This is a genomic window from Pseudomonas sp. GW821-FHT09H03, assembly GCF_059415945.1.
Genome location: NZ_JBWKOF010000002.1, coordinates 251849 through 367191 on the forward strand (window position 1 = coordinate 251849; position 115343 = coordinate 367191).

A 115343-nucleotide genomic window follows, 5' to 3' on the forward strand; every position below is an offset into this window, starting at 1 on the left:
AGTGGATTGATCTGCGCTTCACAGACACCAAAGGCACTCAGCACCACGTGACCATGCCGGCTCGCGATGCGCTGGAAGACGACTTCTTCGAAGTCGGCAAAATGTTCGACGGTTCCTCCATCGCTGGCTGGAAAGGTATCGAAGCTTCCGACATGATCCTGCTGCCGGACGACTCCACCGCTGTGCTGGATCCGTTCACTGAAGAGCCGACCCTGATCCTGGTCTGCGACATCATCGAACCTTCGAGCATGCAAGGCTACGATCGCGACCCACGTGCGATCGCCAAGCGTGCCGAAGAGCACCTGAAATCCACCGGTATCGGTGACACCGTATTCGCCGGCCCAGAGCCAGAGTTCTTCATCTTCGACCAGGTGAAGTTCAAGTCCGACATTTCCGGTTCCATGTTCAAGATCTACTCCGAACAAGGTTCCTGGATGTCCGACCAGGACATCGAAGGCGGCAACAAGGGCCACCGCCCAGGCGTCAAAGGCGGCTACTTCCCGGTTCCACCGTTCGACCACGACCACGAAATCCGTACCTCCATGTGCAACGCACTGGAAGAAATGGGCCTGACCGTCGAAGTTCACCACCACGAAGTGGCAACTGCCGGCCAGAACGAAATCGGCGTCAAGTTCAACACCCTGGTGAAGAAAGCCGACGAAACCCAAACCCTGAAGTACGTTGTACACAACGTTGCTGACGCTTACGGCCGCACCGCGACCTTCATGCCTAAGCCTCTGTACGGTGACAACGGTTCGGGCATGCACGTACACATGTCGATCTGGAAAGACGGCAAGAACACCTTCGCAGGCGAAGGCTATGCCGGCCTGTCCGATACCGCCCTGTACTTCATCGGCGGCATCATCAAGCACGGTAAGGCCCTGAACGGCTTCACCAACCCGGCGACCAACTCCTACAAGCGTCTGGTTCCAGGCTTCGAAGCACCGGTAATGCTGGCCTACTCGGCTCGCAACCGTTCCGCTTCGATCCGTATTCCTTACGTGTCGAGCCCGAAAGCCCGCCGTATCGAAGCACGCTTCCCGGATCCGGCTGCCAACCCGTACCTGTGCTTCGCCGCACTGTTGATGGCTGGCCTGGACGGCATCCAGAACAAGATCCACCCTGGCGATGCAGCTGACAAAAACCTGTACGACCTGCCGCCTGAAGAGGCCAAAGAGATCCCACAAGTTTGCGGCAGCCTGAAAGAAGCCCTGGAAGAGCTGGACAAAGGTCGTGCGTTCCTGACCAAAGGCGGCGTTTTCAGCGACGACTTCATCGACGCTTACATCGCTCTGAAAAGCGAAGAAGAAATCAAGGTACGTACCTTCGTACACCCACTGGAATACGAGCTGTACTACAGCTGCTGATCCGGTAGCGCCGCGACACGCGGCGTGACAAAAAGAGGCCTCCTTCGGGAGGCCTTTTTATTGCCCGCAATTTCGATAGTCGCCCGATTTCCCCGTGGTGAGGGGGCTCGCCCCCGTTGGACTACGCAGTAGTTCCAGAAATTCTTGGGGCCGGTGCGCAACCCAGCGGGGCGATGCGGCGTTCCGACAAGCCCCCTTGCCACAGGACTTTCGTGAAACATGCCCAAAATGTTTTGCGACTGGAGGCAACCGCCGCACCTGACCTATGCTGCAACCAACGCTTTCGTTTCCGGTCGAGCTCATGGCCCGTGTTTTTCCATTCATCCTGCTGCTGATATCCCTGCCCGCCACCGCGCAGATCTATAAGTACACGGACGCCAATGGCACCACCACCTACAGCAATCAACCGCCCACAGGCGCAAACGCCCGGGCTGTCGAGTTACAGCCTCTCAACAGCATCGAAAGCCAGCCACCTGGCAAACCCGCTCCACCCATCGCCCCTTCCAGCGAACAGCCCCGCAGCACCCTCTACGAGGTACTGGAACTCACAGGCCTGCCCACTGGCGAAGCACTGCGCGCCAACAACGGCAACGTCACTGTCGAAGTCCTGATCAAGCCGCGCTTGCAGGATCATCATCTAGTGCGTCTCTTGCTGGATGATCAGCCTTACGGTCAACCGAGCAACGTCCCGACCCTGCAATTGCTCAACGTCGCTCGTGGTGAGCACCGCCTCGCGGTACAGGTGATTGAAGGCCAAAGCATCGTGCAGCAAAGCCATACGTTGACCTTCACCGTGCAGCGGGCAAGCAAACCGTAAACCCGCAACGAAAATACCTTTGTGCGACTCTTCTTACTTCATTCAGCTTTGCGCACTATATTGGTGCGATATCTTGCGGCGCACGCACGTTCCAACCCATTTTGGTTCGAAAATACCCGTAACGGCGAACCGAGCGCTATGCAATCGAGCGCTAAACGCCCGTTTTAGCGCTAAAGCGCTTCTTTTCGGAGCCTTGGTTTGGTTTTTGCATTTTGCGCTTACCAACGCTTGATTCTTGCGCCCGCTCCGCTCCAAAAGAGGTCCTGATGACCATAAGCGACGCACTACACCGTTTGCTACTCGACAACCTCACCACCGCCACCATCCTGCTCGATGCCGAATTGCGCCTCGAGTACATGAACCCGGCGGCGGAGATGCTGCTGGCCATCAGTGGTCAGCGCAGCCATGGGCAATTCATCAGCGAGTTATTCACCGAGTCCCCCGAAGCGCTGAATTCTTTGCGCCAGGCGGTAGAACACGCGCATCCATTCACCAAACGTGAAGCCATGCTCACCGCCCTCACCGGCCAGACCCTGACCGTCGATTACGCTGTAACGCCCATCCTCAACAATGGCGAAACCCTGCTGCTGCTCGAAGTGCATCCTCGCGACCGCTTGTTGCGAATCACCAAGGAGGAGGCGCAACTGTCGAAGCAGGAAACCAGCAAAATGCTGGTGCGCGGCCTTGCCCATGAAATCAAGAACCCATTGGGCGGTATTCGCGGCGCGGCGCAGTTGCTGGCCCGCGAGCTGCCGGAAGAAAGCCTGCGCGACTACACCAACGTCATTATTGAAGAAGCCGATCGCCTGCGTAATCTGGTCGATCGCATGCTCGGCTCGAACAAGCTGCCTTCGCTGGCAATGTGCAACATCCACGAAGTGCTGGAGCGTGTCTGCCAGTTGGTGGAGGCCGAAAGCCAGGGTTGCATCACCTTGGTGCGCGACTATGACCCAAGCATCCCTGACGTATTGATCGACCGCGAACAGATGATTCAAGCGGTACTGAACATCGTGCGCAACGCGATGCAAGCCATCAGCAGCCAGAACGAGCTGCGCCTGGGTCGCATCAGCCTGCGCTCGCGCACCATGCGCCAGTTCACCATCGGCCACGTGCGCCATCGCCTGGTGACCAAGATCGAAATCATCGACAACGGTCCGGGCATTCCTGCCGAGCTTCAGGAAACCATTTTCTTCCCAATGGTCAGCGGCCGTCCGGATGGTACCGGTCTGGGCCTGGCCATTACCCAGAACATCATCAGCCAGCACCAGGGCCTGATCGAATGTGACAGCCACCCCGGCCACACCACCTTCTCGATCTTTCTGCCACTGGAACAAGGAGCCACATCGACATGAGCCGTAGTGAAACCGTGTGGATCGTCGATGACGACCGTTCTATCCGTTGGGTCCTGGAAAAAGCCTTGCAGCAGGAAGGCATGACTACGCAAAGCTTCGACAGCGCCGATGGCGTGATGAGCCGCCTGGCGCGCCAGCAGCCGGACGTGATCATTTCCGACATCCGCATGCCCGGTGCCAGCGGCTTGGACCTGCTGGCGCGGATTCGCGAACAACACCCACGGTTACCGGTCATCATCATGACCGCTCACTCCGATCTGGACAGCGCTGTCGCGTCCTATCAGGGCGGCGCATTCGAGTACCTGCCCAAGCCATTCGATGTCGACGAAGCCGTATCCCTGGTCAAGCGCGCCAACCAGCACGCCCAGGAACAGCAAGGCCTGGAAGTCGTTCCGACGCTGACTCGCACCCCGGAAATCATCGGCGAAGCGCCGGCGATGCAGGAAGTGTTTCGCGCCATCGGGCGTTTGAGCCATTCCAATATCACCGTGCTGATCAATGGTGAATCGGGTACCGGTAAAGAACTGGTGGCCCACGCCCTGCACCGCCACAGCCCCCGTGCGGCTTCGCCGTTCATTGCGCTGAACATGGCGGCAATCCCCAAGGACCTGATGGAGTCGGAGCTGTTCGGCCACGAGAAAGGCGCCTTCACCGGCGCAGCCAACCTGCGTCGCGGACGTTTCGAACAGGCAGATGGCGGCACCTTGTTCCTCGACGAAATCGGCGACATGCCGGCCGATACCCAGACCCGCCTGCTGCGTGTCCTGGCAGACGGCGAGTTCTACCGCGTGGGCGGTCATGTGCCGGTGAAGGTCGACGTGCGAATCATTGCCGCGACGCACCAGAACCTGGAAACCCTGGTGCACGCCGGGAAATTCCGTGAGGATTTGTTCCATCGACTGAACGTGATTCGAATCCACATTCCTCGCCTGTCGGACCGTCGCGAAGACATCCCGACCCTGGCCAAGCACTTCCTCAGTCGTGCCGCCCAGGAACTGGCCGTCGAGCCGAAGCTGCTCAAGAGCGAAACCGAGGAATACCTGAAAAACCTGCCGTGGCCGGGTAACGTGCGTCAGCTGGAGAACACCTGCCGCTGGATAACGGTGATGGCTTCGGGTCGCGAAGTGCACATCGGCGACTTGCCGCCGGAGCTGCTGAGCCTGCCTCAGGATTCGGCGCCAGTGACCAACTGGGAACAGGCCCTGCGCCAGTGGGCCGACCAGGCGCTGGCTCGCGGTCAGTCGAGCCTGCTAGACAGCGCTGTGCCAGCCTTCGAGCGGATCATGATCGAGACCGCCCTCAAACACACCGCCGGTCGCCGCCGCGATGCCGCTGTCTTGCTGGGCTGGGGCCGCAATACCCTGACTCGCAAGATCAAGGAATTGGGGATGAAGGTAGATGGCGGGGATGATGATGAGGGGGATGAGGGCTAAATTGGGCTAGCCCTGCAACATCGCTGGCAGCGAACCTCTTTTTAGTTCACACCGAACAATGTGGGAGCGGGCTTGCTCGCGAAAGCGGGGCGTCATTCAACATCGATGTTGAATGTGATGGCCTCTTCGCGAGCAAGCCCGCTCCCACATTTAGAACTGCGTGCACCGACTCAAAGCACCGTGAACCGCAATCGCGCACAAAAACAACTTCAACGCTCCCCCTGCGTTCGCTATCGAAGCCCTACCGAAAAAACACGAAAGCCCCGTAATACGGGGCTTTCGGCATTTCAGCACAACTTTGCGTTTCAACTTGTTAAAAACTGGCACGCCCCCTGCAATATCCCTTTCAAGTGATTCAGTTCACCTACCCGGTTTCGGGGACCTTGGTACAGGCAGGCCGGGGATTCCCCTCTTTACACCAGGCTCACACCGCAACCGCGACGAGCCAACCGTTTTGGGGCCCTTGATACAGGCAGGTCAGGGGTTCCTTCTTTACACCGGGGTTGGTGCCATGCGCCAACCCGCCCGTTTCGGGAACCTTGGTACAGGCAGGCCGGGGATTCCCTCTTTTATTGCTCCCGGAGATGGATCTGCAGCCGCCAGCGGTCATCGACCTCGCTACCGGCCCATTCGCCCTGCAGAGGCCGAGCCGCCACCAGCGTCAACAACAACCCGCCATCACTCAACCGCACCCGCCAGTTCACGTCCTTGTCGCCAAGCCTGAGCTGGCCGCTCTTGGCCAGGCCCTTGGCATCGAACAGCAGAGCAACGCTGCCGTCGACAATCTCGCCGTGAGTCTTGGGCTGTTGGTTGAACCACACCACCAATCCATCGTTCGTGACTTCAATCTGCTGCAGTTCGCTGGGATCGGGGGTGGTCAGGCGCCCGATCATCATTCCCACCATTACGCCAACAATTGCCAGCGACGCCATCACCCGCAGGAATAGTTTCGAACGCAAGCCGGCTTGCGGCGTAGAATGCCGCTCATCTTTACCTTCGGAGCCGTGCATGTTTCACGTCATCCTTTTCCAACCAGAAATTCCGCCGAATACCGGCAACGTTATCAGGCTGTGCGCCAACAGTGGCTGCCACCTGCATTTGATCGAACCGCTGGGCTTCGAGATGGACGACAAGCGCCTGCGCCGTGCCGGCCTCGACTATCACGAATACGCCACCTTGCAACGCCATGCTGACCTCGCCAGCTGCCTGGAAAACCTCGGTCATCCACGGTTGTTCGCCTTCACCACCAAGGGCTCGCGAGCGTTTCACGATGCCAGTTTCGTGCCCGGCGACGCGTTCCTGTTCGGCCCGGAAAGCCGCGGCCTTCCCGCTGAGGTGCTCGATGCCCTGCCCGCCGACCAACGCCTGCGCCTGCCGATGCGCGAAGGCTGCCGCAGCCTGAATCTATCGAACACCGTGGCGGTCGCCGTTTACGAAGCCTGGCGCCAGAACGGCTTCAAATAGCACCGCATAGCAAATGTGGGAGCGGGCTTGCTCGCGAAGGGGTCATCAGATTCAACATGAATGTTGACTGATACACCGCTTTCGCGAGCAAGCCCGCTCCCACATTGGACTTGCTTCGACGATCAGGACAGCTTACTGGACGGTCGGCGTCTCGCCCGCAGCCTGCATGCGTTGCAGTTCTTGCGCGTACAGCGCGTCGAAGTTCACCGGCGCCAGCATCAGAGCCGGGAACGAACCACGGGTCACCAGGCTGTCCAGGGTTTCGCGAGCGTACGGGAACAGGATGTTCGGGCAGAACGCACCCAGGGTGTGGCTCATCGAAGCGTCGTCCAGGTTCTTGATCAGGAAGATCCCGGCCTGTTGCACTTCAGCGATGAACGCCACTTCATCACCGTTCTTCACGGTCACCGACAGGGTCAGCACGACTTCGTGGAAATCGGATTCCAGGGCCTTTTGACGGGTGTTCAGGTCCAGAGCGACGCTCGGCTCCCATTGCTGACGGAAAATCGCCGGGCTTTTCGGAGCTTCGAAGGACAGGTCACGCACATAAATGCGCTGCAAGGAGAATTGCGGTGCAGTTTCTTCTTCGGTCGCAGCAGTGTTCTGTTGGTCAGTCATCGCAGATCCTTCTTGATCCAGGGTTCTTATAGGTTTGCTTGTTTTGGGTAATGCAGTCAGGCCCTGAGCAACGCATCGAGCTTGCCGGCGCGCTCCAGGGCAAACAAATCATCACAACCGCCGACGTGTGTGCTGCCGATCCAGATTTGCGGCACGGACGTACGCCCGGCCTTCTGGGCCATTGCAGCGCGCACCTGCGGCTTGCCATCGACCTTGATCTCTTCGAAGGCTACGCCTTTGTTCTCGAGCAGGTATTTGGCTCGCGAGCAGTAGGGGCAGTAATCGCTGGAATAGACGACGACGTTGCTCATATCACTTCACCAACGGCAGGTTATCGCCTTTCCAGCTGGAAATACCGCCGGACAGCTTGGCGGCGGTGAAGCCGGATTTCATCAGTTCGCGGGCATGGGTGCCGGCGGTCTGGCCCATGGCATCGACCAGAATGATGGTCTTGGCCTTGTGTTTTTCCAGTTCGCCGACGCGAGCAGCCAGTTTGTCGTGGGGAATGTTCAGCGCACCGACGATGTGACCGGCGGCGAAATCCTTGACCGGACGGATGTCGATCACCACGCCTGCGTCCTTGTTGACCAGCCCGGTCAGTTCACCGGTGCTCAGGCTACGGCCGCCGCCCTGCATTTGATAGGCAATCAGCAACGCCAGCAGTACGACGAAGATACCGACGAGAATGTAGTGGTTAGTGGCAAATTCAATCAGGTGAGCAACCATCGAAGGAGGTTCCAGGGCGTTAAAATGTCGGCCAGTATACACAGCCACTATGGTGGGCCAAACCCCGTCCGGCGGTGACGTGGCCGGAACTTCGCTTTAAACTGCCACTCCCTTTTCCATTGCTCCTTTTTATCTCAGCCACGAGTGGATTCCATGACTACCACGCCTAAACCTTTGGTCCTGATGATTCTCGACGGCTTCGGTCACAGTGACAGCCCTGAATCCAATGCCATCTTCGCCGCGAAGAAGCCCGTACTGGACCGCCTGTGGGCCACCGTGCCTAACGGCTTGATCTCGGGCAGCGGCATGGATGTCGGCTTGCCGGATGGCCAGATGGGCAACTCTGAAGTCGGCCACATGAATCTCGGCGCCGGCCGCGTGGTGTACCAGGACTTCACTCGTGTGACCAAATCGATCCGCGACGGCGAGTTCTTCGAGAACCCGACCATCTGCGCCGCTGTGGACAAAGCCGTCGCCGCCGGCAAAGCCGTGCATTTCATGGGCCTGCTGTCCGATGGCGGCGTGCACAGCCACCAGGACCACCTGATCGCCATGGCCGAACTGGCCTTCAAGCGCGGCGCCGAAAAGATTTACCTGCACGCGTTCCTCGACGGCCGTGATACCCCGCCGAAAAGCGCGCAATCATCGATCGAACTGCTCGACGCAACTTTCCAGGCCCTGGGCAAAGGCCGGATCGCCAGCATCATCGGCCGCTACTTCGCCATGGACCGCGACAACCGCTGGGACCGCGTATCCCAAGCCTACAACCTGATTGTCGATGGCCACGGCGAGTTCAACGCTGCCACCGCACAGGAAGGTCTGGAAGCGGCCTACGCGCGCGGCGAAAGCGATGAATTCGTCAAAGCCACCTCCATCGGTGAGCCGGTAAAAGTGGAGGACGGCGACGCCGTGGTCTTCATGAACTTCCGTGCCGACCGCGCTCGCGAGCTGACCCGCGTGTTCGTCGAAGACGACTTCAAGGACTTCGAGCGTGCCCGCCAGCCAAAACTGGCCGGCTACGTCATGCTGACCCAGTACGCCGCAAGCATTCCTGCGCCATCGGCCTTTGCTGCCGGCAGCCTGGAAAACGTGCTGGGTGATTACCTGGCGAAAAACGGCAAGACCCAACTGCGCATCGCCGAAACCGAAAAATACGCCCACGTGACCTTCTTCTTCTCCGGCGGTCGCGAAGAACCGTTCCCGGGCGAAGAACGCATCCTGATTCCGTCACCGAAAGTCGCTACCTACGACTTGCAGCCGGAAATGAGCGCGCCGGAAGTCACCGACCGCATCGTCGACGCCATTGAAAACCAGCGTTACGACGTGATCGTGGTCAACTACGCCAACGGCGACATGGTCGGCCACAGTGGCGTGTTCGAAGCAGCGGTTAAAGCCGTCGAATGCCTGGACCAGTGTGTCGGCCGCATCGTCGAGGCCCTGGAGAAAGTCGGCGGTGAAGCGCTGATTACCGCCGACCACGGCAACGTCGAGCAAATGTCCGATGCCTCCACCGGCCAGGCGCATACCGCGCACACCACCGAACCGGTTCCGTTCATCTATGTCGGCAAGCGTGACCTGAAGGTTCGCGAAGGCGGCGTGCTGGCGGACGTGGCGCCGACCATGTTGAAACTGCTGGGCCTGGATCAGCCTGCGGAAATGACCGGGACTTCGATCCTGGTGTAAACCCCGCAATACCCAGTGGGAGCGAGACTATGTGGCGAGGGGGCTTGCCCCCGTTGGACTACGCAGTAGTCCCAAAACACTGTTTTGGGGCCGCTTCGCTGCCCAACGGGGGCAAGCCCCCTCGCCACAGGCTCCCACATTGGTTTGTGGTGTTTTTTTGTCCAGTTATCACACAGTCGGAAATGGGCATTTTTTTTGCTGCCCATGGCGGGCATACTAGGCTGTCCCTTTCCTTGGTGCCGCCCGCCTCTATGCTTCGTGTCCTGATAGCCCTTGCTCTGACATGCCTGCTCCAACCGGCCTTTGCTGACGAGCGCGCGCAAACCCAACAACAGTTGGACGCTACGCGTCAGGATATTGCCGAGCTGAAAAAAATGCTGGGCAAACTGCAGGAAGAAAAATCCGGTGTGCAAAAAGAGCTCAAGGGCACCGAGACCGAAATGGGCAAGCTCGAGAAGCAGGTCGAAGCCCTGCAAAAAGAGCTGAAGAAAAGCGAAGACGAGTTGCAGCGACTCGATGCCGAGAAAAAAAAACTCCAGAGCGCGCGCACTGAACAGCAACGACTGATCGCCATTCAGGCCCGTGCGGCCTACCAGAACGGGCGCCAGGAATATCTCAAGCTGCTGCTCAACCAACAGAATCCGGAAAAATTCGCCCGTACCCTTACCTATTACGACTACCTGAGTCAGGCCCGCCTGGAGCAGTTGAAGAACTTCAATGAAACCCTGCGCCAACTGAGCAATGTCGAAAAAGACATCGCCATGCAGCAGGCACAACTGCTGGTACAGCAAAGCAGCCTCGACACCCAGCGCGGTGAACTGGACAAAGTTCGCCAGGAACGCCAGAAAGTCCTGGCCAGACTCAATGACGACGTAAAGGCTCGTGACCAGAAGCTGGCGGCCCGCGAGCAGGATCAGGCTGACCTGTCTAAAGTCCTTAAAACCATTGAAGAAACCCTGGCGCGCCAGGCACGTGAGGCAGAAGAAGCGCGGCAAAAAGCGCTGATCGCCCAGCAGGAAGCCGAAAAAAAGCGTTTACGTGAGGCCCAGGCGCAGGCAGATGCCGGCGATGACGCCCCACGCAAACCGGTCAGATCAACACCAGGCGCGCTGGTATCCAGCTCGGGCGAGACCTTCGGCGGCGCCTTTTCGTCAACTCGCGGCAAACTTCCATGGCCTGTCGACGGTCGACTGTTGGCACGCTTCGGTGAAAGCCGGGGCGATGATGCCCGGACCAAATGGGACGGGGTGATGATCAGCGCTTCAGCTGGCAGTGCAGTACATGCCGTGCATGGCGGTCGCGTGGTGTTCGCCGACTGGCTGCGGGGCGCCGGCTTGCTGGTGATTCTCGACCACGGCAATGGCTTCCTGAGTCTATACGGCCACAACCAGACACTGCTCAAGTCTGCGGGTGACGTGGTAAAAGCCGGTGAGTCCATCTCCACTGTCGGTAACAGTGGCGGGCAGGACACACCAGCGCTGTATTTTGCAATTCGTCAGCAGGGTCACCCGAGTGATCCGGCGCAATGGTGCCGCACGCAAGGATAGGCGTTGAGTCACCTACATTAGGAGTTCGTTCGACATGCTGCATTTGTCCCGCCTTACCTCGCTGGCCCTGACGATCGCCCTGGTGATCGGCGCGCCTCTGGCGTTCGCCGCTCAACCGGCCGTTGCGCCTGCGGGCACTGCTGCGACCACCAAGGCGCCTTTGCCGCTGGATGAATTGCGCACCTTTGCCGAGGTAATGGACCGGATCAAAGCCGCCTATGTCGAACCGGTGGATGACAAGACCCTGCTGGAAAATGCCATCAAGGGCATGCTCAGCAACCTCGACCCGCACTCGGCCTACCTCGGCCCTGAAGACTTCGCCGAGCTGCAGGAAAGCACCAGCGGGGAGTTCGGCGGCCTGGGCATCGAAGTCGGCGCTGAAGACGGCTTCATCAAGGTGGTTTCGCCGATCGATGACACCCCGGCTTCGAAAGCAGGCATCCAGGCCGGCGACTTCATCGTCAAGATCAATGGCCAGCCAACCCGCGGCCAGAGCATGACCGAAGCCGTGGACAAGATGCGCGGCAAGATCGGTGAAAAAATCACCCTGACCCTGGTCCGCGACGGCGGCCCGCCGTTCGACGTCACCCTGGCCCGCGCCGTCATTCAAGTGAAGAGTGTGAAGAGCCAGCTGCTGGAGTCCGGCTACGGCTACATTCGCATCACCCAATTCCAGGTCAAGACCGGCGAAGAGGTCTCCAAGGCCCTGGCCAAGCTGCGCAAGGACAACGGCAAGAAGCTCAAGGGCATCGTCCTCGACCTGCGCAACAACCCCGGCGGAGTGCTGCAGTCTGCGGTGGAAGTGGTCGACCACTTCATCACCAAGGGCCTGATCGTTTACACCAAGGGCCGCATTGCCAACTCCGAGCTGCGCTTCAACGCCACTGGCAAGGACGAAAGCGAAGCCGTACCAATGGTCGTGCTGATCAACGGCGGCAGCGCCTCGGCATCGGAAATTGTTGCCGGTGCCTTGCAGGATCAGAAGCGCGCCGTGGTCATGGGCACCACCAGCTTCGGCAAGGGTTCGGTGCAAACCGTGCTGCCGCTGAACAACGATCGTGCGCTGAAGATCACCACGGCCTTGTACTTCACACCGAACGGCCGCTCGATTCAGGCTCAGGGCATCGTTCCGGACATCGAAGTGCGCAAGGCCAAGATCACCGACGAGCAGGACGGCGATTACTTCAAGGAAGCCGACTTGCAGGGCCACTTGGGCAATGGCAACGGCGGCGCCGACAAGCCGACCGGCTCCGGCGGCAAAGCCAAACCGATGCCTCAGGACGACGACTATCAATTGGCCCAGGCCCTGAGCCTGCTCAAAGGGCTGAGCATCACCTCCGGCCGCTGAGATGCGCCTGCGGTTATTGATCGGCCTGCTGTGCTGCCTCGCAGGTGCTGCGGCACCTGCCCAGGCAGCGTCCCCACCGCACAAGGCCTACCTGAGCCTGATCATCGACGACCTGGGACAGAACCTGCCCAGGGATCGCCGCGTGCTGGCCTTGCCTGGCCCGGTGACCGCGGCGATCATGCCAGATACCCCCCACGCCAGCGAATTTGCCCGCGAAGCCCATCGCGCCGGCAAGATCGTCATCCTGCATATGCCCATGGACCCGGCCACCGGACCTTTTGCCTGGCACCCCGACCTGCCCGTCGAAGAGCTTGAGAAACGCCTGAACGCCGCGTTCAAGGTTGTGCCCTACACCGCTGGCATCAACAACCACATGGGCAGCCGCATGACTGCGCAACCAGCCGCCATGGCCTGGTTGATGGCGGACTTGCAGCGTCGGCACAAATTCTTCGTCGACAGTCGCACCAGCGCGCAAACCGTGGCAGCCGCCGAGGCGCAGAAAGTCAGCCTGGCGAGCGTTTCGCGGGATGTGTTTCTGGATGACGAGCGCACAGAAGAAGCGATATTCAAGCAACTGCAAACCGCGATCAGCCTGGCGCAAAAGCAGGGGTCGGTGGTGATGATCGGACATCCGTATCCGCAGACCCTGGCAGTGCTTGAACGGGAGTTACCCAAGCTCAAGGCTCAGGGAATTGACTGGATCGACATCAAAATGATGATCAGCGTGCGCGGCAACCGTGCAACAGCGGCCCACGGCATCAACGGCACTTATCACACTCCGTGATTCGACCCGCCACCAATAACTATATATATCTCCAAGTGCTCGGGCACATGCCAGGATAGGACTCGCTCTGCATTTCATAATCATGGAATGAACATGAAATGCATTGATTCGCTCGCGCCACGCCAATAAAGACCAAGGATCGGCCATGACTTACAAAATGGAAGCACTAGGCATATGTGTTTTTTTCGCGCTAACAACTTCCGCAATCACTTATGCGAATGATGCTTTTTCAACACCAAGTAGCATCCTATTAAAAAATTCCGACAACCATTACTCCCGCCTCAATGGAGTTGGCGTGCTTCATTACAGCGACTCCCCCTATTGTACGGCCAGCCTGCTCGACACTCGCGATAAAAGCGGCAACGCCGCTGGTCCTGCTTACTTATTGACCGCCGAACACTGCTCCAACCCATGGGATGACCTTTCCCAACTCAGCGTGAAATTCAACTACTTCAGCGACACTTACAAAAACCAGAAAAACTACAAAATAAACAAAGTCACCTGGTCCCGACACTCCATCAGGGACCTCGCTATCCTGGAACTCGCCGTACCACTGGATTCATTGCTGAAAGAGGGAATAACCCCCCTGAAAATTTCCGATGATGCCTCATCCTTAGCAGGCAACATCCTTATCGTCGGTGCGCCATCTGGCCTCGATGGAGTCGGCCTCAGACTTGCGCGCTGCACCCAGCAGACGACAGATGCCACCTTGGTGGAAGCCGATGAAGTGTATCCAGAAACCCGAAAAAATAATTGCATAGACATTCGGGGCGGTTCTTCCGGCAGCCCTGTAATTGATCCTGAAACCGGGGAGATAGCAGGTGTGCTGTTTACATCCACTCACGGCGCCACGCTGGAAAAAATGTGCTCACGCAATAACCCCTGCGAAGTACGAGACGCAAAACCAATCCTCGCTGAAGAAACCCAGTACAGTGTTCCCGTTGGCTCTCTGTCAGCCTGCTTCGTCGATGGACGTTTCGATCTGAAATCAAGTGACTGCCAATTATCTTCCACAACCGACTTCAGAATAAAAAACGCCTATCTTCCCGAAAAATTCAGAACCCCCAGCCATCCGGACAATCTGGTACCCAAGTGGAATATCAGGTTCTCGATGGATGCTCCTTTCTATCGAGTTAAAACAGTACAGGATGCGAAATCCTGCTACTCGCCTCACTATTACAGCGGCACCATAAGCACTGTCGACGCCGTCATCGACACATCGATAGGCAGCGAAAGCGGCATGTATTTCCTGTGCCTGCTGGGCGTTCAATCAGCAGGGCACAGGCCCGATGCCCGCCTGTTCAACAGTATTCAAATAATCCCCGCACGCCTCGTAGAAACGAATTTCAAGCCATTGCCGCAGCCCGTACTGACACTAACCCCCTCTCCTGATTTCCCCGAACTTTATGTCGATTGGCATGAAAAAAGTCCTTATCCATTTTGGGTTCACTACTTTGATGACGACATTGGCGAACGCAAGTGTGCGGATCTGAACCCCGGGGAATTTACACGACAGCAAATTGGACTTGTTGTGCCAATGGACGCACTTCCAATTACGCTTTGCAGCTATATCCAGGATGAGGATCTGAATACCTCCGAGGTGCGCACAGACGTGATACGGGCGCCTGAAATTATCACTGTCGATAAATAATTACCGCACAAGGCCTCGCCACACTCCGCAGAGTAAGACCTGCAACAGGTTGCAGCCATTTTGACTGCTTTTAACAATCAAGGATTTGATTATGCCCACCGATAACACGGCGATCCCGGTCGCAAAACCCATGGAGTCGATAAAATTCGACAACCTGCTGATCAACTTCACGACGGAATTTCAACGGGTCTGGAGCACCAAGGGCTCAGGTGCGGAACTGGCAAGCTTTTGGCGGCCGAGCCCGGCACCTGATTTGTTGCCAGGGTACTTCCCGCTGGGCGACCTCGCGGCGTCCGCAGACAGCAACATCAGCGGACAACGAGTGATGGCGGTGGTCTGCGAGGGCGATCCGCAGAGCAACGAGCCACATCAACAGAAAGCGCTCAGCCGACCTGACGACTACGAGCAAATCTGGAAAAGCTCTGACTCCGGATCAAGCGGAGCGATATGGCGCCCGATCCCGCCTGATGGGTATGTGGCACTGGGACTGGTTTGCTCCAATGGTCACGATAAACCTTCGCTGAACGCCGTACGTTGCGTGCGGACGGATCTGGTGATCGCTTCGAACGTCGGCGACCTGATCTGGAACGACAAGGGCAGCGGTGCAAAAGTGGACTTCAGCGCTTGGAGTATCACCCCACCGAACGCGGAAGAAGGCGAGATCTATTTCGCACCAGGCACCTTTATCGGCGCCAACAGCTATGACAAGCCGTTCACTCATACAGCGGCATACTCATTGCGAATGCAGATCCCCCTGCAGATCAATCCCGCGCCGCAGCTTCCGGTACTCACCGGATTCAGCGCACCTCAACCTCTCGAAACACCGGCGGCCACTCAAACGGCCAGACTTCCCTGGTTCGCAGTCGAAGACAACTTCATGCTACCGATCGAAAGGTTCAGTAAATCACCGTACTACCACCTGGCCAGAACAGACCAGTACGTGCTCATCGGTGAAGGCCATAACACCGACGAAAAGAGCAAACTATTGCGATGGTCAGCGCCTCGAACCTTGATCGACAAGTTGTTGCAGGTCTTCACCCGAATAACTTCAATCGAGGTGAAATCTGCATGGCCGACCCGGGTCTCGGAGGCTGGTCATCCAGTAACGTACTCGGCCAGATTGACCAAAAGCTTCACTCACACCGAAAAATCCTTCAGCGGCTGGGTAAAATCGCAAGCCATAGATATCGCCGCCATCATTCCGAAAAATAGAATGCTGGCGGTTTATCAACTACACAGTCGTTACGACCTCTTGCGTGAAGATGGCACACAAGCGGCGGTAAGCTTCACCTACGCGGATAGCGACGGCCTGGACTTTGCCGAATATCCGCGTGAAGACAATGAAGTGTGCGCTCCTGCACCTGTGACAGGATTGCCAACTGCTACAGATAACGCGCCATGATCTCGTCCACGCGGCCTTCCTTGCGCAGTTGATCCAGCGCCGCCTGGAGCTTGGCCACGGTTTCGTCTGGCACGTCCTTGTTCAGCGCCAGGTACAACTCGGCGCTGTTGAAGCGCAGAACGGTTTTGAGCCCGCTCACTCCTTCCTGGCGAGCGAGGTAGCGCCCGGCCGGATCACCGGTGGCCCACAGGTCGATCTGGCCGTTGACGAGCTTTTTGGCGTTGTCCTGATCGCGCAGCACGACGATCGGATTGAGACCCTGTTTGGCCAGGGTCTCGGCAATCACGTCGCCCTTGTAGGCGCCGATCTTGTATTGGCGTGCTTGCTCCAGCGAATCCAGAGTGATCTTGCTGTCGGCCTTGGCCAGCATGATCCAGTCGTCCGGACCGATAGGGCCAACCCACTTGAAGAGTTGTTCGCGGTCCGGCACCCGCGCCATGACGAACACGCCATAACCGGGTTTTTCCAGGGTAAGTTTGTAGATTCGCTCCCAAGGGAAGCGCAGCGTGAGGCTGTAGGTGATGTTGGCGCGCTTGAACATCTCGCGGACGATATCCACGGCGATGCCATTGATATTCTCATCCTGGGCGAAATTCTTGCCGTTCTTCGCCATGTTGTATGGAGGGAAGTTTTCCGTCAGCAATACCAGGTCGGTATCGGGACTGTCTTTGGCTTGTACCCCGTTGATCAACAACAGGGAGGCGCTGGCAAGGACGAGAAGAAAGCGTTTAAGCATGTCTGGCTACCTGAATCCATGGCGTACCCAAGAGTGCCTTGAGCCTGCAATGATGTCCACTGGCCTGCATTGGTTTGTTCAAGCATTGTACGAAAACTCGCCAGGCGACGATCAGGCATGATCGTCGCACAGGCAGTTTTGATACGAACCTAGCGCATCACAATTCCACGATGGGCCATGTAGGCCTTGGCTTCCTGCACGGTGTATTCGCCAAAGTGGAAAATACTCGCCGCCAGTACAGCGCTGGCGTGACCTTCAAGAATGCCGTCGGCCAGGTGTTGCAAGTTGCCGACACCACCGGAGGCAATCACCGGAATGCCCAGCGCATCGCTGATGGCGCGGGTAACGCCCAGGTCAAAACCGTTTTTCATGCCGTCCTGGTCCATGCTGGTCAGCAGGATTTCGCCGGCACCCAGGCCTTCCATCTTCTTCGCCCACTCGACAGCATCCAGGCCGGTCGGCTTGCGCCCGCCGTGGGTGAAGATTTCCCAGCGTGGCGTTTCACCAGGCCCCGAGACCTTTTTCGCATCGATAGCAACCACGATGCATTGCGAACCGAAATGCTGCGCCGCTTCACCGACGAATTCCGGGTTGAACACCGCCGCGGTGTTGATCGAGACCTTGTCTGCGCCCGCGTTGAGCAGGTTGCGAATGTCCTGCACCGTGCGCACGCCACCGCCTACGGTCAGCGGGATGAACACCTGGCTGGCCATGCGCTCGACGGTGTGCAACGTGGTATCACGGCCGTCGACACTGGCAGTGATGTCGAGAAAGGTGATCTCGTCGGCACCCTGCTCGTCGTAACGACGAGCGATTTCCACCGGGTCACCGGCGTCGCGGATGTTCTCGAACTTCACACCCTTGACGACCCGGCCGTTGTCCACGTCCAGGCAAGGGATGATGCGTTTGGCCAGCGCCATGGTCAGTCCTCAGCCTTTGTACGAATCGCAGAAAGCTTGCGCTTCGGCGACGTCGAGGGTGCCTTCGTAGATCGCGCGGCCAGTAATGGCGCCGATGATGCCCGGTGCCTTGGCGTCGAGCAGCGTCTTGATGTCACCCAGGTTATGGATGCCGCCGGAGGCGATTACCGGAATCTTGGTGGCTGCGGCCAGCGCAGCGGTGAACGGCACGTTGCAGCCTTGCATCATGCCGTCTTTGGCGATGTCGGTATAAACGATCGACGACACGCCATCGGCTTCAAACTGCCTGGCCAGGTCGATCACCTGGATGGTGCTGATTTCAGCCCAGCCGTCAGTGGCGACAAAACCGTCTTTGGCATCCAGACCCACGATGATTTTGCCCGGGAAAGCGCGGCAGGCTTGAGCAACGAAGGCCGGGTCTTTCACGGCCTTGGTGCCGATGATCACGTAGCTCACACCCGCTTTCACGTAGTGCTCGATGGTTTCCAGGGAGCGGATACCGCCACCGATCTGGATCGGCAGGTTTGGGTAGCGCTTGGCGATGGCAGTGACCACTTCGCCGTTGACCGGCTGGCCTTCGAAGGCACCGTTCAGATCGACCAGATGCAGACGGCGGCAACCGCCCTCCACCCACTTGGCAGCCATGCTCACCGGGTCATCGGAGAACACTGTGGAATCTTCCATGCGGCCCTGGCGCAGACGAACACAGGCACCGTCTTTGAGATCGATAGCGGGAATAATCAGCATCTGGCAAACCTTCAAAATTGAATGTTCAGCTTGGCTCGGAAATCAGTTTTTCTCGAGCGCCCACAGGTCGCTTTCGATGCTTTCGAACCTCTCTTTGAGGTGCGTCTGCACATCGAAAATCGCCCTGTTGTAATAGTGCGGGGCAATTTCGCGGGTAAACAGCTCAAGGATTTCGGCCGCTTCGAACGAACCCAGGTCCAGTTCGAAGCGATCCTCCATGAAGCGTTTGATCTTGTGATTGGCCTCGTTCTCCTGTTCGGGAGTGAGGGTCAGGATCGGCGGCTTCGTTTTCTTGACTGCCATTTACCAACGACCGTCCCACGCAGCGAAGTTCTGCAGTAATTGCAGGCCATGGGTATGGCTCTTCTCCGGGTGGAACTGCACAGCAAAACGCGAGCCTTCGGCCAGCGCGGCGGCGAAATCGACACCGTAGTGACCGCCACCCACCACCTGACGCGCGTTGGCGGCAGCGATGTAGTAGCTGTGCACGAAGTAGAAACGCGCCAGGTCAGGAATGTCATGCCACAGCGGGTGACTGACCTTCTGCTTCACCTGGTTCCAGCCCATGTGCGGGACTTTCAGATGCTCACCGTCTTCGTGCAGATCCTTGCCGAAGAACTTCACCTGACCCGGAAACAGGCCGATGCAGTCGACGCCGTCGTTTTCTTCGCTGTGATCAAGCAGGGCCTGCATGCCGACGCAAATGCCGAGGAACGGACGATCCTGGCTGACTTCGCGCACCAGCGAATCAAAGCCCAGGCGTCGGATCTCCGCCATGCAGTCACGAATCGCACCGACGCCGGGGAAAACCACCCGGTCAGCTTCGCGAATCACGTTGGCATCGCTGGTGATCAGGACCTTGCCGGCACCGACGTGCTCGAGGGCCTTGGCCACCGAGTGCAGGTTGCCCATGCCGTAATCGATAACCGCGACCGTCTGCATTACAGAACGCCCTTGGTCGAAGGCATTTGCCCGGCCATGCGGTCATCCAGCTCGACGGCCATGCGCAGGGCGCGGCCGAAAGCCTTGAACACGGTTTCGATCTGGTGGTGGGTGTTGTGCCCACGCAGGTTGTCGATGTGCAGGGTGACGTTGGCGTGGTTGACGAAGCCCTGGAAGAACTCCTGGAACAGGTCAACGTCGAAGCCGCCGACGGTGGCGCGGGTGTACGGAACATGCATCTGCAGGCCAGGACGGCCGGAGAAGTCGATCACCACGCGCGACAGCGCTTCATCGAGCGGCACGTAGGCGTGGCCGTAGCGACGGATGCCTTTCTTGTCGCCGATGGCTTTGGTGAACGCCTGACCCAGGGTAATACCGACGTCTTCCACGGTGTGGTGGTCGTCGATATGCAGGTCGCCTTTACTGACGATATCCAGGTCGATCAGCCCGTGACGGGCGATCTGGTCAAGCATGTGCTCAAGAAAAGGAACACCGATATCAAACCGGGCCTTTCCGGTGCCATCCAGGTTGATCGAGGCTTTGATCTGGGTTTCCAGAGTGTCGCGCTCGACTGACGCCTTACGTTCGGCCATCACCAGCTCCGCAAAATCATTGGGCGAAAAAGGTAGCCATTATAGGCGTGCGGGCGCCAAACAGAAACACGATACGTGATATCCCTGACGGGCTGAATCCAGCACCGCAGGCGATAGACATGTCCATACAAGCCATTTGGGCAGTACACAAAAACAATGTGGGAGCGGGCTTGCTCGCGAAAGCGGCGTTTAAGTCGACATTATCGGCGACTGACACACCGCTTTCGCGAGCAAGCCCGCTCCCACACGGGTGTATACGGGACTGGCCCGAGCCTCTCCAGATTCGGGCCAAGCACCTTTAGTGAAACAGCACTGCCGTCTTTTGCAGGGTCACCCAGACACCCCACGCCAACGGAAGACCCACCACCAGCCAGGCAGCCACCGCCAGCGGCTTGGTGCCCGCCGCCGCTTTCCATTCCAGCGACGTGCTGCTGTCAGCCCCTTTATCGTGACCCAGCGCCTGCTCGGCAGCCAGCTCGGCCTCGGTCATGAAGTACTTGTCGGCCACCGGACGTATCAGCAGGTTGCACAGGAAACCCAGCACCAGCAGGCCGGCCAGGATGTACAAGGTGATGTCGTACGCCGCCGCACGCTCAACGCCGATGCTCAGCTGATATTCACGCAGATAGTTCACCAACACCGGGCCCAATACGCCCGCTGCTGCCCACGCCGTCAGCAGGCGACCGTGGATAGCGCCGACCATTTGTGTACCGAACAGATCCGCGAGATACGCAGGAACGGTCGCAAAACCACCGCCATACATCGACAGGATGATGCAGAACGCCGCCACGAACAGCGCAATGTTGCCCAGGTGGCCGAGGTTCGGGATCAACGCGTACAGGGCAAAGCCCAAGGCGAAGAACACGAAGTAGGTGTTTTTGCGGCCCAGGTAATCCGAGAACGATGCCCAGAAGAAACGCCCGCCGATGTTGAACAGGCTCAGCAAGCCGGTGAATCCGGCGGCGATTGCAGCAATCGAGGACAATTGCGCAGCATCCAACTGGCCGAAGGCCAGATCATTGCCCAGCAACTTGCCGGCGAACACTTCCTGCAACAGGGGCGAAGCCATGCCGAGAATGCCAATGCCGGCGGATACGTTCAGGCACAAGACCAGCCACACCAGACGAAACTGTGGCGTTTTCCACGCCACGTTCACGTGAACGTGGCGGTGGGTGATCATCGCGTTCGAGGCTTTTTTCGCCGGCGCGGTCCAACCCTCAGGCTTCCAGCCGGTTGGCGGGACGCGGTAGGACAATGCGCCACCGATCATGAACACGAAGTAGATCGCGGCCATCACCAGGAAGCTCTGCCACACGCCAACGCTGGTTGGCGAAGCGAAATGCCCCATCAGCGCTGCGGCCAGCGGAGCGCCGACCATCGCACCACCACCGAAACCCATGATCGCCATGCCGGTGGCCATGCCGCGCTTGTCCGGGAACCATTTGATCAGGGTCGACACCGGCGAGATGTAACCCAGGCCCAGGCCGATACCGCCAATGACCCCGGAGCCGATCCACATGAGCCAGATCTGGTGCGTGTATACCCCCAGAGCGGAAATCAGCAGGCCACCACACCAGCACAGCGCCGACACGACACCAGCCTTGCGCGGCCCGGCATGTTCCAGCCAGCCGCCCCAGATTGCCGCCGAGCAACCGAGGAAGATGAAGAACAGGGTATAGATCCAGCCCAGCATCGAAATCGGCCAGTCACACTGGGACGAAAAGACTTGAGCGATGAAGCTCATGTCCGGCGCGCAAGCCACCGCTGCGGAGACACCCAAGGCCTTGGACAGTGGCAGCCAGAACACCGAGAAGCCGTAGGCCATGCCGATGCACAGGTGGATGGCCAGCGCGGCAGGTGGCACCAGCCAGCGGTTGAAACCGGGCTTGGCGATAATCCGCTCCTTGGACAGGAACGCAGGCTGATCGGCGCCGAGGCCGTCCGCCGTAATGCTCGTGGTCATTGTGAATCCCCCAATTATTAGTATGGTTCGCCCTGCCACCCGCCCCCCGGCCTTAATGCGCACGCATGACCGCTTATTGGAGTGCTGAGTATGGTTATGCGACATCAAGTCGCAGAAGGACGGACGAACGGGCAAAGGTTACCATCAGCAGACGATGGAAAAACCAAACTGACATCACCTTTTGTACGTTATCTGATCTCCCTCCCGCATAGAGAACGCGTACAACTTCACAGGAAACCATATGCCGATCATTGTTGAGCCGCTGCGCGAACCCTCTGACCAGGACCAACAAGACCTGCAGAAAATTTACCGCGACGCGCCAGACTGGTTGTTTGCACCGTTTGCCACGGATGCACAGCTGATCGAAGACTGCCTGCGAGACGGCTCGCTGATCGCCGGGCGCTTCAATGATCGACTGCTCGGTGCAGCTCGCTTGCAGCGGCACCAAGAGGTCTGGCACTTGTCCCATATTTGCGTACGAAAAATTACCCGTCGCCGCGGCGTCGCCGAGCGACTGGTGGCCGAAGCGCAAAAAATGGCTGCGCAAACCGGCGCAACCTTGCGCCTGCTGGCGCCTGCCGGGCACCTGGAAGCTCAGGCACTGGCAGCCAAGCTGAAACTGCCGCTTGATGTTCTTGCGCAGTGATCGCCGACCGGCCGTCTGGTCTGGAGCGCTATACTCCTCGGCTAAATTTTGAATTTGACTAATTACAAGGACTCGCCCATGAAAGCGTTCGGCAAAATCCTGGGTCTGGTACTTCTCGGGCTGTTGCTGATCATTGTGGCGCTGGGCTTTGCCCTGACCCACCTCTTCGATCCCAACGACTACAAAGACGAGATCCGCCAGATAGCCCGCGACAAGGCCCACATCGAGCTGACGCTCAATGGCGATATCGGCTGGAGCCTGTTCCCGTGGCTGGGGCTGGAGCTGCACGATGCCAGTGTGGCGACCCTGGTCAAACCGACCGAACCGTTCGCCGACTTGCAGATGCTCGGCCTGTCGGTGCGCGTGCTGCCGCTGCTGCGCCGTGAGGTGCAGATGAGCGACGTGCGCGTCGAAGGCTTGAACCTGCGACTGGTCCGCGACAAGGACGGCCACGGCAATTGGGAAGACGTCGGCAAGGCACCGGCTCCGACCGACTCCGCCACCTCGACCACACCTGCCGTCACCGGCGAGCCTGTACCGCAAACCACTGCACAAGCGGAAAAACCGGCTCTGCCAATGCGCCTGGACATCGACAGCCTGACCGTCAATAACGCCAGGGTCGAGTACAACGACGAGAAAACCGGCAGGCAGTTCAGCGCCGAAAGCATTCAACTGAGCACCGGCGCGGTGCATGACTCCACCAACATCCCGGTCAAACTCACCGCATTCCTCGGCACCAACCAGCCAGTGCTGCGGGTCCGCACCGAGCTCAACGGCGAGTTGCGCTTCGAGCGCGCCTTGCAGCGCTACAAATTCGAAGACCTGAAACTGTCCGGTGAAGTCGCTGGCGATCCATTGCAAGGCAAGACCGTGACTTTCGCAGCCCAGGGCCAGTTGCTGCTGGACAAGGCCGCCAATGTCGCCGAGTGGACCGGCATCAAGATCTCCGCCAACCAGCTGCGGGCATTGGGCGAACTGAAGGTCAATGACCTCGACAAGACCCCGCAGGTCAGTGGCGGCATTTCGATTGCACAGTTCGACCTGGCACAATTCGTCGACAGCATCGGCCAACAACTACCGGCCATGGCTGAAGGCAGCCTGCGCAAAGTCGAACTGGTCAGCCGCTTGGCAGCCACGCCGACCAGCGTGGCGTTCGACAACATCAACCTGAAAGTCGACGACAGCTCCTTCAGCGGCCGCATTGCCGTCGAAGATTTCGCCAAACAATCGTTGCGCGCGGTACTCAAGGCCGACACTTTCAACGTCGACCGTTACCTGCGCCCAAAATCAGCCGAAGCCAACAGCGCGACACAAGTGCGCCAGGCTGAAGTTGCCAGTACCGAAGCCGATGCCCTGGCTGGCGCCGGCAGCACCCCATTGCCCCAGGCACCCACCAAGGAGGCGTGGAGCAACGAGCGCCTGCTGCCGGTGGAGCGCCTGAGCAAGCTCGATGTGGACGCCGACCTGACCTTCGGCCAACTGACCCTGGAAAAACTGCCGATCCAGAACGCGGCCCTGAAGGCGGCGGGCCAGGGCGGCCTGTTGACCCTGCAGAACCTTCGCGGTGATCTGTATGGCGGCACCTTTGAAGCCACGGGCACCCTCGACGTGCGCCAACCGGTGCCAGTGCTGAACATGCAGACGAAGATCAGCCGGGTCCCGGTCGAAAAAATCCTCGAAAGCCAGGGCAAGAATCCGCCCGTCAAAGGCCTGGTCACGCTCAACAGCGCCCTGACCGGCAGCGGCAACAGCCAGAAAGCGCTGATCGAAACACTCAATGGCAACGCCAGTTTCGTCATCAACAATGGCGTGCTGCTCAATGCCAACCTTGAACAGCAGCTGTGCAAGGGCATCGCCACCCTCAACCGCAAAACCCTCAGCGGCGAACCTCGTGGCAAGGACACACCGTTCCAGGAGCTCAAGGGCAACCTGACCTTGCGCAATGGCGTGGCCAGCAACCCGGACCTGAAAGTGCGCATTCCGGGCATGACCGTCAACGGTGACGGCGACATCGACCTGCGCGTGCTGGGCATGGATTATCGCGTCGGCATCATCGTCGAAGGCGACAAGAGCGACATGCCCGACCCGGCTTGCCAGGTCGGCGAGAAATTCGTCGGTATCGAGTGGCCATTGCGCTGCCGTGGACCGCTGGAACTGGGCGCCAAGGCTTGCCGCGTGGATAACGAACGCATGGGTCAGGTGGCAAGCAAGCTGGCCGGCGAGCGAATCAGCGAAAAAATCGACGAGAAGCTCGGTGACAAGGTCAGCCCGCAACTCAAAGACGCGCTCAAGGGGCTGTTCAAGCGATGAGAGCCGAGCAGTTTTCATCGGCGGTACTGGACTGGTTCGACCGCCATGGCCGTCACGATTTGCCCTGGCAGCAGGACATCAACCCCTATCGGGTGTGGGTCTCGGAAATCATGCTGCAGCAAACCCAGGTCAGCACCGTACTGAATTACTTCGACCGCTTCATGGCCTCGCTGCCAACGGTCCAAGCCCTGGCCGCCGCACCGGAAGACGAAGTGCTGCACCTGTGGACAGGCCTGGGTTACTACACCCGCGCGCGCAATCTGCAGAAGACCGCGAAAATCGTCGTCGAGCAGTACGGTGGCGAGTTTCCCCGTGACGTGGAAAAACTCACCGACCTGCCGGGCATCGGCCTGTCCACTGCCGGTGCAATCGCCAGCATCAGCATGGGCCTGCGCGCGCCGATCCTCGACGGCAACGTCAAACGCGTGCTGGCGCGCTTTACCGCACAAGAGGGCTACCCCGGCGAGCCCAAGGTCGCCAAACAGCTCTGGGCCAACGCTGAGCGCTTTACACCGCATGATCGGGTCAATGCCTACACCCAGGCGATGATGGATCTCGGCGCCACGCTCTGCACCCGCAGCAAGCCGAGCTGCCTGCTCTGCCCGCTGGCAAAGGGCTGCGAAGCGCACATGCTCGGCCTTGAAACCCGCTACCCGATCCCCAAGCCGCGCAAAGCCGTGCCACAGAAGCGCACGCTGATGCCGCTGCTCAGCAACGGCGAAGGCGCGATCCTGCTTTACCGTCGCCCGTCCACGGGCCTCTGGGGCGGCCTCTGGAGCCTGCCGGAACTCGACGACCTCGACGACCTGCAACATCTGGCTGCACAACACTCGCTGGAACTCGGAGCGCAACAGGCCTTGCCAAGCCTGGTGCACACCTTCAGTCATTTCCAGTTATCCATCGAACCCTGGCTGGTCCAGGTCCAGGAGAGCGGCCATCACGTGGCCGAGGCCGACTGGCTCTGGTATAACCTCGCCACCCCGCCGCGCCTGGGCCTTGCCGCCCCGGTCAAAACCTTGCTCGAACGCGCGGCCGCCGTATTGAACGCAGGAGAGTCGTCATGACCCGCACCATCATGTGCCGCAAGTACAAAGAAGAATTGCCCGCCCTGGAGCGCGCTCCATTCCCGGGCGCCAAAGGCCAGGACATTTTTGACCACGTCTCGGCCAAGGCCTGGGCCGACTGGCAAAAGCACCAGACCCTGCTGATCAACGAAAAACGCCTGAACATGATGAACGCCGAAGATCGCAAATATCTTCAGGGCGAGATGGACAAGTACTTCTCCGGCGAGGATTACGCCAAGGCCGAAGGCTACGTGCCGCCGTCGGAATAACCCCGATTTATCGGGGGTCGGAACGTAAGCGACGGTAATAATTAAATTTTTTTTGAAAACTTGCTTGACGACCCCCTGAAAAACCAGTTTAATGCGCCCCGTTGCCCAGATAGCTCAGTCGGTAGAGCAGGGGATTGAAAATCCCCGTGTCGGCGGTTCGATTCCGTCTCTGGGCACCACTAATTAATTTCAGGTGGTGCCAAAACCACCCGAAAGCCCACAAGAAGCCCGCCTAGTGCGGGCTTTTTGTTGTCTATGGTTGCCGAAACCGACCTAGGCAGCCCAAAGTTTTGGGGGCAGAGTTGGGGGCATGACCGGTTCGGTCATCTCGCATGCCCCCAAAATGGTGCTTCATGGCCCTGAAAGTCACGCCCCTGAGCGATTCCGCTCTCAAAGCAGCCAAGCCCAAGGAGAAGCCATACAAGCTTGCCGACGGCGAAGGCTTGTATCTCGAAGTCATGCCCACCGGCTCAAAGCTCTGGCGTCTCAAATATCGTCACCTCGGCAAAGAAAATCGATTGGCATTTGGCTCATACCCGGAAGTGACGTTGGTGCAAGCTCGCAAAAAGCGATCTGAGGCACGACAACTGATTTCTGAGGGCAAGGACCCTTCGCAAGAACGAAAATCCACCAGACGAGCGCAGAAGGTGGAGGGACTGACATTTGAGACGCTTGCACGGGAGTGGTTTGCCTATAACGCACCCCGCTGGGCAGAAAGCACCACCTACAAGGCCAAGCTGTACCTAGAGAATGATTTGATCCCCGGAATTGGTTCCCGCACGCTGAAAAGCATTACTCGACCCGATCTGGTGGAACTGGTTCGCAAAGTCGAGGCCAGGGGGACGCTGAACGCTGCCGGGAAAATTCGCCAGTGGCTGCACCAGATATTCCGTTATGGATTGGCCAAGGGCGTCGTAGAGTCGAACCCCGCCACCGATCTGGACGTGGTAGCCGCTCCCACGAAAGCGCCCCGCCATCATCCTCACGTCGCCATGGACGAGCTGCCCGAACTGCTGACCAAGTGCGACAACGCCAATATCAACCTTCTGACCCGCTGCGCCATTCGCCTACTGGTGCTTACCGCTGTTCGTCCTGGTGAGCTGCGAGCCGCGCCTTGGGCAGAGTTCGACTTAGATGCTGCGACCTGGACAATCCCTAAGGAACGCATGAAGGCCCGCCGCCCGCACGCTGTACCCCTGCCGAAACAGGCTGTCGAGATCCTGCGCCAACTCCAACCGATTACGGGCAAATACCCGCTTGTATTCGCTGGCCAGCAAAACCCAGATCGCCCCATGAGCGAGAACACGATTAACAAAGCGCTGCGTGTGATGGGTTACGAGAATCGCCAAACCGGCCACGGCTTCAGACATCTGTTATCCACTGAGTTGAACGGACGCGGATACAACAAGGACTGGATCGAGCGCCAGTTGGCGCACGGTGACTCTGATGGCATTCGCGACACGTACAACCATGCCAACTACTTGGAGCAACGCCGGGGAATGATGCAGAGCTGGGCTGATTCGATTGATGCGCTACTCATCGGCGTCGACGTGGTGAGCATTAAGCGAGCTTGATACATTGTGATTCATATAATCATTCCCAATGAGTTCTCAGGGTTCCTTTTTCAAGTGCAAGGCAGTTAACATATCGCTACCGCTGGATATTCATACAGCTAATAAATTAATGAGCTAGTCAAATGGTGAGATCTGGTACGGACGAACAGTTAGGTCCTTTCGGGCGTATAAAGCTCGACGGGATCTATGCCGATTGGGCGTCGAACCATCATTTGAACCCTCGCTTACTCGCTTCTGAACTCGCAGCAACTCTCGCAACCTTTGCTCCACTAGAACAACCAATCCAGACCTTTCATGCATGCGTCTTTTCAGAAGGTCGTTCAGATAGGAGCATCCAAATTACCCACGGGGCGCTCGTTGATTACTTTGAAGCCGCTAGTACTGGCCGACAAGCCGCAACAATCGGAACCAGCTTCGGACCGATACCGGCAGCGAACATTCTGATATGGCGAAAATGGATCGAGCGTCTCGTAGATGAAGCTACCGCCCGAACTGAGCTTGCAACCGGCCTCGCTCAACCTGCAAATGACAGTTGGACGCTCTCCCAGACCGTGCATGGGGCCGCCACAACGAACTGTGCACCATCTTCCTACCTCCCAAGCAGCTCCCCAGTCATTCTAAAAACGCAACAAGCGCAGTTGCGTCGTGATGGTGAAAAAAGCGCTAGCGAACAGCTTGACGAACAACAAATCGCGCGCCAAAAAGCAGAGCAAAAGATTGTTGAGCTTTCAACAAAACTTGAAATTCAAGAGACTCAAAATCGACTGCTTCAGGAAGAACTCGAACTTCAACGCCGCGAGCTTAACGAAGTGCGTAGGGCTAAGCGTGAAGCGGAAGACGAAGGCATCCGCATGGAAGAACAGTTGGAACAAGTCATGGGGCTTGCCGAATTTATGAATCAGGGTAATCAGCTTTCGCCACCTGATGGGCGTTTGATTGTTCAATGCTGGTGTGAAGTTACGCAGAACGGAACCATGGTTCCGGCCACTGGTTGGAGCTCGATTATCATCAAATGGTTTAAGGCCCGAGGGACAGTTCTCCCCGCAGTAAAAGTAAGGTTGTTCGTCACTGCTTTGACGGGATCTGATCGAAAAAAAGGCGGGGCCATAGCAAGAGCGAATAATAAGGGGTGACAGGTTACAGCCCTTGCCCAGCCTAGCCTGCAGAAAACCCCTCCGCAGAAAACCTAACCACCTGTGACACGTTAACTCCCACCTGTTACCTATTCCACATCAGCTTCAACCGCCAACATTTCCATCGTCACTACCCAAACCGCCTTAGGAGGCGCAGACGATGGCAAACGCTACCAACACCCCTACTCCCGCTCGGCGGTTTATCAAGCGCCAGGAAGTGGAATCGATCACTGGCCTGTCGTGCACGGAAATATATCGCCGCATCGCTGCCGATATCTTCCCAAAGCAAGTCAGCCTCGGCCCCAAGTGTGTCGTCTGGATCGAGGCCGAGGTTCTGGCCTGGTGTGATGAGCGCATCGCCGAAAGTCGTGGGGAGGCCGCCTAAATGTCCGACGCCGGAAAGGACAACCAGAACAAGCTGCACCTCCGTGAAAACAGCCTTTCGGCACAGCGCCGCTGCCTGCTCGACTGGATGCGTAACAGTGGTCCAATCGACACCCTGACTGCCCGCCGCGACCTTAATATTCTGATGCCTGCCTCGCGCATCAAGGAGCTGAAACACCAGGGTTACACATTCCACACCCGGCGCATCACGATCACTGACGAGCATGGCCGCTCCCACAGCAATATCGCGCTGTACGCCCTGATCGGTGAACCAGCACAGAAGGTGGCAGCATGAGCGCAATTACCCTGACCCAATCCCAAGGCGAGCCCCGTGTGGATAGTCGCGTGCTGGCCGAGCAGTTGGGTACGCAGCACAAAAGCAGCATTGAGCTGATCGACAAATACGCCGACAAGATCCGTCGTTTTGGCCATCTTCCGTTTCAAACCGAAGTTGGTAAACGCGCGCAAGGTGGCGGCAAAGCCGAACGCTTCGCCCTGCTGAACGAAGATCAAGCGTTCCTCCTGCTGGCGCTGTCTCGCAACACTGATCGCGTTGTAGAGCTGAAGTCGAGTCTGGTCATGGCGTTTCGCGAAGCACGTTATGGCATGGCCTGCCAAACGCTGCAGGCTCGCATACGGGAAGCAAGCCAGAGCGGTCGCCGGCTGGCTCACTGGCGCTATGAAAAGCCGGGGGCCTATCAGTATGTCGCGCACTTGCGGGAACAACTGCAGCTCACCCTCGGCCTGGAGGATGTGCGCCCTTGAACACCGCGCAGCCATCCCTTTCCCTTGCCATGCATCCCCGTAAGCGTTATGGTTTGCCCGTCGCTGCAAAATCAACGACCGACCTTGGCGGGTCGAACAGTAAACGGCGCAACAGCGCCCCCATTACGATTGCAGGCGCTTTTTTTGTGCCCGCATTCTCGTGTTATGGCGGGTTGCGCAGGAGCACCTTCGGGTGCGCCGGGTTCCGTTTACCCCGGTCCGCCAATCCTGTGCAACTCGCCACCCATCTCTGCTTGGCGGCAGACTGGAGTGGCTCCGATGAAGTAAACGGAGCTCCACCCATGAAACACGCCCTCAATCCGTCCAGCAACAGCCTGGCAATCGCCATCATCGGCGCCGAACTGATCGCCTATCGTGTCAACCGCTTGCCCGAGCAACGTGCCCACCTTCTTGGCTTGGTGCAGATGGCCGATACCCTCGGCGTACTGAGCAGCACCGACCGCGTCACACTCGCCACCTCCCTGTCAGTTGAGGAGGTGTAATGAACAACCTCCGCCAAATCACCGACGAAGCGCTCGACCTGATTGATGCCACCACCGATCACATCGGCTGGCTGACTGCCTTGATGACGGCCATTCGTGCCGACGCGAAACACAACAGGGGCCGCGACCTCGAAAAGCTGACCAGCTTGGGCCAGTACCTGAGCAGCGATTGGGATCACTATCTGGACGGGCAATCCAAGCGCCTGCGCGGTCAGCTTGATGTGATGGAGGCGTCCCTATGAACACCTTCAACTGCCTGCCTGACACACCGATTGTCGATCTGAACACTGAGCAACGCCGCACGCTGATTGACCTCATTACAGTCGAGCGCAGTCACGCCTCCCACTGGTGGTCGATGCTTAACGAAATGCGCTGCCGTGGGGAGTTGCCGCATTGGGTGAAAGAGCAAGAAGTCGGGTCTTCTCCGGATCATGACCGTTGGTTGACTGATTGCTACTCCACCAACAAAGCGTTGTTCGGGCGTGCCTCTGTGCGTGGTGAAGCCAGCCAGCAGATGTTTCGCTGCCAGCCTGATCTGAGGGGCTAAATGATGACGAACTTTCAACACTGCCAATCGGCGGTGACGCCCTCGGCTTGCCTGAAGAAAGTCACCAAGCCATCTAGCGTCACCCATCACGACGCCATACCGGTCTATTTTCGTGATGCGCTCCAGTCCGTCTATGGCCCACTCGATTGGCTGCCGGAGCCAGACGGTTTGATTCATCGCTTCCACGTTTCCGGCGACAGACAGGGCAGCGAAAACGGCTGGTATGTTTTGTACCTGGACGGCATCGCCTCGGGTGCCTTTGGCAGTTGGAAGGATGGTGGGACGCGCACCTGGTGCTCGCGTGAGCCGATCAATCCTCGCGAAGCGCTGGAGGTTCGCCAGCGCATCGAGCAGGCCAAGCGCCTACGCGAAGCCGAGCAGCAACAGCGCCAGCTCAAGGCCGCGATCCGAGCTCAGCGTTGGTGGCGTGATGCGCGGCGCGCTGATCCTGCCCACCCGTATCTGATCGCCAAGGGCGTCCGTCCGCATGGCCTGCGCCAGAGTGGTGACGCCTTGCTGGTGCCGCTGTATGTGGCGGGTGAGTTGGTCAACCTGCAGCGCATTGCCCGCGACGGTAGCAAACGCTTTCTGGCGGGGGGCCGGATCAAGGGCAGCTATTCGCCGCTGGGCGTCATCCTCCCGGGCCAGCCCTTGTGCATCTGCGAAGGCTGGGCCACGGGCGCCACGTTGCATCAGCACGGTTACGCCGTGGCTTGCGCCATGAACAGCGGCAACCTCAAGCCCGTAGCGCTCGCCCTGCGCGCCCGCTACCTAGAACAGCCAATCCTAATCGCCGGTGACGACGACCGGCTCACCGATGGCAATCCGGGGCGCACCGCCGCCAATGCCGCCGCCGCGCTCGTAGGCGGCCAAGTGGCGTTCCCAGAGTGGCCAGACGACGCCCCCGCCGACCTCACCGACTTCAACGACCTCGCCAATTGGAAGCGCGCCCATGTCCCTGCCTGATAGCAACGTCTTCAGCCTTCGGCCCGATGCGCCGACCGTTACGCCTGAGCGTCCATGCTGGGCCGTGTACGAACAATGGGTGACCAATGAGAAGGGCCGCAAGCTGCGCCCGGGTGTGTACCGCCACGGGTTCAAACGTGCCGCAGGTCAAGATGAGGACGATGCCGACAACGCCGCCGACGACCGCCCGATCATTGATGAATGGATCGCCAGCCCGGTGACCGTGACAGCGCGGACGACCAATAGCGATGACGGCAGCGAGGGACGTTTGCTGCGCCTGTTTACCGACAGCGGCATCAAGGAATGGATTATTCCCATGGAGGTGTTCGGCGGCAGCGGCGAAGATGCTCGCCGCCAGTTGTTCGGCATGGGCGTCATCATTGCGTTAAAGAAGCGCGCCGCCTTTATGGAGTACCTGCTGGAGCAACGCCCGGAAGAAGTGTTCGCCACCACGGGCCGTCCGGGCTGGCATGAGTCGGGGGCCTTTGTCTTGCCGGGGCGCACCCTCGGCAGTGACAAGGTGCGTTATCAGGCCAGCGGCAAAGGCCAGAACCTGTTCAGCGTGCGCGGTGAGCTGGGGCTCTGGCAAAGCGAAGTCGCCGCCAAGTGCGCGGGCAATCCGGTGCTGACGCTGGCGATTGGCTGTGCACTGGCCGGGCCACTGCTGAGTCTGGTTGGCGTACTCGGTGGCGGTGTGCACCTGGTGGGCGACAGTTCCAGCGGCAAGTCGTTGGCGCAGTTGATTGGCTCATCGGTATGGGGTGACCCCGGCGTGTTCGCCGCCAGTTGGGACATGACCAAGGGTGGCTTGGAAATCGAAGCCGCCGGGCGCAATGACACCTTGTTGCCACTGGACGAAATCAAACGCGCCGATCCCAAGCGCGTGCAGGAAATGGCGTACTCGCTGGCCAACGGCCAAGGCAAGGGCACCATGACCCGCGAGCGGGAGGGGCGGGCCAAACTGAGCTGGCGCCTGCTCACCCTGTCCAGTGGTGAACGCTCCCTCTCCGAGCACGCCGCCATTTCCGGCAACGCCGCCCACGCCGGTGCCGAACTGCGCATGGTCGACGTGAATGCAGGCACTCGCGCTCACCGCGCCTTCGATGAGTTGCACGGTCTGGAAGGGGCCGACTTTCACCGGCTGCTTACTGTGGCCGTAGGTGCCCACCATGGTCATTTGGGTTCAGCGTTCGTCGAGCAGTTGCTCGCCAGCGATGACCGCCCCGGCCTGCTGGAACACTTCGCCAACGTGCGCGCCAAGTTCGTCGAGGACAACGCTCAAGCCGGTCGTGTCGCCGACCGCTTCGCTGTGATTGCCCTGGCCGGGGAAATGGCCATCGCCTATGGCCTGTTGCCTTGGGCACCGGGCAGTGCCCTGACCGACTGCCAGTTGCTGTATGGCGAGTGGCTGGCGCGGGTCGGTAGCGGCAATGCCGAAGACCGGCAGATCCTCGCTGGCATCCTCGACTTTATCGACAAACACGGCAGCAGCCGCTTCTCCGATGTGGACGACCACACACCCGACTCCAAGGTGTTCAACCGGGCCGGGTACTGGGAGGTATCCCTGGGTAAACGTCTGTACCTGTTCAACAAGTCAGCGCTGGTTGAGGCAGCCAACGGTTATGGCCTCAGCCGTGTGGTCAAGGCGCTGGATGGCGTGGGTGCTTTCGCCAAGCGCGACACCGACCGAGACAGTCGCAAGACCAAAAAATATCGCCTGCCCGGTGGCGGATCAGCGCGCCTGTATGTCGTCGACGCCGAAGCCATGGACCTGGAGGCCGCCCATGTATGACCACTCAACCTCAATGGCCGACTTCACAGGAACCTAGTTTTGTGGGGAACGCGGGGAACAGTGGGAACAGCCAATGTTTCCGGGGCCTTGGGGCGTTCCCCCTTATAGAGATGTTGGGGAACAGGGGGAACACACACCTGTTTTTCTATAAACGACCGTGCTTCTACCCAGCGATCTGGCGGGAGGTGCTCGGCACATAAGGCATGGCCAGCCGCCGATTTACCTCACCTTATTATTTTTTGGAGAACCACCCATGACGAACAACACTCAAGCAATGAAACCCAACAACGCCAAATTGCTGAAGGAGCTGGAGAGCAAGAAAGCCGAGTGGAAGCGAGAAATTAAAGTGCTCGAGGAGCAAAGCGAGCCGTTGCGGGAGGCGCTTGATGGCCTGCCGTTACGCATTGAAGACTGCACTCAAGAGCAGTGGCAGCAACGAAGCCATTTACAGAATGAGGTGTCCAAACTGGAGCGCCCCGCTTCAAGTCTGAAGACGCAACTGGTGTACCTGGACAAGGACATCGAGCGCGTGTCCACGCTGCTCGATGCTGACAAGCAGATTGTGGCCAACAACAAACGCGACCAGGAGCTCACGTCAGAAGTTGGTCGCCTGCGGGACGGTGTCGAGCGTGTACAGAGCGCCATGCAGGATATTGAAACTAGGCACGAAGAGGCTGGGAAGAACGCTGAGATGGCGTTACAGCTCGCGGTGCAAGCGCGTGCTCGAGCTACGGCGACGGGTGACTTTCTCGCCAGCACCGCCGCAGAGAAGGCAACGCAGAAAGCGACGACAGAACACCAGCAGGCCCATCAAGCTAAGGAGCGTGACGAGCCTCTGCTGATCGCCTTGCGGGCCGAAGCTGAAGCGATTGAGGCGAAGATTGCGAGTGCGCTGAAGGAACAGGACATTGCCCGGGAGAAGGTCCGGACGTCGCAGATCGCCAAGCTGGAGGACGACTGGGATCAACAGGTGCAGGCACTGGTGAACATTGGCAGCCACCTGGTGAACCTCGGCAGCAATGAAGCCTTTCGCTCTATGAAGATTCCGCACATGGCGGACCGTAGCCGCTCAATTATTTACCGCGACCTGCTCGATGACTCGCGGGTACTACACGGGTGAAGCCGGCCGTAGAGAAAGTAAGTCTGTACCGCACGTGGGTCGCCAGCGCCGTCGAACGACCGGTGTGCCGCGGCTTTGAAACCGTAGGCAAGAAGGTCGTGTTCTGGTCGGTGGTCTGCTGGGAGGCGGTCAAGTCAGGAGGCGAACGGAGCATTGTTCGTCCGCTCGCCACCGAGCAAAAGGCGCAGTGGGCGACTCAGGTGCTGACTGCGCATTACCCGGGGCGGGTGTATGCCTCGCTACGCGAGATCAGCGAGAAGGAAGTCGAGGCTGCTCAGATGGAGGTTTTCGAGCGTTCGGTGATGGATGACGTGGTGGCCTTGGAACTGGCCGACAAGTACGCGATAGCGCCGGATTAACCGCTTGGCTTTGAGGTGACCGTAGGCCGCTGGGTTCACACCCTGGCGGCCTTTTTCATTCGTACGCCACACACCGTTGCATCAAGCAACCCCGCCAGCAGTCATTCAACGAGGTGCCCAGGCTGCGCGTTTTTTCAATGATGGTGTTAGACAGGGGTTCAGTTCAGTCACGGCGCAGGTAGACAGGCGTTAGATTTAAAGATTCACAAACCAGCCCGCATGCCACGAACGGCGGGGGCTGCAAGACGACACCACAATTTGTTAAAGCCGAGGTTTGAAAACTCCAAAAGCTCATTGCAGAGCAAGACAGGAGCAAGATGCCCGACGACACCGGAACCGCTGAAGGCAGCGTCGTGTAAGGCCTGGAGCTGAAAGCAGAAATTAATCTTATAAGAGGATTCAAAACGGCAAAGCGCGTTAATGGCGTGTCCGCTCCCCTTCTACAGGGTGCAAGTCCTGCACCCCGTGATGCGCTCAGTTTTGAGCGTATCTTCTGCCAAAATCCACAGTGTCAGCTAACGAAAAAGTAACGCTCCGAGCGTTAGCATGCCGTTACACAACCACTCGACGACCAGCCAATGACTGTGCGACACCTAGGTGCTCGCTTCCGTGTGTAGTTTCCAGCACACCACAGAGTGGCGACTTCACCACACTGTGTTGATTTCAACACAGTGGAAAGCTTCCTTCACTGATTGCTGCCCTCTTTACCTGAATCGTGGATTTCCCTGAATTTCACGGGTCCTCCCGAGGGGGTGGGCCTAGGGGGTAATTCGGGCCCCGCTGCTTCGCTATATATGACCTTTTTCCGGTGTTTGGTTGTTGTTTTGTCGATCACCGAAAACCCCGCACCCTGCGGGCTTTGCGGCTCAGATTACCGCAACGACTCGGGCGAATCATATCGATGGGGGAATGGCCCAGGTTGACGTATTGCCGATGAGCAGGCCTCGATGGCGAAACAGCCATTAGCAGCATGGCCTGACCGATCGATTACCGTTTAGGTCGTTAGATACGGGGTGAAATTGGTGACGGCTCGTGTAGACGGGTGTTAGATCCGGAGATTCTGGTAATCCTCTGGAGCCCTTGAAAAACAAGGGCTACAAGGACTTTCAGAAAACAACCATAGGTGAGGATTTAAGAGCGCCTGTAGCTTAAGGTGTAGGCCCCTATGCAGCTATCTGACGGAATGACTGAAGCAATCCCTCTTGCCGCGTGGGGGGAAGCTTTCACATGATGGCGTTTTGGCGCAGCATCGATAACAATGGCGATAGTAGCTAATGTTTTTTGGAGATGTGAGACCGTATATTCGTCAGCATGACTCCTAAGCAAAGATAGATCGAAAATATCTGTCACTTATTTAACAATAATATTTTAGGTATGAAAATTGATCGCTGATAGTGCTGGCAGTATAAACCTAGGAAGTCCGCTAGTTAACTTGGCCCTTTTGGAAACATTGAAGTCTGATAAAATCCAAGATGAAATAGATCTTTTTCTTCCGTTTGTCGCTGTAACGATATGTGAAATTGGCAAACCAATCATTGAGATTTTCGACGTTCAAACGAAGCTAGCAGAGCTTTTTGGATTTCGCCCGCCACTTTCAGCTATTAAAGTCTTAATGAGTAGGGCCAAACGGCGAGGCCTACTTGTCAAAGAAAACTCCGCCTTCATTCCGATACACGAAAAGATAAAGGAATGGTCCAACGGATACGAAGGAAAAAAAGAAGACATCAACATCTCTCTCGACAGCTTGAAGGAAGAACTAATTCAATTCACGCTAGATCGATTCAATAAAGAGCTGCATCTCGCTGAAGCAGAGCAGTTGATATTTAGATTTATCGAGGAAAACGTTTCAGCTGTCCTCAGTCAACGCGCATATAACAAAGCCGAAATGAATCAAAGCATAAAAAACACAGGGCATATAATTGCATCTTTCATTAGTCATATCCACAGAAAAGAACCGTTGCTTTTAGAGCATTTTGGCAGATGCGTAAAGGGCATGCTATTAGCCAACTATTTATTTTTCGCCGACAAAATAAACAGCAAGAAAACTTTTGAAAAAATGACTGTTTACTTAGACTCCCCTCTGGTCATTGGCCTGCTAGGTTTCAACGGAGCTCAAAATAAACAAGCAAATCAAGAGTTTATTGATTTGTTGATGGCGCTTAAAATTCAAGTATACATTTTTGATAGAACACTGGACGAAATAGAGAGATTGCTCTCCGCCTGGAAAGCGGATATCTCCAAAAAATCCTATAACAGATTTAATACTAAAACTTTGGAGCTATTACGGTCTCAGGGCTATGATGAAGCACGTCTAGATACTGAGATTAAAACATTATCGCGATCCATCGAAAGTTTCGGTATCGTAATTAAATATGGATTTTCGGCAAAAGAACGGTATCAATGTGATGAAAAAGAGCTAGAAGCCGCGATTGCGAAAAACTTCAAAAAGAATAAAAATCTCGAGCACGACACGATTTGCATCTCGCGAGTTCATAACTTGCGAGAAGGGCGATTTATCAAAGAGTTAAGCGAGCAGTACTCAGTATTTGTTACTGGAAACAGTGGCTTGGCAAAATTTGCTAATGGTTACTTCACCAAGACCAACTATCGATCGTCTATACCTGTTGTAGTTTCCGAGCAGTGGATGACAGTTATGTTCTGGCTTAAAAACCCAGATATTTCAGGTAAGCTTCCTACAGATAAGATAGTAGCAACAGCCTACAGCTTACTATATACGGATGACAAGTTCTGGGATTCGTTCCTGACCCGCATGGAATCAATTCAGAAGAGAGGATTGCTCTCCGAGGAAGATTTTGTAGTCGTTCGCTGGGACTCGGACTTGCTGAAGCTTGTACACGATGTATCTGTCGACGTTGGAGAGGACTTTTCTGAGGATGATGTATTTGAAATAGTCGGGGCGATAAAAGCTAAAAGCGAAGAAGCATCTAGGAAACTCATTTCTGATATACACATGGCCGCCGAACTTGAGCTTCAAACCCAGAAAGATCAGTCGCGTGACGAAATAGAGGCTGTGCTTTCAACTAATCAGAAACTAACTGAACGGTATACCGCACTTGAGAGAAACATTTCAAAGTTCGCCGGCTATGTTTCTGGTACTATCTCGCTTCTCTTCTGTTTATTTGTTGTGTTCTGCTTCAGCATTGCAACCCTACAGGCGTTACCTTCAACAATAATTCCGGATGAATTTAAGCCTAAATTTCTGTTTGATGCGTTTCCTGCTGTAGTGCTGATCGTGACGGCAATCTGGGGACTCGTCAGCTGGATGTTTGGTCTTGATGTACTAAAGATGCACAAAAAACTCAAAGCTTGGGTAACAGAGAAAGTACTAAGCTTCTTTACAACTTGAGTTTCGTAAAATTGATCTGCTGCACGCAGTACAAAAGAAGGCTCCGCCTCAGCGGCAGAGCCTTTAATCCATAGATTAACGAGATTTTGAGTACCAGTAGCTACTGTCAGGCCTAATCTCACCTGGTCGATACCCATACCGTTCTCTCAATGTCGGCATAAGATCGGAATAACTGTCTCCGAGGGTATCTTGTATCATCGCTACGTAGGTATCAAAGGTAGGGTGCTTGCGCCAATAGTTGCCGTAGATGGCATCGAAAAGGGAGCGATCAAACCACCCACGCAGCAGCAGAAGTAAACCGTCTATTTTGTCCTCAGTGCTCTGCCCGTTAGTAGCGCGCTCTCGCCCATCGCTCTTCATACGCTCGCGGTGAACAAAGTTACCAGGAAGGTAGTCCAGGGACACGCATGCTTCATGGAACTGATCGTGATGCTTACGGTGCAATTGACGATCGTCTTTTAGATCTGAGGCAAAGCTAAAGTCGCAGTACGAGCATTTGCTCACGCCATCTGCGTGGTCGGAGAGGTGCACGTGAAGTATCAGCCACTTGTCATACAGCCGAATGGCCTCATGATAATCCCGCACACCCAGAAGTTTGGCAGCAGCCTTATCCAGCCGTTGGCCAAATTTAAGAGGGGGGTTAGTGCTTTCAAGCTGCTTAGCCAAGTATTTGACTTGCTTGATGTCGCAAGAGGTAATCTGCATTTCCAGCTCCGGAGAGGCTGCGCCTGGCGTCCACTGCAAGGTCACCTGAATGATCAGGTTAGGTATTTCGACAATCACGATAATGCTGACGCTTCGCCTTTGTGGACGGCCGGCACCTACCGGGCACCTTGAAGCGGAGGCTAGCATTGCCATGCTTCGCATGGCAATCGACACAGCACAACTACCTCCTCACCTCTAGCTTCGATCAGGACGTAGCCCGCGGTCGGCGATAACGCATTTGAAGGGTCAAGTGCAATTCAATTACGCAGCCACATCAAACAACAGTCGGTCCTTTCCAGAAACACGCGGGGACCCTGGCGATTTCGGGAGAATACGGGTGCGAAGACTCGCGTGATCGCGTTAGCGGCAGGGTCTGAAAGTTAGTTGACAGGTTGACAAGAAAATCCTGAATTTTGAGCTGTCGGTGACGTGCAACTCATAGCCGATTTTCTGTACAGCCCCCGCAAACGCTAAGCGCGGTGTGCGTAGAGGCTTCGTCAGTTGCCCCCCGAACAGAGGCTCGAAATCCTTGTCAACCTTGTCAAGTAAGTTGACAAGGTTGACAGCTGCCGGGGGCAAAACCGCAGGACTGCTAGTTACCAGTGGGGAAACTGAATAAGCAGTCTGGCAGGCACTCGGAGTGAGTGCAGTTATTGATGAGGGCGATGCCGGCGGAGGGGAGCTAGGTTGACGTATCTGATGTACCGGTGAGCTATTCCCGAACTTGACGATTTTCTAGGAAATTTAGCCGATTCAGAGGGTCAGTACGGAAGCAGGTATTTACCCTGTGAGATCGACTGAAGGTGATTCATGTAGCTGTTGAGCCCTTCGACGACCTCTTCGACCTTGTTTGGACTGGCTCTACCAAAAACTATGCTAAGGGCGACATTTACGTCGGGCCTCGCTCGAACCTTTTGCGAAACCAGGTCGAAACCCGAACGCTTCATAATCAAATAAATGGCTTCCTCAAGGGTAATAATTTTTTCCCAGAGACTATCTACGATAGGTTCTGCTGATATCTCAGAGAGGGCGATCAATGCTCTTTTATCGCCAGTGATGAGGGAGTCGTCTTCGTCCTGACTTACGGCCGCAAACAAAATCGCTTCTCCGCTGTCGATATCCGGACGATTTAGTTTGAGGATCGTATTGGCTGAGTCAGTATTTACTTGGACCTCTGCCGCAGCCTCTACAAGTCGCTTAGCCGTCTCAACCGCGTCTGGTGACCCCAGTTTCTTTAGGGCAGCATCGGGTTTGTTAAGCTTAAGCTGAAAACGGAGCTGAGGAAGCACCGCAAAATCACTGAGCGAGCACCCAAGCCCAAGTGCAAGCTCGTCTAGAAGCAAGTATTGGCACAGGGACTTAGCAGCGTCGCTATCAAGTAGGTACACGTGTGATTGACCCGAAGCCTTGGATCGCAAGCACGTGCTCCCTATTTTCGTCACTTAGAGCCCCGAGATCTACGTTTTGTATGAACCACTGATGAAGCAGCTCAATCGCCCCCTGAGATTCTGCGATATAACCCAAGGCTTGATTTGCTCGAGCCCAATCGTCGTTTTCTCTAGCGTAAGAAAGAATTAGGTGGCCAGGATCGACTCCAAGCTGCTCTCCAGCCAAGACGGCATTCGAGGCTAGCACTGCTGCTGAGTCCGTTCTCCCGACAGCTTTAAGCACATTTGCATGCCCATTCCTCAACAGTGTGAGAGCGAAAGAGTCAGCCTCTTTCTCCTCCGCATCCTTCCTAGTAGCGTCACTCCCAGCCAAAGCATCGGTAACCTCTGCAATATCCTCATCGATGATGACACCATTTTCACCAACGTGGCCGCACACGATATGAGCGAGTTCATGCGCAAGGACGAATAGCTGCCGAGCATGCTGGGGACTGTTAAAACCCAAAACGATTGCGGGCCGACCTTGAACCGATACGGCCATACCGGTCATCCGCTTCGAGGTTTTTGGCAGGTCCTTGAGAAATAAAACCGGAATACCCCTGGACCAGCAAAGAGCCAGAAGCCCCTCAAAACCTACGCTATTTCTACCTGAGAGCTTGCGAACCAGACTCCCGATAAAATTCGGGTCAGAAGGAAGTGGATCGTATGGCGCTCTGGTGCTGAAAACTGAAAGTCGAGCCAAAGCCATGCCTAGACTGGCTGCTATGTTCAGCTCCCCTTCTTCTGTATCTCTTCTTCGCTTGAATCGAGCATTGGGCGTAGCAGCGTCGATTGAGAGGCTGCCATCTTGAGCAAAATTCACAATCAAGCCCAAGCGCTGCTTGAGCAACAGTGCGAACTGGAAGGCCCCGGCGCTAGTCTTGAAGAGGCTGTGATCCCACCAGTCGGGCAATAGTCGCTCAACGTAAGGGCGCGGATACCCAGCAGCCTTAAGACTTTCAAACGCGGACTTTACTGTTATTGGAGTCGTTGCCTCATGCATAGCACCCTCCCATAACATAAGATTCTACGACCATTTTCACACGCAAGCCCTTCGATGGGCAAAGCGCAGTTCAGTAAGGCGACGAGCGTGCTCCTCACTGCCATACCAGACAGCATAAAAGCATGAGCCTGGGGTGTCACTAATGAGCCAAGCTACCGATCGCTGTATGCGTTAAACTGACTAGCTGTCCGGCAGGGCACTGGTAGCCACCGAGATTTGGATAATGCGCGAAGCCGCGATCAAACGAGCACTTACCCACTACCTCGATACCTCGTTGGGTATCCACCCTGGCTTGTTCCTAGAGGAGCTACAGCTTAGTGGTGGGGAGGCTCGCGCGGACCTTGTCCATATCTACGACATGCATTGCTACGAGATCAAGAGCGAGGCCGATTCTCTGAAGCGCCTTATCGGTCAAGGATCCCGTTACGCTCGCATTTTCGATCACATCACGTTAGTGACTGCGGAATGCCATCTCAAGAATGCGCTTCCTTTGCTGCCACCTTGGTGGGGGATAATCCTCGTTCCTGAGGTACCTGAGGCCGGGTTTAAGCATATCCGGGCTGCAAGACCTAATAAACGCCAGGAGCCCGAGGTTCTTGCCTCTTTACTCAAGAGAGAAGAAGCTCTTCACCTGTTGACCGAGATGGGTAAGGTCCGAGGTTGGAAGAGTAAGAGCCTTTACCTCATCCAGGCTTACATTGCAGAACTACTCACGCTTCCCGAACTTAAGACTAATGTTCGGGATTACCTCCTCAAGCGAGTCGAGGAGGCTACACCTCAATATTCTGCCTGCACGTCTTAATACTGCTCCTTAATCACTGTAGCAAGGTGATGACACCAACCCTCAGTGAAGTGGAAGAGACCAGCGTTCTTCTTCTTGATCGCCGGGTTCGCTCGATCTGCAATTAGTTCGTCCCCATAGGAGTAATCTCGGCCTTTGAAGGAGGCTGCATGCACGGTCACCATCAAACTTGAGATAGCAACTGAATGCTCTGACTTACTTCCGTCAGCGCGCAATACCAACCAATCAAGGCTCCTTGCATAGCGAATGGCAACACGGCCCCCGCGGCGAGTTAGTGTCTCTTCAGTCCAGCGCGGAGATATCGTTCCATAGTCTGAATATCCTAGACACAATGCCGGAGCATGGGCATTCAACGCTGCCCATAGAGACCAATCTCGACGCGGCAGGATAGCTACTGCTTTTACGGCTGCAAGGCTCTCAGGGAACGCACCTGACGCCACATGAATTTGGGAAAACCCTGCATTCTTTAGCGTCGCCACCATGCCTGCAAAAACGGTGAGTTCAGCGGGTTCCCAAGCGGGAGTAACACCGAAATCGATCATAAGATGAATGCGATTGCCAGGCGTTGATAGTGCCTGTGCCGCCATCATCGTCTGAGTGTAGTGCTCATGGTTGATCGCCATTCCATTGATGCGTAAGCGTAGGTAAATCTCAGGGAAAGATTGCACTAGACCTAGTAATGCCGGGCGTAACAGAGGTACATCGAGCGGATTGATAACCGGAATAATTGGGAAACGGTTAGCTTTTGCGACCTGAAGGAACGCTTCGAGCTCTAAGAGACGGACGCCAACGAGCCGTCCTGCAGGATTTGCATAGTCTACTAATGCAGGAGCTCCCCAAACCGTTTGGAAATTCCCGATCAGACCGTTGTGCTGATCCGAGTGACGGACCTCGATACATGGGCAAACATAGGGCTTAACGTCTCCCCGAGTTTGAAACAAAGCCCGCTGCTCCCATGCCTGCCACTTGATGATCGGAATGTAGTACGGGTGGCCGGGAAATCTAAGTGCCATTTATCGTCCTTGGGATCGCGTAGGGCTTCAATCGGTTCTACCACAAAGAATGGCACTTTGAAATTGCTGCAGGCAAAGCATCGATTTTGATCGGCTGCGTATCGGATTTCTATCCAACCTAGAGAGCACAAAATCGGTGACTACCCCTCCCCAAAAACTCGCCGGGGACCCTGGAGATTTCCAAAGAATACGGGTGCGAAGACTCGCGCAAATTCGTTAGCGCCACCCCGTCAAAGTTAGTTAACTGGTTAACTCGACTGGCTAACTAAGATGAAAGCCATACGGGCCGTGGCTTGTAGCCCGGTTAACTAATCATTTGAGCTGGTTAACTCGGCTATCCTTCAATTCAGCTGAGAGCCAATCGGGCCGTGGCTTTCAGGGCGGTTCACTCGGTTAATTAACTCAAGTGACGCCTTCGTAGATCGGGAAGTCTTTGTTCCCCCAAAAAAACACTGGGGTACAGGTTCCCCCGCCAAAGGCCCCGGAAACATTGGTTGTTCCCACTGTTCCCCCGTTCCCCCGTTTTTTGAAATCAGTCACACATTGGATGTGTGGACAATTGCGATAGGTAGGGTGGTTGATCCTCCCGCTCACGCTCGGGTTAAGCTGCCACTCCACTCTTACGGCGGGAATCTCCATGTTCTTATCTACAAAAAATTATCTGACTCAGTTTCATCGCCTGATCGAGGGCGGTACGCGCGTCTCTCTCGCGGTCGCTTTCTGGGGGCGCGGAGCTGACAAAGTGATTGAAACCGCTTGGACCGGCGAGTCCTTGAGGATTTTGTTCAATCTTGGCAACGGTGGAACCAATCCTGCCGTCATTCGTAGGCTCGTAGATATCTCCACCCGGCTGCCAGGGCTTGAGCTACGGATAGCTGATGAGCTACATGCCAAGGTGGCAGTCAGCGAGACCGCCGCCATAGTAGGGTCAGCAAACTGCTCTGTTAACGGGCTCGGTCTAGAGGGGGCGGAATGCGCAGGCTGGCAAGAAGCTGGCGTACTGATTGAAGACCATGCGCAAATTACCCATGCCCAGGAATGGTTTGACGGCCTGTGGGCTCGTGGTAACGCGATTACAGAGCAGCGCTTGGCAGCTGCGGAAATCCAATGGGCTCGAAATCGCTCCAGCCGTCCCAAGCTAGCGAAGAGCTTTTCAGAGGCGCTTGATGCAGGAGAGCTTAGAAACCGTGACATTCATGTTGAAATCCACCAGTTAACGGCCAGTGACGAAGCCGAAGAAGCGGCGGCCGAGGCAATCAAGCAGGCGCGGCGAGACGGCGTACCAGAGGTGCGCAACAGCAAAGTGGACTTCTACGAGGACTGGCCGGACGATGCCGAGGAGCCACTGCCAATTGGTAAGCCAATTATCTCGGTGTATTACGGCCCCACCAAGCGTGTCACCATCACAGGTGCCTGCGTACGCATACCGCAGCTCGATAGGCCTTTTAAAAGCGCATCTGGTGAGATCTCCTCAGTTGTCATGGTAGGCAAACTTGAGGAAGTATCCGGCTTTACCTTTACCAAGATCGATACCACGCTATTGGCGAAGCGAATCAAGCCATGGGTGAAAGATCTGTTTACGGAGGAAGATCCAAGTACAGCACGATGCGTTCTACTGGACGATTTTCTGGATTGGGAAGAGATGCAGCAAGCCAGTTTGTAGAAAGGTGTGCTACAGCTCTCGCTGACTAGGAAGCGAGGTCGAGCAGCTAATCAAATCAACCTATTCGCGCGACAAGCCGGCTCCGTCCGAATCGATGAACTCTCCGTTTCCGACTCCATATGATTGTCCGCTTTTTGGCCGATTGCTGCCCCTGAAGAGAGGCAGCAAGTACCCATTGGGAGGCTTCGCAGTGTCTAAAAATTATGGGCGATCCAGATATTTTGAGTTTTTATAAATGTTAGGACGCACGAAAGGCTGTTGTGCACTCTGATTGTGAATTGTAAGGATGCTAAAAATGAGTCAAGCCGAAATGTTCGAAAAGCTTGGTGCTCCACTTAACAACGTGCGCTGGTCGTGGGGAAGTGTCAGAGCGTTAGACGGAACTGTTTTTATGCGTGTCTGGCAGGATGGTACTCAGAAAATTGACGAGAAACGATTCATCTGGATTTCTGATGAAAACCCGCCAGCTCATGACCTCGGTGCTGATGAACGCTTGCGTCATGTGAAGTTGGTTCAAGCGGGCGCCGCTTGTTATCTGATCATGTGCCAGGCGGTGGACACCGGTGCGATACCACGCTCCGTTCAAACTTTTAATAGAAATGAAGTCTTCAAGGGTGGAGATATCGTACTGGTCAAGGGGGCGTATTGGCTTGAGCTAAAGGGAAGAGTTCCTTTGCGCGAAATCTGCGTCTGATCCTTCACTGAGACTTCTTGACGCCGTATTCATTGGGTGAGTCTTACAGATTTGCTTTTGGCCGGTGGCTGCCTTCCACTTCGTCGGTGCGCATTGGTTAATACAGATGCAAATGATCGCTCAGAACCAACGTATGTGAGCGCTTACTTTTACAGGGTGTCGTTTTAAGAAACGACACCCCCGACGTGCCGTCTATCTACGTCAAGCGGTGGCATAATTCATTTTGGGGGCAGATTAGGGGGCAAGCAAATCGCCCAAACCACAAGAGCCCTTTATTCACACGGCCTACAGGCAGCGGTTCTATTCCGTCTCTGGCACCAAAATACCGAGAAACCCCAAGGAACAATGTGTCCTTGGGGTTTTTTATTGCCTGCGATTTAATGGTCGCCAGACTACTCCCGCACTACCCCTCCCCCAAGAGCCTTCAACGCTCGCTTCTGAAACATTGCCCACTCTCCGGCACACATCCCACACGAAACGACGACCGGGCAAGCGCAGTGGCAAAGGGCTACCTACAATAAGTGCCACTATCTGTGCGGCCGGGCAGTTGAAGGTCGCAGGGGGAGAGTTGTATGGCAATACCGATGCGGACAGCGCCGCCGAGTTCGCCATCCAGATCGTCGGCACCAATAATCTGTCGACTGCGGACTTCATGCTGTAAAGGTGGCTTCACGAGCCTCACCCCGAAAAACAGCCTGAAGCAACTGCTCTGATCGCCCGACTGATGGCAGTTTGACGCCATCGTTTAGCGCTGTAGACTGCCAAGCACTTCCGTCTTCTCTTTGCGCAAAAGGAATTTGCAATGCCAACGCTCGGCCAAATCCGCGTCAACCTTACGACTGGCTATCATTCCGAACCCTCCCTCACGGCACTGACAGATGGTGGGTATATCGTGGCGTGGGCCGATCAGGGAACAAACACCACCGATTACATCTACACCCAGCGCTATAACGCCAGCGGCGTAAAGGTAGGCGGGCCAGCCCTCGTCAACCGTGTTACCAATAGCGCACAGGAAGATCCCACCATTACCGCATTGGCCAATGGCGGCTACGTGGTCGCATGGCAATCGGATAACTTCGACGATATGTCGGACATCGCCGTCCAGATCTACAACGCCAATGGCGTCAAGGTTGGCAGCGAGTCAATCGTCAACACAACCCGAAACGGCATCCAGGACAGCGCGCAGATCACCGCACTCAAGGACGGCGGCTTTGTGGTGTCCTGGGCTTCGTTCGGCCAGGACGGCAGCGGTTGGGGCGGTTACCTGCAGCGCTATAACGCCAGCGGGACAAAGGTTGGGGTGGAGACTCGTGTCTCTACCACCACCCAGTCCGACCAGGATGGCGCTACCGTCACCGGCCTTGCCGATGGCGGCTTTATGGTGGTTTGGGAAGGTAACGGAAGAGACGATACCTACGGCATCTTCGGGCAGCGGTTCAAGGCTGACGGCAGCAAGTCGGGCGGCGAAGTCCGCATAAACACCAGGGTTGCCGACGAACAGTCAGACCCCATTATCAAGGTTCTGAGTAACGGTAACTACGTCGTTACCTGGCAATCGGCTCCCGACGATGGCGATGGAAATGACGAAACCGATGCCCCTGGCGACGTCTACGCACAGCTTTTCAATGCCGCAGGCGTAAAAGTGGGTGCCGAAACCCGAGTGAACACCACCACCGCAGGCTATCAGGAAGAGCCTAACGTCACCGCCATGACAGATGGCGGTTATCTGGTGACCTGGGCAGGCCAAGGCACCGGTGATGTAAATGGCATATTCGCCCAGCGCTTCAATGCCAGCGGCGTCAAGGTGGGTACCGAAACCGGCATCAACACCATCACTGCCGGCAAACAAATCTTTTCCCAGGTCACTGCATTGGCCGACGGCGGCTATGTGATTGCCTGGGAGTCCTATGGGGTGCCCGGGCAAGTTGATATTTATACCCAGCGCTTTGACGCGAACGGTAACAAGGTTTCAACCCTGACGGGCGATGCATTGGCCAACACCCTGACCTGGACCAGCGCCGGCAGCGTGATCATCGACGGCGGAGCGGGCAATGACACGCTGACAGGCGGCCGCGCCAATGATCATTTGAACGGCGGTCTCGGCAACGACTCGCTCAATGGTGCCGCCGGTGCCGACCGCCTGATCGGCGGCGATGGCTCCGACCGCTACTACGTCGACAATGCCGGCGATGTCGTCAGCGAGACCAATGCTGTCACCAGCACCGGCGGCGTCGATACCGTCTATAGCTCCCTCGGCGCCTACACCCTTGGCAGCAACGTAGAAAACCTGCGCCTGCTGTCGACCGGCGTTGCCAACGGCACCGGTAACAGCCTCAACAACGTCATCGATGCCGGGGCCGGCAACAACATCCTCAACGGCGGCGCCGGCATTGATACTTTGTCCTATGCCTATGCCACGGCGGCAGTGACGGCCAACCTGGCCCTGACCACAGCACAAGCTACCGGCGGTTCCGGTTCTGACACCTTGCTGAACTTCGAAAACCTCACGGGCAGCAGCTATCACGACAAGCTCACCGGCAATGCGCTTGCCAACACCCTCACCGGGGGGGCCGGCAACGACATCCTCACCGGCGGTGCCGGCAACGACCTGCTGATTGGCGGCACGGGGCTGGACAAACTTTATGGTGGCGCCGGGGCCGACAAATTCGACTTCAACGTCTTGAACGAAATGGGCCTTGGCGCGCTGCGCGATGTCATTGGCGACTTCAAGACCATCGAAGGCGACAAGATCGACCTGTCGACCCTGGATGCCAACCTGGCGACGGCAGCCAACGATGCCTTCAGTTTCATCGGCTCCAGCGCGTTCAGCAGCAATGCCACAGGGCAGCTGCGATTTGCAGGGGGCATTCTCTACGGCAGCACCGACGCCGACACCGCCGCCGAGTTCGAAATTCAGGTGCTGGGAGTGAGCACACTGAAAGTCACCGACCTGATTGCCTGATCGGCCAGAGATACTCATGTTTCACGGTTGTCCCGAAAACAAACTGACTAAAAAGCAATAAATAAACGACAGGGGTGTAGATATGGCTAGCTTGATAAACGGTCTAGGTGGTGCAGCCGGGTTCGGAGAGAACCAGCTGACTCGAAACGATGACAGCTACACTTCCGGCATTGATATCACGTCTGTATTCGGGGCTGCCGGAGTCAATTTCTTCGGCACCAACTACACCAACATTTCCGTCAATAACAACGGAAACATTACCTTTGGCGGCGGTCTTTCCACCTATACCCCCTACGGCATGCAAGATTCCAGCATTGCAATGATTGCGCCCTTTTTTGCCGACGTCGACACCCGTGGTGGAGCAGTCGGCGCTACGCCTGGCGGCACATCGTCGGGCAGCAATCTGGTCTATTACGATTTCAACACCACAGGCAACGGCACGCTGACCGTTACTTGGGATGACGTGGGTTACTACAGCAGCAAGATCGATAAACTCAATGCCTTTCAACTCCAGCTGGTGGGGAAAGGCAACGGCAACTTCGATGTCATCTTCCGATATGAAACCATCAACTGGACGACCGGTAGCGCCAGTGGTGGCACCGCAGGCCTGGGGGGAACCGTTGCCCGCGCCGGTTACTCGACTGGCGACGGCTCCTCCTGGTATGAGCTGCCGCAATCGGGCAATCAGTCCTCCATTCTTGACCTGGAAACCACTCCTGGTAATACGGGCGTGGCGGGTTACTACAAGTTCAGCATCGTCAGCGGCACGTCCGGCAATGACAACATGCAAGGCACTGCCGGGAATGACTCGCTCTATGGTTCATCGGGCAATGACGTCATCAATGGCCTTGCAGGAAATGACGTACTCTACGGCGCAGCGGGCACTGACAGGCTCGTGGGCGGCTTGGGAGATGACACCTATATCGTCGATGCGCTGGATACACTTGTTGAGCTTGCCAACCAGGGCACCGACGTCGTTCAGTCAAATATCAGCTATACACTCGGTGCCAACCTCGAGAACCTGGTTCTGATCGGCAACAGCAGTATCAACGGCACAGGTAACGCTCTGGACAACACCTTTGTCGGCAACTCTTCAAGCAATACATTCAATGGCGCGGCGGGCACCGATTTTGTTTCGTATGCCTATTCCAACTACGGTGTAACTGTCGATCTGTCCAACACCGGTTCGCAATATAATTCGAACCAAGGCTACGATACTTTCGTGTCTATCGAGGGCATCATCGGTACTGATGAGTCCGACACACTAACGGGTAATGCCCTGGCCAATATCCTTATCGGCGGCGCAGAAAACGACACCCTCAATGGCGGTGCCGGCAACGACACCCTCGAAGGCGGCAGTGGTGTCGATCAGATGACCGGTGGCGATGGCTCAGACATCTACTACGTCGACAATGTCGGCGACATCGTCAGCGAAACCAATGCTGTCGTCAGCACCGGTGGTACCGACAGCGTCTATACTTACCTCACTACTTACACCCTGGGCACCAATGTCGAGAACCTGCGCCTGCTTGCGGCCGGCGCTGCCAACGGCACCGGGAACAGCCTCAATAACGTCATCGATTCAGGGGCTGGTAACAATATTCTCAATGGTGGCGCCGGTACTGACACAGCGTCCTATGCCTATGCCACGGCGGCAGTGACGGCCAACCTGGGACTGACCACGGCGCAAGCCACCGGTGGTTCCGGTACCGACACCCTGTTGAACTTCGAAAACCTCACCGGCAGCAATTATAACGACAGACTGACTGGCAACGCGGCCGCCAACACCCTCAACGGCGGCCTGGGCAACGATCAGCTCAACGGGGCTGCCGGTGCCGACCGCATGAACGGCGGCGACGGTTACGACACCTATTATGTCGACAACGCAGGCGATGTCGTCAGTGAAACCAATGCTGTCGCCAGCACCGGCGGTACCGATACCGTCTATAGCTACCTCGGGGCTTACACCCTGGGCACCAATGTCGAGAACCTGCGATTGATGTCGGCCGGCGCTGCCAACGGCACAGGTAACAGCCTCAACAACGTCATCGAAGCCGGGGCCGGCAACAACGTCCTCAACGGTGCCACCGGTATCGATACAGCGTCCTACGCCTATGCTACTTCGGCAGTAACGGCCAGCCTGAGCCTGACCACCGCGCAAGCCACCGGTGGTTCTGGCTCAGACACCCTGCTGAACTTCGAAAACCTCAAGGGCAGCAACTACAACGACAAGCTGACCGGCAATGCCGGCGCCAACACCCTCACCGGTGGCCTGGGCAACGACCAGCTCAACGGCGCTGGCGGTGCCGACAGCCTGATCGGCGGCGATGGCTATGACCTCTACTACGTCGACAATGCCGGCGATGTCGTCAGCGAGACCAATGCTGTCACCAGCACCGGCGGCGTCGATACCGTCTATAGCTCCCTCGGCGCCTACACCCTTGGCAGCAACGTAGAAAACCTGCGCCTGCTGTCGACCGGCGTTGCCAACGGCACCGGTAACAGCCTCAACAACGTCATCGATGCCGGGGCCGGCAACAACATCCTCAACGGCGGCGCCGGTGTAGATACCTTGTCCTATGCCTATGCCACAGCGGCAGTGACGGCCAACCTGGCGCTGACCACCGCACAAGCCACCGGTGGTTCAGGCTCTGACACCTTGCTGAACTTCGAAAACATCACCGGCAGCAACTACCACGACAAGCTCACTGGCAATGCGCTTGCCAACACCCTCAACGGCGGTGCCGGCAACGACACGTTGACGGGTGGTGCTGGCAACGACCTGCTGATCGGAGGCGCGGGCCTGGACAAGCTTTATGGTGGTGCCGGAGCCGACAAGTTCGACTTCAATGCCTTGAGTGAAATGGGCCTTGGCGCTCTGCGCGATGTCATTGGCGACTTCAAGACCGTAGAAGGCGACAAGATCGACCTCTCGACCCTGGACGCCAACCTGGCAACAACGGCCAACGATGCCTTCAGTTTCATCGGTTCCAGCGCGTTCAGCAGCAATGCCACAGCGCAGCTGCGATTTGCCGGGGGCATTCTCTACGGCAGCACAGACGCCGACACCGCCGCCGAGTTCGAGATTCAATTGGTGGGGGTGAGCACCTTGCAAACTACCGACCTGATTGCCTGACTGAGAGTGGCGCAGGGACGACTCCGTCCCTGACACAAGATGCTGAAAACCCTGAATCGCAAGATTCAGGGTTTTTTATGCCCGGGATTTAGCAAAAAGCCTTCCCCGCCGAAAACTCCTACCTCTGTCAGCGCCTTTTCACTCAAGTTGTACCAACTGCTCATACACCGTTTTAGGATGACTCTCATAGAGCGCATAAGCCTATCCAGTTGAAACTAGCGCAGCAGCAAATCTGCCTGCATGTACTCAGTTTTCAACGTAAGGAAGCAGCTTTTTGAACACGCTTGTAAAGTTCCTCGCCCTATCGACAATCATTGCCACCGCCAGCGGTTGCGTCAGCTACAACAACAGCCAACCTTCTTCGCCGATCGACAGCACGGTCAAGGCAGACCTGAAAGCAGACATCGCCGTCGGTGATGCCATCTCCGGCCAGTCTTCGGTCAACGTGCTGTTCGGCTTCCTGAAGTTTGGTGGCGACTCCCAGTTTGCCGATGGCGTCAGCTACGGCGGTCAGAGCGGTGGATTAAGCGGCCTTGGCCTGGACCCGGTCAGCGCAGTTAAATCCGCTGCTGCCTACAAAGCTGTAAAATCTTCCGGGGCCGACCTGATCGTCGCACCTCGGTATGAAGTGAACGAAGAAAACTACTTCATCTTCAAGAAAGTATCCGTCACGGTAAAAGGCAATAAAGGCAACATCCGCAGCATCCGCTAACTCCCTTCCCCCAGGTGATTGTTCAGCAAAAACTCAATTGCGCTTTGGCAAACCGAAAATCCTAGCGCATTGCAATCCGCAAGCAGCCATTGAGAAATGGTTGCTTGTGGACTTGAGTGCTGATTGGGCTGCCCCTTCTACGCCTTGCCTTTCTCGCTAGCTATCACTATTCCAGTGGAACACCAGGTTACTCGCTGCACCACTGCCTACATCCACCGTTTCACGCCGCTCTTCACCATTGCGCGTCGCGACAACGGAGTACTTGCCGGCAGGTAATTGAACATAGACCAGCGGACCTGCGTCACTCAGCGTCAGCACGGTTTGTCCCTGGGCTTTTTGGATAACGATGTCCACATCGGGTATGTACTTGTTATCTGCCCCGACTGCGAACGTCATGTGCAGGTTATAGCCAGTGGCCTGCTGGATGGCCTTTGATTCGTCCTCTCCAACACCACCGGACAGATAAGCGATCCCGTTTTGCTCCTGCCGCTGAACCTGTACGCCCGAACTGTCGATTGCCGCGGGGGTGGCGGCAGGCGACATGGCTGGAAACATGAACAGGCCAACCGTGGCGATCGGCAATAGAAGTGAATGGATAATCTTCATGATGGCGACTCCCGGGCTCTGGGGAACCCACTCGTTACCCTGCTTTGATTTCCTCGCGAAGGTACGAGTTTTAGATTGATTCAGTCTTGGGCCGATTACGGAACGTACTACGCGAGCCACCCGCGGATCTCCCCTGCCATCGGCTCGTGATAGCCCCAATGGATTGTTCATCTGCACCGCGAAGACTATCGTTGTCACCTATCCGCAAAGGACAGGCACCGATGAGTTTGCAGGAAACACCACCACTGGCTCCTACTCAAATAGAGCTGCCGCTGACGACTGGCACCTGCGGCGAAGCCTTCACTGAGCGCGCCCCAGACGGCTTCATGCTCGGCGGTTTTTCCTGGCGGCACGCTAGCCAGGACACCGCTCGCGCGGTTGTCATCATCAACGCCGCCACCTCGGTCCGCTGCCGCCACTACTCGCGCTTCGCCGATTACCTGTTCGCCAACGGCTTCGATGTCATCACCTATGACTACCGTGGTATCGGCGAGTCGCGCCCGGCATCGCTCAAAGGGCTCCAAGCATCATGGAGTGATTGGGGAGCACTGGATTTCGAGGCAATGCTGCAACGCGCACAGCGCGAGTTTGCGGGTCAGCCAGTCGATGTCGTTGGCCACAGTTTTGGCGGCTGCGCAGCAGGGTTGGGTGCGTCCGGGCATTTGATCCGGCGTTTGTTGACCGTCGGTGCACAATTCGCTTACTGGCGCGACTACGCCCCGGCCCATCGCTGGCGGATGTTCGGCAAATGGCACGTGCTGATGCCACTGGTGACGTTGATCTACGGTTATTTCCCCGGCAAACGACTGGGCTGGCTGGAAGACACGCCTGCTGGCGTGGTCCGAGACTGGAGCACGCCGACTGCGAAGTACGAAAAACGCCCCAGCGGCCGAGTCATCCACGCAAGCAGTGGGCGCCTGCCCTTCGCCGCAGTCACCGCGAGGACCCTGGCAATCAGCCTCAGCGACGATCCCTACGGTACCATTGCGGCCATCGAACGCCTGCTCGGCTACTTCAGTAATGCGAGCACAACCCATCTTCGAATCGAACCGCCAGACATCGGCGAACAAGAAGTTGGGCATTTCGCCTTTTTTCGCAGCGCATACCAAGCCACACTATGGCCCATTGCATTGTCCTGGCTGCAAAACGGCGAACTGTCCCCCGATACACCCGGGCGGACAGTGCCGCGCAGCTGACAACCCTTTCAATGAATTACGGAACAACGCCCATGGCCTCCGCCAACAAGCAGCAAAAACGCGCCACCCGCGCCAAAGCCAAGGCCAAGCAGAACCGCACCCAACGGGCTGCCGCGCCGGTCGAGCTGGACCCGAACGACGATCGCATCGACTTCGAATCGGTGGACTTGACCGAATTGTTCAAAAAGATGATCGACGCCGAAAAGATCAGCCAGCAGGCCATGTGCACTGCCTTCCTCGAAGACCCACTGCTGGAGCTGGTGTACGAGCAGGAAGGCGAAGAAGGCGCGATGGACTTCATCCTGGCCGCCTTGATCGAATATCGCCAATGGTCGACCGAAACCGACGAGGCGGGCGCCCTGGCGTGGATTGAATCACCAGCCTTCCAGGCTGACTACGTGGCGGCCTCCGATGCCATCGCTGCGCAAACCCAACAGAAACCGAACTGAGTTCCCATGGCCTCCCTGAACAAGCAACAGAAACGCGCCAAGCGCGCAAAAGCCAAAGCCAGGCAAATCAACATCCACGGCAGAAAACCCGCCGTGCTGGATGATGACCTTGGCCACCTCGACGAGCCGATCCCGGAATACACCCTGGCAATGTTCAGCAAAATGCGCGACGCGGAAGCCGTCAGCCGTAGCGAAATGCTCTCGGTGCTGCTGACGAACCTCGCCTTTATCATCGTCGACCATCCAGAATTGCTGGACATGGAAAACGCCGACGACGAAGGCATGGCTGCTACCCACTTGGCCGCAGACATGCTGATCGACTACCGCATGTGGGCCGACGGCATGGACCGCGAGGCCGCCCAGGCCTGGCTGAGCGAGCCGCAGTTCATCAAGGACTTCGGTGATGCACTGGACGTGTACCGCGATTCGCTGGATGCGCCGGACGAAAAAGCCGAGTAAGGGTTACTGCTAAAAAAACGGCCGCTTGTCATCACTGACAGCGGCCGTTTTGCGTTACGCGATACGAATCAGCTCAGCACCACCGCGCCACGCTTTTGCAGCTTGCGACGACGCGATATCAGCAGACCGGCGGCAACCACCAGAATACTCAGCAGGCCGGTCGCGAGGATTTCCACGCGGTGGGCGTCCTGGAACAGCATGATGGTCAGGGCCGCGACGATGAACACGATCACCGCGTAGGTCAGGGTCGGGAACAGCCACATGCTGAAGACGATTTTCTCACCGCGAGCCATACGCTGTTTGCGCATGCGCAGTTGCGAGATCGCAATCACCAGATACACCAGCAGGGCAATGGCGCCGGAGCTGGCCAGCAGGAACTCGAACACTGCGGCCGGGGCCACGTAGTTGGCGAATGTGGCCAGGAACGCAGCACCAGTGGACAGCATCACCGCCCAGTAAGGCGTACCGCTCTTGTTGGTGCGCGTGGACATGGACGGCGCATCACCGCGTTTGCCCAGGGAGAACATCATGCGCGAAGACGTGTAGAGCGCCGAGTTCAGGCAGCTGGTCACGGCGACCAGTACCACGATGTCGACGATCATCTTGGCATTCGGGATGCCCATGCGCTCAAGCACAGTCTGGTAGGAACCGACGCTGGCCAGTACCGGATCGTTCCATGGCACCAGGGCCACGACGATGAAGATCGACACGAGGTAGAACAAGCCGATCCGCCAGATCACCGAATTGGTGGCCTTGGAGATTTGCTTGCCCGGATCCTTCGATTCCGCGGCCGCGATGGTCACGATCTCGGTACCCATGAACGAAAACATCGTGGTCAGGATCGCACCCAACACTGCGCCCATGCCGTTTGGCAGGAAGCCTTGGGTATCGAACAGGTGCGACACGCCGCTGACCTGACTGGTCGGCATGAAGCCGAAGATCGCCATGACACCCAGAGCAATGAAGCCAATGATCGCTACAACCTTGAGCAGAGCAAACCAGAACTCGAACTCGCCGTAGTTCTTCACGCTGAACAGGTTGGTGACGGTCAGCAGCATTGTGATGACCAGGGCGAACGCCCAGATATCCACGCCAGGGAACCAGGCATGCAGGATGGTGGCGGCGGCGTTGGCCTCCAGCGGAATAACCAGCACCCAGAACCACCAGTACAACCAGCCGATGGTGAAACCGGCCCAGTGACCGATCGCACGGTCGGCGTAGGTCGAGAAGGAGCCAGTGTCTGGCGATGCAACAGCCATTTCACCGAGCATGCGCATTACCAACACCACCAGCATGCCGGCCGCAGCGTAAGCCAACAGCACCGCCGGGCCTGCGGCTGCGATGGCGTGACCCGAGCCGACGAACAGGCCGGCACCGATAACCCCGGCAATCGACAGCATCGTCACATGACGCGGTTTGAGCCCCTGTTCGAGGCCGTTAGAGCTTTGGGTACTGCTCATTGAAACTACCTTTGTAAGGAAAAGCGAATGCTTGCAACCCATTTGCGTCCTTCTCGTAAAAAGAAGCCAACGGGGCGTTCTGGATTCTGCACGCAATAAATGCGCCAAAATGTTTCAACTCCCTCTAATCCGGCGATCTCGACCTGACCGGACAGTCGTCGCAAGTCATTGAAAATAATGGCACTTTGCCAAAGCGTTACCCTGCGACTCACTTCTGGTGACAAAAAAACGCACCGGAAACACATCCGGAAATGGGTCTGAGCACAATAAAAGTGCAGATCTGCAACGTTTGGCCGGATAGCGCTTCCAACACCCCGTCAAAGCTGGCAACATCGCGCCTTTTTTTGCGACAGCCGCCGCGCTTTTTATCAAGAGGCAAGGTTCAAACGGCTGTTCGGTTGTTGATGGGGCGACAGTCTGCTGTGCCGATGCGACAACCTGCCACATGCCACCCGCTTACCGCACTTAGCGCTGTTGGCTGCCATTGAAACGCTATGCTAGGTTGGCCGCCTCGCCAGGAAGGCCGCCAACAGCAGGAGCGCAACATATATGAGGAACGCACATGGCTGAGGCCACGCCCGCGCTTGAAATCCGCAACTTGCACAAACGCTACGGTTCGCTGGAGGTGCTCAAGGGCATCTCGCTGACCGCTCGCGACGGCGATGTGATCTCGATCCTGGGTTCCTCCGGCTCCGGCAAGTCCACGCTCCTGCGCTGCATCAACCTGCTGGAAAACCCTCATCAGGGCCAGATCCTGGTGGCCGGCGAAGAGCTCAAGCTCAAGGCCGCAAAAAACGGCGAGCTGGTCGCCGCCGACGGCAAGCAGATCAACCGCATGCGCAGCGAAATCGGTTTTGTGTTTCAAAACTTTAATCTGTGGCCGCACATGAGCGTGCTCGACAACATCATTGAGGCCCCGCGCCGCGTGCTCGGCCAGAGCAAGGCCGAAGCCATCGAAGTCGCCGAAGCCCTGCTGGCCAAGGTCGGCATTGCCGACAAGCGCCATGCCTATCCCGCGCAATTATCCGGCGGCCAGCAACAACGCGCGGCCATCGCCCGCACCCTGGCCATGCAGCCGAAAGTCATCCTGTTCGATGAGCCGACTTCCGCGCTTGACCCGGAAATGGTCCAGGAAGTACTTAATGTCATCCGCGCCCTGGCCGAAGAAGGTCGCACCATGCTGCTGGTCACCCATGAAATGGGCTTCGCCCGTCAGGTCTCCAGCGAAGTGGTGTTCCTCCACCAAGGCCTGGTAGAAGAGCAAGGATCGCCACAGCAGGTGTTTGAAAACCCGCTTTCGGCGCGCTGCAAACAATTCATGTCCAGCAACCGCTAACGGAGCTACCCGCATGCAGAACTACAAAAAGGTCTTCCTGGCAGCCGCCGTCACCCTGGCTTTCAGTGCCGGCGCCATGGCTGAAACCCTGAAGATGGGTATCGAAGCGGCTTACCCGCCGTTCAACAATAAAGATGCCAGCGGCAACGTTGTCGGCTTCGACAAGGAAATCGGCGACGCCCTGTGCGCCAAGATGAAAGTCGAGTGCACCGTGGTGACCTCCGACTGGGACGGCATCATCCCGGCCCTGAACGCCAAGAAGTTCGACTTCCTGATCTCTTCGATGTCGATCACCGACGAGCGCAAGCAAGCGGTGGACTTCACCGAACCGTACTACTCCAACAAGCTGCAGTTCATCGCACCGAAAAACGTCGACTTCAAAACCGACAAGGCTGCGCTCAAAGGCAAAGTGATCGGCGCCCAGCGCGCGACGCTGGCCGGCACCTTCCTGGAAGACACCTATGGTGACGACATCACCATCAAGCTGTACGACACCCAGGAAAACGCCTACCTCGACCTGACTTCCGGTCGTCTGGACGGCATCCTTGCCGACAAGTACGTCAACTACGAGTGGCTGAAAAGCGAAGCCGGCCGTTCCTACGAGTTCAAGGGCGACCCGGTGGAAGAGAGCGACAAGATCGGTATCGCTGTGCGTAAAGGCGACCCGATCCGCAACAAGCTCAACGATGCGCTGAAAGAAATCGTCGCTGACGGCACCTACAAGAAGATCAACGACAAGTACTTCCCGTTCAGCATCTATTGATTCTGACCTGCCTGACCGGCGCCGCTCCAATGCGTCGCCGGTTCTCGGCATTGCCTGCCGCGATTTGAAAAGAAATCCATGATTATCGACCTCTACGGATTCGGCCCGGCGCTCGCCGCTGGCGCGCTGATGACTGTGAAACTGGCACTCTCGGCCTTGTGCCTGGGGCTGGTGCTCGGTCTGCTCGGCGCCTTGGCCAAGACTTCACCGTACAAGCCGCTGCAATGGCTTGGCGGTACTTATTCGACCCTGGTTCGCGGTATCCCGGAATTGCTCTGGGTGCTGTTGATCTACTTCGGTACGGTCAACCTGATGCGGGCCCTGGGTGAGTTCTTCGGCAACCCCGACCTGGAACTCAACGCCTTCGCCGCCGGCGTGATTGCGCTGGGCCTGTGCTTCGGCGCCTACGCCACGGAAGTGTTCCGCGGCGCTATCCTCGCCATTCCCAAGGGCCATCGTGAGGCCGGCGTGGCCTTGGGCCTGTCGAAGTGGCGGATCTTCACCAAGCTGATCATGCCGCAAATGTGGCGCATCGCCCTGCCGGGCCTGGGCAACCTGTTCATGATCCTGATGAAAGACACCGCACTGGTGTCGGTGATCGGCCTGGAAGAAATCATGCGTCACGCACAAATCGGCGTGACCGTGTCCAAGCAGCCGTTCACCTTCTACATGGTGGCCGCCTTCATGTACCTGGGTCTGACGATCCTGGCCATGACCGGCATGCACTTCCTGGAAAAACGCGCCGCTCGCGGCTTCGCGAGGAGCACCCAATGAACTGGGAAGTCATCATCAAGTGGCTGCCGAAACTGGCCCAGGGCGCGACCCTGACCCTGGAACTGGTCGCCATCGCCGTGATCGCCGGTTTGCTGCTGGCGATTCCGCTGGGCATCGCCCGCTCGTCGCGCCTGTGGTGGGTGCGGGCATTTCCCTACGGCTATATCTTCTTTTTCCGTGGCACGCCGTTGCTGGTTCAACTGTTCCTGGTCTACTACGGCCTGGCGCAGTTCGACGCGGTCCGTAACAGTTCAATGTGGCCGTACCTGCGCGATCCGTTCTGGTGTGCCACGGCGACCATGACTCTGCACACCGCCGCCTACATCGCCGAAATCCTGCGTGGCGCCATTCAGGCGATTCCACCGGGCGAGATCGAAGCAGCACGGGCACTGGGCATGTCCAGAACCAAGGCGTTGATCTACATCATCCTGCCCCGCGCTGCGCGGATCGGCTTGCCCGCGTACAGCAACGAAGTGATCCTGATGCTCAAGGCCAGTGCCCTGGCCAGCACCGTGACCCTGCTGGAATTGACTGGCATGGCCCGCACCATCATTGCCCGGACCTACCTGCCGGTGGAGATCTTCTTCGCCGCGGGCATGTTCTACCTGGTGATGGCTTACGTGCTGGTTCGCGGCTTCAAGCTGCTGGAGCGCTGGTTGCGCGTCGATGCCTGCCAAGGACGTTGATTGCCGGGTGTTGACGGGCGAGGACTTGCTCGCCCGTTTCACCGCGCTGGATGCTTTTCTCACAGAGCATCAGGCGTTGTGGAAGCCGCGACCGTTCACCCACCTGCAGCTTCCCTGGGAAACCTCCTACCCCGAGCTATCCGTTTGGCTTCGCAAGCGGACGCTGGAAGACGCAGAGGCCAGTCATAACCAACCTTGTATGCTCCACGCGCCGGAGCCCTTTGCGACCCTGGCGGCGATGTCGCGGACGCTGAGTGCAGTAGATCAATTACCGCCACATGAGCTTCCAGCAGCGGGCCATCGGCTGAATGTCGATGTACCCGGGCGCAAGTGGCAACAGATCGAAGCCTTCGCCAGTCGGCTGGCATTCGATACTCCACCCGCGCATTGGCTGGACTGGTGCTCCGGCAAGGGTCACCTGGGTCGACGCCTGCTGCAACCAGGGCAACAACTGACCTGCCTGGAATACGACCCCGCCCTGGTGACCAGCGGTCAGGCGCTCAGCCAACGACATCAGCTTAGGGCGCTGCATATCGAACAGGATGTGCTCGCAGCAGATACAACGGCGTTATTGAGCGCGGCCTACACTCCCGTCGCCCTGCACGCCTGCGGCGACCTGCATGTGCGGCTGATCCAGCTGGCCAGCGCGGCAGGCTGCAAACAACTGGCCATTGCGCCTTGCTGCTATAACCGTATCAGCCAGCCCAAATATTCAGCGATCTCTTACACCGCCAAGGGTTCCGGCCTGCAATTGTCGCTCGATGACCTGGCGCTACCCATGAGCGAAACGGTCACCGCCGGCGCTCGGGTCCGACGCCAGCGCGATACCTCCATGGCCCGGCGTCTGGGTTTCGATTTGCTGCAACGCCAACTGCGCGGCGTGGATGAGTACCTGCAAACCCCCTCCCTGCCCAGTGCCTGGCTGGACAGGTCCTTCGCCGATTACTGCCATCATTTGGCCGCACTCAAAGACTTATCCACAACAGGTCCGCAGAACTGGGCTGAACTCGAGACCGCCGGTTGGCGGCGGCTGGCCGAAGTGCGCAATCTGGAACTGCTGCGCGGGCTTTTCCGACGCCCGCTGGAGCTTTGGCTGGTGCTCGATCGCGCATTGTTCCTTAGCGAGCAGGGCTTTACCGTTCGTCTGGGCACCTTCTGCGAAACCCCGCTTACACCGCGCAACTTCCTGCTCCTGGCTGAACGCCCTTAAAACGCGCCCAGCCTGTGGATAACTCTGTTGATTAAATAATCGCGGATCCAATAAATACGGCTGTTTGTTGGCGGATTCGTTACTGTTCATTTTTTGTTCACGCACCAAAAAAACCCAAAAAACAGGTATTTGCGAACAAACGAGAACGAATTCACAAAAATCGGAAATGAACGGGAGCGGCGTCAGGCCGGATGTGCATAAGCATTCTATGCAAAGGACATAAGCGCCGAATCCCGGACCCCAAGAAGGGGAAATTGCGCCACTTCGCGACTCTTGTTATACACACACCCAAGGACGCCGACAGTGCGGCCACGAACAAGAAAACCAATTCGACAGGACGCGACAGTGACGTTCATTTCTTACGCACAGAATTTCGAAGACATACGCCTGTGGCGCGCCCTCAAAAACGTCGAAAACGGCTTCTATATCGATGTCGGGGCAAACGACCCCAGCCATGACTCAGTCACCAGGGCCTTCTACGACAATGGCTGGACAGGCATCAACGTCGAACCGATGCCCAACTACTACGACGCCCTGTGCCTGCAACGCCCCAAAGACACCAACCTGCAATGCGTGGCCGGGGAAAGCGCGGACAACCTGACCTTCTACACCATTGCCGGAACCGGCCTGTCGACCCTCGAGCCGGCCATGGCCAAATTGCACAAAGACGCCGGCATGGACGTGCGCAGCCAAACGGTCACCTCCCGCACCCTGACCTCCATTTGCGAAGAACACGCCCGGGGCCGCGCCATCCACTTCCTGAAAATCGATGTCGAAGGCCATGAGGAAACCGTCCTGCGTGGCATGGACTTCAGCCAATGGCGACCATGGGTCATCCTCATCGAGACCCCGTGGGAACGCAATCAAACTTGGGAAAACCTCGTCACCGACGCCGGCTATCACTCCATCCTGTTCGACGGCATCAATACCTACTACCTCGCCGAAGAACACTTGAACCTCAAGCCTGCCTTCGACATCCCGCCGTGCAACCTGGACGAATTCCAGTTCTGCAAAGGCCACAAGTTCAGCCACCCCGTCGGCGACGCCGAACACCAACTCGCCACCGCCCTGCAACGCGCCGAACAGGCCGAAGCACAGCTGCGCGCGATGCAAAAAAGTCGAACCTGGCAAGCCATTCAGAAACTCAAGAAAACCCTGCTGCGCGCCTGACCTGAGGCTTGGACAAAAATAGTCTGAATTCAGGGGTTTACAGAAGCTATGCAATCGCTATAATCGTCGCCCTGACACGCCGGTATAGCTCAGATGGTAGAGCAACTGACTTGTAATCAGTAGGTCCCGGGTTCGATTCCTGGTGCCGGCACCATATAGAACAACGACTTAGGCTCACCTTACGGTGGGCCTTTTTCGTTTCTGGCTCTAGCCTTCTTCAATTTTCCCCGTTCGTTCCCCGTTTCGTGATCGCATCTTCCTAAGTTATTGAGTCGTCTCAAAAATATTGGGGAGTCGCACAGCGCAGCTCTTTATTGAGTCGCTACGGGAATTTTCGATCCACTAAGATTGGCGGTAACCAAGCCAGAAGCAGACATTCGAATTTGTCCCTGCCCCGCCCTCAACCCACATAGCGTGGAAAATCTTGCTGCTTCCCTGTCTCAACGACGAGAATCAATCCACACAGCCTCCCAATCTCTTTCCTAATTGAGCTTGGACACAATTGAGCGGGGAGTTGGACAAATGAACTGGAAGGAAGGCCTGAGACAATCCGGCGTATTGGCCGCGCTTGGTGCCGCCGTGCTGTTTGGTGCAGGCACGCCGCTGGCGAAATTACTGCTGGACAGTGTAAGTCCTTGGTTGCTGGCGGGCTTGCTTTACCTGGGGTCAGGTCTTGGACTCACGCTATATCGCTTGCTGAGCCGCGCGCCCAGCGTGAGTCTGCCACGCCATGAAGCGCTCTGGTTCGCAGGCGCAATTGCAGCGGGCGGTGTTGCTGGGCCGGTATTGCTGATGGTGGGGTTAACAGGAATGCCCGCATCGGGCGCATCACTGCTACTTAACGCCGAAGGTGTATTTACTGCCTTGCTCGCGTGGTTTGCCTTCAAGGAGAACTTTGACCGACATATTGCCTTGGGCATGGTCGCCATCGTTGCCGGCGCGTTGGTTCTGAGCTGGCCCAGTGAAACGCATTTTGCCGGGCTATGGCCAGCACTCGCAGTCTTGGGCGCATGCTTTGCCCGGGGAATTGATAACAACCTGACTCGCAAGGTGTCGCTGACCGACGCAACTTGGATTGCGTCAGTCAAAGGCTTGGTCGCGGGTTCAGTCAACCTGGTCCTTGCTTTTGTTGTGGGGGCGACGTTACCGCCACTGCCTAACCTTGTGGGAGCCCTGATGTTAGGCTTTCTTGCCTATGGCGTGAGCCTGGCGCTGTTCGTCATAGGCTTGCGTCACCTGGGCACCGCCCGTACGGGCGCTTACTTCTCTGTGGCACCGTTCTTAGGGACATTGCTTGCGGTGGCGATGGGCGATCCCATCACGCTACCGCTGCTAGTCGCCGGATCGCTAATGGCATTGGGCATTTGGTTACACCTCACAGAACGCCATGAACATGAGCATCAGCATCAGCATCAGCATCAGCATCAGCATCAGCATCAGCATCAGCATCAGCATGAGGCCATGGAGCATGAGCACGAGCATGTACACGACGAACACCACCAACATGCGCACGATGAACCCGTCGCGCCTGGTACGAAGCACCAACATTGGCATCGACACGAGCCCATGATCCACAGCCATTCGCACTTCCCCGACGCGCACCACAGGCATAACCATTGAGTGTATAGGTGGCGTGCGAGCCGGGGCGAAAAACAGAAGCGCAACAGATCAATTACGACGCCCTGGGATTCAAAAAGAAGCGTCGGAAAATCCCACTCGAACCGAAGCCCAGAATAGTGCTGGGCTTTTGTATTTCCAGTGGCACCGTTAGACATTTGTTTTATGGCTGCGATGGCAATCCAACACTCAAGATAAATGTCGATTTTTGATCGTTTGCAGCCCCTCGCCATAGACACAAATTAACTACCCCAATCTGTCGAGACTGTTTGTCATGCCATGTGTGACTGATTTCAAAAAACGGGGGAACAGTGGGAATAGCCAATGTTTCCAGGGGCTTGAGCGGGGGAACTTGTACTCCAGTGTTTTTTTGGGGGGGGAACAGAAGCAGCCAGATCGGCGAAAAGATCGACTGAGAAAGGAGCTGATCAGCAAACCTAAATGCCACAGTCTCCGCATTGGTGGGGTGTCGTTTTGAGGAATGACACCCCATTATATTCCCGTTGATCTTGGTCGCGATGAAATGATGGATCACCTTCGCGCTTAAAACACGGGAGCGAGCGCGAGCTATCACCGCTAAAAACTGACGAATACGGGTGAGAGCCGACATGAACCTCATTGATGTTTTGGTCACCGCCAAAACAATGTAAAACTATGGCGGAACTGCTGAGTTCTGGAAGGCGGTGGAGCAAGGCTTTCTGCGTACCCGCTAGTTTATGCACGGACATGAGTAACCAGGGGCATCCTAGTTTGCAATCGAGCCTGAGGGCGTAGCAGCAATCAATGAAAAAGAAAATTCTGATTTATGGGTCGACAGAGTTTGGGGCGGTTGTGCGTGAGTTGGTACGGCACAGCGGTGCGGATTTCGGTGGGTTCGTCGATGACTGGCATGCCGGAGCGGATATTATTGGAACGCTGGCAGACGTTATCCAAAAATGCCGGCCTGAAGAGTATGACTTTGCCCTTGCCATCGGTTACAAGCACCTTGAAGCGAGACAGCGCAAATACCATGAGTTGTTGGCTCACGGCTACAGCCTGCCGCCTCTCATTCACCCTCAAGCTTATGTGAGCGATAGTACAACCATTGGCGATGGCGCAATGATAATGGCACGCGCTGTTCTCGACATCAGGACGCATGTAGGGGACCTGGCTGTCGTATGGCCCGGGGCTGTGATCAATCATGACTCCGTTGTAGACGGAAACACATTTATTTCTCCGAACGCCATCCTCTGCGGGCATTCCCGTATCGGAGTAGATACCTTCATCGGAGCTGGTGCCGTGGTGGTCGACCATACAACTGTGCCGAGTGGCTCCTTCATTAAGGCTGGGTCGGTATTCGTCCTGAAGACGACGAGTAGCTAAATGTCTGGCGCACTAAATTAAATACAAAAAGCACCTCCGGACAGCTTTACCCTCCAATACCATGCCTCATGGAGGCTAAAAAGGGTGACCAAGTTCGGAATGGTGCCGGTCACTTGGGTGGGGGTGCCAGTTCGGAGTTCGGCTACGACGGGGACCTGCTCAACGGCAAGTTATTGCCGTTTCTCAAAGAAAGAAACAGTCCAAGTCTGATTACCCGCTGTGAATGGGAACCCAATGAGTTTCGAGATGCCCAGCGGCATAATGACCGTGGTTACTGCTGCGTTGGTTTTGGTATCAAGTAGGGCACCCGCCCCTACAGCGCAGGTGCGCGTAGTGAGCGGGTTACTTAAGGGTTAGCCAAGTGCTGCAACTAGCACAGCGATAACGCGATCTTGCTGTTCCGGCGTCAACCCGACCCACAGTGGCAATCGGATAAGCCGTTCCGATTGCCGGTCGGTCACGGCCATTGAGCCATGAACCCTGCCATAGCGCCGGCCGGCTGGCGACGAATGCAGTGGCACGTAGTGAAACACTGAGTGAATGCCCGCACTTTTCAGTGCATCGAGTACCACCTGGCGATCAATCTGCGAGTCCAGAAGTATGTAATACATGTGAGCGTTGTGGCTGCAGTAGGCGGGTATGATCGGCCGTCTAAGCAAACCCTTTTTCTCCAGAGAAGCCAGGGCATCATGGTAGTGTTGCCAGCAGACCTGCCGCTGCTCGGTGATACCTGTTGCTTCCTCCAGTTGCGCCCACAGGAATGCCGCGATCAACTCCCCAGGCAGAAATGACGAGCCAACTTCTTGCCAGGTGTACTTGTCTACTTCACCGCGGAAGAAGCTGCTGCGGTCCGTACCTTTTTCGCGAATGATTTCAGCACGTCTTACCAGCGCCGGATCGTTGACCAGTAGCGCGCCCCCTTCGCCGGATATGACGTTCTTTGTTTCATGGAAGCTCAATGCACCAAGGCTGCCCAGACTTCCCAGTGGGCGACCCTTGTAGCTCGCCATGATGCCTTGCGCGGCATCTTCGACGACGTGCAGGTTGTGTCGTTTTGCAATCGTCAGAATGCTGTCCATCTCGCAGGCCACGCCCGCATAGTGCACGGGAACAATAGCTCGGGTGCGCGAGGTGATGGCGGCCTCGATCAAGCGCTCGTCGAGGTTAAGCGTGTCTTCGCGAATATCCACAAACACCGGTACACCGCCACGCAGCACGAAAGCGTTAGCGGTAGAGACAAACGTATAGGACGGCATGATGATTTCATCGCCGGGCTGAATTTCCAGCAGCAAAGCAGCCATCTCCAGCGCTGCGGTGCAAGAATGAGTCAGCAAGGCCTTGTTACAACCACTGGCGTTTTCGAGCCACTGGTGACAGCGCTTGGTGAAAGGCCCGTCGCCCGCCAGCATGTTGCCGAACTTGGCCTCGGCAATGTAATACAGTTCCTTGCCGGTCATGTGAGGACGATTAAACTGAATTTTTTCGCTGGTCATTGCAGTATTCCGTCGGGCGATTAGGGCTTGGTGGCAATCAGCAACAAAGAGCCGCCGATGGGGAAGCGTACACCCATCTTCAGCAGCAGGAGTTCGAATTGCATCACCGTTTGAAGCGTGTAGTTTAGCCAGCGTGGGATATTGAATTCGGTCATGGGGTCATGCTGTTTACTCGTGCGTTTTCGTGATAACCACATCAAGGGTACCAGCAGGCTAACAAACGAGCTGGCATAGCTCACTTGCAGGCCGGCTTGCTGAACTTTGGCTACCAGTTCGGCTCGGCTATAACGACGTACATGACAGGCATACTCGTCGACTTGCGACCAAAGCCAGCGATGTTGTGGAACGGTCAGCACCAGCGATCCGCCAGGGCGGATAGCTCTGGCAAGATTACGCAGTACCGTCTCGTCCTGTTCTATATGTTCAATGACGTCGAATGCGCCAACTACATCATATCGATCAACTTCGTCCAACAGGGTTGCGTCCAGCTGTCTCAGTTGCGCAGCAGGAACCCGTTTACGGGCGTGCTCCAGTCCTTCTTCAAAGTATTCGGAGCCGTACAACTCAATCTTCGGCCAAGTACGGCTGATACCTTCGAGCACATATCCAGTGCCACACCCGATCTCTAGCAGACTATTGAAGGGCTTCACCTTTTTGGTCAAGGCCCAGAGCACTACCCTGTTACGCACCCTGAACCACCAGTGACCTGATTCCGCCTGCGCAAGTTGGCCATAGGACGATGACGGAAATGGCGAACGGTTAGGTGTCATTGAGATGCCTTGAAAACGAAGAATTTAAGGGCGACGAACAGATAGCTAGCGACTACAAAGATGGCCGCGGCCTGTACCCACTGGTGTGAATAACCATAGTGATCTACGAACACGGCGAGCAGACAGAAGTTGATGCCATAACCAATCGCATGAGCCAGGACGAACCGTATTCCTGAGCTCAGCGCCCCTCCCTTATAGGAAAAGGTCAGGCGGCGGTTTCCGACGAAACTGATGAGCGCACCTGCAATATAGAGTGCAGTCATGGTTAGCTTTGGGGTGCTCCCTAGCTCTGTCAGTAACAGGTAAAGGGCATAACCGCAGGCATTACTGAAAAAACCGACCAGCGCATATTTGATCAACTGCGCCACAGGTATCCGACTTTTCAGCCGAGCTGTCAGGCTATTCATTTTGTTCCTTAGCCCAGCAATCGTTGCGCCGTTAGCATGAGCGTTTTTTTTCATGAGCGGCCATAGATGTTCCTGACGATGGTGTAAGGCCGGCGCTTGCTTTCGGAGAATACTTTGGAAAGATAGATGCCGATGATGCCCATGCAAGAAAGAATCAGGCCGCCAAGCAACCAGATCGAAACCATCACGGAGGTAAAGCCTGCCAGGGTGTAAGAGAAGAACATCCAGTTGATCAACAAATAGGCGGAATAGCAGCAGGCAAACGAGAAAATGATTAGACCAATATAGAAAATTGCGACCAGCGGGAGGACGCTGAACGACGTGACGGAGTTCACCACCAGCGACAACTTGCGCCTCAAGGTGTAGGTCGATTGGCTGGTGCTGAGCTTTTGAATCAAGGCAGCCTTTTGTACGAAGCCGGTGATGTGAAACAACCCGGCCATAAAGACCTCTCGTTCTTCATGGCGTAATAGCGCATCGACATAGCGCCGACTCATCAAGCGAGCGGTGACAATGTTGGCGGGGAGTGACAACCCGGACAACCGGTTAATCAACGTCCAGAAGAGCCCACCACTCAAACGCTCGAACCAGCTTCCCTTACGTTGCTCCTGAACTCCATAGACCACGTCACAGTCTTCACTACGCATTTGTTCGGCGAACGTCACTAGACACTCCGGCGGCTCCTCTAGGTCGCTGTCGAGCAGGAATACCTCTTCGCCCTTGGCATGGGCAAGTCCGGTCATCATCGCCTTGTGGTGACCGAAGTTCCTGGATAGGTCGACCAATACGACATGAGTATCAGTTTCTGTCAGGCGAATGGCTCGTCCCAAGCTGTCATCAGGCGAGCCGTCGTTGACCAGGACAATTTCATAGTCATCTCCCACATAGGCCTGCGCAACACTGCTGCAGCGTGAGTAAAACTCTTGGAGGTGGTTTGCGGATTGATACAGGGTGGCGACGATGGACAGTCTCATAGTCTGACATGCTTCATATAAGTTTGAGATCCAGGACCGCAGTTAAAGAGCAAGTCAAGAATGCTGACCCCGTGAACGAATGGGCCCCACAGTTGTGGGTATTCGCGGTAGTCACTGTAGTCGAACCAGTGCAGATCAATGCCTTGCGCCTGGAATTGTTCAGGTTGTAAATAATCCTTGGCTGATGGCCCGGAAAGATAGTCACTGGCACCGGTCTGCCGACACAAATCGACCAGACGCTCGGTCTTGCCATCACCCAGTTGATAATCCCAGGAGCACGATATCTTTGTCTTGATGCCCAGGTAAACGCAGATAGCCTTGATGAGGTCGCTGTTCAATTGGGTGAGATGGCTGTAGGACATTTCCAGGTACAGGGGTCGAAGCCAACTAGCGATTGCATTGAAATGTGCTGCGCGTCGGTAGTTGCTTTCGAGGGTTTTCCAATGCTTCACCTGCCAACCATCGACCAGCGGTACGTCGCGGATGCGCCGACGAATATCCTGTCCCACGGGCACTGTCAGCCATTGCACACCTTGTGGCGTCTTAATCTGGTTGCGGTTGCGCCAGTCATTCTTGGTGAACTGCATGTCGTCGTAGAGGATGAACTCATCGACCGCAGCGATCATGTCGAAATAGCCCTTCCAGGGTATGTAGTTCGACTGGAGAATCGCGACGGTCTTCATGGCTGCTTGACGCTCGCGTCCCAGGCGCCCGGGAAGTAACACCCCTGGCATTTTGCCTGCGCGACCTGCTGGAAATGGAAGGAAATGCAGAACAGCAGCGCCAGTGCCCAGAAACGCAACGCAGCCGGTGAAGGTTTGAACGCGAAAGTCAGAACAATCGCGACGAAAACCGGTGCCATCAGCAAGTAGTCATACAGGTACGGATGAATGGCAACGGCCTGCGGCCACAGCAGGCCGGTCATCACGTATTGCGAAAAAAGCAGGTAGTAGAACATGCTGATGCCGGCCAACGGGGAGGTCTCCGCCAGTGCCGCAACGCCGGCAGGTTCACGCCGTTTGATCATGCGGAAATAGGCCAACTGGGCTACCAGGAACAGGATCGGCACGGCAATTGTCCCAAATGGCCGCGGGAACTGCGGAACAAGTACCGACTTCAGGACATTGGTGAAATACGTGGTGTCGCCATCCAGGCCAGCGCGAAACAGCCAGCTGCTGTTGGACGAGGTGAAACCCAGTGCCTTCGATATCAGTGGGGACGGCAGATAGAAGGCAACGGCCGCAACGAGGGCCACCAATGCCAGACCACACATCCGCCTGTCGAGACCGTCGCTGTGGCATGCCCAAACCAGCAAGGCGACGCCCAGCAACGCCGCCGCGATCGGAGAAAACACGGCAAAAAGCACGATCACTGTCATGACCGCTGCGGACCGCTCCCGATTTTTCCAGATCAAGAACGCAGCCAGCGCCTGGAACGCGAATATCAATGGGAACGTATTGTCGACGTTGAATCTGGCCGAGGAAATCCAGAATCCCGGCATCGACACCATGAATACGACCGATAACAGAATCAGCAGTCCCTGACCGAATGACAGGCGCTTTTCCACCAGACGGGACAGAAAAAAGAACGTAACGCCTGCCAGCGAAATGATGTTCAGGAAAGCCCCTGTCACTCTCATCGGTAATGCCGACACATACATTTCCACTTTATAGAGGGCGTACATGTAGAACAGATAAGCCGTGGAGTGGTTGGAATACGCGATCTTTTTTGCGTAGTCCTCCATCGAATAGAAGACGAGGAAACCGTGCTGCGAAAAAGCGTGTTGCTCCCAGATGGGGAACGTGAAGTTTCTCAGGCGCTCGGGCGCGAGTTCTATCTGGCTTGCCGCTTCCTGGAAGCCCAGTGAGTACACGACGCCGATGGTTATGACGACTGCCAGCAAGTACAAGCAGGAGAAAAGCTTATTATTTTTTATAAAGATCATCTTTTCTAGTATTCGCAATACGCTTGGGATAATTGGTGCCAGTGCGGGAGGCCCAACGCGGCAGTTGCTGCCAAACGAGGTAAATCGGGCAGCGATCGGGAGAATGGTCCGTATATAGGGGATTACGGTCGGACGGCAGCGCAATGATAGTCTAGATCGCTCCTCGTAGAGAACGGCGAATTGATTCATTGTGTTTTTCCAGTCATAACGCTCCCGGGTTCGATTCCTGGTGCTGCACCATACAAAACAAAGCCCTCGTAGCAATACGAGGGCTTTGTTGTTTCTGTCGTCCCAAAAAATCAGGTCTCAGTGACCCGCACTCTGCCCGCCATCCACGTGCAGGATTTCGCCAGTAACAAACTTGGCGCCATCCAGGTACACGACCGCCTGCGCAATATCGTCGATCTCGCCCATGTGCCCGACCGGGTGCAGATTGCCCAGTGCTTCATGGGTTTCTGCGCCGTGCATCGGCGTCTTGATGATGCCGGGGCTCACTGCGTTCACCCGAATCCCGCGTTTGGCGTATTCGATAGCCAGGGATCTGGTCGCCGCGTTCAGGCCGCCTTTGGTCAGCGACGCCAGTACCGATGGCACTCCGTCGATGGCGTGATCCACCAGGCTGGTGGTGATGTTGACGACGTGGCCGCTGCCTTGTTTTTCCATCTCGGCGATGGCGAGCTGGGTGATGTAGAAGAAGCCATTGAGGTTCACCGACAACACGTTGGCATAGTCTTCAGGGGTATAAGCCGTGAACGGTTTTGCGATGAAGATCCCGGCGTTGTTGACCAGCGTATCGATACGACCGAAACGGGCAATGGCTTCGCGGATGACCCGCTGGGCAGTGGCCGGTTCGCCGATGTCGCCGGCGACAGTGAGAATGTCCGGATCGCTGGATGGCTTGATCGAGCGCGACGTGGCGACGATCCGGTAACCGAGTTCACGGAAGGCCTTGACCATGCCGTCGCCGAGACCTTGGGATGCGCCGGTGATAACGATGACTTTTTTCGAATGGCTCATGATGAATACCTCTGACGACAATAATGATTAAAAAGCGACCAATTCACCGACACACGGCTGTCATGACGGCCCCTCACTCTCAGCCAACTGCTTGCGGTACTGGGTGGTGGTGATCCCGGCGTAACCCCAGTTATCGGTGTCGACTTCCTCAATCACGATGTGGGTCAGTTCAGGGCGTTTATTGAGCACGCGCTCCAGGGTTTCGGTGATTTCGGCGATCACCTGAGCCTTCTGCTCAGTGGTAACGCCATCGCGGGTAATGCGTACGCTTACGAAAGGCATGAGGACATCTCCAGTGACCTTCCCGTCGGGATGATGGGAGGTGTTGGAACTCAATGTATGGAGTTAGCAGAGGGGGATAAAGGTGGGGGCCGGAACATCATTAGTTACGCGATGTAATGAGTTATATAAGACTCGCGTTGTGGTCCTGGCATAGGTTTACACCTGCTTCAGTCTCCAAACTGCGGGGGTTGGCGTCAGGTGGTAGTGCGCTAAAGATCAAAAGATCGCAGGCTGCGATTTTTGATTTTTTCTCAAAAAAAAAAGCGCCACCATCGCGGCAGCGCTTTTTCCTGATCAATCCGTTGTCGTTGTTCCTATCCTTCCATTACATCCCACAACGCTTCCAGTTCCGCCTCGCTGAACAATCCAGCAGGGTAGCGCTCGATCATTGTCCGGCGCGGATCAGTCTCACCGATCTGACACGTTTCGTTGGACTTGAACCAGTGCGCCAGACTCTGGAGCGATTCGCTGTTTACCGCCAGGGGATGCATTGCCCGCTCGCTTGCTACATTCACTTCGGCGTTCATACCAGCGCTCTCTCCCGGTTTTTGAGCGGCTAACTTATCCAAGGTTTATGACAGAACATCGAAGTCCTTCCCCTCCCCGTCTTGCACATGCGCAGATACAAGAGCTGTGCCAAGGTCGCTGAAATGTCGCCAGCCGGATAAAAAAAAGCCCGCGATCCTTGAGGACTGCGGGCTTTCGGTATCAGCGATGAAGTCAAAGCCTGACAAACTGATTTTGCAATCAACTCAATATGTTACAACCGCACTCACTCTTTGTGCGGCGCAGGCTGCTGCTGGGTAAGGCAGTGAATATTGCCGCCCCCCAGTAACAGTTCGCGACCCGGCACCATGACCACTTCGTGCTGCGGGAACAGGTTCTGCAAAATTTCTTTTGCGGGAGCATCCTGCGGGTCATCGAAACTCGGGGCAATGATGCCGCCGTTGACGATCAGGAAGTTCACGTAGGAGCCGGCCAGACGAACAGTCGGATTACGCTCCTGAGTACCGTCCACCGGATCGACACCGGCGCATTCTTCCTCGGTTGCAAACAGCGGACCCGGAATCGGCATCTTGTGCACCGTAAATGGGCGGCCTTTGGCGTCGGTGCTGTTTTGCAGCACGTTCATTGCCGCTTGGCAGCGCGGGTAGTTCGGGTCTTGCGGATCATCGGTCCAGGCCAACAGCACTTCACCCGGACGCACGTAGCAGCAGAAGTTATCCACATGACCGTCGGTTTCGTCGTTGAACAACCCGTCTGGCAGCCAGATGACTTTATCCACAGCCAGATTCGCGCTCAGCACCGCTTCGATTTCCCCACGGTTCATGTGCGGGTTGCGATTGTGGTTGAGCAGACACTCTTCGGTGGTGATCAGGGTGCCTTCGCCGTCGACATGAATCGAGCCGCCTTCAAGCACGAAGCCTTCGGTGCAGTAGCGCGGGCTGCGCTCGATTTCGAGGATCTTGCCGCCGACCTGGGAATCACGGTTCCAAGGTGAATACAGACCGCCTTCGAAACCGCCCCAGGAGTTGAAATCCCAGTTCACACCACGGACTTCACCGCTGTTGTTGATGACGAACGTCGGGCCGGTATCCCGGACCCAGGCGTCATCGCTGGACATTTCCACCACGCGGATATTCGGCACGTCCAGGCGGGAACGAGCGTTCTCGTACTGGCCGGCGGAGACTGCCACGGTCACCGGTTCAAAACGCGCAATGGCTTTGGCCACAGCGACATGAGCGGCTTGTGCCGGTTTGCCGCCCAGGCGCCAGTTGTCCGGGCGCTCGGGCCAGATCATCCAGGTCTGGGTTTGGGGTGCCCACTCGGCTGGCATGTAGAAGCCGTCGGCGCGAGGGGTGCTGTTCAAAGTGGTCATGGCAATCAGGACTCCAGGGAACCGTCGAGGGTTTTCAGAGCGCCGTACAGGTCTGGACGACGGTCGCGGAACGAACCCCACGCGCTGCGGATGTGCTCCAGCTCGTCGAGGTCGAAAGTGTGCACCAGAATACCTTCTTCGGTTTTATTGAGCTCCTGAACTTTCTCGCCGAACTGGTTGGCGATGAATGACGAGCCGTAGAAGGTAATGTCGTAGCCGTCCTGCTCTTCGTTGCCGATACGGTTGCTGGCGATCAACGGCATCAGGTTGGCACCGGCATGGCCCTGCTGCACACGCTGCCAGTGGTCCCGTGAGGAAATGGTCTTGTCGTGGGGCTCGCTGCCGATGGCGGTCGGGTAAAACAGGATCTGCGCCCCCAGCAAGGCCATGCTGCGCGCACATTCCGGGAACCACTGGTCCCAGCAGATGCCCACGCCGATCTTCGCGTACCGGGTGTTCCACACTTTGAAGCCGGTATCACCCGGATTGAAATAGTACTTTTCGTGATAGCCAGGGCCGTCGGGGATGTGGCTCTTGCGATAAACCCCCAGGTTGCTGCCGTCGGCATCGATGATCGCGACGCTGTTAAAGCGAGCACGCCCCGCCAACTCGTAGAAGCTGATCGGCAGCACGACTTGCAACTCTTTGGCGACTTTCTGGAAGTGCCTGATGGCAACGTTGTCTTCGACAGTTGTGGCCAGCTGCAGGTAATCCGGATTCGGCTTCTGGCAGAAGTACGGGGCTTCGAACAGTTCCTGGATCAGGATGATTTGCGCGCCTTTGGCTGCGGCCTCACGGACCAGCTTTTCAGCGGTCTCGATGTTGGCTTCAAGGTCCCAGGAACAGGCCATCTGGGTAGCGGCTACGGTAACGTTACGAGTCATGAAACATCTCCGGGGCAAGCGCTGGAATCGAGCTTGGCATCGATCCATTACAGAAATGGGAGCCCCGGGCAGGATCATTCACGCCGTGGGCAACGGCGACTTTATAACCGATTAATATCGACTTTAGAAGCTCATAAAATGCGTTACGTCTTAAACGAAGTATTTATTATCGATAACAATCGGCATTTAATCCGTGTAGGAGCTGTCGCAGGCTGCTCCTACACGGATCGATCAGAGTCCCTCAGCCAGCACCTTCGACAGCATGTCGACAAAGAAATCCACGCTCTGGCGCGAGGTGACCATCGGCGGCTTGATCTTCAGGACATTCAAGAAGTCGCCGGTCGGTTGCATGAAGATCCCCAGTTCACGCAAGCGCTCGCACAGCGCCGTGGTTTCTTCGGTCGCCGGCTCCAGGGTTTCTCGGTTGCGGATCAATTCGACGCCCAGATAGAAACCGGAGCCGTGGACCGCACCCACTAACGGATGAATATCGATCAGTGCTTCCAACCGCTGTTTGAAATGCCCGCCGACGACCTGGGCGTTTTCCCAAAGCTTTTCCTCTTCCATCACATCCAGCACCGCCATGCCGATCTGGCAACTGACCGGACTGCCGCCGGCGGACGAGAAGAAGTAGCCCTCGGCCTCGAGCGCTTCGGCAATTTCCCGGCGGGTAATCACCGCGCCCAACGGCTGGCCGTTACCCATGCCCTTGGCCATGGTGATGATGTCCGGCACCACGCCCTGCTCTTCGAAGCCCCAGAAGAAGTCGCCCATGCGTCCATAACCGACCTGTATTTCGTCAGCGATGCACACACCGCCACGGTCACGCACCAACCCATAGACTTGCTGCAGATAACCCGGTGGCAGCGAGATACCACCGGCATTACCGTACACCGGCTCGCAAATGAAGCCAGCCAGTTGACGATTCTGCCCGGCGATTTTCGCCAGCTTGTGTTCGACGCTGCGCACGTAGTCCGGCGTACTGTCCGGGCCACGGAACTCGCCTCGATAGGTGTTTGGCGCAGTCACCGGATGCACCCAGTCCGGGCGGCTGCTCAAGGCCTTGGGGTTGTCTGCAATAGAGGTCGAGACCGCGTCGGCGCCTACCGTCCAGCCGTGGTAGGCCTCCAGCACGCTGAGCATGTCGCGGCCGCCGCTGTAGGCCCATGCCAGGCGAATCGCCAGGTCGTTGGCCTCGCTGCCGCTATTGACCAGGAACACCCGATCCATGCCGTCCGGTGACAATTTCAGCAGGCGCTCGGAGAACTCGGCCACCGCCGCGTAGTTGAAACGCGAGTTGGTGTTGAGCAGTGACCACTGCCGGCTGGCGACCGCCGCCATGCGCGGATGGCCATGGCCCAATACCGCGACGTTGTTGAGCATGTCGAGATAGGAGCGGCCCTGCATGTCGATCAAATGATTGCGCCAGCCACGCTCGATGCGCGGCGGGTCGACGTAATAGTGTTTTTGCGTGCGGGCGAAACTGGCGTCGCGGCGGGCCAGCAAAGTCGGCCCATCGAGTTCGGGCTCCGCGTCACAGGCCAGCCCCAGCAGCGCTGCCGGCGATGGACACAGCGCTTGCCAGGCTGCCGCACGCGACGGCGCACAGAACAACGGCGCATCGATAGAAGCCCCCCGGCACAACTGCACCAACAGCGGCCCGCTGACAGAACCCAGCACTTGGCCTTTAACCAGCGCCGCGCCGCTGTGCAGCGACGGTGTGACACCCCACAGGCGCAGACTCAGTTGCGGGCCGTCGAGTTGCAACAACCCCGTTGCCGACAAATGCACCACCCCGGCAAACGGCGCTTCGACCGGTGTGCCCTGGGGTACGTGCAACTCAACGTGCAACGGGCAAGTGTCGGGTTCAATGGCGCTGTCCGGCCGGGTCCTGGACAAGCGATATTGCCCGTAGCGACTGGCTGCCAGACCATGCGCCGCTGCCGCTTCGCTCAACAGGCGTTGATCGATGCCTTGCTGCTCCCAGTTACCGGCTTCGAAATGCGGGCTGAGCACGCCCAGGTCAATCAAGGCAAACTCGCGCCCCACCAGATTGGGCAGCAGCGGCGCGAAACCTTCACTGTTGATGACTGGCAGGTTCTCGCCGACCGACGTCAGAATCGCAGCCTCCATCAAAGCCAACGGCACCGAGGTGGCGACGCGGAAGATCTCCCACTCGTGGACCAGATTGTCGCGGCTGTAGGCATTGCCCGGATCGATGCTGACCTGCTGTTCACCGCTGAGCACCAACACCGCCGCCCGGGCCACGATCAACGGCCAGAGCGCCAGCAGTTCTTCACGTTGCAACGGGTTGACCGCGTGATAGGCCTGGATCGCCGGCAGAATGCACAACGGATTGCCTTCGCCGTGATGCAGCAGCGCAGCGCAGGTCACCGACAGATCGGTGATACGCCAGGTACGCACCAGATCGCCGAAATCGATGACCCCCTGCAATTGCCAGTGGCGCTGCGCATCACGTTGCCACACCACGTTGTCATCGGTGATATCCATGTGGATGGCCTGCACCGGCAGCTTGTCTTCCAGCGGCTGCAAATGGCGCTCGGCCTGTTCGGATGCTTCGACAATCAGTCGACGCAAGGTTTCATCCTTGATCACGGGCAACAAATGCGCGATCAGCGCATGGGCGTGGCGAGCGTCCCACTGCAGCGTTCGCACCAGCCCCGGATGATCGAAATCAGCCAGTGCCAGATCCATCTCGCCGCACAACCGACCGAAACCGGCCACCACGGCAGGATTGAAATACTCGAGGCTCGTCAGGGGCTGGCCTTCGATGTAATCGAGCAGGCGCACATGCACCGCATCACCACCAACGTCCAGGGACAGCAGGTCTGCGCCGTTTTTTGCCGGGATCACTCGCGGTACGTGTACATCCGGGTGCTCGCCCAAATGCCTGAGCCCCGCGTGCTGGGCTTGCAACTCCAGCGTCGCATAGTCGCCCCTGCAGATTTTCAGGACGAAATGCCCTTGATCGCTGTCGACGCGATAGTTCAGGTCTTGCTGGCTGCCAAGGGCCTGTAATTTTCCGCTGAGCCCGTAATGTTCCTCCAACAGCTCAAGCGCTTGCTCCGCAGACACCTGCGGGCTGGGCAAACTGGCGCGATGAATCAACGTGGCAAGCGACATACAACGACCCCTGAAATTTCATTAGACGCCTATATCGCCATTGCTTTGGACGATACGCAAGCCCCCGGGAGCCGGTACTGGTCGCTTGTGCCGGCAATTGACTGCACATGTCTCTCGCCCCGGCCGGCACTTTGCGCAAGAATGTGCGCCATCAAAGCCCATTGCCGGAGACAGACCATGAATGTAGTGACCACCGACCTGCCCGGTGTTCTGATCCTTGAACCCAGGGTCTTTGGTGACGAACGTGGTTTCTTCTACGAAAGTTTCAACGCGAAGGCTTTCGAACAAGCCACCGGGGAAAGCATTCAGTTCGTCCAGGACAACCATTCCCGCTCGCAAAAAGGTGTTTTGCGCGGCCTGCACTACCAGCTGGAAAACACCCAAGGCAAACTGGTTCGCGTCACCCACGGCGAAGTACTCGACGTCGCCGTGGACCTTCGTCGCAGCTCGCCGAATTTTGGCAAATGGGTAGCAGTACGCCTGTCTGCCGACAACCATCGCCAACTCTGGGTGCCGGAAGGCTTCGCCCACGGTTTCGTGGTGCTCAGCGAGTCAGCCGAGTTTCTTTATAAAACGACGGATTATTACAACCCGTCCGCCGAGCGCAGCATCCGCTGGGACGACCCGGACCTGGCCATCGACTGGCAGCTTGCGCAGACACCGCAACTATCGGCCAAGGATCAGGCCGCAACGTTCTTCAAGGATGCCGATGTCTTCCCCTGAAGCCGGGCAAAGAACTTCGCGTCGCTTACCGCGCAGACGGTACGCGCAAGCCTAGGCATAATGCGCCTGTACCCACAGGCGCCCGATGCTCATGACTGCGACCCTTCCTCCCAGACCCCGCTGGCGCAGCCTGGCCCTTCTTGCACTGTGCCTGGCACCTCTGCTGTGGCCGCTGGAACATCTCGCCGAGCGCTACTACCGCAGCGAACTGGCCAGCCAGAATCGGCAGACCCTCGATCTCTACGTCGCCAACCTTCTGGGTACCCTGCATCGCTATGAGGTATTACCGCAGATCCTCGGCGATCTGCCGGCCCTGCAGGCCGTCATCGGCGCACCGGACGATGGCGTCACCCAGGGCAATGCCAACCGCCTGCTGAAAAACATCAGCACCCAGACCGGCGCCGAAGTCATGTACCTGATGGACGCCAGCGGCAAAACCCTGGCCGCTTCCAACTGGGACAAGCACGACAGTTTCGTCGGGCGCAATTTTTCGTTCCGGCCGTACTTCAGCGAAGCCATGGCCGGGCGGCTCGGACGCTTTTTCGGCTTGGGCACCACCTCTGCCAAGCGCGGCTATTTCTTTGCTGCAGGCGTGCGTGACGGCGAGAAAATCGTTGGGGTGCTGGTGGTCAAGGTAGACCTCGACCACACCGAAAGCCTCTGGGGCAAAACCCCGGAACAACTGCTGCTGACCGACCACAACGGCGTGGTCATCCTGACGTCGCGGCCTGAGTGGCGGTTCCGTTCGACCCGCGCGCTGAACGAAGAAGAAAGCAAAGCCATTACTGCGATTCAACCTTACCCAACCCGCGATCCCAAGCCGCTCAAGCTCAACCCCAATGCCTGGCTGACCCAGACCCAGCCAATCGCCGAGACCGGCTGGAACGTCAGTATCCTCGCCCCGCGTACGTTGATTGACCGCCCGGTACGCACAGTGGTCGCCGTCGGTGGCGCCACTCTGCTGGTGTTGATGCTGCTCCTGGGCCTGATGATGCAGCGCCGTCGCCATTACCTTGAGCGCATCGCCTTCGAAGCCAAGGCCCGTCGCGAACTGGAGGCCCGGGTCGCCGAGCGCACCAGCGATCTCGAAGGCCTGAACCGGCGCTTGAAACAAGAGGTGCTGGAGCGCGAACAGGCTCAACAGGAACTGGTACGCGCCCAGGATGATCTGGTGCAGGCGGGTAAATTGTCGGCATTGGGGACGATGTCGGCGAGCATCAGCCATGAACTCAATCAGCCGCTGGCGGCGATTCGCAGCTACGCGGAAAACGCCGAGGTACTGCTCGATCACCAACGCACCGATGATGCCCGGGGCAACCTCAAGCTGATCAGCGAATTGACCGGGCGCATGGCTTCGATCATTGCCCACCTGCGCGCCTTCGCCCGGCGCGATCGCCATGCCCCGGAAAGCGTGGCCCTGCAGCCGGCGCTGGACGATGCACTGGCCCTGCTGGCCAAACGTCGGCGCAGTATGGAGGTTGAGCTCATCCGCGATTTGCCCGCCGCCACCCTGTGGGTCGAAGCGGGAGAAACGCGCCTGCGCCAGGTGCTCGGCAATCTGCTGGCCAACGCCCTTGATGCCCTGACGGAAAAAGGCCCGCCACGTAAACTCTGGCTAAGTGCCCAATCCAGCGCCGATGGCGTCAACCTGTACATTCGCGACAATGGCCCGGGTTTCTGCATGGAAGCCCTTGCCCGCGCCAGCGAGCCTTTCTACACCACCAAGACCCGTACACAAGGCCTTGGCCTGGGCCTGGCGATTTGCGAAACCCTGATGCGCGCCTTCGGTGGTGAACTGTCGTTCGCCAACCACAAGGAAGGTGGCGCGTTGATTACTCTCAAGCTGCGCGCTGGTGCACCGGGCGTGAGCCTGCAACCGCCCGAGGACCGAAGTGCATGACCATCGACAACCGTATTCAGGTCGTGTTGATCGACGACGATCCCCATCTGCGCCAGGCGCTGAGCCAGACCCTGGATCTGGCCGGCCTGAAAATCTTGCCGTTGGCCGAAGCCAAGGGCCTGGCCGCGCAACTGGAGCGCGACTGGCCGGGCGTGGTGGTCAGTGACATCCGCATGCCCGGTATGGACGGCCTCGAACTGCTGACCGAGCTGCATGCCCAGGACCCCGACCTGCCGGTGTTGCTGATCACCGGACACGGCGATGTGCCGTTGGCGGTGCAAGCCATGCGCGCCGGAGCCTATGATTTTCTGGAAAAACCCTTCGCCAGCGATGCCCTGCTCGACAGTGTGCGCCGCGCCCTGGCGCTGCGCCGCCTGGTGCTGGATAACCGCAGCTTGCGGCTCGCATTGAGCGATCGCCAGGAGTTGAGCACGCGCCTGGTCGGGCAATCGGCGCCGATGCTGCGCCTGCGCGAACAGATCGGCGCGTTGGCGGCAACCAAGGCCGATGTGCTGATTCTCGGAGAGACCGGCGCCGGTAAAGAAGTAGTGGCGCGGGCCCTGCACGATTTATCCAACCGACGCAACGGGCCGTTCGTGGCGATCAACGCTGGCGCACTGGCCGAATCGGTAGTTGAAAGTGAGCTTTTCGGCCACGAACCCGGCGCATTTACCGGTGCGCAGAAGCGCCGCATCGGCAAGTTCGAATTCGCCAACGGCGGCACGCTGTTCCTGGATGAAATCGAAAGCATGAGCCTCGATGTGCAGGTCAAATTGCTGCGTCTGCTCCAGGAGCGGGTAGTCGAGCGCCTGGGTGGCAACCAACTGATCCCGCTGGACTTGCGTATCATCGCGGCGACCAAGGAAGACCTGCGCCAGGCCGCCGATCAGGGGCGCTTCCGTGCCGACTTGTACTACCGCCTGAATGTCGCGCCCCTGCGAATTCCGCCGCTACGCGAGCGTGGCGAAGATGCGTTGATGATGTTCCAGCATTTCGCCGATGAGGCCAGCACCCGCCACGGCCTGCCGCCCCATGAACTGCAGCCGGGACAGCGCGCCTTGTTACTGCGCCACACCTGGCCCGGTAACGTGCGCGAACTGCAAAACGCCGCCGAACGATTCGCCCTGGGGCTGGAACTGGCCCTGGATAACAACGCGCCCGACGATGCTGTCGGCACTGCGGTCGAAATGATCAGCGGCGGGTTGAGTGAGCAAGTGGAAAACTTCGAAAAAAGCCTGATTGCGGCCGAACTGGCGCGCTTTCACAGCTCCGTGCGCAGCGTCGCCGAAGCCCTGGGCATTCCGCGCAAGACCCTGCATGACAAACTGCGCAAGCATGGCTTGAGTTTCGCCGACAGCGGCACTTCCACCCACGCCGACGAGCACGAATGAGCCACCGTCCAATCCCTCACTTCAAACAAGAGGCCACGCAATGACCCGCGAAAGCCGTCAACTGGAATCGGTTCTTCATCACGACATCCCTCTGACACGGGACATGGGCCTCAAAGTGCTCGACTGGCACGACCAGCAACTGCGCCTGCAGCTGCCGCTGGAAGCCAACGTCAACCACAAGAGCACCATGTTCGGTGGCAGCCTGTATTGCGCTGCGGTGCTGGTCGGCTGGGGCTGGTTGCATTTGCGCCTGAAAGAGGAAGGCATCGAAGACGGGCACATCGTGATTCAGGAAGGGCAGATCAGCTATCCCCTACCCGTGACGAGTGATGCCACAGCCATTTGTCAGGCGCCGAGTGCGGCGGCGTGGAAGAAGTTTCTGACCATGTACCAGCGTTATGGTCGGGCGCGGTTGACGCTGGCTACACGGGTGGTGAATGCGGGGAGTGATGAGTATGCGGTGCTGTTTACCGGGCAATACGTGCTGCACCGCTGATAGGCAATGGTCGCCGTAGGAGCCAGCTTGCTGGCTCCTACGAGTTGGCGAGCGCCAATAGTTTCTCCCGCCACGCGGCCTTCGCCGGCAACGCCAAAAAGAACTCATTCAACAACGACTCCCGCGCCGGGTAACAGAACGGCGCGCCGCTCAAATCCAGCACCTCCCCGCCCGCGCCTTCCAGCACACCTTGCGCCGCCGCCGTGTCCCACTGCGAAGTCGGCGCCAAACGCGGATAACAATCCGCTTCGCCTTCAGCCAACAAACAAAACTTCAGCGAGCTGCCGATATTAGCCAGTTGCAGCTCTCCAAGGCTTGCACTCAACCCCGCCAGCAAACGCTCCTGCTGCTCACTGGAATGGCGGCGGCTGGCAACCACGGTAAACGCCTGGCCGGGTGCCAAGGCATGCCGCACCTGAATAGTTACCGGTGTACCACCTTGATCGCCACGCCACGCACCGAGCCCGGCTCCACCGACATAGAAGCGCCCATTGGTCGGCATCGACACCACGCCGAATACCACTTGGCCGTTTTCGATCAGGGCAATATTGACGGTGAATTCCTCACTGCCAGATATGAACTCCTTGGTGCCATCAAGTGGATCGACCAGCCACCAGCGCTGCCATCCAGCACGCACGCTCTGGGGGATGTTGGCGTCTTCTTCGGACAGCACCGCAATGCTCGGGTCCAGCGCCGTCAAGCCGGCCAGAATCAGATGATGGGCAGCCAGGTCCGCCGCAGTGACAGGCGAGTCATCCGATTTGGCCGTCACCGCTGTACCGGTACGCCAGAACGGCAGGATCGCTTCGCCGGCCTTCAACGCCAGCTCAACCACGGGCGCCATCAACGGGTGAGTGAAAGTCATGGCAGAAACACCCCACGCTGAGTCAGCAGGTCACGGGCCAGATACAGCGCCGCCAAGGCACGGCCCTCGCTGAACTGTGGGTTTTGCGCCAGCGCCGACAGCTCACGCAGACTGACTTTGCTCACGCCCATAGGCTCTGGCTCGTCGCCTTCCAGACGCTCTTCATAGAGGTCCATGGCCAGGACTACCTGAATTTTCTGGCTCATATAGCCGGGCGACAGCGATAGTTCGGTCAAGTGTTCAAGTTGCCGGGCACCGAAGCCTGCCTCTTCCTTGAGCTCACGTTCGGCGGCGGCCAATACGTCTTCACCCGGTTCGATCAGGCCCTTGGGCAAGGACATCTCGTACTCATCCGTACCGGCGCAATATTCCTCGACAAGCACCGCATGATCGGCATCCAGCATTGCCACGATCATGACCGCGCCATACCCGGCACCTTTGCCGACCAATCGCTCATACGTGCGTTCCACGCCATTGGAAAAGCGCAACTTCAGCTCTTCCACACAGAACAATCGACTGGTGGCGACAATTTCGCGGGCGAGTATGGTGGGTTTCTGGCGCATGCAAAGCTCCTTGGCGTGAACGCGCTACTATAACGCGGCTTTCCCTATTGTTTATGTCAGATATCTTTCTACCGTCCGAGACGTTGCCATGCCTTCACTACCCTGGTCCGCTATCGATACCGTTCTGCTGGATATGGACGGCACGCTGCTGGACCTGCATTTCGACAATCACTTCTGGCTGGAACACCTGCCCCAGCGTTACGCCGAGCTGCACGGTATAGACCGGGCCATTGCCGAACAGGAGCTGCAGCCATTGTTCGAACGCAATGCCGGACAGTTGCAGTGGTACTGCCTGGATTTCTGGAGCGCCGAGCTGAAGCTGCCGGTGCGAGAGCTCAAACTGGAAACCGCTCATCTGATCGCTCTGCGTCCTGATGCGGACACCTTTCTGGCGGCGATAAAACAAGCCGGCAAGCGCGTGGTACTGATCACCAACGCGCACCGCGACTCGCTGTCGCTGAAGCTGGAAAAAATCGAGCTGGCGCCGTATTTCGAGCGGTTGATCAGCTCCCACGACTACGGCTTCCCCAAGGAAAATCCGCAGTTCTGGGATGCGCTGCAAGCCGATATCGATTTCGACCCGTCACGTAGTCTGTTTATCGACGACACCTTGCCGATCCTGCGCAGTGCGCGGGACTTTGGTGTGGCGCATTTGTTGGCCGTGAAAGAGCCGGACAGCCGCAAGGGGCCGAAGGACACAGGCGAATTTGCCGCGGTTGAGGATTATCGGGATTTGATTACCGGGCTTTGAGACTGGGGCGCCTGCATCGCGGGCAAGCCACGCTCCCACAGGATTTGTGTCGTGCGATTGATTAGTGAACGACTCAGATGCTGTGGGAGCGTGGCATGGTCCGGGCGGCGTTCCGACGAAGGCCATCACACGGACTTAAGGCCTACTCAGGAATCCTTAACGACTGCCCCGGATAGATCTTGTTCGGGTCCTTGAGCATCGGCTTGTTGGCTTCGAAGATTTTTTGATACTTGTTTGGATCACCATAGACGCGCTTGGAAATGGCACTGAGAGTGTCGCCTTTCTCGACCGTGACGAACTTCGCTGGCGCTGCCACCGGCCCGGTCACAGTGATCTGGTCATCAACACCGCTGATACCCGCCACGTTGCCAAGTGCCAAAAGAATCTTTTCCTTTTCTTCCTGGCTTGAAGCTTCGCCCGTGGCAATGATTTTGTCGCCCTCGACTTTCACCTGGACCTTGGAGGTGTCGATGCCCGTCAAGGCGCTCTGCACATGCTTGGTCAGCGCCTCGCTATTGGCTTCGGCCTTGTCCGGCGTCAGTGCATCGAGGATTTTTTCACCAGCTTCTTTTAGAAAACTGAACAGGCTCATTGTTTGCTCTCCTTGGGTTTGGGTGTCCAGATGAAAAAGCCTAGACCACACCCGTCACTTGCGGACCCAACCCGACCAATGACGCCGCTTCCCCCCGGACGATAGAATCCTCCCCTTCACCCACCCTGGAGCGAAGATGGACATCAAGCAGCTGAAATTCCTCATCGCGCTCGACGAAACCCGCCATTTCGGCCAGGCCGCCGCGCGCTGCCACATCACCCAGCCGACCCTGTCCATGCGCCTGCGCAGCCTCGAAGAAGAACTCGAGTTGCCGTTGGTCAATCGCGGTCAACGTTTCGAGGGCTTCACCGCACCGGGAGAGCGGGTGCTGGCCTGGGCGCGCACCGTGCTGGCGGCCTACGACGGTTTGTACGCTGAAGCGGCGGCCTGTCGCGGAAGTCTGGTCGGGACCTTACGGCTGGGCGTGGTGCCATTGTCGAGTTTCGATCCGTTGCCGCTGCTGCAGCGCCTGCACGGGGAACATCCGAATTTGCGTTTCGAGCTCTCGGCACTGAGTTCCGAACAGATTCTCGAACAGCTGGCGAACAACCGCCTGGACCTCGGTGTGTCTTACCTGGAACGTCTGGATGCCGAACGTTTTGACTCTCTGACTTTCAGCGAAACCCGTATGGGCCTGCTCTACGACCAGCGTTTCTTCACCTTCGGCGAGGCGCCGCTGAGTTGGGAAGCGTTGATCGAACTGCCGCTGGGCATGCTCACCAGTGGCATGCACTTCCGCCAGTCCATCGACCATAACTTCCACAGCCGTGGCCTCACGCCACAGCCGTTGTTGCAAACCGACGCTGTGCATCAATTGCTACAAGCTGTGCACGGCGGCTTGTGTTGCGCCGTGATGCCGCTGGATGGCGGCCTGGAAAGCCTGACTGATCATTTGCGCCTGCAGCCTATCGAAAATGCCCAGACCCTAGGCCGGCTGGGGTTGATCAAGCGTCGCAGTGCGCCACGCTCGGCGCTGGCGGAAGCGTGTTTTGCGATTTATCAGCAATCGCGGCCTTGTTCTTGATCGACGCTATCTATCGGTAGATCAGTATTAGCGATTAGACGCGACAAGTTGTCGCGCCTAGTCTTAAAGCTGATCAAACCGACGGTGATGCCATGAATACCAAGCGCCCTGCCTGCGCGGCGCCTGCCCTCGAAACACCCGCGCCCGCCGCAAGCCAGACTTACAGCTACAACAACCTTCAGTACTGCGAATCGGCGAGCACCGCGCTGGCCGAGGAAGTGGCGTTGGCGATTGCCTACAACGGCATCAGCCAAGCGGTCATGCTGGTGACACCGACGGACCTGGAAGACTTTATCGTCGGGTTCAGTCTGGGCAGCGGCATCATTCAGGACGCCGCGGACATCTACGACCTGCAACTGAGCGGCTCGGGTTCGGCGCAGTACGCGCAAGTGACCATCGCCAACCGCGCCTTCTGGAACCTCAAGCAGCAACGCCGGCAATTGGCCGGCACCAGCGGCTGCGGGCTGTGCGGAGTTGAAGCGGTCGAGCAGGCACTGCCGCAGCTTCAGGTATTGCCCGGCGCACCGTTGCCTCCCGCCGAATGGCTCGACGGTCTGCGCGAGCGCATCGGTGCCTTCCAGCCCCTGGGCCAGCATTGCGGCGCGGTGCACGCTGCGGTGTTCATGAACAACCAGGGCGAATTGCTGCTGGGACGTGAAGACATCGGCCGGCATAACGCCCTCGACAAATTGATCGGCGGCCTGATCCGGCAAAAGATCCCGACCACTGGCGGGTTGGCCATCGTCACCAGCCGTTGCAGCCTCGAATTGATCCAGAAAGTATTGCGCGCCGGCATCCAGACCCTGGTCAGTCTGTCGTCACCCACCGGCCTTGCCGTGCAATGGGCCCGTCGCCACAACCTCAATCTCATCCATCTGCCACAAAAGAATGCGCCGCGGGTCTACAGCCCAGCGTTGGAGAACCAAGCGTGAGTCAACACCGTCAAGCCGACCAGACACCCGCTCCTCGCTACAAGCCCTACAAAGGCCCCGCCGGTGGCTGGGGTGCACTGATCAGCGTCGCCCAGGCCTGGTTGACCAGCGACAACGCACTGAAAAACCTGCGCATGATGCTCAAGACCAACAAGAACGGCGGTTTCGACTGCCCCGGTTGTGCCTGGGGCGATTCCAAGGAAGGCGGCATGGTGATGTTCTGCGAGAACGGCGCCAAAGCGGTGAACTGGGAAGCGACCAAACGTCGGGTCGACGGCAACTTCTTCGCTAAACACAGCGTCACTTCGCTGCTGGAGCAGAGCGACTATTGGCTCGAGTATCAGGGCCGTATTACCGAGCCGATGAGCTATGACGCCGCAACCGATCGCTACAAACCGATCAGTTGGGACGCCGCCTTCGCCTTGATCGCCAAACATCTGCAGGGTTTGTCGAGCCCGAATCAGGCCGAGTTCTACACCTCGGGACGTGCCAGTAACGAAGCGGCATTCCTTTATCAATTGTTCGTGCGCGCCTACGGCACCAACAATTTCCCCGACTGCTCGAACATGTGCCACGAGGCCAGCGGTGTTGCGTTGTCGCAGAGTGTTGGCGTCGGCAAAGGCACCGTGACGTTTGACGACTTCGAACACGCCGATGCCATTTTCGTCTGGGGCCAGAACCCCGGCACCAACCACCCACGCATGCTCGAACCGCTGCGCGAAGCGGTGAAGCGCGGTGCTCAAGTGGTCTGCATCAACCCGCTCAAGGAGCGTGGCCTGGAGCGTTTTCAGAATCCGCAACATCCGCTTGAAATGCTCACCAACGCAGACAAGCCAACCAATACGGCCTACTTCCGCCCGGCACTGGGTGGCGATATGGCGATAATGCGCGGGATGGCGAAGTTCCTTCTGATGTGGGAGCGCGATGCACAAAAAGCCGATGCCCCGGCGGTGTTCGATCACGACTTCCTCAATGAACACTGTGCCAATGTGCTGGAGTACCTGGCAGCCATCGACGACACCCCATGGGAGCAGATCGTCGAACAGTCCGGCCTGCCCCTGGTAGAGATCGAGCAAGCGGCGCGCATGTATGCCAAGGGCAAGAGCGTCATCATGTGCTGGGCCATGGGCATCACCCAGCATCGCCATTCAGTGGCAACCATCCAGGAAATCGCCAACCTGATGCTGCTGCGCGGCAACATCGGCCGGCCAGGCGCGGGCCTGTGCCCGGTGCGTGGCCACAGTAACGTGCAGGGTGATCGGACCATGGGCATCAACGAACGCCCGCCGGTGGCGCTCCTCGATGCGCTGGAGCGGCGCCTCCAGTTCAAGGTACCCCGTGAAAACGGCCACAACGTGGTGGAGGCGATCCACGCCATGGCCGAAGGTCGGGCTAAAGTCTTCATCGGCCTGGGGGGCAATTTCGCCCAGGCCACCCCCGACAGCCCACGAACCTTCCAGGCCCTGAGCAACTGTGACCTGACCGTGCAGATCAGCACCAAGCTCAACCGCAGCCATCTGGCTCATGGCAAGGACGCCCTTATCCTGCCGTGCCTGGGCCGTACCGACATCGATATCCAGGGCGAAGGCGCACAGGCGGTGACCGTCGAAGATTCGTTCAGCATGGTCCATGCGTCCAATGGTCAGTTGCAGCCGCTGTCGAACCAGATGCGTTCGGAACCGGCAATCCTGGCCGGTATCGCTACGGCGACCCTGGGCAACCATCCGGTAGACTGGAACTGGCTGGTGGCTGACTATCGGCGCATTCGCGACCTGATCGCCGACACCATTGCCGGCTTCAAGGACTTCAACGAGAAGATCAAGAACCCGGGCGGTTTCTATCTGGGTAACAGCGCGGGGGCGCGACGCTGGAACACCACCTCGGGCCGCGCCAATTTCCGTCCCAATAACCTGCCCAAAGACCTGGTGCACGAACGCACCCGGGCAACCGGTGTATTGCCGGACCTGATCATGCAGTCAATGCGCTCTCACGATCAGTACAACACCACCATTTATGGCCTCAACGATCGTTATCGCGGTGTGAAGGGGCAGCGTGATGTGTTGTTCATCAACGAAGCCGACATCATTCGCCTGGGCTTCAAACCCGGGCAGAAGGCTGACATTGTGTCGATCTGGGATGATGGTGTTGAGCGGCGGGTGAAAGGCTTCACGTTGCTGGCGTTTGATATTCCTGCCGGACAGGCCGCGGCTTACTATCCAGAGGTGAATCCGCTGGTGCCTCTTGAAAGCATCGGGGATGGCAGCCATACGCCGACGTCGAAGTTTGTGGCGATCCGGCTGGAAGCAGCGAGTGAGACCGGGTTGATTTTGGCCAGGTCGGCTTAAAGCGGCAGCAGGCCCTGACAACACATGATTGGGACCATCCGGCAACTTTCCAATCGCCCACAAAAAAGGCCGTTTTTTCACAAAAACGGCCATTCCGAAGTAACTAAAGACCCGCGAAAATCGCTTAAGTTCCGTCTAAAAAACAATAACTTATAGAATTGTGCACAAGTCGTGTTACTCGTCGGATTTCGATTGTCACTCCACTGATACAGCCTCAGGATCGCGTCGTCATCCCCTTGAGGTTCCTCCATGAAGTTCTCCTCGATTCTCCTGTTGTCCCTTGGCCTTGTCAGTGGCATTGCCTCTGCCGGCGGAAACACCGAAGCAGGTGTGGGCGGCGCGTTGGGCGGGGTTTTGGGCTCGGTCGTCGGCCAGTCACTGGGCGGCAGTACAGGTTCAACCATTGGCGCGGCCCTCGGCGGCGCGGGTGGTAGCGCAGTCGGCGCAGACAAACACAGCCGTGGCGAAGCCGCCATTGGCGGTGCGTTGGGCGCGGCAGGCGGTAACGTGGTCGGGCGCAATGTTGGCGGCACCTCCGGCAGCCTGGTCGGCGCCGCAGTAGGCGGCGGCGCTGGCGGTGCGCTGGGTAACTACATGGGCAACAAGTACGATGATGATGACGGCGATGATTATCGTGGCGGTCATCGCGACGGCCGCTACTACCGTGACGGCCACCCGGGCCGCGGTCATGCCTATGGTCATCGCAAGCACCACAAGGGCTACTACCGCCACCGTGATTGAGGCCGGAATGGTTTCGCAGGCAGGTATAAAAACGCAGCCCGATGGCTGCGTTTTTTTTGCTGATTCAAACCACGAGGCGTTCCAAAGCGTTGCGCAGTCCTGCAGGAATCGGCGTCGGCTGGTTCGAAACACGATCTACGAATACATGCACGAAGCGGCCGGCCGCACAGGCCTCATCCTCCCCCTCCTTGAACACCGCCAACTCATATTGCACGGAACTGTTACCCAGCTTGCCGACCCGCAAGCCAATCTCTATCCGGTCCGGAAACGCAATGGAAGCGAAGTAGTCGCAGGCTGAACTCACCACGAACCCCACCACCTCGCCATCATGGATATCAAGGCCACCGACTTCGATCAGGTAAGTGTTCACCGCCGTGTCGAAAAAGCTGTAGTAGGTGACGTTATTGACGTGGCCGTAGGCATCGTTGTCGTGCCAGCGCGTGGTAACAGACTGGTAGTGCGGGTATTCGCAGCGTTGGGGCATCAGCGTTGGTTCCTGGAGTTGGTTTGCCAGTTCAAGGCGAAAATCTCGTTATCGTTCTTTGCGGGCTAGCCCACTAAGGCGCCATACCCATTACTTGTCAGCAAACCCTTTACCCCCCGCCGCCAGCTCACCAATCAAGCGCGCCGGCCGCCAGTGGTCACCCTGCCGCGTCTCGAGCGCTACCAGCCGCTGATGAACATCCGCCAAACCTTGCTGATCCGCCCAAGCCATCGGTCCGCCCTTGTCCGCCGGGAAACCGTACCCGTTGAGGTATACCAGATCGATGTCATGGGCAGATCCCGCGATACCCTCCTCAAGAATCTTCGCGCCTTCGTTGACCAACGCCAACAAACACCGCTCCAGGACTTCCTCCGGGCCAATCTCGCGACGGTGGAACCCGAGATCCTCGCTGACCTGCAGTACCAGCGCATCAACCTGCGGATCGTGTTCGGCCTGGCGACTACCCGGCTCATAGTGGTAATAGCCATTGCCGCTCTTCTGGCCGAAACGACCCGCTTCGCACAGACGATTATCTACCTGAAACTGCGGCGCATCCTGCCCTGTGCCGGATAATTGTCGAGCGCGCCATTCCAGATCGACACCAACCACGTCGTACATGCGGAACGGTCCCATGGCAAAACCGAAGCCTTGCAGGGCTGCGTCGACCTGGTGAGGAAAAGCACCTTCAAGCAACATCTTGCGCGCTTCGTGGGTGTAGGTCCGCAGCATGCGGTTGCCGATAAAACCCGGGCAATTACCCGCCACTATGCTGACCTTGCCCATGCGCTTGCCCAGTGCCAGAGCGGCTTCAAGCACCGCCGGGGCGGTCTGCGCGCCACGAACGATTTCCAGCAGCTTCATGATGTGCGCCGGACTGAAGAAATGCAGGCCCAGGACCTGTTGCGGACGGCGAGTGACTGCAGCGATGGCATCGATGTCCAGCGCCGAGGTGTTGCTGGCCAGGATGGCTTCAGGTTTAAGCAGAGCGTCCAGTTCGCGGAAGATTTTCTGCTTGAGTTCGAGGTTTTCGTAGACCGCTTCGATGACCAGGTCGACATCCCGTATAGCCGCATAATCGGGTGCTGTCGTTACACGGGCGATACGATCATCGGCCTCGGCCTGATCGATCCGGCCTTGTCGCACGCTGTGGGCGTAGGTGTCCGCCACTGACGTCAGCGCTTGTTCCAGCATCTGCGGGTTGTTATCGACCCACTGCACCGCCACCCCGGCGTTGGCCAGGCACATGACAATGCCCCGGCCCATGGTGCCCGCGCCGATGACGGCAGCGCGCTGAATATTCGACGGTGTCTGGCTCATATTCTGTTCTCTTGTTGGCGATCCGAAGACAGCCATCACCATAATCAGCCACTGTGCTTTTTTGAAATTTATTCCTGTGATGAGCAACATTCAGCGCGTGGATACACCCCAGAAAGATCACCGATCAGACTGAGAGATGCTGTTGGGCCCAATCGCGCACTTCGGCGTACGGGTAAACCTCCAGCACCGCAAAACCCGAAATGGCCCGCGCCTTGAGTTTGGTAAATAGCGGAACGCTGATGCCGCACAAAAACCGCGTCACACGCTCGGCCGAAGGTAATGTGCCGGTGTATTGCTCGTGCCTGTGGATAAAGTCTGCACACAACGCCTCGAAATTTTTATCCACAAGCGCCGGCAAATCCGGTGGTGCCGGCAGGCGCGCCACCTGCCCGTGACACACCGAACAATGCCCGCACTGCTGCGGTGCATTGTCATCACCAAAGTACTCGGCCAGGCGATAACCCAAACACCTGTCAGTGGCAAAAAGCGCCAACATGGCGTGAATCCGCGCGATCTCGGTTTGCTCATGCCGGGTGAAACAAGCGTGCAACTCTTCACTCAACACGACGCTGTCGAAACCGGTTTGCAGCAGGCTGTAGACTTCGGTCATCTGTTTACTTTCCAGCTCGACCCAACCCTTTTCCTGAAAGTAATCCAACGCCCTCACCACCCGAGTGCGTTCGGCCTGATGCTGTTCATACAACGCATCGAAATTCACCGTGGCCCAGGTCCGTGCGCGGCTGGAAGTCTGGATGATCGCGGCGACGAAATCCCTGCGTTCCCCCTCGAAACGGGCCAGCAAGGCCTCGGGCTCCTGCAAATACTTGAAGCGGTATTCGGCGTAATAGGCGTAGCGCGGGGCGATGATCCCGCGCAACTCCAGTTGCACCAGCAAGGTCTTGAGCGGTAGCTGGCGAATGTTGCTCTGGTCCGCCAACGGCCCCAGCAAAAACTCCCACTGACCTTGCGGCGCAGCAGCCTGCAATTCGTCGAGTACGCAGCGAATACCGGCGTGCTCGGGAGTGTCGCCATAGACGAAATTTTCCAGCACGTTGAGGCTGTCGCGGTTGGCCAATACCAGGCAATCGGAAGGCTGTCCGTCACGCCCGGCGCGGCCGATTTCCTGGCTGTAGTTTTCGATGGATTTGGGCAGATCGAAATGCACCACGTTGCGAATGTCGCTCTTGTCGATGCCCATGCCGAACGCGATGGTCGCGACGATGCAGTTGGACTGTCCGCCCATGAACCGACGCTGAATCGCCTCCCGTTGTTCATGGGGCAACCCCGCGTGATAGGCCTCGGCCTGAATACCGTTGCGACCCAGGTGCTCGGCAATGTGCTCGGCGGTTTTCTGCAGGGTTACATAGACGATGCTTGGCTGGTCGGGACGTTCGCTCATCCATTCGACGAGACGTCGTCGCTTGTCCTGGCCGCGAACCGGCTCTACCAGCAGGTTGAGGTTCGGCCGATAGAAACCGGTAGTCACCACATCGTCGGCTGCGATGGCGAATTTGGCCTGCATGTCCGCGATCACTTTGGGCGTGGCGGTAGCGGTAAGCAGCAGCACCTGCTGGATGTTGAATTGGCGTTGGTAATCGGGAAGCTTGAGGTAGTCCGGACGGAAATTGTGGCCCCACTCCGAGATGCAATGAGCCTCGTCCACCACCAGTAGCGAGATCGGTACCTGCTGCAAAAAGTTGCGAAAGCGCTCGTTCTTCAGGCGCTCCACGGAAATCATCAGGATTTTCAGTTCGCCGGACTTTGCACGGGCCATCACATCGCTGGCGTCATCGCGGCTCTGGGCCGAATCGATACTGCCTGCGGCGATGCCATGGCGCTGGAGGAACGCCAGTTGATCCTGCATCAGCGCCAGCAACGGCGAGACCACCAGCGTCAGATGCGGCAGCAACACTGCCGGTAATTGATAACAAAGGGACTTGCCGGACCCGGTAGGGAAAATCGCCGCAGCGGAGCGCCCCTCCAACACGGCGCTGACGGCAGTCTCCTGACCCGGGCGAAATTGTGGATAACCGAAAACCTGCTCCAGGGTGCTGTGCATAACGCTGTCACTCCGTTGACTGCTGCGATGTGCAAAGCCTAGCCGGCGATCGCAGCGAGTCGAGAAAAGGTCGGGGGTAAAAACCATACCGGATAATACAGCGTCACCCGTTCTGCTCGCGCCACGGATTGAAACACATGAAGCACGTTGCCATCTGACTAGCTTGCACCTCCCAGGGTTATGGTTCACCTACACCGCGCGAAGTCAGGAAGGCTGAGTAGCGCGTCCCCCTTTCGAAGGACCGATCATGCTTAAAACCTTTGTAGTTCCCTTTGCCCTGATGATGACCACTACGCAGCTTCTTGGCGGATGCAGAGCCTCTCACCATCTCCCCGTAGTGCCGGACGCATTCAACACACCTGAGTATCAAGCTCAAAAAGGGTTGGGGGTGATCAACGCATCGCACCTCTACGAACGCGGTGGCACTGGACGGGGAGTGACGGTTGCGTTGATCGATTCGGGCCTGAACGCCGACCTGCCGCAATTCCAGGGCAGAATTCGTGATCCCGGTTTCGACTACGTCGAGAAACGTCCCGGTGGCCATGATCGAATCGGTCACGGCACCCAGATGGCTGGAATTATCGCCGCCAACAAGGACGATCAGGGTATGCACGGCGTCGCGTTCGACGCACAGCTGATCCCTTTTCGTTTCGGCGACGACAATGAGCCTTTTTTTTTCGACAGTGAAATCGCGCAATCATGGCAATCGGGTTTCGACAAAGGAGCACGCATACTGAACAACTCGTGGGCCAACGCCATTCCTGCGACAGAAATCAATGAAGAGCGCTACAAACAGGTCATGCCGGAGTCATTGTTAACCGCGCGAAAACTGGTGCGGGACGGCGCCGTATTTGTGTTCCCGACTGGAAATGAACTCAAACGCGAACCCTTGGCCGAACCGGGTTTGCCCCTCGCCATACCTGAACTGGAAAAAGGCTGGATCGCCGTTGTTGCATTGAAAAACGATGGGACTGCCATCAACGCCAAGTCCAACTACTGCGGCGTGGCGGCAGCATGGTGCATTGCCGTACCGGGTGGCGACTCCGGAGCGGACCAGGGCTTGCTGACCACCAGCAAGGATGGTGGGTACGTACAAACCGCGGGCACGTCACCCGCCGCCGCGCTGGTCAGCGGTGCTCTGGCGGCATTGCAAAGCCGCTACCCCGAGCTCACTGCACAGCAGGTACGTGAACACCTGCTGGCGACAGCGAACCGGACTGGCATCTATGCCAACAGTGAAGCATACGGCAGAGGGCTGCTGGACCTGGAAGCGGCTTCACGTCTTCCATCTCAATCCACAATCGAATAATCCGCCATGGACCGAACACTGCGATCCCAAGTACGCCACACGCACCTCCAGCTTCACCGGTCAGGCAGGCATCGCACTCACAGGTGTTCGCGGTTACTGAGTGAGCGTCTACGAAGTTTCCTACAACTTCTGACGCTCCACTTCCCCGACTTTGCCATGCGGCGTCCCTCTCCCCTGTCGGTTTTTTTACCGAAAGTGGCTATGCAAGGTAAAACCTTGGGAGATGCGTAGGCCTCTTCCGCCAGACACAATAAAAGCCCTACAAAACCTGTCCTCCTCAGCCGTCTTGTCGCGCAACCTCCCTCCCTTCTATAGTTTCCGGCACGGCTGAAAACAGTGTCTCGCCCTGCCGGGAACACTTGCCGATTTCGCACAGGACCCACCTCGATGGACAAGCCAGATTCGTTGCCAGACCGCTATCACCCGCTCAAAACCAGTTACAGCGAAACTCCGGTACTGGTCATCGATACGGAGGCCGATCCCCACGAGATCCTCGACGCCGCCCGACAGCGCATCCGAGCCGCCAGCGATCTGCTCGAAACCCTGTATTGCCTGTGCTTCAAGCAGGCCGATGCGAGTGATATCCCGAAGATCGTCAGCGCGCTTTACCTGCTCACCCAGGATGGCAATGACCTGCTTGAAATCGCCCGCCAGCGTTTGCCCTGAATTTGCTCTCAGTCACGCCCATTGCAACAAGCACCTGAAAACCCGAACCCACGGGCATAAAAAAACCGCCCCGAGGGGCGGCTTTTTCATGGCTTGAAACCAGCGCTTACAGCTTTGGACCGGCAGCCTTGATCGCATCGCTCACGTCGAACTTCTTGAAGTTCTCGATGAACAGACCGGCCAGTGCTTTGGCCGATTCGTCGTAGGCGGCTTTATCAGCCCAGGTGTTGCGTGGGTTCAGCAGGCCAGTCTCAACGCCCGGTACGGCCAGTGGCACGTCGAGGTTGATGGTGTCCAGGTGCTCGGTCTCGGCACCGATCAGAGCGCCGCTCTGGATCGCAGCGATCACCGCACGGGTGGTCGGGATGTTGAAGCGCTTGCCGACGCCGTAGCCGCCGCCGGTCCAACCGGTATTGACCAGGTAGACCTTGGAGCCGAAGCCGCGGATGCGCTTGATCAGCAGCTCAGCGTATTCGCCAGCCGGGCGCGGGAAGAACGGTGCGCCGAAGCAGGTGGAGAAAGTCGACTTGATGCCGCTGCCCGAACCCATTTCAGTCGAACCCACCAGAGCGGTGTAGCCGGACAGGAAGTGGTAGGCCGCTTGTTCTTCGCTCAGGATCGACACTGGCGGCAGGACGCCGGTCAGGTCGCAAGTCAGGAAGATTACAGCGTTAGGCTCGCCACCCAGGTTCTGCTCGGAACGCTTGGCAACGTGCTCCAGCGGGTAAGCGGCGCGGCTGTTCTGGGTCAGGCTGACATCAGCGTAGTCGGCGTGCTTGGCGTCATCGATAACGACGTTTTCCAGGACTGCGCCGTGCTTGATGGCTTTCCAGATGACCGGCTCGTTCTTCTCGGACAGGTCGATGCACTTGGCATAGCAACCGCCTTCGATGTTGAACACCACGCCCTCACCCCAGCCGTGCTCGTCGTCACCGATCAGGTAACGGCTTTCGTCTGCCGACAGAGTGGTTTTACCGGTGCCCGACAGACCGAAGAACAGGGTCACGTCGCCTTCTTCGCCGATGTTGGCAGCGCAGTGCATTGGCAGCACGTCAGCGGCCGGCAGCAGGAAGTTCTGCACGGAGAACATGGCTTTTTTCATCTCACCGGCGTAACGCATGCCGGCGATCAATACTTTCTTCTGCGCGAAGTTGATGATCACACAGCCGTCGGAGTTGGTGCCGTCGCGCTCCGGAACGCACTCGAAGTTGGCGACGTTGAGAACCTGCCACTCTTCACGGCCAGCCGGGTTGTACTGGGCAGGATTGATGAACAGGCAACGGCCGAACAGGTTCTGCCAGGCGGTCTGGGTGGTCATCTTCACGGCCAGGTAGTGGTCGGCGGCCGCACCTACATGCACGTGGGAAACGAAATGCTCTTGCGCGTTGTTGAACGCCTCGACGCGAGCCCACAGGGCATCGAACTTGTCGGCCGGGAACTTGCGGTTGATCGGGCCCCAGGCGATAGCGGCCTGGGTGCTCGGCTCTTCAACGATGAAGCGATCGACTGGCGAACGGCCGGTACGGTGACCGGTGCGAACTACCAGTGCGCCGGTATCGGCAAGCTCGCCTTCACCGCGGTTGAGGGCTTCTTTAACCAGATCATCAACACTCAGATCGGTGTACACGGCGTTATTGGCTTGCGTCATGAGGTTCCCCGTCGGCCAGTGGCCGAGTGCTCCAAACGTTTTGTAGTAGAAAGTCGTGCACTACTACCGCGAAAAAAGTGGGCCGGATTATGCCAGAAAAGCCCAAAAAAAGTAGGGCCCTCCCGTCGTAACGGCGTTATTCCGGCGGTCTCCAGTGAATTTACCTGCGCTGAACCGTTTTAGTGCCGGGTATCTGACGGCGTATCAACACCCGCTCCAGCGAATAATTGAGTGACGTCGGCGGCATCGAACAGATAACGCTCGTTGCAGAACTGACAGTCGATCTCAATGTTGCCGCCGTGTTCGACCACCAGTTGCTGCGCATCTTCCATACCCAGACTGACCAGGGCATTGGCCGAACGTTCGCGCGAGCAACTGCAGCGGAAGCGCAGCTTTTGCACATCAAACAGGCGCACCTGCTCTTCGTGATAGAGGCGATGGAGTACGGTTTCGTTGTCCAGGCTCAGCAGCTCATCGGCGGTCAGGGTGCTACCCAGTGCAGTGATGTGCTGCCAACTGGCGGCGCGATCTTCTTCGTCTTTCAAGCGATCAGCGGGTAATTGCTGCAGTAACAGACCACGGGCGCGACGGCCATCGGCGTACAGCCAGAAACGCGTGCCGACCTGCTGGGACATCACGAAATAATTGGTGAAGCATTCGGACAGGGTTTCGCCGTCAAGGTCGACGATGCCCTGATAACGCTGGCCCTGGGTCGGATCAATGGTCAGTGCCAGGACGCCGTCCGGCATCAGGTCCGCCAGGGTTGCGTCCGGGGCAATCCGGTCGGCTTCGTAACGGGCCAGGCCACGAATATCCCGCTCGCTGGAACACTCGATCATCAGCAACGGAATAGGGCCTTCGGAACGGGCCTGCAAAATCAGCAAGCCATCGAACTTCAAGGCGCCGACCAGCAAAGAGGCGGCGGCCATGAGCTCACCGAGCAATTGCGCGACCGGCTGCGGGTAGGCGTGTTTGGCCAGGACTTCGGCATAGCTGAGCTCCAACGAGACCAGCTCGCCACGGGTGTCGCTGTCATCAAAGATGAAGCGTTGGGTGAAGTCGTTGTCCGCTAGATCGGTCATAAGTTTGGGTATCTGAAATGATGACAAAAGTTAACAGGAGGCAAGAAATGCGCTTGCAACATGGCATTGCAGGCATTTTATGGACATTGCGCGGCGGTTCCAAGCGAAGTGGAATCGGCGTCGGCTGACCTGCGGTTTCATGCTGCTGACGCTGCTGGCCTTGTGGTTATGGCCTACAGGTCAGCAGCCGTGTGCAGTTTTCGACGAGCGGCAGTGTTGCCAGCGTCACCCCGATATGGATGCGCAATCGTGCAATTGCAAGTCAGGCGATCTTTCAGTCGTTGCTGCTGCCACGAAACTTGAACAGATCCCGCCGCTGCTTCTTGCTAGGCTTGCCATCGGTACTCACGCCCAAAGCGCCGGCCTTGCGTTGGGCCGCAGCATTTTCGCGCTTGGCGATGCTGGCTTCGGTCTCGGCGTACAGGGTCTGCGCCTCGGGTGCGCCACGGCGAATAATCGACAAAGCCTGTACCACCACCGTGCGCTCCTCGAACCCGGTGCGAATCACGAACTCATCGCCGATGCGCGGCTCCTTGCCCGGCTTGCAGCGCTCGCCACGGCAATGCACTTTGCCACTTTCAATCGCCGCCTTGGCCAGGGCGCGGGTTTTGTAAAAACGTGCGGCCCACAACCACTTATCGAGACGGACTTTGTCGTCCTCTTCGTTTTTTTGTGCCATGGAATTTCCTCGCTCTGAAATATTGGTGAACTGTACTACCGTTTCATTCGTACCAAGAATTACACCAGTGCGGATTACAATGCACACAGTCCAGACCCTTGCGAGGGGCTGGAAATCCGGGCCGTAGATATCTGTCGCCTTTTAATCATTATTCTGCGTGAATACCGCGCATCAGGCCCCATGCGGCCCGAGCGGTTTCTACCGGTTGAGCATCTTTGAAGACATTTGATCATTTGACCGTCGTCGGTCTGCGCGAGTGGGTGGCGCTCCCGGATTTGGGAGTCGCGGGCCTTCGGGCAAAAATCGACACCGGCGCCAGCACCTCCAGCCTCCATGCCACTGATATCGAGCCCTTCGAGCGCGATGGGGAACGATGGGTGCGCTTCACCGCGCACCTGGGTTCGGTGGTGCAACTGCGTCACCGGCGCTGCGAGGCGCCGATGGTGACGAAAAAAACCATTAAAAGCTCCAATGGTCATGCGCAGGTGCGATACGTGATCAGCTCCACCCTGGCCCTTGGTGATCGGGTCTGGCGGGTCGAGTTCACACTCGCCTGCCGCAAGTCCATGCGCTATCGCCTGCTACTCGGTTCAAAAGCCTTGATCGACGGACAGTTGGTGGTCAATCCGGGCATAAAATATGTACAAGACAAGCCGGTGTTCCCGGTATCTACCTCCTCCACAGGTGTTGCATGAAGATCGCTGTGCTGTCGCGCAATCCACGTCTGTATTCCACCCGTCGCCTGGTTGAAGCCGGGACTGAACGCGGCCATGAAATGGTGGTGGTCGACACCCTGCGCGCCTACATGAACATTGCCAGCCACAAGCCGCAGATCCACTACCGGGGCAGGCCGCTGGAAGGTTTCGATGCAGTGATCCCGCGGATCGGTGCATCGGTGACGTTTTATGGCTGCGCGGTATTGCGCCAGTTCGAAATGATGGGGGTTTATCCACTGAACGAATCGGTCGCCATCGCCCGCTCACGGGACAAGTTGCGCTCACTGCAATTGCTGTCGCGTCGCGGCATCGGTTTGCCTGTTACCGGATTTGCCCACTCCCCCGACGACATTCCCGACCTGATCGCAATGGTCAACGGCGCGCCGCTGGTGATCAAGGTTCTCGAAGGCACCCAAGGCATCGGTGTGGTGCTCTGCGAAACCGCAACAGCGGCGGAGTCGGTGATCGAGGCATTCATGGGGCTCAAGCAGAACATCATGGTTCAGGAGTACATCAAGGAAGCCGGGGGTGCCGACATTCGCTGCTTCGTAGTAGGCGACAAGGTGATTGCAGCAATGAAGCGCCAGGCCAAGCCAGGAGAGTTTCGCTCCAACCTGCATCGTGGCGGCAGCGCGAGTCTGATCAAGATCACACCGGAAGAACGCATGACGGCTTTGCGTGCAGCAAAGGTGATGGGGCTGGCGGTGGCTGGCGTGGACATCCTGCGCTCCAATCATGGACCGCTGGTGATGGAAGTGAACTCGTCACCTGGACTGGAGGGGATCGAGACCACCACCGGGAAGAATGTGGCAGGGATCATCATCGAGCATCTGGAGAAGAATGGCGGGCCGAACATGACACGGACCAAGGGTAAGGGTTAACCCTCACTTGCTGATCGTTCCCACGCTCTGCGTGGGAACGATCAAGTCAGACAGTCAGACCGCATCTCTGGGCAACAGCAGACCCAGCGGCAACCGCACCCGCGCTTCCAGCCCGCCACCCGAACGGTTGCGCAACTCGACATTGCCGCCATGCATCGAAGCAATCCGCTTCACGATCGCCAACCCCAAGCCTGTGCCCTTGCCGCCCCGTGCGCGGTCGCCACGGGTGAACGGATTAAAGATTGCTTCCAGCTCCGATGGATCGATCCCGGCGCCACGATCCATGACACTCAGCACCACATAGGGCGCGGCAGTGTCACCCGATACATAGGCCGCCACTTCCACGCCACTGCCGGCGTGATGCAGCGCATTGCCGATCAGGTTGTTCAACAACCGCTTCATTGAAACCCGACGTAGCGGAAACGGCTGGATCGGTTCAAGGTGCAGATGCACTTTTTCTTCGTTCTGGTTGTACGGAGCGGCAACTTCACGGACCAGATCACTCAGGTCCACCTCTTCCACCGACTCGTCACGACCATCGCGAATGAACGCCAGGAACTGGTCGAGAATGGCGTCCATGTCTTCGATGTCGCGCACCATGTCGTTAGTCAGGTCGGTGCGATCACCCATCAATTCCAGGGACAGACGCAAGCGGGTCAACGGCGTGCGCAGGTCATGGGACACCCCGGCCAGCATCAGCTCACGCTCGCGACCGGCCTGCTCAACGTCTTCGGCCATCTGGTTGAAAGCGCGGTAAACCTCGGTCATTTCGCTGGGCGTATCGCTGATCGGCAGACGCACGCTACGGCCCTGGCCGAGTTGCCGCGCAGCATACACAAGGCGTTTCAATGGCTGGTTGAGCTGGCTGACGAAGATCCAGGCCGAGGCCGTGGATAACAGGCCGATCGCAAGGAACCAGCCGAGCACGTTCCAGATTTTCTGGCCGCGCAAAGGATGCGGGTAGAGCGGCACTTTCAGCCAGCCGTCACCCAGGCTTGGCGCCCGAACCCATAGCGCCGGCGGTGAGTGCATGCGTAATCGGACTTCGGTATCGGCTCCCAACTCGTCTTGCATCTGGCGCTGGTAGATTTCGCTGTAGGGCCAATGCTGCTCGCCTTCCGGTACACCGGCACCGACTACCCGGATCAAAGTCGCAGCCTCGGCGATCTTGGCGCGATTTTCCTCATCGGCGGCCCAATAGGCCCGCAGCGTCAGGGCGACGCCGTGGCTGTATTGGCGGTCAACCAGCACGTCTTCGTTCATCAGCAGATAAACCAGGGTCAGCGCCTTGGAAAACAGCACGACGATCAGCACCAGCCAAAGGGTGCGGGAGAAGAAACTCTGGGGGAACCAAACGGGGGTTTTCATGGGTAACCGTTACACACTTGCAGGAGCGAGCGATGCTCGCATATTGCGGATCGCGAGTCTGCGGGCAAGATCATCTGACCCTTTACCCGCATGACTCGCTCCTACAAATCACCGATCACTTGGTGGCAGTGCCATCCGGCACGAAGACGTAACCCACGCCCCAGACGGTCTGGATATAACGCGGTTTGGACGGATCAGGTTCGATCATCCGGCGCAGACGGGAAATCTGCACGTCGATGGAGCGCTCCAGCGCATCCCACTCGCGGCCACGGGCCAGGTTCATCAACTTGTCGCGGGTCAATGGCTGACGGGCATTCATCACAAGCGCCTTGAGCACTGCGAATTCACCGGTGGTGAGCATGTGAACCTCATCACCTCGCTTGAGCTCGCGGGTTGCCAGGGACAACTCGTAATCACCAAATGTCACGCTTTCGTCTTCGCTGCCCGGCGCACCAGGAACCGGCGCCAACTGACGACGCAGTACCGCTTTTACGCGAGCCATCAGCTCATCCGGATTGAATGGCTTGGCCAGATAGTCGTCGGCGCCCAGCTCCAGGCCCTTGATGCGGCTCAGCTCGTCGCCCTTGGCGGTAAGCATGATGATCGGAATCTGATTGTTCGCGTTGCGCAGGCGGCGGCAGGCGGTCAGACCGTCTTCACCGGGCAACATCAGGTCGAGTACGACCAGGTTGAACACTTCACGCGCCAGCAGGCGGTCCATTTGTTCGGTGTTCGGTACGGCGCGGGCGCGGTAGCCCTTGCTGACGAAAAAACGCTCCAGCAGGCTGCTGAGGCCCGGATCGTCGTCAACAATAAGAATTTTTTCGCCTTCAGCAATGTTTGCAGTGCTGCTCATTGGATGCTCCTTTTAGCTCGGTGCGCATTATGGCGTAGCTGCCGTTATACGCACCGTGTGCATTGTTAGCAGATTTTTCCTCAACCGCCAGAAATCCGGGCATTGTGCCTGCACCTGCAATGCCCCCGAAGGGCAGAACGCTGGTTATAATGCGCGGCCTTTTGTGTCAGGCAACATCAGACAGGTACTACAGACAGACGCCATTTATTTTCATGGCATCGGCAGTAATTGTTCGATTTCACGGGTCAACGGGATACCTTTTGATCCAGGTAGCGGCGCAGGCCAGGCCGCTCAACCAGACTCGTCAAGGCCTTATCTTCGCGCCTGCGAGCCTGCTTTCACAATTTGTCAGGTGGTTTTATGGACAGCATCAACAGCCGCATCGCCGAGGAACTCGGTGTACGCCCACAACAGGTCGAAGCGGCCGTCGCGCTACTCGATGAAGGTTCTACCGTTCCTTTCATCGCCCGTTACCGGAAAGAAGTGACCGGCAGTCTCGATGACACCCAACTGCGTCACCTTGAAGAGCGTCTGCGCTACCTGCGAGAACTCGACGAACGGCGCATCAGCATCCTTGCCAGCATCACCGAGCAGGGCAAGCTGACCCCGCAACTTGAGCGCGATATCAAGCTCGCCGACACCAAGACCCGTCTCGAAGACTTGTACCTGCCGTACAAGCAGAAGCGCCGCACCAAGGGCCAGATCGCCCTGGAAGCCGGCCTCGGCGAGCTGGCTGATGGCCTGTTCAATGACCCGTCCCTGACTCCTGAAACCGAAGCCGCCCGCTTCATCGACGCCGAAAAAGGCGTGGCCGATGTGAAAGCCGCCCTCGAAGGCGCCAAATACATCCTGATGGAGCGCTTTGCCGAAGACGCAGGTCTGCTGGACAAGCTGCGCAACTACCTCAAGCAGGAGGCAACCCTCAGTGCCCGCGTGATCGCCGGCAAGGAAGAGGAAGGCGCCAAGTTCCGCGACTACTTCGAGCACGACGAACCGCTCAAAAGCATGCCGTCGCACCGCGCCCTGGCAATTTTCCGTGGCCGCAACGAAGGCATTCTCAGCTCTGCGCTGAAGGTCGGTGACGAACTGCCAGGCACCATGCACCCGTGCGAAGGCATGATCGGCCAGCAATTCGGCATCCAGAACCAGAACCGCGCCGCCGATAAATGGCTGGGCGAAGTGGTGCGCTGGACCTGGAAGGTCAAGCTCTACACTCACCTGGAAACCGACCTGCTGGGCGAACTGCGCGACGGCGCCGAAACCGAGGCGATCAATGTGTTCGCCCACAACCTGCACGACCTGCTGCTGTCGGCCCCGGCCGGCCCGCGCGCTACCCTGGGCCTCGACCCGGGCCTGCGTACCGGCTGCAAGGTGGCGGTGGTTGATTCCACCGGCAAGCTGCTCGATCACGCCACGGTCTACCCGCACGTGCCGCACAACAAGTGGGACCAGACCCTTGCCGTGCTCGCCGCCCTTTGCGCCAAGCACTCCGTGGACCTGATCGCCATTGGTAACGGCACCGCCAGCCGTGAAACCGACAAGCTCGCGGCTGAACTGATCAAAAAATATCCAGCCATGAAAATGACCAAAGTCATGGTCTCCGAGGCCGGCGCATCCGTCTACTCGGCCTCGGAACTGGCTTCCAAAGAATTCCCGGACCTCGACGTGTCGATCCGTGGGGCAGTATCGATTGCCCGTCGCCTGCAAGACCCGCTGGCCGAGCTGGTGAAAATCGATCCGAAATCCATTGGTGTCGGTCAGTACCAGCACGACGTATCGCAGCTGAAACTGGCTCGCGGCCTGGATGCCGTAGTCGAGGACTGCGTAAACGCCGTGGGCGTCGACGTGAACACCGCTTCGGTGGCGCTGCTGGCCCGCATCTCCGGCCTCAACGCGACCCTGGCGCAGAACATCGTCAGCCACCGCGATGAACACGGCGCATTCAAGACCCGCGCCGCGTTGAAGAAAGTTGCGCGCTTGGGTGAAAAAACCTTCGAACAGGCAGCCGGCTTCCTGCGCGTGATGAACGGCGACAATCCGCTGGACTCGTCGGCAGTTCACCCGGAAGCCTATCCACTGGTGCAGCGCATCGCCGCCGAGACCGACCGTGACATCCGCTCGCTGATCGGTGATGCCGCATTCCTCAAGCGCCTGGACCCGAAGAAGTACACCGATGAAAGCTTCGGCCTGCCAACCGTCACCGACATTCTGCAAGAACTTGAGAAACCCGGGCGCGACCCGCGTCCCGAGTTCAAGACCGCCGAATTCCAGGAAGGCGTCGAAGACCTCAAGGACCTCGAGCTGGGCATGATCCTCGAAGGCGTGGTGACCAACGTGACCAATTTCGGCGCGTTCGTCGACATCGGCGTGCATCAGGACGGTTTGGTACACATCTCTGCGCTTTCGGAGAAGTTCATCAAGGATCCTCGTGAAGCGGTGAAGGCCGGTGACGTGGTGAAAGTGAAGGTCATGGAAGTCGACATCCCGCGCAAGCGCGTGGGCCTGTCGATGCGCATGAGCGACACCCCGGGCGAGAAAATCGACGGCGCTCGCGGTGCACGTCCGGGTTCGGCTCCGCGCCAGTCCCAGAACAACGCACCACGCAAGGAGACCACCGCTGCGGCACCGAGCAACAATGCCATGGCCTCGCTGTTCGCCAATGCCAAGCAGTTGAAGAAACGTTGATGGAGATCCCTGCCGGCCTGACCCAGAGCGCGTTTTTCAAGCTGCTGGGTTGCCGCTTGCACAGCCTGGAAACCGGGGTGGCCCAAGTCGCCCTGGCGCTTGAACCCGAGCTGCGCAATCGCGGCGGCAAGCTGCACGGCGGGGCCTTGTTCAGCTTGGTGGACATTGCCATGGGGCTGGCCTGTTCCAGCACCCATGGCTTCGACCAGCAGAGCGCGACCATCGAATGCAAGATCAACTACATCCGCGCTGTTTCTGACGGTGAGGTGATGTGCACGGCGCGGGTGATTCATCCGGGTCGGCGCACGCTGGTGGTCGAGGCCGATGTGATGCAAGGCGACAAACTGGTCGCAAAAGCGCAAGGCACGTTCGCTGTCCTGTAGCTAGTCGCTATCAATTTGAGTTAATTTCAGCGTCATACATCCTGTAGGAGCGCCTGTGGCGAGGGGGCTTGCCCCCGTTGGGCTGCGAAGCAGCCCCAAAATCTCTGAATGTCCAGAATTTTGTGAGTGCTACGCACTCAAGCAGGGCGATGCGGCGTTCCGGCAAGCCCCCTCGCCACAGGTCGCTCCCACAGGGATCGTGTAGTTTCTGACTGACCGGCATACGGCCTGTGCGGCTCGAAAAACCAGGCGAAAACGCCAGTTTCAACTTCACCCTTGTAGACCGTCTTGACCACCCCCATATTGGGGCGACTGACGCGTGAAGGAATCCAACTTGAGCGAACTTCTCAACCGCCGCCTGGCTCTGCTCGGCGAGCGCGCTAACCTCTCTCTGCTCGAACAGTGCCTTCACGGCATCGAACGTGAATGCCTGCGCGTGACCAGCGAAGGTCGCCTGGCGCAAACGCCTCACCCGGAAGAATTGGGTTCCGCGCTGACCAACGAACAGATCACCACCGACTATTCCGAGTCGCTGCTGGAGTTCATCACCCCGGCTCTGCCCGATCCTGCCGATACGCTGGCAAGCCTGGACAGCATTCATCGTTTTGCCTACAGCAAGCTCGGCAACGAGTACCTGTGGAGCCCATCGATGCCGTGCCCGTTGCCGGCCGAGGAAGACATCCCGATCGCCTATTACGGCACCTCCAATATCGGGCAGCTCAAGTACGTGTACCGCAAGGGCCTGGCCCTGCGCTACGGCAAGACCATGCAGTGCATTGCCGGGATTCACTACAATTTCTCCCTGCCGGAAAAAATCTGGCCGCTGATCAGGCAGGCCGAAGGATTTGTCGGCACCGACCGCGACTATCAGTCGTCGTCCTACATCGCGCTGATCCGCAACTTCCGTCGTTACAGCTGGTTGCTGATGTACCTGTTCGGAGCCTCACCAGCGCTGGACGCCGGTTTCCTGCGCGGACGCTCGCACCAGCTGGAGCAACTGGACCCGGAGACCCTGTACCTGCCGTACGCCACCAGCCTGCGCATGAGTGACCTCGGTTACCAGAGCAACGCCCAGGCCGGCCTGACGCCGTGCTACAACGATCTGAGCAGCTACACCGACAGCCTGCGCAAGGCGGTGGCTACGCCGTATGCACCGTACGTCGAAGTCGGCACCCACAAGGATGGCGAGTGGGTACAGCTCAATACCAACATCCTGCAGATCGAGAACGAGTACTACTCCAACATCCGCCCCAAACGCGTGACCTACACCGGCGAGCGGCCGATCCAGGCGCTGGTGGCCCGTGGCATCCAGTACGTCGAAGTGCGCTGCCTGGACATCAACCCGTTCCTGCCGATGGGTATCGACCTGGCCGAATCACGCTTCCTCGATGCCTTCCTGCTGTACTGCGCGCTCAATGACAGCCCGCTGCTGACCAACACCCACTGCACCAACGCGACCTCGAACTTCCTCAGTGTGGTCAAGGAAGGCCGTCGTCCAGGCCTGCAATTGCAGCGGGACGGCCAAGCGGTCGACCTGAAAGAGTGGGCCGGCCAACTGCTGGAAAACATTGCCCCGCTGGCGGCACTGCTCGATCAGAGCCATGGCGGCGACGCCCACAGCAAGGCGCTGGATGCTCAAATGGCCAAGGTCAAGGATCCGTCCCTGACGCCCTCCGCCCAAGTATTGGCGGCAATGGCCGAGCACAAGGAAAGCTTCGCCCAGTTCTCCTTGCGCCAGAGCCAGGTCCACGCCGAGTACTTTCGCAGCGAGCCTTTGGCTGCCGAGGAACAGGCGAAATTTGAAGCGCTGGCGCGTTCGTCACTGGCTCAGCAGGATGAGCTGGAAAATAACGAAGTCGGCGATTTTGATGTGTTTGTCGGGGCGTACCAGGCCAGTATCCTGGCGATCAGTAATTAATCAGCGCCTTACAGGGATCGTTCCCACGTTCTGCGTGGGAATGACTCAAGGGACGCTCCGCGTCCAGGTGACGCGCAGCGTCACCGGCTGCATCCCCATGCACAGCGATAGAACGATCCCTGTTCACCCTTAGATTTTTCAGCTTATAGCTAATTCGAAAAAGTTATTTATTTTAGAATTCTTAGATCATTTAGTCTCCTTTTCACGCCGACACTTCGGTCGCCTGACAAGGAGCTTTCCAATGAAACTGCATTTCCCCCTTCGCTTGCTGGCGGCCGCATCTTTGGCTGCCGCGAGTCTGTTTGCCCAGGCGGCCGACGTCACCGTCGCCTACCAGACCACCGTTGACCCGGCGAAAGTCGCCCAGGCCGACGGCGCCTACGAAAAGGCCACCAAGGCCGATATCAGCTGGCGCAAATTCGATAATGGTGCCGACATCATCGCCGCCATTGCTTCCGGTGATGTACAGATCGGCTACCTCGGTTCCAGCCCGCTGACTGCAGCAATCACCCGAAAAGTTCCGGTAGAAACCTTCCTCATCGCCACGCAAATCGGCGCCGCCGAAGCACTGGTCGCCCGCGACGGTTCCGGGATCAAGACGCCCCAGGATCTGATCGGCAAGAAAATCGCCGTGCCATTCGTTTCCACCGGCCACTACAGCCTGCTCGCGGCACTCAAGCACTGGAACATCGACCCATCGAAAGTCACGGTTCTCAACCTCGCCCCCCCGGCGATCATTGCCGCGTGGAAACGCGGTGACATTGATGCCACTTACGTATGGGACCCAGCGCTGGGTGTGGCCAAGGAAAACGGCAAAGTGCTGATCACTTCAGGCGAGCTCGCCAAATTCGGCGCACCAACCTTCGACGCCTGGATCGTGCGCAAGGACTTTGCCGAGAAGCATCCGGAGATCGTCACCGCGTTCGCCAAAGTCACCCTGGACGCCTATGCCGACTACCGCAAGGATCCGAAAGCCTGGCTGGCCGACCAAAGCAACGTCGACAAGCTGGTAAAACTCTCTGGCGCCAAGGCCAGTGACATTCCGCTGTTGCTGCAAGGCAACGTCTACCCGCTGGCGGCCGATCAGGTCACGACCCTGGGCGCACCCACCACCAAAGCCATCACCGATACCGCCGTATTCCTCAAGGAACAAGGCAAGGTCGAGGCCGTGCTGCCGGATTACGCACCGTACGTCAACGCCAAGTTCATCACCAACTGATCGGGAGTCTATTGCGATGGCTTTGCTACAGCTGGAGCGCATCAGCGCACGGTACCCCGGTGCAGCGGAACCGGTGCTGGCGGATATTTCCCTGAGTCTGGGGCCCCAGCAGTTGCTGGTCGCCCTCGGACCGTCCGGCAGTGGCAAGACCTCGCTGTTGAACCTGATTGCCGGTTTCGTCGAGCCCAGCGCCGGGCGCATTACCCTCGATGGTGTACCGATCAAGGGCCCGAGCGCCGAGCGCGGCGTGGTGTTCCAGGACGACGCCCTGCTGCCCTGGCAGGATGTGTTGGCCAACGTCGGTTTCGGCCTGGAACTGGCCGGCGTTACCCCGGACAAACGTGAAATCCGCGCCCGGGAAATGCTCTCGCTGGTTGACCTGTCCGGCTTCGAAAAGCGCCGCATATGGCAACTCTCGGGCGGCCAGAAGCAACGCGTCGGCCTCGCCCGTGCACTGGCTGCCGACCCGCGAGTCTTGCTCATGGATGAACCCTTCGGCGCCCTCGACGCCTTCACCCGCGAACAAATGCAAGAGCTGCTGCTGCAAGTCTGGCGGCGCACTGCCAAACCAGTATTCCTGATTACCCACGACATCGAAGAGGCAGTTTTTCTCGCCACCGACCTGATTCTCCTGGCACCCAACCCAGGGCAAATCGTCGAACGCCTGAGTCTGGATTTCGGTCAGCGGTACGCCGCCGGTGAGTCCGCCCGAGCCATCAAATCCGACCCGCGTTTTATCGAAACCCGCGAACACGTGCTCGCCAGAGTGTTCTCCCAACGCAGCGCCGCCCAGCGGCAGGAGCGCGCATGAGCAGTTACGAGATTCCGGCTGCAACGGTCAAGCCGAGCAGCTCAGGCACCGTCATCCCGGTACGCCGCAGCCTCAGCACGCGCTGGATCAGCGTGCTGACCCTGATCGCCTTGCTCGCCATCTGGTGGGCCGTGACGGCCAGCGGCTTGATCGAGCCGCTGTTCCTGCCGCCGCCGTCCGCGGTGCTGCAAAAAGGCTGGCTGCTGGCGACCAGCGGTTACATGGACTCGACCTTGTGGCAACACTTGGGCGCCAGCCTCAGCCGCATCGGCCTGGGCCTGGGTTTTGCCGTATTGACGGCCGTGCCGGTGGGGATTGCCATCGGTGCCAACCGTATCGCCCGTGGTGTGCTCGACCCGCTGATCGAGTTCTACCGCCCGATTCCACCGCTGGCCTATCTGCCGCTGATTGTGATCTGGTGCGGCATCGGCGAGCTGTCGAAAGTCTTGCTGATCTACCTAGCGATTTTCGCCCCGATAGCCATCGCCACGGCAACCGGCGTGCGCACCGTTGACCCGGCCAAACTGCGTGCTGCGCAGTCGCTGGGTGCGACCCGTGCGCAGTTGATTCGTCATGTGATTCTGCCCAGTGCCTTGCCGGACATTTTGACCGGTGTGCGCATTGGTCTGGGTGTAGGTTGGTCGACCCTGGTCGCCGCCGAATTGATCGCTGCCACCAGCGGCCTGGGCTTCATGGTGCAGTCCGCTGCACAGTTCCTGGTCACCGATGTGGTGGTGCTGGGGATTCTGGTGATTGCGCTGATCGCCTTCGCCATGGAAATGGGCCTGCGCGCCCTGCAACGCAAACTGGTGCCATGGCACGGCCAGGCCCACTAAAGAATCATGTGGGAGCGGGCTTGCTCGCGAAGGCGGTGTATCAATCACAGTAATGTTGCCTGACATACCGCATTCGCGAGCAAGCCCGCTCCCACAAACAGCTCTGCGAGCCGAATTGAAGAGAATCACCATGAGTCAACTGACCATCACCCCCTTGAGTTCTGCCCTCGGCGCCCAGATCAGCGGCATCGACATCAGCCAGCCGCTGAACCTGGAACAACGCGATGTCATCGAGCAGGCGCTGCTCAAGCACCAGGTGCTGTTCTTGCGCGACCAGCCAATCACGCCGCAGCAGCAGGCACGCTTCGCCTCGTATTTCGGCGATCTGCACATTCACCCGATCTACCCGAACGTGCCGGATCAGCCGGAAGTTCTGATTCTCGACACCGCCGTCACCGACGTGCGCGACAACGCAATCTGGCACACCGACGTGACCTTCCTGCCAACGCCGGCCATGGGAGCGGTGCTCAGCGCCAAGCTATTGCCGGAGTTTGGTGGCGATACGCTGTGGGCCAGCGGAATCGCTGCATACGAGGCGTTGTCAGCACCGATGAAAACCTTGCTTGAAGGGCTGACCGCCACCCACGACTTCACCCGCTCGTTCCCGTTGGAGCGCTATGGCAATACACCTGAAGCGCTGGGCCAGTGGGAGGAGGCACGGCGCAAGAATCCGCCACTGTCACACCCGGTGATTCGTACGCATCCGGTGAGCGGGCGCCGTTCGTTGTTCATCAACGAGGGCTTCACCTCGAAGATCAACGAGCTGTCGGAAACCGAGAGTGAGGCGATCCTGAAGTTCCTGTTCGCCCATACGACTCGGCCGGAATTCACCATTCGCTGGCGCTGGCAGCAGGACGACATCGCGTTCTGGGATAACCGCGTGACTCAGCATTACGCGGTGGATGACTACCGCCCGGCACGGCGAGTGATGCAGCGGGCGACGGTATTGGGGGATGTGCCTTTCTTTCGCTGAGCCCGCGGAATTTGTAGTGCCTGCGCTGGCCCCTTCGCGGGCAAGCCCGCTCCCACAGTGGCCGTGTGTTGACCAAGCTCTGAGTCCACCCGAGAAACCTGTGGAAGCGGGCTTGCCCGCGAAGGGGCCAGCGCAGGCGCCAGAATATCTGGCGCCAAACCCCTACTCAGCTGTCGAAGGTTTCTCCCACAGATTAATCCCGCCCTCCTGGGCAAACCGGTCAATCTCCGCCAGCTCCTCAGCACTGAAGCTCAAATTCTTCAACGCCCCGACGTTCTCGATAATCTGCTCCGGCCGGCTCGCACCGATCAATGCCGAGGTGACCCGCGCATCGCGCAACGTCCAGGCCAGCGCCAGTTGTGCCAGGCTCTGGCCACGACGCCTGGCGATCTCGTTGAGTGCCCGCACTTGGGCAATGTTGGCCTCGGACAAATGCGATGACTGCAACGAACCACCGCCCGGACGGTTGACCCGCGCATCCGCCGGCACGCCATTGAGGTACTTGTCAGTCAGTAAACCCTGAGCCAGTGGGGTAAAGGCAATCACCCCTGTGCCGAGTTCGTCGGTCGTATCCAGCAGGTCCTTTTCCACCCAGCGATTGAGCAGGTTGTAGGCCGGTTGGTGAATCAACAACGGCACTTTCCACTCTTTGAGCAGCGCCGCCATTTCACGGGTCTTGACTCCGGAATAGGACGAGATGCCGATATACAACGCCTTGCCCTGCTGTACCGCGGTAGCCAGTGCGCTGGCGGTTTCCTCCAGCGGGGTGTCGGGATCGAAGCGGTGGGAGTAGAAGATGTCCACGTAGTCCACGCCCAGGCGTTGCAAGCTCTGGTCGAGACTGGCCAGCACGTACTTGCGCGACCCGCCGCCCTGCCCATAAGGCCCGGGCCACATGTCCCAACCGGCCTTGCTGGAGATGATCAATTCGTCGCGGTACTGCTTGAAATCTTCGCGCAGCAATCGGCCGAAATTGATCTCGGCACTGCCATATGGCGGGCCATAGTTGTTGGCCAGGTCAAAATGGTTAATCCCCAGATCGAACGCTGTACGTAACAGCGCGCGCTGTGTGTCGATCGGCGTGCTGTCGCCGAAGTTGTGCCACAGGCCCAGGGACAGCGCCGGCAGCACCAGCCCACTGCGGCCCACGCGGCGGTAAGGGATGGAGTCGTAGCGGTTTTCGGCAGCGGTGTAGGTCATCGAATCCTCTCTTGTCGGTCTTGAATCTGGTATCGACTGCTTCGCCAGTCGCCAAGCATACGCTTGGACAAACGCCAGAAAACCCTGAATTCGACTAATTGCTGAAACGTTTCATTTTTTATTTTCAAACGAGTCCGCAAATACCTCCCCCGCGTAAACCTCTGCACCCAACACCGAGACCGCGCCATCGATGGCGACTTCCTTGTTCACCGTATCTGCGCAGGCAGGCCGGGCTCGCGCACTGAACTGCCGCAAGTGGGCGACACCTTTGCCGATCAGCGCCGAGACCTGAAAGCGCCTCGGCGTCACCGTTCTGGTCAGCGCACCAGATGCAGGAACTGCATGTGCCGTTCGTACTGATCGAGGATATCGTTGATGATCTGTTCCTTGGTGTAGCCCACCAGATCGTAGTCCTGACTGCCCTCGCTCAAATGCACCTCCGCCCGGTAGTAGCGGCGATTGTTCAGTTGCTTGGAGCCCATGCCGCCGCGGGCGAAGGACGGCGTGAAGTAGCCGCGCATCTGCACCTGATAAACGAACGGATGCTGATCGCCATGACCGATTTCCAGGCTGACGCTGTCATTGGTCGGGTCCGGGTGAGTCGCTACGTGCAAACCCTTTTCGATGAACACGGCAGACACTTCCTCAATCGCCGGGCGCACCGTCGTATCCAGGAAGCGATAGACCTCATCCCGTGAGGGGAAGTGCACTGCCTGACTCAGACGCTGACGCCAGCCGCCCTTGCCACGTCGGGATCCCGAGACCGGTGCCAGGGAATGCATCTGTGCGATCTGCTTCTGTGATTCCAGGTAGAAGGCCTTGTGCAGCCCCCACATCATCAACAGCAAAATCAGCGAGAACGGTAGAGAGGTCAGCACCACCGCCGACTTCAACGCATCGATGCTGCCGGAAAACAGCAACGCACTGGTCACCAGTGCGGTCATCGCGCCCCAGAACACCCGCAGCCACTTCGGTCCATCTTCATCAGGACTGCCGCCCTTGGCGGAAAGCGTCGACAGCACCACGGTGCCGGAATCG

General features: G+C 57.9%; 107 protein-coding genes and 2 tRNA genes (2 of these 109 running past the window's edge). 67 read left to right on the plus strand and 42 right to left on the minus strand.

Translation table 11 applies throughout. From position 1 onward, the window contains the following. The 4 genes from glnA to ntrC form a co-directional block, all read left to right on the plus strand. A protein-coding gene (gene glnA, locus AC07OG_RS03780; RefSeq protein ID WP_060542571.1) for a type I glutamate--ammonia ligase crosses the window boundary here: on the plus strand, positions 1 to 1367 show its 3' portion. It extends 40 nt beyond the left edge of the window; 1367 of the gene's 1407 nt are visible here — the last part of the coding sequence; its start codon lies beyond the left edge, outside the window; the stop codon is at positions 1365 to 1367. A gap of 301 nt (positions 1368 to 1668) precedes the next feature. After that, complete coding sequence (locus AC07OG_RS03785) at positions 1669 to 2184, plus strand: DUF4124 domain-containing protein (RefSeq protein WP_495066250.1); 516 nt, start codon at positions 1669 to 1671, stop codon at positions 2182 to 2184. A gap of 266 nt (positions 2185 to 2450) precedes the next feature. Continuing rightward, positions 2451 to 3536, plus strand: coding sequence for a nitrogen regulation protein NR(II) (gene glnL / locus AC07OG_RS03790; RefSeq protein ID WP_060544065.1), 1086 nt, complete (start codon positions 2451 to 2453; stop codon positions 3534 to 3536). Further along, entirely contained in the window at positions 3533 to 4969 is a 1437-nt protein-coding gene (ntrC, locus tag AC07OG_RS03795) for a nitrogen regulation protein NR(I) (protein WP_060544064.1), read from the plus strand. The genes glnL and ntrC overlap by 4 nt, the downstream gene beginning before the upstream one ends. Positions 4970 to 5538: 569 nt before the next feature. Here the strand turns inward: ntrC and AC07OG_RS03800 are convergent. Then, complete coding sequence (locus tag AC07OG_RS03800; RefSeq protein ID WP_060544063.1) at positions 5539 to 5979, minus strand: hypothetical protein; 441 nt, start codon at positions 5977 to 5979, stop codon at positions 5539 to 5541. Between AC07OG_RS03800 and trmL the strand changes: the two genes are divergently transcribed. After that, positions 5978 to 6433: a tRNA (uridine(34)/cytosine(34)/5-carboxymethylaminomethyluridine(34)-2'-O)-methyltransferase TrmL gene (trmL, locus tag AC07OG_RS03805; RefSeq protein WP_218424216.1), complete on the plus strand. Its 456-nt coding sequence runs from the start codon at positions 5978 to 5980 to the stop codon at positions 6431 to 6433. The two genes, AC07OG_RS03800 and trmL, sit on opposite strands and share 2 nt — an antisense overlap. Before the next feature lie 132 nt (positions 6434 to 6565). Here trmL and secB read toward each other — a convergent pair whose 3' ends face one another. From secB to AC07OG_RS03820, 3 genes are read right to left on the minus strand one after another with little or no spacing between them, the layout of a single operon-like run. Beyond that, entirely contained in the window at positions 6566 to 7051 is a 486-nt protein-coding gene (gene secB, locus AC07OG_RS03810) for a protein-export chaperone SecB (protein WP_060544061.1), read from the minus strand. A gap of 56 nt (positions 7052 to 7107) precedes the next feature. Next, positions 7108 to 7362 carry a glutaredoxin 3 gene (gene grxC / locus AC07OG_RS03815; protein WP_007972741.1) on the minus strand — a complete coding sequence of 85 codons (255 nt, stop codon included), beginning with the start codon at positions 7360 to 7362 and terminating at the stop codon, positions 7108 to 7110. Between the two features lies 1 nt (position 7363). After that, entirely contained in the window at positions 7364 to 7777 is a 414-nt protein-coding gene (locus tag AC07OG_RS03820; protein WP_495066251.1) for a rhodanese-like domain-containing protein, read from the minus strand. 153 nt (positions 7778 to 7930) lie between these two features. Here AC07OG_RS03820 and gpmI point away from each other — a divergent pair, with 153 nt between their 5' ends. From gpmI to AC07OG_RS03850, 6 genes are all read left to right on the plus strand, one after another. Then, on the plus strand, positions 7931 to 9460 hold the full coding sequence (gpmI, locus tag AC07OG_RS03825; protein ID WP_495066252.1) for a 2,3-bisphosphoglycerate-independent phosphoglycerate mutase: 1530 nt from the start codon (positions 7931 to 7933) through the stop codon (positions 9458 to 9460). A gap of 251 nt (positions 9461 to 9711) precedes the next feature. Beyond that, a complete protein-coding gene (locus tag AC07OG_RS03830) occupies positions 9712 to 11007 on the plus strand; it encodes a murein hydrolase activator EnvC family protein (protein WP_060544058.1) in 1296 nt (431 codons plus the stop codon). Positions 11008 to 11041: 34 nt separating this feature from the next. Beyond that, a complete protein-coding gene (locus AC07OG_RS03835; protein ID WP_218424215.1) occupies positions 11042 to 12355 on the plus strand; it encodes a S41 family peptidase in 1314 nt (437 codons plus the stop codon). Between the two features lies 1 nt (position 12356). Beyond that, on the plus strand, positions 12357 to 13139 hold the full coding sequence (locus tag AC07OG_RS03840) for a divergent polysaccharide deacetylase family protein (protein ID WP_060544056.1): 783 nt from the start codon (positions 12357 to 12359) through the stop codon (positions 13137 to 13139). Between the two features lie 145 nt (positions 13140 to 13284). Beyond that, on the plus strand, positions 13285 to 14790 hold the full coding sequence (locus tag AC07OG_RS03845) for a S1 family peptidase (RefSeq protein WP_495066253.1): 1506 nt from the start codon (positions 13285 to 13287) through the stop codon (positions 14788 to 14790). A 91-nt stretch (positions 14791 to 14881) separates the two neighbouring features. Then, positions 14882 to 16192, plus strand: coding sequence for a Vps62-related protein (locus AC07OG_RS03850; RefSeq protein ID WP_082457651.1), 1311 nt, complete (start codon positions 14882 to 14884; stop codon positions 16190 to 16192). Here the strand turns inward: AC07OG_RS03850 and AC07OG_RS03855 are convergent. From AC07OG_RS03855 to AC07OG_RS03885, 7 genes are all read right to left on the minus strand, one after another. Beyond that, a complete protein-coding gene (locus AC07OG_RS03855; RefSeq protein ID WP_060544054.1) occupies positions 16173 to 16928 on the minus strand; it encodes a substrate-binding periplasmic protein in 756 nt (251 codons plus the stop codon). The two genes, AC07OG_RS03850 and AC07OG_RS03855, sit on opposite strands and share 20 nt — an antisense overlap. 149 nt (positions 16929 to 17077) lie before the next feature. Continuing rightward, positions 17078 to 17848, minus strand: coding sequence for an imidazole glycerol phosphate synthase subunit HisF (gene hisF, locus AC07OG_RS03860; protein ID WP_007897430.1), 771 nt, complete (start codon positions 17846 to 17848; stop codon positions 17078 to 17080). A gap of 9 nt (positions 17849 to 17857) precedes the next feature. Further along, a complete protein-coding gene (gene hisA / locus AC07OG_RS03865) occupies positions 17858 to 18595 on the minus strand; it encodes a 1-(5-phosphoribosyl)-5-[(5-phosphoribosylamino)methylideneamino]imidazole-4-carboxamide isomerase (protein ID WP_218424212.1) in 738 nt (245 codons plus the stop codon). 42 nt (positions 18596 to 18637) lie between these two features. Continuing rightward, entirely contained in the window at positions 18638 to 18898 is a 261-nt protein-coding gene (locus AC07OG_RS03870) for a DUF2164 domain-containing protein (protein WP_218424211.1), read from the minus strand. Next, complete coding sequence (gene hisH, locus AC07OG_RS03875) at positions 18899 to 19537, minus strand: imidazole glycerol phosphate synthase subunit HisH (protein WP_495066254.1); 639 nt, start codon at positions 19535 to 19537, stop codon at positions 18899 to 18901. Continuing rightward, a complete protein-coding gene (gene hisB / locus AC07OG_RS03880) occupies positions 19537 to 20130 on the minus strand; it encodes an imidazoleglycerol-phosphate dehydratase HisB (RefSeq protein ID WP_003186751.1) in 594 nt (197 codons plus the stop codon). Before hisB ends, hisH begins: the two co-directional genes overlap by 1 nt. Positions 20131 to 20428: 298 nt before the next feature. Then, positions 20429 to 22093 (minus strand): OFA family MFS transporter, encoded by a 1665-nt coding sequence (locus tag AC07OG_RS03885; RefSeq protein WP_495066255.1) that lies wholly within the window; start codon positions 22091 to 22093, stop codon positions 20429 to 20431. A 241-nt stretch (positions 22094 to 22334) separates the two neighbouring features. Here AC07OG_RS03885 and AC07OG_RS03890 point away from each other — a divergent pair, with 241 nt between their 5' ends. From AC07OG_RS03890 to AC07OG_RS03975, 18 genes are all read left to right on the plus strand, one after another. After that, complete coding sequence (locus AC07OG_RS03890) at positions 22335 to 22739, plus strand: acetyl-CoA sensor PanZ family protein (RefSeq protein WP_495066256.1); 405 nt, start codon at positions 22335 to 22337, stop codon at positions 22737 to 22739. A 78-nt stretch (positions 22740 to 22817) separates the two neighbouring features. Beyond that, complete coding sequence (locus AC07OG_RS03895; RefSeq protein WP_495066257.1) at positions 22818 to 25049, plus strand: AsmA family protein; 2232 nt, start codon at positions 22818 to 22820, stop codon at positions 25047 to 25049. Continuing rightward, complete coding sequence (gene mutY, locus AC07OG_RS03900; protein WP_495066258.1) at positions 25046 to 26113, plus strand: A/G-specific adenine glycosylase; 1068 nt, start codon at positions 25046 to 25048, stop codon at positions 26111 to 26113. Before AC07OG_RS03895 ends, mutY begins: the two co-directional genes overlap by 4 nt. After that, positions 26110 to 26382, plus strand: a complete 273-nt coding sequence (locus AC07OG_RS03905; protein WP_057397205.1) for an oxidative damage protection protein — start codon at positions 26110 to 26112, stop codon at positions 26380 to 26382. The genes mutY and AC07OG_RS03905 overlap by 4 nt, the downstream gene beginning before the upstream one ends. 103 nt (positions 26383 to 26485) lie before the next feature. Next, positions 26486 to 26561 (plus strand) — tRNA-Phe (locus tag AC07OG_RS03910). 174 nt (positions 26562 to 26735) lie between these two features. Further along, positions 26736 to 27956: a tyrosine-type recombinase/integrase gene (locus AC07OG_RS03915; protein WP_495066259.1), complete on the plus strand. Its 1221-nt coding sequence runs from the start codon at positions 26736 to 26738 to the stop codon at positions 27954 to 27956. Positions 27957 to 28078: 122 nt separating this feature from the next. After that, positions 28079 to 29089, plus strand: a complete 1011-nt coding sequence (locus AC07OG_RS03920; RefSeq protein WP_495066260.1) for a hypothetical protein — start codon at positions 28079 to 28081, stop codon at positions 29087 to 29089. A 160-nt stretch (positions 29090 to 29249) separates the two neighbouring features. Beyond that, positions 29250 to 29474, plus strand: coding sequence for a helix-turn-helix transcriptional regulator (locus AC07OG_RS03925; protein WP_495066261.1), 225 nt, complete (start codon positions 29250 to 29252; stop codon positions 29472 to 29474). Then, on the plus strand, positions 29475 to 29768 hold the full coding sequence (locus tag AC07OG_RS03930; protein WP_495066262.1) for a helix-turn-helix domain-containing protein: 294 nt from the start codon (positions 29475 to 29477) through the stop codon (positions 29766 to 29768). Next, entirely contained in the window at positions 29765 to 30238 is a 474-nt protein-coding gene (locus tag AC07OG_RS03935) for a Rha family transcriptional regulator (protein ID WP_495066263.1), read from the plus strand. Before AC07OG_RS03930 ends, AC07OG_RS03935 begins: the two co-directional genes overlap by 4 nt. 302 nt (positions 30239 to 30540) lie before the next feature. Beyond that, positions 30541 to 30741: a hypothetical protein gene (locus tag AC07OG_RS03940; protein ID WP_495066264.1), complete on the plus strand. Its 201-nt coding sequence runs from the start codon at positions 30541 to 30543 to the stop codon at positions 30739 to 30741. Then, positions 30741 to 30983: a hypothetical protein gene (locus AC07OG_RS03945; RefSeq protein ID WP_495066265.1), complete on the plus strand. Its 243-nt coding sequence runs from the start codon at positions 30741 to 30743 to the stop codon at positions 30981 to 30983. Before AC07OG_RS03940 ends, AC07OG_RS03945 begins: the two co-directional genes overlap by 1 nt. Then, positions 30980 to 31288: a hypothetical protein gene (locus AC07OG_RS03950; RefSeq protein ID WP_495066266.1), complete on the plus strand. Its 309-nt coding sequence runs from the start codon at positions 30980 to 30982 to the stop codon at positions 31286 to 31288. The genes AC07OG_RS03945 and AC07OG_RS03950 overlap by 4 nt, the downstream gene beginning before the upstream one ends. Before the next feature lie 3 nt (positions 31289 to 31291). Then, positions 31292 to 32254, plus strand: coding sequence for a toprim domain-containing protein (locus AC07OG_RS03955; protein ID WP_495066267.1), 963 nt, complete (start codon positions 31292 to 31294; stop codon positions 32252 to 32254). Further along, positions 32241 to 34046 (plus strand): DUF927 domain-containing protein, encoded by a 1806-nt coding sequence (locus AC07OG_RS03960; protein WP_495066268.1) that lies wholly within the window; start codon positions 32241 to 32243, stop codon positions 34044 to 34046. Before AC07OG_RS03955 ends, AC07OG_RS03960 begins: the two co-directional genes overlap by 14 nt. A gap of 253 nt (positions 34047 to 34299) precedes the next feature. After that, on the plus strand, positions 34300 to 35166 hold the full coding sequence (locus AC07OG_RS03965) for a hypothetical protein (protein ID WP_495066269.1): 867 nt from the start codon (positions 34300 to 34302) through the stop codon (positions 35164 to 35166). Further along, positions 35163 to 35525 (plus strand): hypothetical protein, encoded by a 363-nt coding sequence (locus AC07OG_RS03970; protein WP_495066270.1) that lies wholly within the window; start codon positions 35163 to 35165, stop codon positions 35523 to 35525. The genes AC07OG_RS03965 and AC07OG_RS03970 overlap by 4 nt, the downstream gene beginning before the upstream one ends. Before the next feature lie 1381 nt (positions 35526 to 36906). Next, a complete protein-coding gene (locus AC07OG_RS03975) occupies positions 36907 to 38892 on the plus strand; it encodes a hypothetical protein (protein ID WP_495066271.1) in 1986 nt (661 codons plus the stop codon). A 75-nt stretch (positions 38893 to 38967) separates the two neighbouring features. Here the strand turns inward: AC07OG_RS03975 and AC07OG_RS03980 are convergent, their stop codons facing one another. The 3 genes from AC07OG_RS03980 to AC07OG_RS03990 all read right to left on the minus strand — a co-directional run bounded on the left by AC07OG_RS03980 (position 38968) and on the right by AC07OG_RS03990 (position 41937). Beyond that, the gene (locus AC07OG_RS03980; RefSeq protein WP_495066272.1) at positions 38968 to 39750 is read right to left on the minus strand and encodes a hypothetical protein; all 783 of its coding nucleotides are present in this window, start codon (positions 39748 to 39750) and stop codon (positions 38968 to 38970) included. A gap of 608 nt (positions 39751 to 40358) precedes the next feature. After that, positions 40359 to 40985 carry a hypothetical protein gene (locus tag AC07OG_RS03985; protein WP_495066273.1) on the minus strand — a complete coding sequence of 209 codons (627 nt, stop codon included), beginning with the start codon at positions 40983 to 40985 and terminating at the stop codon, positions 40359 to 40361. After that, positions 40972 to 41937: an ImmA/IrrE family metallo-endopeptidase gene (locus tag AC07OG_RS03990; RefSeq protein ID WP_495066274.1), complete on the minus strand. Its 966-nt coding sequence runs from the start codon at positions 41935 to 41937 to the stop codon at positions 40972 to 40974. Before AC07OG_RS03990 ends, AC07OG_RS03985 begins: the two co-directional genes overlap by 14 nt. A 313-nt stretch (positions 41938 to 42250) precedes the next feature. Here AC07OG_RS03990 and AC07OG_RS03995 point away from each other — a divergent pair, with 313 nt between their 5' ends. Further along, on the plus strand, positions 42251 to 42829 hold the full coding sequence (locus AC07OG_RS03995) for a sce7726 family protein (RefSeq protein ID WP_495066275.1): 579 nt from the start codon (positions 42251 to 42253) through the stop codon (positions 42827 to 42829). Here AC07OG_RS03995 and AC07OG_RS04000 read toward each other — a convergent pair. Continuing rightward, positions 42826 to 43842: a beta family protein gene (locus AC07OG_RS04000; protein ID WP_495066276.1), complete on the minus strand. Its 1017-nt coding sequence runs from the start codon at positions 43840 to 43842 to the stop codon at positions 42826 to 42828. The two genes, AC07OG_RS03995 and AC07OG_RS04000, sit on opposite strands and share 4 nt — an antisense overlap. Positions 43843 to 44479: 637 nt before the next feature. On the opposite strand from AC07OG_RS04000, the gene AC07OG_RS04005 reads away from it, so the two are divergent. The 5 genes from AC07OG_RS04005 to AC07OG_RS04025 all read left to right on the plus strand — a co-directional run bounded on the left by AC07OG_RS04005 (position 44480) and on the right by AC07OG_RS04025 (position 53009). Continuing rightward, positions 44480 to 45505 (plus strand): phospholipase D family protein, encoded by a 1026-nt coding sequence (locus tag AC07OG_RS04005; protein ID WP_495066277.1) that lies wholly within the window; start codon positions 44480 to 44482, stop codon positions 45503 to 45505. 295 nt (positions 45506 to 45800) lie between these two features. Beyond that, positions 45801 to 46199, plus strand: coding sequence for a hypothetical protein (locus AC07OG_RS04010; protein ID WP_495066278.1), 399 nt, complete (start codon positions 45801 to 45803; stop codon positions 46197 to 46199). Between the two features lie 802 nt (positions 46200 to 47001). After that, the gene (locus tag AC07OG_RS04015; RefSeq protein WP_495066279.1) at positions 47002 to 49161 is read left to right on the plus strand and encodes a calcium-binding protein; all 2160 of its coding nucleotides are present in this window, start codon (positions 47002 to 47004) and stop codon (positions 49159 to 49161) included. A gap of 82 nt (positions 49162 to 49243) precedes the next feature. Then, positions 49244 to 52297 (plus strand): beta strand repeat-containing protein, encoded by a 3054-nt coding sequence (locus AC07OG_RS04020; protein WP_495066280.1) that lies wholly within the window; start codon positions 49244 to 49246, stop codon positions 52295 to 52297. A gap of 274 nt (positions 52298 to 52571) precedes the next feature. Next, positions 52572 to 53009 (plus strand): hypothetical protein, encoded by a 438-nt coding sequence (locus tag AC07OG_RS04025; protein WP_060544046.1) that lies wholly within the window; start codon positions 52572 to 52574, stop codon positions 53007 to 53009. Between the two features lie 156 nt (positions 53010 to 53165). On the opposite strand, the gene AC07OG_RS04030 is transcribed toward AC07OG_RS04025, so the two are convergent. Next, positions 53166 to 53615, minus strand: coding sequence for a hypothetical protein (locus AC07OG_RS04030; RefSeq protein WP_060544045.1), 450 nt, complete (start codon positions 53613 to 53615; stop codon positions 53166 to 53168). 221 nt (positions 53616 to 53836) lie between these two features. Between AC07OG_RS04030 and AC07OG_RS04035 the strand changes: the two genes are divergently transcribed. From AC07OG_RS04035 to AC07OG_RS04045, 3 genes are read left to right on the plus strand one after another with little or no spacing between them, the layout of a single operon-like run. Further along, a complete protein-coding gene (locus tag AC07OG_RS04035; protein WP_060544044.1) occupies positions 53837 to 54811 on the plus strand; it encodes an alpha/beta hydrolase family protein in 975 nt (324 codons plus the stop codon). Positions 54812 to 54843: 32 nt separating this feature from the next. Then, positions 54844 to 55260 carry a hypothetical protein gene (locus AC07OG_RS04040; RefSeq protein ID WP_495066281.1) on the plus strand — a complete coding sequence of 139 codons (417 nt, stop codon included), beginning with the start codon at positions 54844 to 54846 and terminating at the stop codon, positions 55258 to 55260. 6 nt (positions 55261 to 55266) lie between these two features. Further along, positions 55267 to 55719, plus strand: coding sequence for a hypothetical protein (locus tag AC07OG_RS04045; RefSeq protein WP_060544042.1), 453 nt, complete (start codon positions 55267 to 55269; stop codon positions 55717 to 55719). Between the two features lie 68 nt (positions 55720 to 55787). Here the strand turns inward: AC07OG_RS04045 and gabP are convergent, their stop codons facing one another. Then, the gene (gabP, locus tag AC07OG_RS04050) at positions 55788 to 57179 is read right to left on the minus strand and encodes a GABA permease (RefSeq protein WP_060544041.1); all 1392 of its coding nucleotides are present in this window, start codon (positions 57177 to 57179) and stop codon (positions 55788 to 55790) included. 562 nt (positions 57180 to 57741) lie between these two features. Here gabP and AC07OG_RS04055 point away from each other — a divergent pair. The 9 genes from AC07OG_RS04055 to AC07OG_RS04095 all read left to right on the plus strand — a co-directional run bounded on the left by AC07OG_RS04055 (position 57742) and on the right by AC07OG_RS04095 (position 66097). Next, positions 57742 to 58515, plus strand: coding sequence for an ABC transporter ATP-binding protein (locus AC07OG_RS04055; protein WP_218424203.1), 774 nt, complete (start codon positions 57742 to 57744; stop codon positions 58513 to 58515). A 13-nt stretch (positions 58516 to 58528) separates the two neighbouring features. Next, entirely contained in the window at positions 58529 to 59278 is a 750-nt protein-coding gene (locus tag AC07OG_RS04060) for an ABC transporter substrate-binding protein (RefSeq protein WP_060544039.1), read from the plus strand. 78 nt (positions 59279 to 59356) lie between these two features. Next, positions 59357 to 60052: an ABC transporter permease gene (locus AC07OG_RS04065; protein ID WP_060544038.1), complete on the plus strand. Its 696-nt coding sequence runs from the start codon at positions 59357 to 59359 to the stop codon at positions 60050 to 60052. Then, positions 60049 to 60738, plus strand: a complete 690-nt coding sequence (locus AC07OG_RS04070; RefSeq protein ID WP_060544037.1) for an ABC transporter permease — start codon at positions 60049 to 60051, stop codon at positions 60736 to 60738. Before AC07OG_RS04065 ends, AC07OG_RS04070 begins: the two co-directional genes overlap by 4 nt. Continuing rightward, positions 60719 to 61948 carry a methyltransferase gene (locus tag AC07OG_RS04075; protein ID WP_495066282.1) on the plus strand — a complete coding sequence of 410 codons (1230 nt, stop codon included), beginning with the start codon at positions 60719 to 60721 and terminating at the stop codon, positions 61946 to 61948. The genes AC07OG_RS04070 and AC07OG_RS04075 overlap by 20 nt, the downstream gene beginning before the upstream one ends. 345 nt (positions 61949 to 62293) lie before the next feature. Continuing rightward, positions 62294 to 63118 (plus strand): FkbM family methyltransferase, encoded by an 825-nt coding sequence (locus AC07OG_RS04080; protein ID WP_495066283.1) that lies wholly within the window; start codon positions 62294 to 62296, stop codon positions 63116 to 63118. A gap of 78 nt (positions 63119 to 63196) precedes the next feature. After that, positions 63197 to 63272: transfer RNA gene (locus AC07OG_RS04085), tRNA-Thr, on the plus strand. A 368-nt stretch (positions 63273 to 63640) separates the two neighbouring features. After that, positions 63641 to 64738, plus strand: coding sequence for a DMT family transporter (locus tag AC07OG_RS04090; RefSeq protein WP_495066284.1), 1098 nt, complete (start codon positions 63641 to 63643; stop codon positions 64736 to 64738). A 780-nt stretch (positions 64739 to 65518) separates the two neighbouring features. Next, on the plus strand, positions 65519 to 66097 hold the full coding sequence (locus AC07OG_RS04095; protein WP_495066285.1) for a PglD-related sugar-binding protein: 579 nt from the start codon (positions 65519 to 65521) through the stop codon (positions 66095 to 66097). Between the two features lie 353 nt (positions 66098 to 66450). Here the strand turns inward: AC07OG_RS04095 and rffA are convergent, their stop codons facing one another. The 12 genes from rffA to AC07OG_RS04155 all read right to left on the minus strand — a co-directional run bounded on the left by rffA (position 66451) and on the right by AC07OG_RS04155 (position 78892). Further along, positions 66451 to 67590 carry a dTDP-4-amino-4,6-dideoxygalactose transaminase gene (gene rffA / locus AC07OG_RS04100; RefSeq protein WP_495066286.1) on the minus strand — a complete coding sequence of 380 codons (1140 nt, stop codon included), beginning with the start codon at positions 67588 to 67590 and terminating at the stop codon, positions 66451 to 66453. Between the two features lie 20 nt (positions 67591 to 67610). After that, on the minus strand, positions 67611 to 68360 hold the full coding sequence (locus AC07OG_RS04105) for a class I SAM-dependent methyltransferase (RefSeq protein WP_495066287.1): 750 nt from the start codon (positions 68358 to 68360) through the stop codon (positions 67611 to 67613). Next, positions 68357 to 68767, minus strand: coding sequence for a GtrA family protein (locus AC07OG_RS04110; RefSeq protein ID WP_495066288.1), 411 nt, complete (start codon positions 68765 to 68767; stop codon positions 68357 to 68359). The genes AC07OG_RS04105 and AC07OG_RS04110 overlap by 4 nt, the downstream gene beginning before the upstream one ends. Positions 68768 to 68817: 50 nt before the next feature. Beyond that, positions 68818 to 69741 carry a glycosyltransferase family 2 protein gene (locus AC07OG_RS04115; RefSeq protein WP_495066289.1) on the minus strand — a complete coding sequence of 308 codons (924 nt, stop codon included), beginning with the start codon at positions 69739 to 69741 and terminating at the stop codon, positions 68818 to 68820. Then, entirely contained in the window at positions 69738 to 70424 is a 687-nt protein-coding gene (locus AC07OG_RS04120; RefSeq protein ID WP_495066290.1) for a WbqC family protein, read from the minus strand. Before AC07OG_RS04120 ends, AC07OG_RS04115 begins: the two co-directional genes overlap by 4 nt. Continuing rightward, entirely contained in the window at positions 70421 to 71875 is a 1455-nt protein-coding gene (locus AC07OG_RS04125; protein WP_495066291.1) for a hypothetical protein, read from the minus strand. Before AC07OG_RS04125 ends, AC07OG_RS04120 begins: the two co-directional genes overlap by 4 nt. A 117-nt stretch (positions 71876 to 71992) precedes the next feature. Next, on the minus strand, positions 71993 to 72703 hold the full coding sequence (locus AC07OG_RS04130) for an SDR family NAD(P)-dependent oxidoreductase (protein WP_060544034.1): 711 nt from the start codon (positions 72701 to 72703) through the stop codon (positions 71993 to 71995). A 60-nt stretch (positions 72704 to 72763) separates the two neighbouring features. Beyond that, entirely contained in the window at positions 72764 to 72985 is a 222-nt protein-coding gene (locus AC07OG_RS04135; RefSeq protein ID WP_218424172.1) for a tautomerase family protein, read from the minus strand. A 314-nt stretch (positions 72986 to 73299) separates the two neighbouring features. Continuing rightward, positions 73300 to 73512, minus strand: coding sequence for a hypothetical protein (locus tag AC07OG_RS04140; RefSeq protein ID WP_060544032.1), 213 nt, complete (start codon positions 73510 to 73512; stop codon positions 73300 to 73302). A gap of 245 nt (positions 73513 to 73757) precedes the next feature. Beyond that, the gene (aguA, locus tag AC07OG_RS04145) at positions 73758 to 74864 is read right to left on the minus strand and encodes an agmatine deiminase (RefSeq protein ID WP_495066292.1); all 1107 of its coding nucleotides are present in this window, start codon (positions 74862 to 74864) and stop codon (positions 73758 to 73760) included. A 5-nt stretch (positions 74865 to 74869) separates the two neighbouring features. Beyond that, positions 74870 to 75748, minus strand: a complete 879-nt coding sequence (gene aguB / locus AC07OG_RS04150; RefSeq protein ID WP_218424170.1) for an N-carbamoylputrescine amidase — start codon at positions 75746 to 75748, stop codon at positions 74870 to 74872. Between the two features lie 231 nt (positions 75749 to 75979). After that, on the minus strand, positions 75980 to 78892 hold the full coding sequence (locus AC07OG_RS04155) for an aminotransferase (protein WP_495066293.1): 2913 nt from the start codon (positions 78890 to 78892) through the stop codon (positions 75980 to 75982). Between the two features lie 177 nt (positions 78893 to 79069). On the opposite strand from AC07OG_RS04155, the gene rfbC reads away from it, so the two are divergent. From rfbC to AC07OG_RS04175, 4 genes are all read left to right on the plus strand, one after another. Further along, positions 79070 to 79615: a dTDP-4-dehydrorhamnose 3,5-epimerase gene (gene rfbC, locus AC07OG_RS04160; protein ID WP_495066294.1), complete on the plus strand. Its 546-nt coding sequence runs from the start codon at positions 79070 to 79072 to the stop codon at positions 79613 to 79615. A gap of 91 nt (positions 79616 to 79706) precedes the next feature. Further along, on the plus strand, positions 79707 to 81515 hold the full coding sequence (locus tag AC07OG_RS04165; protein ID WP_495066295.1) for a sensor histidine kinase: 1809 nt from the start codon (positions 79707 to 79709) through the stop codon (positions 81513 to 81515). Further along, positions 81512 to 82906 (plus strand): sigma-54-dependent transcriptional regulator, encoded by a 1395-nt coding sequence (locus AC07OG_RS04170; RefSeq protein WP_218424166.1) that lies wholly within the window; start codon positions 81512 to 81514, stop codon positions 82904 to 82906. The genes AC07OG_RS04165 and AC07OG_RS04170 overlap by 4 nt, the downstream gene beginning before the upstream one ends. 40 nt (positions 82907 to 82946) lie before the next feature. Continuing rightward, positions 82947 to 83402 (plus strand): thioesterase domain-containing protein, encoded by a 456-nt coding sequence (locus tag AC07OG_RS04175; RefSeq protein WP_060544026.1) that lies wholly within the window; start codon positions 82947 to 82949, stop codon positions 83400 to 83402. Between the two features lie 37 nt (positions 83403 to 83439). Here AC07OG_RS04175 and cysQ read toward each other — a convergent pair whose 3' ends face one another. Next, positions 83440 to 84267: a 3'(2'),5'-bisphosphate nucleotidase CysQ gene (gene cysQ / locus AC07OG_RS04180; RefSeq protein WP_060544025.1), complete on the minus strand. Its 828-nt coding sequence runs from the start codon at positions 84265 to 84267 to the stop codon at positions 83440 to 83442. After that, positions 84264 to 84830: an ADP compounds hydrolase NudE gene (nudE, locus tag AC07OG_RS04185; protein WP_060544024.1), complete on the minus strand. Its 567-nt coding sequence runs from the start codon at positions 84828 to 84830 to the stop codon at positions 84264 to 84266. Before nudE ends, cysQ begins: the two co-directional genes overlap by 4 nt. 88 nt (positions 84831 to 84918) lie before the next feature. Here nudE and yrfG point away from each other — a divergent pair, with 88 nt between their 5' ends. Further along, positions 84919 to 85581, plus strand: a complete 663-nt coding sequence (gene yrfG / locus AC07OG_RS04190; protein WP_060544023.1) for a GMP/IMP nucleotidase — start codon at positions 84919 to 84921, stop codon at positions 85579 to 85581. A gap of 142 nt (positions 85582 to 85723) precedes the next feature. On the opposite strand, the gene lysM is transcribed toward yrfG, so the two are convergent. After that, complete coding sequence (gene lysM, locus AC07OG_RS04195; RefSeq protein ID WP_060544022.1) at positions 85724 to 86173, minus strand: peptidoglycan-binding protein LysM; 450 nt, start codon at positions 86171 to 86173, stop codon at positions 85724 to 85726. 136 nt (positions 86174 to 86309) lie between these two features. On the opposite strand from lysM, the gene AC07OG_RS04200 reads away from it, so the two are divergent. The 4 genes from AC07OG_RS04200 (at position 86310) to AC07OG_RS04215 (ending at position 91215) form a co-directional block, all read left to right on the plus strand. Beyond that, the gene (locus AC07OG_RS04200; RefSeq protein WP_495066296.1) at positions 86310 to 87197 is read left to right on the plus strand and encodes a LysR family transcriptional regulator; all 888 of its coding nucleotides are present in this window, start codon (positions 86310 to 86312) and stop codon (positions 87195 to 87197) included. 92 nt (positions 87198 to 87289) lie between these two features. Further along, positions 87290 to 88129: a formate dehydrogenase accessory sulfurtransferase FdhD gene (fdhD, locus tag AC07OG_RS04205; RefSeq protein ID WP_060544020.1), complete on the plus strand. Its 840-nt coding sequence runs from the start codon at positions 87290 to 87292 to the stop codon at positions 88127 to 88129. Beyond that, positions 88126 to 90474, plus strand: coding sequence for an FdhF/YdeP family oxidoreductase (locus AC07OG_RS04210; protein ID WP_495066297.1), 2349 nt, complete (start codon positions 88126 to 88128; stop codon positions 90472 to 90474). Before fdhD ends, AC07OG_RS04210 begins: the two co-directional genes overlap by 4 nt. Before the next feature lie 249 nt (positions 90475 to 90723). Beyond that, entirely contained in the window at positions 90724 to 91215 is a 492-nt protein-coding gene (locus AC07OG_RS04215) for a glycine zipper domain-containing protein (RefSeq protein WP_495066298.1), read from the plus strand. Between the two features lie 64 nt (positions 91216 to 91279). Here the strand turns inward: AC07OG_RS04215 and AC07OG_RS04220 are convergent, their stop codons facing one another. From AC07OG_RS04220 to AC07OG_RS04230, 3 genes are all read right to left on the minus strand, one after another. Then, positions 91280 to 91699, minus strand: coding sequence for an acyl-CoA thioesterase (locus tag AC07OG_RS04220; RefSeq protein ID WP_495066299.1), 420 nt, complete (start codon positions 91697 to 91699; stop codon positions 91280 to 91282). A 90-nt stretch (positions 91700 to 91789) separates the two neighbouring features. Then, the gene (locus AC07OG_RS04225; RefSeq protein WP_495066300.1) at positions 91790 to 93016 is read right to left on the minus strand and encodes a 3-hydroxyacyl-CoA dehydrogenase; all 1227 of its coding nucleotides are present in this window, start codon (positions 93014 to 93016) and stop codon (positions 91790 to 91792) included. 124 nt (positions 93017 to 93140) lie between these two features. Continuing rightward, positions 93141 to 95075: a RecQ family ATP-dependent DNA helicase gene (locus AC07OG_RS04230; protein ID WP_060544015.1), complete on the minus strand. Its 1935-nt coding sequence runs from the start codon at positions 95073 to 95075 to the stop codon at positions 93141 to 93143. A gap of 247 nt (positions 95076 to 95322) precedes the next feature. Between AC07OG_RS04230 and AC07OG_RS04235 the strand changes: the two genes are divergently transcribed. After that, entirely contained in the window at positions 95323 to 96384 is a 1062-nt protein-coding gene (locus tag AC07OG_RS04235; protein ID WP_495066301.1) for a S8 family peptidase, read from the plus strand. Between the two features lie 387 nt (positions 96385 to 96771). Further along, positions 96772 to 97050: a hypothetical protein gene (locus tag AC07OG_RS04240; RefSeq protein ID WP_060544013.1), complete on the plus strand. Its 279-nt coding sequence runs from the start codon at positions 96772 to 96774 to the stop codon at positions 97048 to 97050. Positions 97051 to 97156: 106 nt separating this feature from the next. Here the strand turns inward: AC07OG_RS04240 and AC07OG_RS04245 are convergent, their stop codons facing one another. The 3 genes from AC07OG_RS04245 to AC07OG_RS04255 form a co-directional block, all read right to left on the minus strand. Beyond that, a complete protein-coding gene (locus AC07OG_RS04245; protein ID WP_060544012.1) occupies positions 97157 to 98698 on the minus strand; it encodes a phosphoenolpyruvate carboxykinase in 1542 nt (513 codons plus the stop codon). 179 nt (positions 98699 to 98877) lie between these two features. Continuing rightward, positions 98878 to 99780, minus strand: a complete 903-nt coding sequence (gene hslO / locus AC07OG_RS04250; protein ID WP_060544011.1) for an Hsp33 family molecular chaperone HslO — start codon at positions 99778 to 99780, stop codon at positions 98878 to 98880. Positions 99781 to 100054: 274 nt separating this feature from the next. Next, complete coding sequence (locus AC07OG_RS04255; protein ID WP_060544010.1) at positions 100055 to 100459, minus strand: RNA-binding S4 domain-containing protein; 405 nt, start codon at positions 100457 to 100459, stop codon at positions 100055 to 100057. A 215-nt stretch (positions 100460 to 100674) separates the two neighbouring features. On the opposite strand from AC07OG_RS04255, the gene rimB reads away from it, so the two are divergent. Next, entirely contained in the window at positions 100675 to 101154 is a 480-nt protein-coding gene (rimB, locus tag AC07OG_RS04260; protein WP_060544009.1) for a retropepsin-like aspartic endopeptidase RimB, read from the plus strand. Continuing rightward, positions 101151 to 102056, plus strand: coding sequence for a 30S ribosomal protein S6--L-glutamate ligase (rimK, locus tag AC07OG_RS04265; RefSeq protein WP_060544008.1), 906 nt, complete (start codon positions 101151 to 101153; stop codon positions 102054 to 102056). The genes rimB and rimK overlap by 4 nt, the downstream gene beginning before the upstream one ends. Before the next feature lie 54 nt (positions 102057 to 102110). Here the strand turns inward: rimK and AC07OG_RS04270 are convergent, their stop codons facing one another. Next, positions 102111 to 103424, minus strand: a complete 1314-nt coding sequence (locus tag AC07OG_RS04270; RefSeq protein ID WP_060544007.1) for an ATP-binding protein — start codon at positions 103422 to 103424, stop codon at positions 102111 to 102113. A gap of 115 nt (positions 103425 to 103539) precedes the next feature. After that, entirely contained in the window at positions 103540 to 104280 is a 741-nt protein-coding gene (gene ompR, locus AC07OG_RS04275; protein WP_060544006.1) for an osmolarity response regulator transcription factor OmpR, read from the minus strand. Between the two features lie 360 nt (positions 104281 to 104640). Here ompR and AC07OG_RS04280 point away from each other — a divergent pair, with 360 nt between their 5' ends. From AC07OG_RS04280 to tauD, 7 genes are all read left to right on the plus strand, one after another. Further along, positions 104641 to 106965: a Tex family protein gene (locus AC07OG_RS04280; protein WP_060544005.1), complete on the plus strand. Its 2325-nt coding sequence runs from the start codon at positions 104641 to 104643 to the stop codon at positions 106963 to 106965. Continuing rightward, complete coding sequence (locus tag AC07OG_RS04285; RefSeq protein WP_060544004.1) at positions 106965 to 107348, plus strand: PaaI family thioesterase; 384 nt, start codon at positions 106965 to 106967, stop codon at positions 107346 to 107348. Before AC07OG_RS04280 ends, AC07OG_RS04285 begins: the two co-directional genes overlap by 1 nt. Before the next feature lie 334 nt (positions 107349 to 107682). Then, positions 107683 to 109266: a glutamate--cysteine ligase gene (gene gshA, locus AC07OG_RS04290; RefSeq protein WP_060544003.1), complete on the plus strand. Its 1584-nt coding sequence runs from the start codon at positions 107683 to 107685 to the stop codon at positions 109264 to 109266. Between the two features lie 241 nt (positions 109267 to 109507). After that, the gene (tauA, locus tag AC07OG_RS04295; protein WP_218424159.1) at positions 109508 to 110485 is read left to right on the plus strand and encodes a taurine ABC transporter substrate-binding protein; all 978 of its coding nucleotides are present in this window, start codon (positions 109508 to 109510) and stop codon (positions 110483 to 110485) included. 16 nt (positions 110486 to 110501) lie between these two features. Then, positions 110502 to 111296, plus strand: a complete 795-nt coding sequence (gene tauB, locus AC07OG_RS04300; protein ID WP_495066302.1) for a taurine ABC transporter ATP-binding subunit — start codon at positions 110502 to 110504, stop codon at positions 111294 to 111296. After that, positions 111293 to 112132 carry a taurine ABC transporter permease TauC gene (gene tauC / locus AC07OG_RS04305; protein ID WP_060544000.1) on the plus strand — a complete coding sequence of 280 codons (840 nt, stop codon included), beginning with the start codon at positions 111293 to 111295 and terminating at the stop codon, positions 112130 to 112132. Before tauB ends, tauC begins: the two co-directional genes overlap by 4 nt. Positions 112133 to 112262: 130 nt before the next feature. Then, a complete protein-coding gene (tauD, locus tag AC07OG_RS04310; protein ID WP_495066303.1) occupies positions 112263 to 113105 on the plus strand; it encodes a taurine dioxygenase in 843 nt (280 codons plus the stop codon). Positions 113106 to 113267: 162 nt separating this feature from the next. Here the strand turns inward: tauD and mgrA are convergent, their stop codons facing one another. Both mgrA and betT read right to left on the minus strand, forming a co-directional pair. Then, positions 113268 to 114305 carry an L-glyceraldehyde 3-phosphate reductase gene (mgrA, locus tag AC07OG_RS04315; protein ID WP_060543998.1) on the minus strand — a complete coding sequence of 346 codons (1038 nt, stop codon included), beginning with the start codon at positions 114303 to 114305 and terminating at the stop codon, positions 113268 to 113270. Positions 114306 to 114622: 317 nt separating this feature from the next. After that, positions 114623 to 115343, minus strand: partial view of a choline transporter BetT gene (betT, locus tag AC07OG_RS04320; RefSeq protein ID WP_162237417.1) — the 3' portion only. The gene runs 1241 nt beyond the window's last position; 721 of the gene's 1962 nt are visible here — the last part of the coding sequence; its start codon lies off the right edge, out of view; it ends in the stop codon at positions 114623 to 114625.

Bases quoted from the DNA above. Each gene is read 5' to 3' on its own strand.
- AC07OG_RS03800 (WP_060544063.1), bottom strand. From the start codon at position 5,979: ATGCACGGCTCCGAAGGTAAAGATGAGCGGCATTCTACGCCGCAAGCC.
- AC07OG_RS04055 (WP_218424203.1), top strand. From the start codon at position 57,742: ATGGCTGAGGCCACGCCCGCGCTTGAAATCCGCAACTTGCACAAACGC.
- AC07OG_RS04215 (WP_495066298.1), top strand. From the start codon at position 90,724: ATGAAGTTCTCCTCGATTCTCCTGTTGTCCCTTGGCCTTGTCAGTGGC.
- AC07OG_RS04235 (WP_495066301.1), top strand. From the start codon at position 95,323: ATGCTTAAAACCTTTGTAGTTCCCTTTGCCCTGATGATGACCACTACG.
- nudE (WP_060544024.1), bottom strand. From the start codon at position 84,830: ATGCGCCAGAAACCCACCATACTCGCCCGCGAAATTGTCGCCACCAGT.
- AC07OG_RS03850 (WP_082457651.1), top strand. From the start codon at position 14,882: ATGCCCACCGATAACACGGCGATCCCGGTCGCAAAACCCATGGAGTCG.
- AC07OG_RS03785 (WP_495066250.1), top strand. From the start codon at position 1,669: ATGGCCCGTGTTTTTCCATTCATCCTGCTGCTGATATCCCTGCCCGCC.
- AC07OG_RS03925 (WP_495066261.1), top strand. From the start codon at position 29,250: ATGGCAAACGCTACCAACACCCCTACTCCCGCTCGGCGGTTTATCAAG.
- AC07OG_RS03895 (WP_495066257.1), top strand. From the start codon at position 22,818: ATGAAAGCGTTCGGCAAAATCCTGGGTCTGGTACTTCTCGGGCTGTTG.
- AC07OG_RS04255 (WP_060544010.1), bottom strand. From the start codon at position 100,459: ATGGCACAAAAAAACGAAGAGGACGACAAAGTCCGTCTCGATAAGTGG.
- AC07OG_RS03820 (WP_495066251.1), bottom strand. From the start codon at position 7,777: ATGGTTGCTCACCTGATTGAATTTGCCACTAACCACTACATTCTCGTC.
- AC07OG_RS03935 (WP_495066263.1), top strand. From the start codon at position 29,765: ATGAGCGCAATTACCCTGACCCAATCCCAAGGCGAGCCCCGTGTGGAT.
- AC07OG_RS04155 (WP_495066293.1), bottom strand. From the start codon at position 78,892: ATGTCGCTTGCCACGTTGATTCATCGCGCCAGTTTGCCCAGCCCGCAG.
- cysQ (WP_060544025.1), bottom strand. From the start codon at position 84,267: ATGACTTTCACTCACCCGTTGATGGCGCCCGTGGTTGAGCTGGCGTTG.
- mutY (WP_495066258.1), top strand. From the start codon at position 25,046: ATGAGAGCCGAGCAGTTTTCATCGGCGGTACTGGACTGGTTCGACCGC.
- aguB (WP_218424170.1), bottom strand. From the start codon at position 75,748: ATGACTCGTAACGTTACCGTAGCCGCTACCCAGATGGCCTGTTCCTGG.
- hisF (WP_007897430.1), bottom strand. From the start codon at position 17,848: ATGGCGCTGGCCAAACGCATCATCCCTTGCCTGGACGTGGACAACGGC.
- AC07OG_RS03960 (WP_495066268.1), top strand. From the start codon at position 32,241: ATGTCCCTGCCTGATAGCAACGTCTTCAGCCTTCGGCCCGATGCGCCG.
- rffA (WP_495066286.1), bottom strand. From the start codon at position 67,590: ATGACCAGCGAAAAAATTCAGTTTAATCGTCCTCACATGACCGGCAAG.
- AC07OG_RS04075 (WP_495066282.1), top strand. From the start codon at position 60,719: ATGCCTGCCAAGGACGTTGATTGCCGGGTGTTGACGGGCGAGGACTTG.
- AC07OG_RS03840 (WP_060544056.1), top strand. From the start codon at position 12,357: ATGCGCCTGCGGTTATTGATCGGCCTGCTGTGCTGCCTCGCAGGTGCT.
- AC07OG_RS03830 (WP_060544058.1), top strand. From the start codon at position 9,712: ATGCTTCGTGTCCTGATAGCCCTTGCTCTGACATGCCTGCTCCAACCG.
- ntrC (WP_060544064.1), top strand. From the start codon at position 3,533: ATGAGCCGTAGTGAAACCGTGTGGATCGTCGATGACGACCGTTCTATC.
- mgrA (WP_060543998.1), bottom strand. From the start codon at position 114,305: ATGACCTACACCGCTGCCGAAAACCGCTACGACTCCATCCCTTACCGC.
- fdhD (WP_060544020.1), top strand. From the start codon at position 87,290: ATGAATACCAAGCGCCCTGCCTGCGCGGCGCCTGCCCTCGAAACACCC.
- grxC (WP_007972741.1), bottom strand. From the start codon at position 7,362: ATGAGCAACGTCGTCGTCTATTCCAGCGATTACTGCCCCTACTGCTCG.
- AC07OG_RS04030 (WP_060544045.1), bottom strand. From the start codon at position 53,615: ATGAAGATTATCCATTCACTTCTATTGCCGATCGCCACGGTTGGCCTG.
- AC07OG_RS03945 (WP_495066265.1), top strand. From the start codon at position 30,741: ATGAACAACCTCCGCCAAATCACCGACGAAGCGCTCGACCTGATTGAT.
- trmL (WP_218424216.1), top strand. From the start codon at position 5,978: ATGTTTCACGTCATCCTTTTCCAACCAGAAATTCCGCCGAATACCGGC.
- AC07OG_RS04270 (WP_060544007.1), bottom strand. From the start codon at position 103,424: ATGAAAACCCCCGTTTGGTTCCCCCAGAGTTTCTTCTCCCGCACCCTT.
- AC07OG_RS04165 (WP_495066295.1), top strand. From the start codon at position 79,707: ATGACTGCGACCCTTCCTCCCAGACCCCGCTGGCGCAGCCTGGCCCTT.
- AC07OG_RS04010 (WP_495066278.1), top strand. From the start codon at position 45,801: ATGAGTCAAGCCGAAATGTTCGAAAAGCTTGGTGCTCCACTTAACAAC.
- AC07OG_RS04230 (WP_060544015.1), bottom strand. From the start codon at position 95,075: ATGCACAGCACCCTGGAGCAGGTTTTCGGTTATCCACAATTTCGCCCG.
- AC07OG_RS03835 (WP_218424215.1), top strand. From the start codon at position 11,042: ATGCTGCATTTGTCCCGCCTTACCTCGCTGGCCCTGACGATCGCCCTG.
- AC07OG_RS04245 (WP_060544012.1), bottom strand. From the start codon at position 98,698: ATGACGCAAGCCAATAACGCCGTGTACACCGATCTGAGTGTTGATGAT.
- AC07OG_RS04060 (WP_060544039.1), top strand. From the start codon at position 58,529: ATGCAGAACTACAAAAAGGTCTTCCTGGCAGCCGCCGTCACCCTGGCT.
- lysM (WP_060544022.1), bottom strand. From the start codon at position 86,173: ATGAGCCTGTTCAGTTTTCTAAAAGAAGCTGGTGAAAAAATCCTCGAT.
- AC07OG_RS03955 (WP_495066267.1), top strand. From the start codon at position 31,292: ATGACGAACTTTCAACACTGCCAATCGGCGGTGACGCCCTCGGCTTGC.
- hisH (WP_495066254.1), bottom strand. From the start codon at position 19,537: ATGCAGACGGTCGCGGTTATCGATTACGGCATGGGCAACCTGCACTCG.
- AC07OG_RS04135 (WP_218424172.1), bottom strand. From the start codon at position 72,985: ATGCCTTTCGTAAGCGTACGCATTACCCGCGATGGCGTTACCACTGAG.
- AC07OG_RS04140 (WP_060544032.1), bottom strand. From the start codon at position 73,512: ATGAACGCCGAAGTGAATGTAGCAAGCGAGCGGGCAATGCATCCCCTG.
- AC07OG_RS04200 (WP_495066296.1), top strand. From the start codon at position 86,310: ATGGACATCAAGCAGCTGAAATTCCTCATCGCGCTCGACGAAACCCGC.
- AC07OG_RS03965 (WP_495066269.1), top strand. From the start codon at position 34,300: ATGACGAACAACACTCAAGCAATGAAACCCAACAACGCCAAATTGCTG.
- tauC (WP_060544000.1), top strand. From the start codon at position 111,293: ATGAGCAGTTACGAGATTCCGGCTGCAACGGTCAAGCCGAGCAGCTCA.
- AC07OG_RS04015 (WP_495066279.1), top strand. From the start codon at position 47,002: ATGCCAACGCTCGGCCAAATCCGCGTCAACCTTACGACTGGCTATCAT.
- AC07OG_RS04170 (WP_218424166.1), top strand. From the start codon at position 81,512: ATGACCATCGACAACCGTATTCAGGTCGTGTTGATCGACGACGATCCC.
- AC07OG_RS04125 (WP_495066291.1), bottom strand. From the start codon at position 71,875: ATGAATCAATTCGCCGTTCTCTACGAGGAGCGATCTAGACTATCATTG.
- AC07OG_RS04220 (WP_495066299.1), bottom strand. From the start codon at position 91,699: ATGCCCCAACGCTGCGAATACCCGCACTACCAGTCTGTTACCACGCGC.
- AC07OG_RS04090 (WP_495066284.1), top strand. From the start codon at position 63,641: ATGAACTGGAAGGAAGGCCTGAGACAATCCGGCGTATTGGCCGCGCTT.
- gabP (WP_060544041.1), bottom strand. From the start codon at position 57,179: ATGAGCAGTACCCAAAGCTCTAACGGCCTCGAACAGGGGCTCAAACCG.
- AC07OG_RS03870 (WP_218424211.1), bottom strand. From the start codon at position 18,898: ATGGCAGTCAAGAAAACGAAGCCGCCGATCCTGACCCTCACTCCCGAA.
- ompR (WP_060544006.1), bottom strand. From the start codon at position 104,280: ATGAGCAGCACTGCAAACATTGCTGAAGGCGAAAAAATTCTTATTGTT.
- AC07OG_RS03930 (WP_495066262.1), top strand. From the start codon at position 29,475: ATGTCCGACGCCGGAAAGGACAACCAGAACAAGCTGCACCTCCGTGAA.
- AC07OG_RS04240 (WP_060544013.1), top strand. From the start codon at position 96,772: ATGGACAAGCCAGATTCGTTGCCAGACCGCTATCACCCGCTCAAAACC.
- AC07OG_RS03940 (WP_495066264.1), top strand. From the start codon at position 30,541: ATGAAACACGCCCTCAATCCGTCCAGCAACAGCCTGGCAATCGCCATC.
- AC07OG_RS03855 (WP_060544054.1), bottom strand. From the start codon at position 16,928: ATGCTTAAACGCTTTCTTCTCGTCCTTGCCAGCGCCTCCCTGTTGTTG.
- AC07OG_RS03890 (WP_495066256.1), top strand. From the start codon at position 22,335: ATGCCGATCATTGTTGAGCCGCTGCGCGAACCCTCTGACCAGGACCAA.
- AC07OG_RS04040 (WP_495066281.1), top strand. From the start codon at position 54,844: ATGGCCTCCGCCAACAAGCAGCAAAAACGCGCCACCCGCGCCAAAGCC.
- yrfG (WP_060544023.1), top strand. From the start codon at position 84,919: ATGCCTTCACTACCCTGGTCCGCTATCGATACCGTTCTGCTGGATATG.
- AC07OG_RS04045 (WP_060544042.1), top strand. From the start codon at position 55,267: ATGGCCTCCCTGAACAAGCAACAGAAACGCGCCAAGCGCGCAAAAGCC.
- AC07OG_RS04285 (WP_060544004.1), top strand. From the start codon at position 106,965: ATGGAGATCCCTGCCGGCCTGACCCAGAGCGCGTTTTTCAAGCTGCTG.
- tauA (WP_218424159.1), top strand. From the start codon at position 109,508: ATGAAACTGCATTTCCCCCTTCGCTTGCTGGCGGCCGCATCTTTGGCT.
- aguA (WP_495066292.1), bottom strand. From the start codon at position 74,864: ATGACCACTTTGAACAGCACCCCTCGCGCCGACGGCTTCTACATGCCA.
- rfbC (WP_495066294.1), top strand. From the start codon at position 79,070: ATGAATGTAGTGACCACCGACCTGCCCGGTGTTCTGATCCTTGAACCC.
- AC07OG_RS03995 (WP_495066275.1), top strand. From the start codon at position 42,251: ATGCGCGAAGCCGCGATCAAACGAGCACTTACCCACTACCTCGATACC.
- gpmI (WP_495066252.1), top strand. From the start codon at position 7,931: ATGACTACCACGCCTAAACCTTTGGTCCTGATGATTCTCGACGGCTTC.
- hisB (WP_003186751.1), bottom strand. From the start codon at position 20,130: ATGGCCGAACGTAAGGCGTCAGTCGAGCGCGACACTCTGGAAACCCAG.
- AC07OG_RS04115 (WP_495066289.1), bottom strand. From the start codon at position 69,741: ATGAGACTGTCCATCGTCGCCACCCTGTATCAATCCGCAAACCACCTC.
- AC07OG_RS03950 (WP_495066266.1), top strand. From the start codon at position 30,980: ATGAACACCTTCAACTGCCTGCCTGACACACCGATTGTCGATCTGAAC.
- AC07OG_RS03845 (WP_495066253.1), top strand. From the start codon at position 13,285: ATGACTTACAAAATGGAAGCACTAGGCATATGTGTTTTTTTCGCGCTA.
- hslO (WP_060544011.1), bottom strand. From the start codon at position 99,780: ATGACCGATCTAGCGGACAACGACTTCACCCAACGCTTCATCTTTGAT.
- AC07OG_RS03905 (WP_057397205.1), top strand. From the start codon at position 26,110: ATGACCCGCACCATCATGTGCCGCAAGTACAAAGAAGAATTGCCCGCC.
- tauB (WP_495066302.1), top strand. From the start codon at position 110,502: ATGGCTTTGCTACAGCTGGAGCGCATCAGCGCACGGTACCCCGGTGCA.
- AC07OG_RS03980 (WP_495066272.1), bottom strand. From the start codon at position 39,750: ATGGCAATGCTAGCCTCCGCTTCAAGGTGCCCGGTAGGTGCCGGCCGT.
- tauD (WP_495066303.1), top strand. From the start codon at position 112,263: ATGAGTCAACTGACCATCACCCCCTTGAGTTCTGCCCTCGGCGCCCAG.
- AC07OG_RS04130 (WP_060544034.1), bottom strand. From the start codon at position 72,703: ATGAGCCATTCGAAAAAAGTCATCGTTATCACCGGCGCATCCCAAGGT.
- AC07OG_RS04005 (WP_495066277.1), top strand. From the start codon at position 44,480: ATGTTCTTATCTACAAAAAATTATCTGACTCAGTTTCATCGCCTGATC.
- AC07OG_RS04020 (WP_495066280.1), top strand. From the start codon at position 49,244: ATGGCTAGCTTGATAAACGGTCTAGGTGGTGCAGCCGGGTTCGGAGAG.
- rimK (WP_060544008.1), top strand. From the start codon at position 101,151: ATGAAGATCGCTGTGCTGTCGCGCAATCCACGTCTGTATTCCACCCGT.
- AC07OG_RS04280 (WP_060544005.1), top strand. From the start codon at position 104,641: ATGGACAGCATCAACAGCCGCATCGCCGAGGAACTCGGTGTACGCCCA.
- AC07OG_RS04105 (WP_495066287.1), bottom strand. From the start codon at position 68,360: ATGACACCTAACCGTTCGCCATTTCCGTCATCGTCCTATGGCCAACTT.
- AC07OG_RS04110 (WP_495066288.1), bottom strand. From the start codon at position 68,767: ATGAATAGCCTGACAGCTCGGCTGAAAAGTCGGATACCTGTGGCGCAG.
- AC07OG_RS03885 (WP_495066255.1), bottom strand. From the start codon at position 22,093: ATGACCACGAGCATTACGGCGGACGGCCTCGGCGCCGATCAGCCTGCG.
- AC07OG_RS03920 (WP_495066260.1), top strand. From the start codon at position 28,079: ATGGTGAGATCTGGTACGGACGAACAGTTAGGTCCTTTCGGGCGTATA.
- AC07OG_RS04065 (WP_060544038.1), top strand. From the start codon at position 59,357: ATGATTATCGACCTCTACGGATTCGGCCCGGCGCTCGCCGCTGGCGCG.
- hisA (WP_218424212.1), bottom strand. From the start codon at position 18,595: ATGCTGATTATTCCCGCTATCGATCTCAAAGACGGTGCCTGTGTTCGT.
- AC07OG_RS04035 (WP_060544044.1), top strand. From the start codon at position 53,837: ATGAGTTTGCAGGAAACACCACCACTGGCTCCTACTCAAATAGAGCTG.
- AC07OG_RS04175 (WP_060544026.1), top strand. From the start codon at position 82,947: ATGACCCGCGAAAGCCGTCAACTGGAATCGGTTCTTCATCACGACATC.
- AC07OG_RS04070 (WP_060544037.1), top strand. From the start codon at position 60,049: ATGAACTGGGAAGTCATCATCAAGTGGCTGCCGAAACTGGCCCAGGGC.
- AC07OG_RS04000 (WP_495066276.1), bottom strand. From the start codon at position 43,842: ATGGCACTTAGATTTCCCGGCCACCCGTACTACATTCCGATCATCAAG.
- AC07OG_RS03915 (WP_495066259.1), top strand. From the start codon at position 26,736: ATGGCCCTGAAAGTCACGCCCCTGAGCGATTCCGCTCTCAAAGCAGCC.
- AC07OG_RS04120 (WP_495066290.1), bottom strand. From the start codon at position 70,424: ATGAAGACCGTCGCGATTCTCCAGTCGAACTACATACCCTGGAAGGGC.
- glnL (WP_060544065.1), top strand. From the start codon at position 2,451: ATGACCATAAGCGACGCACTACACCGTTTGCTACTCGACAACCTCACC.
- secB (WP_060544061.1), bottom strand. From the start codon at position 7,051: ATGACTGACCAACAGAACACTGCTGCGACCGAAGAAGAAACTGCACCG.
- AC07OG_RS04225 (WP_495066300.1), bottom strand. From the start codon at position 93,016: ATGAGCCAGACACCGTCGAATATTCAGCGCGCTGCCGTCATCGGCGCG.
- AC07OG_RS04095 (WP_495066285.1), top strand. From the start codon at position 65,519: ATGAAAAAGAAAATTCTGATTTATGGGTCGACAGAGTTTGGGGCGGTT.